This window comes from Methyloparacoccus murrellii (assembly GCF_054657115.1).
On the sequence record NZ_BAAHXD010000005.1, the window covers coordinates 1 to 103486 of the forward strand.

A 103486-nucleotide genomic window follows, 5' to 3' on the forward strand; every position below is an offset into this window, starting at 1 on the left:
CTAGACGACGGCGTGGCGCTGGCTTGCACTTGGCAAGAGGCACTTGGCATGCATTGAGTGGCGTGGTAGTTATGCCTACCTGGGATCAGGGAACATCATCAAGATGTGGCCATCAGTATTGGATATCGTCTGCTTGATTCCTGTGGCACTTAAGGCTGCGCATCGGCTGGCCTGATAAGGCTCGACATGAATGCGATGTGCGCCCCACATGGCATTCTGGAGATGCCTTATAGGGTCAACATGCATTCTTGCCAGACCCGGGTAACTTCTTGGATCTCCGCAAACTCTGACAACCTTGTCATTGACAAAAGGTGTGAATGATTTTATTTCGTCGGAAAAATACCCGAGTGTTCTAGATATATTGGTTTCTTCCAGAGAGATGTCCGCCCAGAGTGTCAGCCCCCCATTAAGTGCAATTAGGCATGCGGAAAAGCCGATGAGCTGGAGGATGTTTTTCTTTTGATAATGCATGAGAAAGGCTGCGGGCATGATGGCGAATATCCATAGCCAGACTTCAGACCGTCCAGCAACGCGTATACCGGTTTTTATCTCTATGAGTAACTCGAAGCAAAATATGAAAGCGCCAGTCAGTAAGGCTGTTTTGCATGCTCCGCGAGTTTCTTTGCTCCAGAATGCCAAGAGGTAGCAGAGGCCGGATGCTAGGAATGTGGATGGGGAATACTGAATAACATCCAGCAGGGTTCCATAATATTTCTCTGCGTTGGGTATGATGTCGCCAAGGTGGTGGAGTGGGTTAGGCTCCCGCCAGTGTTGGAGCATGATTCCGAAATGGCCGTGATATGACTGATTTAGAGCATAAATCGCAAGCACAGCGAGCAGATACGATGCTGAATATGTCAGTATGATGGCTGAAAAGTTCTTTCTGTTGGCTTCCGCATGTCTCAATGCCATTAATATAAGCGGTATGCTGCTCAGGCTTGCATAAGAAGCAACCAGGAGAACTGTGGCGGCCGAGAAAGCCAGCAAATGCCTCCTGAACCCATCTGTAAGATGAATTGTGGCAGTCATGGCGAGCAGTACCAGCATCGCCGGAGTTGACGTGGTTGGCCAACGAGAGAGATCGGCGATAATCGGTGAAAAAAATAAAGTCAGAGCAATCAGTCCGGAGAAGTCTTTCCTTGATAACAGGATGGATATAATGCCCGCCACCCCTGCATGGCACGTGATAAATATTAGCGAGGACAGCGTCGCGGTTAGGTGCTTGCTGAAAAAGTACCAGATATAGTTGAGCCAGCGGCCTTCCCACAGTGTGCGCTCCCAGGGAGTTCCGTAGCCGGGTACAACGCCAGCCTCAAATAGGAAATCCCAGTCATCATGATTGATGACGGCCTGGGTTATCTGATTCATGCCAAGCAGAGCCATCGATATGATTACGGCGTAGTGCGCGGAGTTGAGTTTAGGCAGGCTTGGTGTCACGGCATTAAGTGTGTTCGAAATTTCGATGCCAGAATGCTTCGAACCATCCTGTGAGGCATTGTGGTGATGAGTCTCGGCCCGATCGGTGGTTTGCATCCTTCTGTATACAGCCTGGGTTATTGGCGGATGCTTTTGAGTTCGCCATGATTAAATTTCTTGCTGGCGAGCTCGTCGATGTGCTGTTTTGTTCGTCTTGGCTGCGGATAGGGAAAAGGCCGGGGATATGAAGTACATGCCTCATATATTCAATTTATTGAAGATGATTGCCGGCAGATGCTGTATGACTCGCATGGTGATGCGCCACTTGCCCGGAGCATAGGCGATGGCGGCTCCGCGCCGCACGGCTTGCCGCACCTGGTCGGCCACCTGCTCCACCGGCGCCACCTTCAATCCCTGCGCCTTCATCCCGGCCGTCATCGGCGTATCCGTGGGGCCCGGCTTGATCAGCACGACCTTGACCGGTGTGCTTGCCAGGCGGTGCTGGAGTCCCTGCGCGTACCGTTCCACCATGCCCTTGGCGGAACCGTAGACGTAATTGGATTTCCGGCCTCGGTCACCGGCCACGGAGCCGATGATGGCCAGGGTGCCGCGGTTGGCCTTTTCCATGTGTCCGGCGAAGGCTTCGGCGAACAGGACCGGCGAGAGTCCGTTGATTGCCAGCGTGTCCCGGCACAGTTGCAGATCGTTCTGGCAGGTGGTCTGGTCCGGCAGGGAGCCCTGGGCGATCAGGACCGTGTCGATGGGCTTCCCGGCGATATGGTCCACGGTGGCGCGGATTTTCGCCGGGTCGAGAAAATCGCTCGCGATCACCTCGACCGTTGTGCCGGGGCCGCGGACCCGAAGGTCGGCCGCCACCCGTTCGACCCGGGCAGCGTCGCGCCCGACCAGCACCAGATCCACCGGTCCTTCCCCGACCCAGTGACGGGCACAATGCTCGGCGATGGCGGAGGTGGCACTGACGATCACGATGCGTGGACGATTGCTCATATTCAGGTATCCATCAGTCGGCGCGACAGATCCGAGCGAATGCCCGGGTCGCGATAGGGCAGGAATTCCGGCCAGCGGGGGTAGCCGGCTTTGAACAGATCGCGCGGCATGCGGGCGTCCTTGGCCGGGTAGATACGCCCGTCGGCGTCGCGGACGATGGCGTCCAGCCGCTCGAACAAGCGGTGGGTATCCGCGCCGCGGTTCGGGAAATCCAGCGCCAGCGTCACCCCGGGGCGGGGAAAGCTCAGCATCCCGGGCGCCGGTCGCTGGCCGAAGGTTTTCAGCACCGCCAGGAACGAGCCCTCGCCGGAACGGGCGATAGCCTCCAGCATGGCCTGCACGGCTTCCTGGCCGCCGTCCCTCGGGACCACGCTCTGGTATTGGTAAAACCCGCGTCGCCCGTACATGCGGTTCCATTCCAGCAGGTTGTCGAGAGGATAGAAAAAGGGCTCGTAGTGGACCCTGGCGCGACCGGGCTTCAGCCGGTGTGCATGAAAGTACGCGGCATTGAAAGGACGCAGGCTCAACCGGTTCACCAGCGAGAACGGCGGTGTGAACGGCATGGCGCGGGCCCGGGTCGGCGCTCGCGGGCCCTGGTCGGCGGCGACGTGATTGGCGCGCATGAACAGCCCGCGCCCGCCCGGGTACAGGCAGTCGATCCAGGCGACCGTGTGCTCCCAGCCGGACTCGGAAGCGTCCGCCAGGGCGAAGAACGGCGCCAGGCCATGGAAGGGCAGGGTTTCCGCCTGCAGCCAGGGACTTTCGCAGCGCCGCAGCTGCAAGGTTGCCTCGGCGATCACGCCGGTCAGGCCCAGGCCGCCCACCGTGGCGGCGAACCAGTCCGGTTGTTCGTCGGGACCGCAATCGATGGTTTCGCCGCTGGTGCGCAGCAGCCGCAGCCGCGGCAGGTGGTCGCCGAAGCTGCCCTGGACGTGATGGTTCTTGCCATGCACGTCGTTGGCGATGGCGCCTCCCACCGTCGCCAGCTGTGTGCCTGGCGTGACCGGCAGCATCCAGCCCCGCGGCACGAAGAGGCGCTGGATGTCGCGCAGCAGCACGCCGGCCTCGCAGCGCAGGCGCCCGCTCGCCGGATCGAAGGCGATGAAGCGATCCAGCGTGGTGGTCTGCCAGAGTGTGCCGCCGCTGTTCAGGCAGATATCGCCGTAGCTGCGGCCGTTGCCGAAGGCGATGCCCGGCCGGCTGTCGGCGATTGCCTGACCGATCCGGTTGCGGTCGGCCAATGGCACCACCCGGTGCGACGGGCGGGTCAGCCGACCCCAGGAGGTCAGGTCTGTCATGCCGTCGCGCCGACGCGGAAGACGAAGCGTTTGTCGAGTTGATACTTGGTCAGATAGCCGAGCGCCAGGCCGATGACGCCACCCAGGTAGCGCATCTCCTTGGATTCGAACAGCCGGTCGAAGCCAAATTCGAAGCCCCAGAAAATCACCGTGGTCAGCAGGCCCATCAGGGTATAGAGCGCGAAGGTCAGGCTGTCGTGGACGGTATCCCGGGCGCGGAAGCGGAAGATATAGCGCTTGTCGAGCACATACTTGACGACCAGGCCGACCCCGGTGCCGGTCATGACGGAAATCAGCACGGCATCGGTGCCGTCGTAGTGGCGGACCACCAGATCCTGGGCGCCGATATTGGTGGCGGTGGCGATCAGGGCCAGGAAGGCATACAACAAGGCGAGCTTCATCGTGAGAAAATGATTCCGTGGCTTGTTTGGGGGGAAGTCCTGTGAATTGTAAGGTAAACCGTGCCGCACGGCTTGACCGCTGGCGCGGATTGTGGCGCCTGATGCGTCCCCGGCAGTGGATCAAGAACGGTTTCGTCCTGGCGCCGCTGCTGTTTTCCGGCGAATTTCTTCAGCCGCTGGCGGTCCGGGATTCCCTGCTGGCCTTCGCGCTGTTCTGTGTGGCGTCCTCGGCGACCTACATCGTCAATGACTGGCGCGATATCGAGCGGGACCGGCGCCATCCCGTGAAGTCGCGCACGCGGCCGCTGGCGGCCGGGCAGGTGTCCGTTCCGGCGGCGCTGACGCTGCTTGCCATCCTGTACGCGGCGCTCATCGGCGGCGGCGTCCTGATGCCGCGGGTGATCCTGGTCATTGCCGGCTATCTGCTGCTGAATCTTGCCTACACGCTGGTGCTCAAGCACCAGCCGGTCATCGACATCTTCACCATCGCCATCGGCTTTGTCCTGCGGGTGATGGCCGGCGCCATGGCCCTGACGGTGCCGCTGTCGGGCTGGATGTTCGTCACCACCCTCTGTCTGGCCCTGTACCTAGCGGCGGTCAAGCGGCGGCAGGAGCTCAGCCAGAGCGGCAGCGAAGGGCGCCAGGTACTGGAGCACTATTCGGTGGCGCTGGTCGATCGCTACGCGGAAATGGCGGCGACCGGGGCGCTGGTGTTCTACAGCCTGTTCGTGATGACCGCCAAGCCCCGCCTGGTGTTGACCGTGCCGCTGGTGCTGTTCGGCCTGTTTCGCTACTGGTACGTGGTCGAGGAGCTCGATGGCGGCGAATCGCCCACCGACGCGCTGCTGGCCGATTGGCAGCTGCTGCTCACCGTGGCGCTGTGGGCGGCCGTTTGCGGCTGGGCGCTGTGGCCCGTCGGAGGCTGAGCATGGATCTGGCCTATCTCGTCACGCCGGGTCTGGCCTGGCTCACGGCCGGCAGCCTGAAGTTCCTCGTCAACAGCCTCAGGGCAGGGCAATGGGCCTTTGGCCAGATCGGCTACGGCGGGTTGCCCAGCAACCACAGCGCGATTGTCAGCAGCGCCGCCGCGCTGGTGGCCCTGCGGGAAGGCATCGGTCATCCGGCCTTCGGGGTGGCGGTGGCGCTGGCCTTCGTTGTCATGCTGGACGCCAACAGCCTGAGAAGGCAGGTCGGCCGCCAGGCCGAGGCGATCAACCGGCTGGCGGCCGGCCAGCCGGACGCGGGGCATGTCCCGCTGCGCGAGCGTATGGGCCACAGCCGGCTGGAGATCCTGGCCGGCGTGCTGGTCGGCAGTGCCGTCGCGGCCGCTGTCCAGCGCCTGATGGGGTAGGCGCCTGGCGCCGGCGCCATCAGTCTTGCGGGCGGCGCCAGCGATCCAGTTGCCAGAAAGCCGCCTGGGTCAGGAGCACGCCAAGGCCGAAGCCGAGCACGAAGAACTCCGAGGCGTGATGCCCCGCCCAGCTTCCCAGACCCTTGCCACACAGGTAGCCCAGCAACAGCGCCAGGCCGATTCGCAGCCGCTTGACGATTTCCTCGATATTCATGATGCGTGGGCCAGGGTGTGTATGATCGACCATTGATGATAGCCCGGTCTGGCCGCGGCGCGGATGCTCCGCCGCGTTCGGGAACCCTGGGCCGGCGCCCGGTCTCGAAGGGCCCGCGTTATCCAACAGCCCCATGGTGATCGACATGAGCGACGACGACAAACATGACTATCGGGCCCTGCGCGACTGGTTCCGCGCGGCCATCAAGGCGCGCGGCCTCGACCATCGCGCCGAGCCCATGAGCTACGAAGCCAATACCGCCTACGACCATGCCTATTATCGGTTGCAGGCCGAGGCCCGCGAGGTCTGGTTGCGGCACCATGGTTACGCACCGCCGGACGAGTATCTCTCGCGCGCCTTTTTCGATGCCGAGATCGACCGCTACCGCCGCGCCCGTGACTGGCGCAACCCGCTGGGCTGGCTGCGGCGCCTGTGGACACAGCGGCGCAAGCCGCGTTGCCCACACGCCCGGCGCGGTTGAAAAAGCCAGGCGGAAAACCTATTCTTCCCGGCTTTCGGCAGGCCGCCCGGCAAACCCACGGCGGCCATTCACGCAGCGCAAGCCATCCAGTATCCGGGGGTACCGGGCATGAGCCAAACCCAGCCCATCGTCCATGACAACGTGCCGAGCCCGTTCTGCGGCATCGGTTCCGACGACTTGCGAATCGCCGTCGACGGGCTGCAGGTCACGGTGGCCGCGCACGGCGATGCCGTCACCCGGGCCGGCTTCGAGCAACCGATCACGGACACGGTCGCCCGCGTGGCGGGTCAGTCGGCCACGCTGGAAGCGGCCGTCGCCCATGCCGCGGAGCTGCTGCGCTCGGCCCAGCTGCCGGTCTTCAACGGTTTCGGCACCGATGTCAGCGAGACACGCGCCGCGCTGGCGCTCATCGAACGCTGCGGCGGCGTCTTCGATCAGGCCACGTCCGCCTCCGGGCTGCGCAACCTGCTGGTGCTGGCGGACTCCGGCTGGATGACCACCACGCTGGCCGAGGTGCGCAATCGCGCCGATGTGCTGGTGGTCTTCGGCACCGACATCGAGGCGCTGTTCCCGCGCTTCTTCGAGCGTGTCATCTGGGCCGAGGAAACGCTGTTCGGCGGGGACCCCCGCCAGCGCGACATCATCTTCATCGGACGGGCGCCGTCAGGCACCGCGGCCAACACCCCCGATGGCCGGCCGCCGCGCGTGATCGACTGCGCGGTGGAGGACCTACCGCAGGTGGCGGCGGCCCTGTCGGCGCTGGCAGCCGGCGCCCGGTTGCAGGCCGAGACGGTGGGCGGTGTCGCCATGGCCGAGCTGCGCGATGTTGTCGAGCGCTTGCAGGCGGCGGCTTACGGCGTCATTACCTGGGCCGCCGCCCAGCTGGATTTCCCGCAGGCCGAACTGACCGTGCAGCAGCTATGCAAGGCGGTGGTCAGTCTGAATCGCGCCACCCGCTGCGCCGGCCTGCCGCTGGGCGGGCGGAACGGCGACCGGACCGCCAGTCAGGTGGCCGGCTGGATCACCGGCTATCCCACCCGTGTGGGCTACCTGCGCGGCTACCCGGAATTCGACCCCTATCACTACGATGCGGCGCGGTTGCTGGCCAGCGGCGAGGCCGACCGGCTGGTCTGGGTTGCATCCTTCGCCGTCACGCCGCCGCCGGTCGTCGACGTGCCCACCATCGTCATCGGCCGCTCCGGCATGACCTTCGCGCGAGAGCCGGAGGTCTTCATCCCGGTCGGCGTACCCGGCATCGATTTCCCCGGCCATATGTACCGCTGCGACAGCGTCGTCGCCCTGCCGCTCTACCAGCTGCGGGATTCCGGCCTGCCGCGGGCGTCCCGGGTGCTGCACGCCATCGAACAGTTGCTGGATGCGTGAGCGGGACAGGCGCGGCGCCGGTATGGCGGCGCCCGGTTCCGCCGGCTTGCCCGCCCGCCGCTGAGATCGGCGCGGCATCCCATCGCCACAGGAGAGTGAATTCATGCTGATCAAACTGACCGGCGGCAAGGTTGTCGATCCCGCCCACGGCATCGACGGCGATGTGCGCGATATCTACATCCGTGATGGCCGCATCATCGCCCATCATGTGGCCGACGGCGAGCGGCCGGATCAGGAGTTCGACTGCCGGGGCAAGGTCGTCATGGCCGGCGCCATCGACATGCATACCCACATCGGCGGCGGCAAGGTCAACATTGCCCGCAACCTGTTGCCGGAGGATCATCGCGGCGATCCCGTGCCCCGCTCCGGCCCCATGCGTGCCGGCGCCGGCCATGTGGCACCCTCGACGCTGACGGCCGGCTACCGTTATGCCGAAATGGGCTACACGGCCGGGTTCGAGCCCGCCGTGCTGCCGGTCAACGCCCGCCAGGCGCACATGGAAATGGCCGACACACCGCTGCTGGATGTCGGCGGCTACGTCATGCTGGGCAGCGACGACTTCTTCCTGCGCCTGCTGTCGTCCGGCGCCGGGCAGGAGGTCATCAACGATTACGTGGCCTGGACCATTCATGCCGCCCAGGCCATCGGCATCAAGGTGGTCAACCCCGGTGGCATCAGCGCCTTCAAGTTCAACCAGCGCAAGCTGGACCTGGATGAGCAGCATCGCTATTACGGCATCACGCCGCGGCAGATTCTCCACAGTCTGGCCCGCGCGGTGCATGAGCTCGGCATTCCGCACCCCTTGCATGTGCACGGCTGCAACCTGGGCGTGCCCGGCAATCTGGACACCACGCTGAACACCATCGTCGGCATCGAAGGGCTGCCGATGCACCTGACCCACATCCAGTTCCACAGCTACGGGACCGAGGGGGATCGCAAGTTCTCGTCCGGCGCGGCGCAGATTGCCGAGGCCATCAACAGGAATCCCAACATCACCGCCGATATCGGCCAGATCCTGTTCGGCCAGACCGTGACGGCCTCCGGCGACTCGATGATGCAGTTCGCCAATCACACGCACGCGCACCCTAACAAATGGGTGTGCATGGACATCGAGTGCGATGCCGGCTGCGGGGTGGTGCCGTTCCGCTACAAGGACAAGAACTTCGTCAATGCCTTGCAGTGGTGCATCGGCCTGGAAATCTTCCTGCTGGTGGAGGATCCCTGGCGCGTGTTCCTGACCACCGATCATCCCAATGGCGCGCCGTTCACGACCTATCCGCACCTGATCCGGCTACTCATGGACAAGAGCTTCCGCGACGACCGGCTCGCCTCCATCCATCCCGACGCCGCCGCGATGAGCACGCTGGGCTCGCTCCAGCGCGAGTACAGCCTGTACGAGATCGCCATCATGACCCGCGCCGGGGCGGCCCGGATACTCGGGCTGCACGACCGGGGCCATCTGGGTGCCGGGGCGGCCGCCGACATCACTGTCTACACCGAGCAGGACGACAAGGAAGCGATGTTCGCTACGCCCGACTACGTCTTCAAGGATGGCGAACTGGTCGTGAAGCAGGGCCGGGTGGTCAAGGTGGTCTGGGGCAACCTCCACACCCTGCGGCCCGAATTCGACCGCGCGGCCATCGAGAGCCGGTTGCGGCCCTACTTCGACCGCTATCACACGATGAAGCTCGAAAACTTCATCATCCGCGACTGGGAAATCGAGGACGATGGCCGCAGCAAGATTCTCGTGCACCCGTGCCGGGGGCAGGGTTGACACCCGCAGCGGTAACCGACGAGTCAGCCGAGAGGATTTAGCAGCATGAACATCAACGGCGTACAGATCGACGCGACCTTCGCCGAGGCGTTTCCCATGCGCGGCACGCGCATCGTCATCACGGCGCAGAACGCCAGGTGGGCGCGCATCGCCGCCGAGACCATGACCGGTTTCGCTACCTCCGTCATCGCCTGCGGCTGCGAGGCCGGCATCGAGCGCGAACTCGACCCCGGCGAAACGCCCGACGGGCGTCCCGGCGTTGCGGTGCTGATCTTCGCCATGGGCGGCAAGACCCTGGCCAAGCAGGTGGAGACCCGCGCCGGCCAGTGCGTCCTGACCTGTCCGACCACGGCGCTGTTCTCGGGGCTGCCGGACGGCGACCCGATCGCGCTGGGCAAGAACCTGCGCTTCTTCGGTGACGGCTTCCAGATTTCCAAGCGCATCAACGGCCGGCGCTACTGGCGGGTGCCGGTGATGGATGGCGAATTCCTGTGCGAGGAGAGCACCGGCATGGTCAACGCCGTCGGTGGCGGCAATTTCCTGATCCTCGCCGAGAGCCAGCCCCAGGCGCTGGCCGCCTGCGAGGCCGCCGTCGAGGCCATGCGCAAGGTGCCGAACGTCATCATGCCGTTCCCGGGCGGGGTGGTGCGCTCCGGCTCCAAGGTCGGCTCCAAGTACAAGGCCCTCAACGCCTCCACCAACGATGCCTTCTGTCCCACGCTCAAGGGGCAGACCGCGTCGCAACTGGGCCCCGAGATCGAATCGGTCATGGAAGTCGTCATCGACGGCCTGACCGCCGAGGACATCAATCGGGCGATGCGAGCCGGCATCCAGGCCGCCTGCGCGCTCGGCCCGGAGAACGGCATCCGCCGCATCAGCGCCGGCAATTACGGCGGCAAGCTGGGTCCGTTCCTCTTTCATCTCCAGGAGATCATGGCATGACCGCGCTGATTTTCACGCTCAGGACCGAACCCCGTCAGCGCCTCGATGTTTCGCCCCTGACCGCCGATGGCCTCGCCGGCAAGAGCCCGGCCGAGATGGGCGCGATCCTGCTGCAGATCGGCAACCGCCAGGTTCGGGTCGATCAGGTGTTCGACATCGCCGGCGACGACCCCGGTCATATCGTCTTCAGTGGTCCGACCGCCAAGCTGGATGGCGTGGGTTACGGCATGACCCAGGGCGTGATCGATGTCCATGGGGATGCCGGCAGCTATCTCGGCATGCGCATGAAGGGCGGCCGCATCACCGTGCAGGGGTCAATCGACGCCTACGGCGCCTGCGAACTCAGCCGTGGCACGCTCGTCATTCACGGCAACGCGGGCGATTTCCTCGGCGCCAGCCTGCCCGGCAACAAGAAAGGCATGGCCGGCGGTGTCGTCATCGTCAAGGGCAATGTCGGCGAGCGCGCCGGTGATCGCATGCGTCGCGGCATCCTGCTGGTCGAGGGCGATGCCGGCGACTACCTGGGCGCGCGCATGACCGCCGGCACCATCGCCGTACTGGGTCGCATCGGCCGGCACCCGGGTTACGGCCTGGTGCGCGGCACCCTGCTGCTGGCCCGGGCGCCGGCAGAGATCCCGCCCACCTTCAACGATTGCGGCACGCACACGCTGGGTTTTATTCCCTTGCTGCTGAAGGGCCTGGCCGCCCATGACACACCGTTTGCCGGCATGGGTGACGCGCTCAAGCGCGTGCGCCGCTACGCGGGCGATTTCTGCGCGCTGGGCAAGGGCGAAATTCTGGTTGCGGTTCCGGGCGGCAGCACCGCCTAGCCGAATCCGCCATCGGCTCGGCATCCCCGCCCGGCGCTGGCCGCCAGTCCCGGGTTGTGGCCGGGTGGTGCCATGCCGCATGCCCCGCCGCGAGATGTATCCGATCCCCCGTCAACGCCCGGTTGCCATCGCTTGAACGTCCATCCGCCCTGCCCTGAAACCGATGGGTCCATCCTGAACCGGAACCTCCAGTGGTGGCTGCTGGGCGGGCTGATTTTCCTGATCCTATTCGCGCGCTCGCCCGGCGTACTGCTGCTTCCGCCCCTGCAGGCGGAAGATGGCTCCCATGTGTTCGCCTATTTCTACGAGCACCGCGAGCCGATCCAGATCCTGCGCGAGAAGGCGGGCTACATACCGCTGCTGGCCAACCTGATCGGCTACCTGTCGGTCCGGTTGCCAGCCACCATGATCCCTTACGGGCTGACCTGGTTGCCGCTGCTGCTCACGCTGGCGGCCTACAGTCTTTTCTTCAGCCGCCGCTATCGGGTCATCATCGCCAGCGATGCCGTGCGGGCCCTGGTCTGCCTGTTGTTCGCGCTGGCGCCGCTGTCGCAGTTTCACCTGCTGGCACATACCGATTACTCGATCTGGAATGCGTTGCTGCTGCTGATCCTGCTGGGCGGCATGCCCCTTCCGGCCGGGTCCGCCCGGGCGGCACCCTGCTGGTTACTCATCAATCTGCTGGTTTGGGCGCACCCCCTGTCGATCGTCCTGCTGCCGCTGCAGCTTTATTTCGCGTGGCGTGACCGCTCGCGCCGCGCCTGGTATCTGGCGACGGCGCTCAACCTGGTGCTCTATCAGTACCTGGGCACCAAGGGCGGGCAGGTCTTCGCCCATCAGGATCTGCTGTCGATACTGGCGCTGCTCGGCAGGAGTCTCGTGGCTACCGTCACCATGCTGGGCGACATCGCCTCTCGCACGGTGCTTGGCCAGCCCCTGTTCGCCTGGGCCAGGCAGCACATGGGGTTTCTGATCGTCTATGTCGACCTGGCGGTGATTCTGCTGGTCGGCTGCGCCGCGGTCCCCGATGCCGGCTACCGGAGGCTGGCTTGGGTCCTGCTGTACCTGATGGCGGGCATGACGTTCCTGAGCCTGCTGTCACGGGGGCTCTCGCTGGCCGACCTCGAGACCTACCGCGGCGGTCCCCGATATTGCTATCTCCAGTCGCTGGGCGTCCTTGTCCTGCTGGCAGGAGGAGTGTCCAGCTTGCTGAGCTCTCCGGCTGGGCGGCGGGCGCTGCATCCGGCGCTGCCCTCACCGGGCCGGATGATCTGCGCGGCCGCTCTGCTCCACTATTACCTCCTCAATACCCAATACGGCCATTACCTGGTCGTCAATGCCGACGCCAAGGATCCGGCCTATCAGAAAAGCCCGTACTACCCCGGCAACCCGATGAATGGCCGCATCGTGCAGACATTCTTCCGGGATCTGGCCGCCAGCGAGGCGAACCTCCAGCCCGGCTATGCGGCGCGACTGGTCGCGGAGAAGCCCGGCGATTGGCCGATCGACATCACCGTGGGCGGCGCCGCCAGCCCTGACCATTGCCCCTCGACCAGACGCCTGTGCCGCCTGGTCCAGCCGTTTGACTAAGGGCTGTTCCCGCCCGCCTGTGCGGCTGTGGGTTCAATCGGCGACATGAAACCCGTGCCACAGGCCGTGCCGATCCCGCCGTGTCCGGCCACGGCCGACGTCCCTGCAACCCTGGCCGATCAGGCGCGGGGCCGACCGCGTCCGCATCCGCCGCATCCGGGTCTGGCCTACCGGCCCGACATCGACGGCCTGCGCGGGGTCGCGGTGGCGCTGGTGGTGATGTATCACGCCTTCCCCGGATGGCTGCCCTCGGGCTTCATCGGCGTCGATATCTTCTTCGTCATTTCCGGATACCTGATCACCGCCATCATCGGCTCGGGGCTGGCGTCGTCGCGTTTCCGGTTCCCGGATTTCTACAGCCGGCGCATCCGGCGCATTTTCCCGGCGCTGATGACCATGATGGCGGCCCTCTTGCCGCTGGGATGGTTCCTGCTGCTGGATGAGGAATACCGCCAGCTGGGTCGCCATGTGGCCGGTGGCGCGACGTTTCTCTCCAACCTGATCCTGTGGCGGGAGAGCGGCTACTTCGACGGGCCGGCCGAGACCAAGCTGCTGCTGCACCTGTGGAGCCTGGCGGTCGAGGAGCAGTTCTACCTGCTCTGGCCTGCCCTGTTCTTCCTGGGCTGGCGGTTCGGCTGGAAGCCGGTGCCCTTCCTGGGGCTGCTCTGGCTGGCCTCCTTTGCCGGCAACATCTACCTGGCCGGTCGCCACCCCGGCGCGGCCTTCTACTGGCCGATCAGCCGGTTCTGGGAACTGCTGACCGGCGCCCTGCTGGCTGTCGGACCGGCGACCGCCGAGCCCCTGCGCCACCGTCACCGGCAGGGCCTGGCCCTGGCGGGCCTGATCCTGCTGGCGGCGGGCCTGCTGCTGATCAACCGCGAACGGGTCTTCCCGGGCGGCTGGGCGCTCATGCCGACCCTGGGCGCAGCCTTGCTGATCGCCGCCGGGCCGCATGGCGCGTTCAACCGGCGCGTCCTCGGCAACCGGTACCTGGTCCGGCTCGGGCTGATCAGCTATCCCCTCTACCTGTGGCACTGGCCAGCCCTGACGCTCCCGCGGATGCTGGAAGGGCACACGCCGGACGTCGGCACGCGCCTGCTCGCCGTGGCCGGTGCGCTGCTCCTTGCCTGGCTGACCTATCGACTGATCGAGAAACCGCTGCGCTTCAATCCCGGCCGCTGGGTGACGCCGGCGCTGCTGGCTGGCATGTTGCTGCTGTACGGACTTGGCATCGCCGTCAAGAACCTTCCGGTGCCATCGCAGCGACCCGTTCACGGCGTCGTCCGGGCGGGTGCCGCGAAATGCCGGGAACCGGACATCCAGCGGGAGCTTGGCCGGCAGCGCTGCCTCGATCGTCCGTCGCTGTCCCGCCATTACGCGGCGGCCTGTCGGCGCGAGATCAACCCCGGCAAACCCTTCCATATCGTCGTCTGGGGCGACTCGCATGCCCATGCCTGGGGCAGCCTGGCGGCCGAAATCGCCGCCCGGGAGGGTTACCACCTGACCCTGGTCCAGCACAATGGCTGTCCGCCGCTGGCCGGCGTCCGGCGCGCCGACAACCAGGATCCGGATTCCCCGTGCGCCGCTACCCGGGCAACCCGCGAGCTGCTGGGGGACATCCTGCGACTCGAGCCCGATGTCGTGGTGCTGGCCGCCCGCTGGAATCTCTATGCCCACGGCTGGATCAAGGACGGCGCGTTGCAGACGGCCACCCATTTCCTGACCCGCGCGGACGAGGGGCGGGCGGATGCCGCCAGTTCCCTGGCGAGCCTGCAGGCCGGTCTGGCGGAAACCGTGGGCCGCCTGACGGCGCAACGGGCCAGGGTCATCGTCATCAAGAATCCACCCGGCCTGAAGGGCGATGCCGCCGACCTCCGCCGGGAGGTTCAGGTCAGCCGGGCGGAACATCTGCAGGATTCCCGGGTGATCGATGCCTTGCTCGACCACCGGCAGGATATCGAGGTCATGGACCCCGCCCGGGAGCTTTGCCGGGACGATTGCCGCAGCGAGTTCGCCGGTCGCTACCTGTACGATGACGACAATCACCTGAACTACTGCGGGGTCTCGCTGTTCCGGTCCGAGCTGGCGGCGCGCCTGAAGCCCGACTGACGGCGCGCGCGGGCCGCTTCCTCCGGATTCCGGTCCCGAACCGCGGCAGCCCGATGGGATGCTTACGCGGGAATGTCTTTTGCTATAGAATTCCGCGGTTTATTTCCGTCTTCCGGGGCGGATTCCCCCCAGAAACCTGCGCCGGCCGGGCCGGCTCATGACCCATCCAGGAGTTTTCATGGCGATCGAACGCACCATTTCCATCATCAAGCCCGACGCGGTGGCCAAGAATGTCATCGGCGAAATCTACAGCCGCTTCGAAAAGGCCGGCCTAAAGATCGTCGCGGCCCGCATGGCCCACCTGTCCCGCGAGCAGGCCGAGGGCTTCTACGCCGTGCACAAGGAGCGCCCCTTCTTCAACGATCTGGTCAGCTTCATGATCTCCGGCCCGGTGATGATTCAGGTGCTGGAAGGCGAGAATGCCATTGCCAAGAACCGCGACATCATGGGCGCCACCAACCCGAAGGACGCCGCGCCCGGCACCATTCGCGCTGATTTCGCCGAGAGCATCGACGAGAACGCGGTCCACGGTTCGGACAGCCCGGACACCGCGGCGCAGGAGATCGCCTATTTCTTCCAGCCGCATGAATGCTGCGCCCGCACCCGCTGACGCGAGCGACAGGCTCAATCTGCTAGGGCTCGACCGGAAGGCCATGGCGGCCTTCTGCGTCGAGCAGGGCGAAAAGCCCTTTCGCGCCTCGCAGCTGCTGCAATGGATCCACCAGCGCGGCATCGGCGACTTCGGCGAGATGACCAACCTCAGCAAGGTCCTGCGGGCCCGGCTGGAGGACAGCTGCGAAATCCGCCCGCCGGAGATCGTCCACGAGCAGATCTCCGCCGACGGCACCTGCAAGTGGGTGTTGCAGACCGACGCCCAGAACCGCATCGAGACCGTCTTCATCCCCGAGGAAGGCCGCGGCACCCTGTGCGTGTCCTCGCAGGTCGGCTGTGCGCTGGAATGCTCGTTCTGCTCCACCGCCCGCCAGGGCTTCAACCGCAACCTGAGCACCGCCGAGATCATCGGCCAGTTGTGGGTGGCGCAGCGGGAGCTGGGCATCGGCGCCGTCACCAACGTGGTGCTGATGGGCATGGGCGAGCCGCTGCTCAACTTCAACAACGTCGTCGCCGCCATCGACCTGATGCTGGATGACCACGCCTACGGCCTGTCCAAGCGCCGGGTCACCTTGAGCACCTCCGGCATCGTGCCGGCCCTCGACAAGCTGGCCGAGGTCAGCGAGGTCAGCCTGGCGGTATCGCTGCACGCACCCACCGACGAGCTGCGCGACGAGCTGGTGCCGATCAACCGCAAATACCCGATCCGCGAGCTTCTGGCCGCCTGCAAGCGCTATGTCGGTCGCGACCATCGGCGCAAGGTCACCATCGAGTACGTGATGCTCGACGGCGTCAACGACACGCCGGCCCATGCCCGCCAGCTGGTGCGCGTGCTGAGCCAGGTGCCGTCGAAGGTCAACCTGATCCCGTTCAATCCGTTCCCGGGTTCCGGCTACCGCTGCTCCAGCCGCGAGGCCATCCAGCGCTTCAGCGACATCCTGCAGGCTGGTGGCCTGATCACCACCACCCGCAAGACCCGCGGCGACGATATCGACGCCGCCTGTGGCCAGCTGGTGGGCCAGGTCAGGGACCGCACCCGCCGCACCATCCGCCTGGCCGCCGCGTCCTGATGGCGCTGCCGCGACGGGCGGCGTGGCCGCTCATGCTCCTGTTGCCGGCCTGTTCGCTGCTCCCGGAGGAGGAGCCGGCAACGCCCCGGTCGGTGGCCGCCGAGCCGCTCAGTCCCGCGCAGGCCTCGCAGATTTATGTCGAGAAGGGCGTGCACTACCTGGAGGCCGGCCAGTACGACGTGGCCCTCAAGGATTTGGAGAAGGCGACCGAGCTCGATGACGACAACAGCGAGGCCTGTAACGCCCTCGGTGTGCTCTATCAGCAGATCGACCGGCCGGATGAGGCCGACAGGCATTTCCGCAAGGCCATCGGCCTGAATCCGGACAATTACGGCGCCCGCAACAACTATGGCCGCTTTCTCTGCAAGACCGGCCATGCGGAGGAGGCCTTCGAGCAATTTCGCGCGGTCTATGGCACCCGGCTGTACGGCCAGCCTTGGCTGCCGCTGACCAACGCCGGCCTGTGCGCGCAATCGGTCGGCCGGATGGCCGAGGCCGAGCGTTTCCTGCGCCGTGCGCTCGAGGCCAACCCGCGCTTTCCGCCCGCACTGCTGGCCATGGCCCGGCTGAGCCGCGACATGGGGCAGCTGCTGGCCGCGCGCGGATTCCTCGAGCGCGCCCTGAGTGCCGCGGGCTCCACGGCGGAGGCGCTGCTGCTGGGTATCGAGATCGAGATGGCGCTGGGCAATCGCCAGGCCGCCGCCGGTTACATGGCCACCCTGACGACCCGCTTTCCCGACGCCACCGAGCTGATGCAGGCGCGGCAGCGGTTCGGCGGCTGATGCGCCGCATGCTTCCCGGTCCGGCTGGCTAAGCCGCCGGCGCTTGGGGTTATCATTCACCGTTTCCACCCTGGTGGCCCGTCCTTGAGCATTTCCCGCCCTGTGCGCATCTGGCTGTCCGGCATCGCTGCCGGGACGGCGGCCGACCGCCCCATCGTCTCCACCCCGAATCACTGAGCATGTCCGAAAAGATCCAGGCCATCCGCGGGATGCACGACATCCTGCCCGACCATGCCCCCCGCTGGCAGCATGTTGAATCCGTGCTGCGCCGCGTGATGGGCGCCTACGGCTACCAGGAGATCCGCCTCCCCGTCGTCGAGAAGACCGAGCTGTTCAAGCGCTCCATCGGCGAGGTCACCGACATCGTCGAAAAGGAGATGTACACCTTCGCGGACCGCAACGGCGATTCGCTGACGCTGCGGCCCGAGGGAACCGCCGGTTGCCTGCGTGCCTGCCTCGAGCACGGCCTGCTGCACAACCAGACCCAGCGTCTCTGGTATCTGGGCCAGATGTTCCGCCATGAACGGCCGCAGAAGGGGCGGTATCGCCAGTTTCACCAGCTGGGCGTCGAGGCCTATGGCATGGCCGGACCCGACATCGATGCCGAGCTGATCCTGCTCTGCCGGCGTCTCTGGCGTGAGCTGGGCATCGCCGACAAGCTGGAGTTGCAGATCAACTCGCTGGGCACGACCGCCGAGCGGCTCGCCTACCGGGCCAAGCTGGTGGCGTATTTCCGCATGCATGTCGAGGCGCTCGACGAGGACAGCCGCCGCCGGCTGGAGACCAACCCGCTGCGCATCCTCGACAGCAAGAATCCCGCCCTGAAGCCGATCATCGCCGGCGCGCCGCTGTTGACCGACGAGCTCGACACCAGCTCGCGCGAGCACTTCGACAGCCTGCGCCGGCAGCTGGATGCCGCGGGCGTCGCCTACGTGGTCAATCCCCGTCTGGTGCGCGGGCTGGATTACTATTCCCGCACCGTGTTCGAATGGCTGACCGAATCCCTCGGCGCCCAGGGCACGGTCTGCGCGGGTGGCCGCTATGACGGCCTCATCGAGCAGCTGGGCGGCAAGGATTCGACCGCGGTCGGGTTTGCGCTGGGCATGGAGCGCCTGATCGACCTGCTGGACGACCCCGGCCGCTTCGACCGGGCCGCGCTGCCGCAGGCCTACCTGATTGCCGTCGGCGAGCTGGCGGAGGCCCGCGCGCCCCTGCTCGCGGAGCGTCTCCGCGATACCTTGCCCGGGCTGCGCTTGCAGCTGAACTGCGGCGGTGGCAGTTTCAAGAGCCAGTTCAAGCGCGCCGACCGCAGCGGTGCCGAGGTGGCGCTGATCCTCGGCGACGACGAGGCCCGCGACCAGACGCTCGGCGTCAAGTCGCTGCGGCGCGAGGAAGGCCAGCAAACGTTGAGCGAGAACGAGGCGATCGCCTTTTTACATTCCCTGATCTGAACCGAGGAGCGCATGGAAACCTATCTGACCGAAGAGGAACGCCTGGAGGCGCTGCAGCGCTGGTGGAAGGAAAACAAGTCGTCGATTTTCGGCGGCCTGCTGCTGGGGCTTGCCGTGATCGCCGGCTGGAAGATGTGGCAGGGCAGCCAGCGGGAAACCGCCGAGCAGGCGTCGCTGGTCTACCACCAGCTGGCCGAGGCGGTCCAGGCCCGGCAGAACGAGGCGGCGGTCAAGCTCGGTGAGCGGCTGGTCCAGCAGTATCCCAAGACCACTTATGGCGAATACGGGCGGCTGTTCCTCGCCAGGCTCAAGGTCGATGCCGGCGACCTCGACGGTGCCCGCAGGACGCTGGAGGAGGCACTGAGCCAGACCCGCGACGAGGCGCTCGCCGGGCTCATCCGCCTGCGCATGGCCCGCGTGCTGCTGGCCAAGGGCGATAGCGAAGCCACCCTCAAGCTGCTGGACGGCGTGAGCGAAAAGGCCGCCGGCCAGTATGCGGGGCTGTACACCGAGCTGCGCGGCGACGCCCTGGTGGTCGCCAAGCGGCCGGCGGACGCCCGCGCCGCCTACGCCAAGGCCCGCGAGCTGGGCGACCATTCGCCGCTGCTGGAACTCAAGCTCAACGATCTGCCGGCCGCACCCTGATGCGTCTCGCCCTTGCGCTGCTGGCGTCCCTGTGGCTGGCGGGTTGCAGCCAGCTGGGCGCCTTCGAGGACCTCGGCAACTCGATCCAGGGCCTGATCAGCGGCAACGACAATGCCGAGCCGCCGCGCGAACTGGAGCCCCTGGAGCCTTCCGTCAACATGACAGTGCTGTGGAAGGCCAGCGTCGGCAAGGGCTATGACGACCAGGTCGTCAACCTGGTGCCGGCGGTGACGGCCAGTACCGTCTATGTCGCCGACCGCCGTGGCCTGGTGCAGGCCCACAACCGCCAGGATGGCGAAAGGCTGTGGGCCGCGGAAACCCGGCTGGAGCTGTCCGCCGGGCCAGTCGTCGCCGGTGACAAGCTGCTGCTCGGTACCAGCAATGCCGAGCTCATCGCCATCAGCCTCGTCGACGGGACGCTGGTCTGGAAGAGTACCCTCAGCAGCGAAATCCTGGCCCTGCCGCGGGTGGCACACCAGCGCGTGGTGATCCGCACCAGCGATGGCCGCCTGGCCGGCGTCGATCTCAACAACGGCGCCATCCGCTGGACCCACGACCGCAGCATTCCGCCGCTGTCGGTGCGCAGCCTGGGATCGCCCACCATCGCCGGCGACCTGGTGCTGGACGGTTTCGGCGGCGGCAAGCTGATCGCCCTCAACGTAGCCGATGGCAAGCTGGTCTGGGAAACCACGGCGGCCATCCCGCACGGACGCTCGGAGGTCGAGCGCCTGGTCGAGCTGGATGCCGATCCGCTGGTCAAGGATGACACGGTCTACATCACCGGCTTCCAGGGCGGCGTGACGGCCGTCAATCTGAATGACGGCGATATCCTCTGGCGTCAGACGACTGTGTCTTCCAGCCATGGCCTGGCCGCCGGCCGCCGCTCGCTCTACATCAGCGACGCCAGCAGCGATGTCTGGCAGCTGGATCTGCGCAACGGTGCCGACCTGTGGAAGCAGGATGCCCTGCACCAGCGGCGGCTCACGGTGCCGGCGCTGATCCGCAACCGGCTGGTCGTTGGCGACTTCGAAGGCTATCTGCACGCCCTCTCGGCCGATGACGGCAGCCTGGTCGGCCGTCTGCAGGTCGATGACACTCCGGTCCGCGCGGCGCCTGTCGTCGACAGCGAAACCCTGTTCGTCTACACGGCAGGCGGTGTCCTGGCCGCCATCGGAATCGATTGATCATGCTCCCTGTCGTTGCCCTGGTCGGCCGGCCCAATGTCGGCAAATCAACCCTCTTCAACTACCTGACCCGCACCCGCGATGCCCTCGTGGCCGATTACCCGGGTTTGACCCGCGACCGCCAGTACGGCCGGGTGCGGCGCGGAACCCGCGATTACTTCGTCGTCGACACCGGCGGCATCGTCGAGACCGAGGCCGGCATCGACGAACAGGCCATGCGGCAGGTGCAGATCGCCCTGCGCGAGGCCGATGTCATCCTGTTTCTGGTCGATGCGCGCGACGGTCTCAATGTGGGCGACGAAGCCATTGCCCAGCGGCTGCGGCGCACCGGCAAGCCGGTGGTGCTGGCCGCCAACAAGATCGACCAGGCCAGCCTGGCGGCCGCCACCGCGGATTTCCATGCCATCGGCCTGGGCGAGCCGCACCCCATCTCGGCTTCCCATGCGCAGGGCATCGGCAGCCTGCTGGACACGGTCGAGGCGCTCCTGCCGAAGCAGGATGCGCCAGCCGCCGAGGACGAGGGTGGCATCCGCATCGCCATCGTCGGTCGACCCAACGTCGGCAAGTCCACCCTGGTCAACCGCTTGCTGGGCGAGGAGCGGGTGGTGGTGTTCGATGCCCCCGGCACTACCCGCGACAGCATCGAGATCGCCTTCGAGCGCCACGGCCGGCGCTACACGCTGATCGATACCGCCGGCATCCGCCGCCGCGGGCGCATCGCCGAGACGGTGGAGAAGTTCAGCGTCATCAAGGCCATGCAGGCCATCGAGAAGGCGCATGTGGTCATTTACCTGGTCGATGCCCGCGAGGGCGTGACCGACCAGGACGCCAATCTGCTGGGCATGGTGCTGGAGATCGGCCGCGGGCTGATCGTCGGTCTCAACAAGTGGGACGGCATGACCCCGGACCAGAAGGAGGAAACCCGGCGCCAGCTGGATCTCAAGCTGCAATTCATCGACTTCGCCGAGAAATATTTCATCTCGGCCCTGCACGGCACGGGGGTTGGCCACCTGTTCGATGCCGTGGTCGAGGTGCACGGCTCGACCATGACGCAGATGGGCACCTCGCACCTGACGCGGTTGCTGCAGAGTGCGGTCGCGGCCCATCAGCCGCCCTTGGTGCGCGGCCGGCGCATCAAGCTCAAGTATGCCCACCAGGGCGGCACCAACCCGCCGACCATCGTCATCCACGGCAACCAGATCGACGAAATCCCCGGCAGCTACAAGCGCTATCTCATCAACTACTTCCGCGAGGCGCTGGCGATCAGCGGTACGCCCATCAAGCTGGAGTTCCGCACCGGCGACAACCCGTTCAAGGGCAAGCGCAATGTCTTGACCGAGCGGCAGGTCCGCAGGCGCCGGCGGCTCATCCGGCATGTGAAGTAGCCTGCCGGCGAGCGAGCCGCCCGGGCCTGCCGCTCGGCTGGACGCGTGAGCGCAGGCCGTCTTCCGACCGGCATGCCTCCCGCATCCGGGGTGGCGCAAGGCATCATCCCGTATCACACTGTCCCGACGCACCGGCGGCTGGGCGGCCCCACGCCCAGCGAGCTGTTGCGGACACGATAGGGAGGAAACGCTCATGCAAGCTTCATCCGCGATCCACCCGGCGAATACGTTCGCCGCGCTCTCCTGTTTCCTGCTGCTTATCCCGCTAGCCCATGGGCCGGCGCAGGCGCAGGAGGAACGATGCCAGGCAAAACTGTACCGGCAGACGGGCGATTACCTGCGTTGCCTGATGCATGCCGAAGCCGCGCTTGCCAGGGGCCAGAAGCCGGGCAAGAACGAAGCTGCCCGCAGAGCCTGTGAGAGGGCCTATGAGAAGGGTTATCTCGCTGCCCTGAAGCTTGCCTCGGAGGGGTGTCCCGCAACAGGTGGTGTGGCATCCGGCGCTCCGTCGCCATTGGCGCAGGAGATTCGGCAAACCGTGGCCGAGGTGCGCGGGATGGTGTCAGGAACCTTGCCCAATCCGGTAGCCGGGCAGCTCATGCTGTACAACCATTGCGCCACGCCGATCAAGATCATGTCGCCCACCAGCCATGTGATCGACGGCTCGACGCTACCGCCATACGACAGCCTGGTGTATCCCACCGGTAGCGGGGGAGGATTGAGCCAGAATGCAGCCAACACCTTCATGTTCGCGCCCATCACCAGCGACGCCCAATGTGCCTTGGTGAACTGCGGCAACTGGGCGGACATCCAGGCGGCGGGGCAACGCATGGGCTACATGTGGATGAATAATGCGCCGAATCAGCCGCCCGGCAGCAATAACCTCACCTATGCCGCCTATTGCCAGCCCACCAATGCGGCAGTAGGGCAGTGCACAACCACCGCCACAACCCCGTGCTGTGGCTCGCAGATGAATTTCGACAGGACCTTCGGTACCACCTTCGAGATCACGCCCAAGGGTGGCGCCGGCCTCGATCAGGACTTTGTCGACCTCAGCACGAACTACGGTGCGAGCCCGACGTCGCCGCCGACCCTCTGCAGCGCCAACGGTGCCGACCCCGATAACTGCGTGAGCGAGACCGCCAACATCTTTTTCAATGTCCCGATCCGCGTGGACATGAGCAACAGCGCCGGCTGCACGTTTCCGCAGGGTGGCTCAAACCTCGGCTGCACGGACGTCGCTTGCCCGGACGCCTATCAGTACCCGGTGGATAACAAGCAGGTGGCCTGCCCGGCTGGCACGGGGTATGTCGTCACGCTCTGCCCGGGTACGCATCAGCTGCCGTCCCTGGGCCAGGCCAGCGCCATCCCGGACAAGGTCACCATTCAAAACAACCTTGACAAAAACTCTCCCTGTCCGAATGGCAACACGGTAAGCATGTTCACCGCCGGCGGGCAGCAGGTCATCCCGCCTGGCGGTGGTTCGCTTACCCTGCAGGGGAATTATTCCGTCTACCCCGGCATCGGCCTGCAGATCAATAATTGGTACTGGACTTCCGAAAACCTGCCGGTCCAGGCGGGACCGCCGCAGAATCCCGACAACTCGGGTGCCCAGTTCGTCGTCTCCGATGCGTGCACCGTGTCGCAATCGCCACCCGTCTATGGCAAGGGCATAGAAACCTACAAGGTTTCGACGGTGACTGCCCGCAAGACCGGGGCCAACGACTGTCTGATCACCATCAGCGAAAAGCCGCCCTACACCGATGCCGTCACGCCAGGCTGCTGTGCGCCACCTCTCCGGAACATGGCCAACGTCTGTACCGGGCCATGGGGCGTGACCAACAACCAGCAGCCCTGGCCGCCCCAGTGACGGAGGGCTTCCGCCATCCAGCACTACACCGAACGCCGGGTATGCCCGGCGCATGTCAACGCCCGGTCTCCCTGGACGATAGGCGGAAACCCGATTGACCTGATGGGTGGCCCTGCTGTGATGTGTGGTGTCCGTGCCCGATGCCGGCCGGGATGCGGCTTACCCGGGAATGCGCGCCGGCGACCGCACAGGATCTGTGATGTGGCTCAAATCCGCTTCTGCCCGCCAGGCTCGGGCCAATGCAATTGGTGTCGACGCGCATCGGACAACTTTCTTCCTCCTCGACAGAGCCTGGTGGAGGCCAGGTGATACGCCGGCAAATCGACCTGTCGATAGCCGCTCCACAGACCCCTTACATGCTGGGACGCATCCATGAGCATCCATTTTCAACAACTCTCCAACTTCATCTGGTCCGTGGCGGATCTTCTGCGTGGCCCCTACCGGCCTCCGCAATACGAGCGTGTGATGCTGCCGCTCACCGTATTGCGCCGCTTTGATGCCGTTCTGGCTTCCAGTAAGGAGGCCGTCCTCAAACGTCATGCCGAGTTGAGTAGCAAGGGCATTGCCAACATCGACGCCATCCTCAACAACCTGGCCAAGGATGAAGACGGCACGCCGCTGGGCTTCCACAACCACAGTCAGCTCGATTTCCAGAAGCTCAAGGGCGACCCGGACAACATTGGCCGCCACTTGGCCGACTACATCGCCGGCTTTTCCGAGAACATCCGCAAGATCTTTGAGCGTTTCGAGTTCGACAAGGAGATCGAGAAGCTCGAAGAGTCCAACCGCCTCTACCAGGTCGTGTCCCAGTTCGCCGAGATCGACCTGCATCCGCGCAAGGTCGACAACATCACCATGGGTCTGGTCTTCGAAGACCTGATCCGGCGCTTCAACGAAGCCGCCAACGAAACGGCGGGCGATCACTTCACCCCGCGCGAAGTCATCCAGCTCATGGTCAACCTGCTGCTGGAACCCGACACCAGCGTGCTCACCCAGGCAGGCGTTATTGTCACCATCTGCGACCCCGCTTGCGGCACCGGCGGCATGCTGGCCGAGGCGCAGAACTGGATTCGCGCCCACAACGATCAAGCCACGGTCAAGGTCTTTGGGCAGGACTACAACCCACGCTCTTACGCAGTGGCCGCCTCCGACCTCTTGATCAAAGGCCACAAGGATGGCCAAGTGGTGCTGGGCAACACCCTCACCGACGATCCCTTCCCCGAGCAGCGCTTCGACTACCTGCTCGCCAACCCACCCTTCGGCGTGGACTGGAAGGCGGAAAAGCAGATCATCGACCGCTGGCCTAACTTCCGCGGCTACGAAGGCAAGCTGCCGCGCATCAACGACGGCGCCCTGCTGTTCTTGCTCTACATGATGAGCAAGTTCCAGGACTACAAGGCGGGCGACCGCGACAAGCCCGGCTCGCGCACCGCCATCGTGTTCAACGGCTCGCCCCTGTTCACTGGCGGCGCCGGCAGCGGCGAGAGCGAAATCCGTCGCTGGATCATCGAGCACGACCAGCTCGAAGCCATCGTCGCCCTGCCCGAGCAGATGTTCTACAACACCGGCATCGGCACCTTCATCTGGGTGGTCACCAACCGCAAGGCCGCGCACCGCAAGGGCACGATCCAGCTCATTGACGCGCGCGAGCGCTACACGCCGATGAAGCGCAGCCTGGGCGACAAGCGCCGCTATCTGGATCAGGCCGCCCTTGATGTCGTCACCCGCGAACACGGCACGCCGGAAAACAGCAAGACCAGCCGCGTGTTCGACAACATTGATTTCGGCTACCGCCGCATCACCGTGCTGCGCCCATTGCGACTGCGCTTCCAGATCACCGAGGAGGCCCGCGAGCGTTTCCTCAATACCTGCCCAGAGCTGTTTGATGCCCTGCAGGCCGCGCAGGACGCACTCGGCAGCGAGCCGTTGCTGGACTGGAACCCGACCTGGGACACCGTGCAGCAGGTGTTCAAGACCCTGCCCGACGATGTCGAAGGCTGGGCCAAGGGTGCCAAGGGCACCGCACAGAAGAAGATTTTCCGTGACTGCTTCACCGAGGTGGACCCCGAGGCCGCACCCGTCATCGCCCGGTACCACAAGAGCGACCCACTAAGCGATGCCCGGTTGTTCCCCGGGCAAACGCTCCCGGGGAGCCTGAACACCCGCGAGCTGTATGCGCTGCTGGGCCTACACCGCGACGGCAACGGCGGTTTCATCGAGCACGAATCAGACCCGGCGCTGAAGGATGCCGAGAATATCCCGCTCAAGGAGGACATCGTCGGCTACTTCCTGCGCGAGGTTCGGCCCTACGTGCCGGATGCCTGGATTGACCGCGAGGCGCTGGACGAACAGGACGGCGGCATCGGTAAGGTGGGCTACGAGATCAACTTCAACCGCGTGTTTTTCCAGTACACGCCGCCGCGCCCGCTGCATGAGATCGATGCGGAACTGGCTGAAGTGGAAAAGCGGATTCTGGGCTTGCTGCGGGAGGTGACGGAGTGACGGCACAGGAACTGCTGGAACACCTGAATCTGCTGGACGAGAACGAGCGCATCGAAGCCAAGTCCGCTACCGAAATCGGCAAATCGCTGCTGGAAACCGTCTGCGCCTTCGCTAATGAACCAGGGCTCGGAGGTGGTTGGCTGCTGCTTGGCGTGGCGCGGGAGGAAGTGGCGCTGTTCCCTGGCTATGAAGTCCAGGGACTGGAACAGCCAGATCAGCTCAGCGCCAATCTGGCCAGCCAGGCGACCAGCATGTTCAACCGCCCTCTGCGCCTGGACATCCGCACGGAATCGATTCATGGCAAGGCCGTCATCGTGGTCTTCGTACCCGAGGCGGCAGCTCAGGACAAACCGCTCTACTTCAAGGCCCAGGGTTTGCCGCGCGGCGCTTTTCGACGAATTGGAAGTACCGACCAGCGCTGCACGGAAGATGATCTGATTGCGCTGTACCAGAACCGGCAGCAGGAAAGCTTTGATGCCGGCCTGGTACCGGATGCCACGCAGGAAGATTTTTCTCCCGATGCCATGGCCGATTACCGCCAATCCCGCCGCAACGCCAATCCGGACGCCGAAGAGCTGGGTTGGACAGATCAGGAACTGCTTCAGGCACTGGGAGGCATTCGCCAGAACGAGCACGGCCAGTGGCAGCCCACCGTAGCGGGTCTGCTTTTGTTCGGCAAACCGGTAGCCTTGCGCCGCAGTTTTCCGATGACGCGGGTCGATTACATCCGTGTACCGGGTCGCGAGTGGGTGCCAGACCCCGAGCGCCGCTTCGACAGCATTGAAATACGCGATCCGCTATTCCGGCTCATCCGTCGGGTTCAGGCGGCCATCCTGGACGACCTGCCGAAAGCCTTCGGCCTTGCGGAAGGTGAGCTGCAACGCCAGGACACCCCAGTCGTACCACAGCGCGTCATCCGTGAAGCCGTGGTCAACGCGCTCATGCACCGCAGTTATCGCAGCCATGCACCGGTGCAGATCATTCGCTACAGCAACCGGCTGGAAATCCGCAACCCGGGTTTTTCCCTCAAGTCGCCCGAGCATCTGGGCGAGCCGGGCTCACTACCGCGCAACCCCAAGATTGCCGCCGCGCTGTACGACACCCGCTTTGCCGAAACCAAGGGCAGTGGCGTGCGCGTCATGCGCGAGATGTGCGAGCAGGCGGGCCTAGCGCCACCCTTGTTCGAATCGGATCGCGGCCAGGAACAGTTCGTTGTACGCCTGTTCTTTCACCACTTCCTGGGGCCGGATGATCTGGCCTGGCTGGGTCGATTCAAGGACTTGCAACTGACGGAAGCCGAAGCCCGCGCCCTGGTTGTCGCCCGGGAAGTCGGCGCCATGGACAACGCTGCCTGGCGCGGCATCAACAAGGTCGACACCCTGGCCGCCAGCCAGGGCCTGAAGAAATTGCGCGACGCTGGCCTGTTTCAGCAAAATGGTCGCGGCTCGGCAACCTGGTACCAGCCGACCAGCAAGATGTTGGGAGATGACCAAGGCTTATCTAGTAACCCCGAGGCCTTATCTAGTAACCCCGAGGCCTTATCTAGTAACCCCAAGACCTTGCCTAGTAACCTTGACGCCGCCAGCGAAGCCGTACGGCGAAGCCTGCTGAATGAGTTACCGGGAGAGTTGGCAGCGCAGGTTGGCAGCATCGGGCAACGCCACCCGCCGGAGGAAGTACGCGAATTAGTTGTGAGCCTGTGTCGGCAACGTTCCTACCGCGCCGAAGAATTGGCAAGCCTTTTGATCCGAAACGTCGAAACTGTACGCCAGAACTACCTGCGCCCCCTATTGCGGGCGGATCGCCTTAGCATGACCCGCCCCGACGTCCCGAACGATCCCGAGCAGGCCTATCGGGCCGTGGAGGAAGAATGATATTCACGATGAGCCAGATCACCTCGGCAAAGGCGCTGGCCAACCAGATTCTCAGATTTTTGGGGGAGGTGACGCAGTGAGCAGCACCGACCCACGCCCACAGGTATGGGAGACCATCCCGCTACGCTATGTGTGCGAGTTGAATCCGTCGGTTGCTTTCGATGGACTTGATGAGGATGAAGACCTCACCTTTCTGCCCATGGAAAGGGTCAAGAGCGGCTACTTCATTCCGAACACGGACAAGTACTCGAAGTACGGTTCCTCCTACACCGCGTTCGAGGATGGCGATATTGTGCTGGCGAAGGTCACGCCGTGTTTTGAGAACGGCAACATTGCCATAGCCGAGCACCTTGTAGGAGGCAAAGGATTTGGAAGCTCTGAACTGTTCGTGATTCGCCCGACGACGGCCGAGCGCAGGTTTCTTTTCTACTACTTCCAGTCCACTACGTTCAAACAAGACGGCGAGGCATCGATGACAGGCGCTGGCGGCCTTAAGCGAGTGTCACCCGATGTCCTCCGCCAGCACCACTTGCCCTTCCCAAGCCAAGATACTCAGCGCTTCATTGCCAACTACCTCGACCGCGAAACAGCCCGCATCGATGGCCTGATCGCCGAGAAGGAACGCATGCTGGCGCTGCTGGAAGAAAAGCGTGCCGCCCTCATCAGCCGCGTCGTCACCCGCGGCCTCGATCCCAACGTCCCGCTCAAACCCTCCGGACTGGAATGGCTGGGCGAGATTCCGGCGCACTGGGAGGTTCAGCCAATCAAGTACTTGGCCGTCGTTGGCAATGGCTCAACTCCTTCGGTCGAGAACGCCGACTACTGGAACGACGAGGGCTACCCTTGGCTGAATAGCTCCGTCGTCAACGTGTCACCAGTCACGAGCGCAAGTCGATTCGTTACCGAAACGGCGCTTCGGGAATGCCATTTGCCCAAGATTCAACCGCCCGCCGTGCTAGTGGGCATCACTGGACAGGGAAAGACGCGGGGAATGGCTGCTGTGCTGGGCGTCGAGGCCACCATCAATCAGCATCTTGCGTTCATCAAGCCGCGCACCCAGGCGCTCGGCACAGATTATCTGTGCCACCTGCTGGGGCACGCCTACGCGTTTCTGCGAAGCGACAGTGACGGCGCGGGCAGCACGAAGGGCGCGATCACCTGTGAGCAACTGGCGAACATGAAGATTCCCGTCCCACCAAGGGGCGAGCAGATCAAAATCTGCGCCCGAATAGGGCAGGCACTCGATGTCTCGATGCCTGTCCGCTTAAAGATCCAGCGCTCACTTGATCTGCTGACTGAGCGCCGCACCGCCCTCATCACCGCCGCCGTCACCGGCCAAATCCCGCTGGAGGCGATGACGGCATGACTCACCAGCCTCTCAACCCCCTCGACATCCTCCTCCAGCTCGACTGGGCCGAGGGAGACGACCTGGAGTTGAAGTCCGCACAGGGCGGCCTGCCGAAGAGCCTGTGGGAGACCTACAGCGCCATGGCCAACAGTCATGGCGGGGTGATCCTGCTCGGGGTGGAGGACGATGGCCGGGTCAGCGGCGTCCGCGAACCGAAGAAACTGAAGAAAACCTTCTGGGATACGATCAACAATCGCGGCAAGGTGAATCTCAACCTGTGCAGCGATGCCGACCTGGCCGAAGTGAAGCACCCGGACGGGCTGATCCTGGCCATCCGCGTGCCGCAGGCGAGCCGCTATCAGCGCCCGGTCTTTCTCGGGCAGAACCCGCTGACCGGCACCTATCGACGCAACTACGAGGGCGACTACCGCTGCACCGAGCAGGAGGTCGGCCGCATGCTCTCCGACCGGGACGTGGAGCCTGCGGACAGCCGGATACTGGACCGGTTCGGGCTGGAGGATCTGGACCTGTCCAGCCTGCACCAGTACCGGCAGCGCATGGCCTCGCACAAGCCGACGCATCCCTGGCTGAGCGAAGACGATCTGGCGCTGCTGACCAAACTCGGTGGCTGGCGACGCGACCGCAAGACCGGCGTCGAAGGTCTTACCCTCGCCGGCCTGTTGATGTTTGGTCGCGATGAGTCGTTACGCGAGGCCGTGCCCGGCTATCACGTCGATTATCGGGAGCGGCTATCTCATGATCCCGCCGAGCGCTGGAGCGACCGGCTCACTGCCGACGGCACTTGGGCACCCAACCTGTTCCAGTTTTATCTGCGGGTTGCACAGCGCCTCGTCGCCGACCTGAAGCTGCCCTTTCAGCTTGGTGCCAACCTCTTTCGCAAGGGAGAAACCGAGGTTCACGAGGCGATTCGCGAAGCGCTGGTCAATGCCCTGATCCATGCCGACTACAGCGGCCAGGGCGGAATCGTGGTGGAGAAACTCCGCGATGGCTTCGAGTTCGCCAACCCCGGCAGTCTGCTGATTTCCTTCGACCAGTTGCTGCGCGGCAATGTCAGCGAGTGTCGCAACAAGTCGCTACAAACGATGTTCATGCTGATTGGCGTGGCAGAAAAGGCCGGCTCCGGTGTGGACAAGATGCGCCGGGGGTGGGCCTCGCAGCATTGGCGCTCGCCGCTGGTACATGAGCAGGTGCAACCGGATCGCGTCATCTGGCGCCTGCCGATGGTCAGCCTGATTCCCGACGAGTCGCGGGCACGGCTGAAAACGCTTTTCGGCCGCCAGTTCGAGCAGTTCAGCAAGCACGAAGTGCAGGCACTGGTCACTGCAGATACCGAAGGTACGGTGGACAACGCCCGTATGCGGCAAATCTGTAGCATGCACGCTGCGGACTTGACCCGGTTGCTACAGGGTTTGGTCGCCAAGGGCGCGCTGATCCAAGAGGGACAGGCACGCTGGAGTCGCTACCGGCTGCCCGCCCAGGGGGACTCCGAGCATGTGGGGGACCACTCCGAACATGTGGGGAGGCACTCCGAACATGTGGGGAGGCACTCCGAACATGTGGGGAGGCACTCCGAACATGTGGGGAGGCACTCCGAACATGTGGCAGGGATCCCCCTGGATAAGGCGGCCGACCCGACACGCGCCCCGGAATTGACAGCCATCGCGGCCCCCGCGCGACGGAAGAGAAATCTGCCCCCACCCGAAATGGAAAAAATTCTGCTAAACCTCTGCGAAAACCGCTGGTTGACGCGAAATCAACTGGCTGAGATCTTGACCCGTCACCCGGACGGGCTGCGCCAGCGTTTCCTGACCCCCATGGTGGAGCATGGCCTTCTTCGATTGCGCTATCCCGACAAGCCCAACCGGGCGGACCAGGCCTATACCACCGACAACTTAGTTAAAGAAAACGCCGTTTCTTTAACTAACGCCCCAGACAAGCAAAGGAAGACGCCATGAAGCCTGCTTCCGAAGCCGCCTTTGAGTCCGCCATCGAGGCGGCCTTGCTGGGCGACGGCTACGCGCGAGTCGATGCCAAGAGTTTCGACCGTGAGCGTGCCATCTTCCCTGACGAGGCGCTGACCTTCATCCGCACCACCCAGGGCAAGGTGTGGGAAAAGCTGGAAGCCCTGCACGGCGAACAAACCGGTGCGCGCGTGCTGGAATCGCTGTGCAAGTGGCTGGATACCCATGGCGCGCTGGCGACCCTGCGCCACGGCTTCAAATGCTTCGGGCGCACGCTGCGGATTGCCTTCTTCCGCCCCGCCCACGGTCTGAACCCGGAGCTGGAGGCGCGCTATCAGGCCAACCGGCTGGGGTTGACCCGTCAATTGCGCTACAGCCCGAGATCGGACAAATTCGCCGGGAACGAATTTGGACAGCCGAAGGCTGGCCCGGAGGGCGAACGGCAAGGACGGCGTTCGCAAAAGTCGCTGGACGTAGTGCTGTCGGTCAACGGCATTCCGGTGGTGACGCTGGAACTCAAGAACCCCCTGAGCGGCCAGACCGCCGCCAACGCCATCCACCAGTACCGCCACGATCGCGATCCGCGCGAGCCGATCTTCGTGTTCGCCAAACGCGCACTGGTGCATTTTGCGGTGGACACCGAAGTGGCGAACATGACCACGCGCCTGGCCGGTTCTTCCACCCACTTTCTGCCCTTCAACCGGGGCATGGACGGCGGCGCCGGCAACCCGCCCGATCGCGAAGGGCGCAACTACAAGACGGCCTACCTGTGGGAAGAGGTGCTGCAGCGCGACAGCCTGCTCGACCTGCTCGCCCGGTTCCTGCATCTCGATGTGGAAGAGAAGACCGGCGACGACGGCAAGAAACTGCGCAAGGAGAACCTGATCTTTCCGCGCTACCACCAGTTGCAAGCGGTGCGCCAGATGGTGGCTGCGGCCGCCAAAGAGGGCGTGGGACACAACTACCTGATCGAACACTCGGCCGGCAGCGGCAAGAGCAACACCATCGCCTGGCTGGCGCATCGCCTGTCCAGCCTGCACAACGAACGCGACGAGCGGCTGTTCGACAGCGTGGTGGTCATCACCGACCGCGTGGTGCTGGACCGCCAGTTGCAGAACACCATCTACCAGTTCGATCACCGCCAAGGCGTGGTGCAGAAGATCGACGAGGATTCGCGCCAGCTGGCCGAAGCGCTGGAAGCCGGCGTGCCGATCATCATCACCACGCTGCAGAAATTCCCGTTCGTGACCGGGCAACTGGCCAAGCTGAGCGAGGAGCGCGGCGAGGGCAGCAAAAGCCATCTGCCGACCCGCAAGTACGCGGTGATCATCGACGAGGCCCACAGCTCGCAGTCGGGCGAAACGGCGACGGAACTCAAGGGCGTGCTGGGTGGCGCCGAGTTGCGCAAGAAGGCGCAGGAGATGGCCGAGGAAGAAGGCGAAGTGGAGCTGGAGCGCCTGTTCCGTTCCATGGCCAAGCGCGGCCAGCAGCCGAACATGAGCTTCTTCGCTTTCACCGCCACGCCCAAGCACAAGACGCTGGCGATATTCGGCCGCAACGGCGAGCCCTTTCACCGCTACACCATGCGCCAGGCCATCGAAGAGGGCTTCATCGAAGATGTACTGAAAAACTACGTCACCTATAAGACCTACTACAAGCTGATCAAGAAAGCCGAGGATGATCCCAACGTCGAACGCAAGAAGGCGGCCAGGGCGCTGGCCCGTTTCATGCGCCTGCATCCGCACAATATCGGTCAGAAGACCGAGGTGATGGTGGAGCACTTTCAGCAGTTCACGCGGCACAAGATCGGCGGGCACGCCAAGGCGATGGTGGTGACCGGCTCGCGGCTGGAGGCGGTGCGCTACAAGCAGGAGTTCGACCGCTACATTCAGGAGAAGGGCTACCCCATCAAGAGCCTGGTCGCGTTCTCGGGCAGCGTGGAAGACGACAAGATTCCGGAGAAGTCATACACGGAAGTCGAGATGAATGGCGGCCTCAAGGAGAAGGAACTGCCCGATACCTTCGCCAAGCCGGAATACCGCGTGCTGCTGGTGGCCGAGAAATATCAGACCGGTTTCGACCAGCCGCTGCTGCATACCATGTACGTGGACAAGCGCCTGGCGGGCATCCAGGCCGTGCAGACCTTGTCGCGCCTGAACCGCACCCATCCGCTCAAGGACGACACCTTCGTGCTCGATTTCGTCAATGCGCCGGACGAGATCCAGGAGGCCTTCCGCCAGTACTACGACGGTTCGGTGATGGGCGAGGCGGTCGATCCCGACAGGCTCTACGCGGTCAGGGCCGAGCTCGATGCCTCGGGTGTCTATCTGCAAACCGAAGTTGACAGGTTCGCGCGCGTATTCTTTGCGCCGAAGCGCCGGCAGAGCCCCGGCGATCACAAGACAATGAACGCGATTCTGGATCAGGCGGTCGCGCGCTTCGTGCAGCTGCAAAACACGGAAGAAGAGGAAGCCGAGCTATGGCGCGGCAAGCTGCAGGCCTTCCGCAATCTCTACAGCTTCCTGAGCCAGGTAATCCCCTACCAGGACAGCGATCTGGAAAAGCTGTTCACTTACCTGCGTTACTTGGCGCTGAAGCTGCCCAAGCGCAAGAGCGGACCCGGCTACCAGTTCGACGAGGAGGTCGAACTCGACTACTACCGCCTGCAGAAGATCAGTGAAGGCTCGATCAGTCTCAATGAGGGTTACGCGAAGCCGCTGGACGGTCCCCGCGAGGTGGGTACCGGCCTGGTGCGGGAAGAGCAGGTTTCACTTTCGCGCCTGATCGACATCATCAACGAGCGCTTCGGCGGCGAACTCAATGAAGCGGATCAGTTGTTCTTCGATCAGATCGCCGAAGCCGCGGTCCGGAGTGAGTTGCTGCGCAAAGCGGCCCAGGTCAACCCGCTCGACAAGTTTCAGCTGGTGTTCCGGCAGGTGCTGGAATCGCTGTTCATCGAGCGAATGGAGCTGAACGAGGAGCTGTTCATCGACTACATGGGCAAGCCGGCGATGCAGGAACTGGTTTCCAGATGGATCGGAAGCCAGGTCTACGAGCGCCTGTCTGCCCCGGCGCAACCGGCAAAATGCACGATTATCAACGCTCTACCTTGATTGCCCGCCTGCCGACGGCTCGCCGGTGGTGAGCCGCCTTGCGACATCGGGCGGTTTTGGGCAGAGGCCTCAACAAGCTTCCCGCCGGCCAATCGACTTGTCTGGAAAGGCAAGGCTATGCCCGGCGTGGGGTCCCATCAGGGGGCGAATGTCTCGGGTACGGCGCGCTGGCGCGCCCGGGGCAGGCAACCGCGGCGTGGTGTCCGCTCAGCAAATCCGCGGCAACTGTTCGCCGCTGAGGCGCAGCAGCAGGCGTTCGGTGCCGTAGCGGGTGCGGACGTGGACCGGTGCCGCCGGCTGCGCCGTGCCGGTGACGCGGCCGATGCCGGCAGCGCCGGCGCCCAGCGGATGTTGCCGCAGCCGGGCCAGCGCCCGCTCCGCCTGATCGCCCGGCACAAGGGCGGCGAAGCGTCCTTCGTTGGCGACATGCAGGGGATCGAAGCCGAGGAGTTCACACACGCCGGCCACATCCTCGCGCACCGGGATCGACTCCTCGTCCAGCTGCATGCCGACGCCGGCCGTCTCGGCGATCTCGATCAGTGCGCTGGCCAGCCCGCCCCGGGTGAGATCGCGCAGGCAATGGACCTCGATGCCGCTATCGAGCAGGTCCAGCACCAGTCCCGAGAGGTCGGCGCAGTCGCTTTCGATGGCGGTTTCAAGGTCCAGCCCCTCGCGCCGGGCCATGATGGCGATGCCATGGCGGCCGAGGTCGCCGCTCACCAGGATCGCATCGCCGGCCCGCACGGCCGCCGGCTGGATGGCCGGCCGGCCGGGTTCGATCAGCCCGATGCCGGCGGTGTTGATGAACAGTCCATCGCCACGACCGCGTTCCACCACCTTGGTGTCGCCGGTGACGATCGCCACCCCGGCCGTCCTCGCGGTTGCGGCCATCGAGCGCAGGATCTGTTCCAGATCACCGACCGGCAAGCCTTCCTCGATGATCAGCGCCGCGCTGAGCCAGAGCGGTCTGGCGCCGGCCATGGCCAGGTCGTTGAGCGTGCCGCACACCGCCAGCTTGCCGATGTCGCCGCCCGGAAAGAACAGCGGCTTGACCACATAGGAATCGGTGGTGAAGGCGATCCGTTGCCCGCCACAGTCGATCACGGCGCTGTCGTGCCGGGCGGACAGGGCGGGATTGTCGAAGACCGGCTGCACCAGCCGGTCGAGCAGCTGCTGCATCAGCTGCCCGCCGCCGCCATGCGCCATGAGGATGCGCTCGTACTGGCCGAGCGGCGCCGGGCAGCTCAGGTCCATGTCGGCGCTCACGGGTTCTGCGTCGTCCGGGGCGGGATGTAGATGGTCTGGATGCGCTCCCGGCCGGGTTGACGGGGCGGCTTGGCAGGCGTGGCCGATGCGGCTGGCGGGCTGGACGCGGGTGCGGGCGCGCTGGCTGGTGACGCGGGGGCGGTTCCGCTGGCACTGGCCGTGGGCGCCGGCGGCTGGCCGGCGCTGGGGAAGCCGCGCAGCCTCAGGCATTCGCGTACCGCGGCCTGGGTCGGCGGCCGCATGGTTTTCGCGCCGCTGGCCGACACGGTGGCCGTGCCCTGCTGCGGGCACTTGCGCAGCGCCACCAGCAGCGGATCGGTTTTGGCATCCTGCTGGTAGCCCAGCTGGTTCATGCAGCGGAGATAGCTCTCGGCGTCGATACTGGCGGCCGGGTCGGCCCCGGGCGCGATGGTTCTGGCCGGATGCCTGGCCCGGCACAGCTGGGCATCTTGGTAATACGGCGTCGTCTTCTGATTGGCCGCTTCGGTGGGGGAGTTGGCGGCGCAGCCGGTTTGCAGCAGCAGCCAGGCCCAGATCAGCGGAGCGCTGCGGGGCCGCGAAAACCGGCACGGACCGGTCCGGGGGCGAGAGGTATCGGTGACAGGGTACATGGCTTGCGTTCTCCGATGGGCTGGCGGCGGCCAGCCGGGGTGCGGGTTTGCGCCGCGTCAGGCCGCGGCGGGGCGGGCGTTCGGGCGATAGCGGTAGTATGCCGCGCAGGCGCCCTCGGCGGACACCATGGTCGCGCCCAGCGGATGCTCCGGCGTGCAGCGGACGCCGAAGGCCGGGCAGCGATCGGGCTTGATGGCTCCCTGCAGGACCCGGCCGCTCTGGCATTCGGTGGTCTCCGTCGCCAGCGGGACACCCGGCGCGAAGCGCCGTGCGGCGTCGATGTCGGCGAACGCCGGGCGCAGTCCCAGCCCGCCGGCCGGGATCGGCCCCAGGCCGCGCCAGTCGCGATCGACCACCTCGAACACCGCTTCCATGCGCCCGCGGGCCACCGGGTTGCCCGCGCGCCTGACCATGCGCCGGTACTGGTTGGCAACGCCCGCCTCGCCGCGCTCCAGCATCTCCAGGCAACGGTGGATGCCGGCCAGCAGGTCCACCGGCTCGAAGCCGGTCACGACGACGGGGATGCGGTGGCGTGCGGCGACAGGTTCATACTCGTCCGTGCCCATCACCGTGCAGACATGCCCCGCGGCCAGGAAGCCGTCGATGCGGCAGGCCGGCGCGGCCAGCAGGGCTTCCATGGCCGGCGGCACGCGCACATGGCTGACCAGCAGGGAGAAGTTGTCGAGGCCCTCTTGCCGCGCCTGCCAGGCTGCCTGCGCGGTGGCCGGGGCGGTGGTTTCGAAGCCGACGGCGAAGAAGACCACCTGCTGCCCGGGATGCTCCCGCGCCACCTGCAGGGCATCCAGCGGCGAGTACAGCCCGCGCACCGTGCCGCCCTCGGCGCGGGCGCCCAGCAGGTCGCCCCGCGATCCCGGCACCCGCAGCATGTCGCCGAAGGAGCAGAGGATCGCACCCGGCGTGCGGGCGATGGCGATGGCCTGATCGATGGCGGCCGTGGGGGTCACGCAGACCGGGCAGCCGGGTCCGTGGATCAGTTCCACGCCGGGCGGCAGCAGGCGATCGATGCCGTAGCGCAGGATGGCATGGGTCTGGCCGCCGCAGACTTCCATCAGCGTCCACGGCCGGGTACACAGCCGGGCGATGGCGTCCGCGAGCGCCGCCACCAGCTCCCGCGCCCGGTACTCGTGCTGGTGCTTCATGCCCGGCTCACGCCTGCTCCAGGGCCCCCAGGGCGGCGAATTCCGCCAGCGCCTCGCGGGCCTCGTCCTCGTCCAGCCGGGAAATGGCGCAGCCGGCATGGACGATGACGTAGTCGCCGACCGCCGCCTCGGGTGTGAAGGCCAGGCTGACCTCCTTGAGCGCGCCGCCGAAACTGACCCGTCCCCGCGGTTCGCCCGCCCCGGGCTCCGACAGGCTGATGATTTGACCCGGTACCGCGAGACACATGCGCAACCTCAGGAAAACGTTTGGGAAAACGGCGGCGCACGGCGGGCCCGCACCGGGCCGCCATCACGCCTGAAGGGCTACAATAGCGGGATTTTGGGCGGCGTGAAACTCGCGACATGAAAGTCCTGCATTGCTCATGGATACCCGAGCACGGGGACGGCTTCATTCAGGCCGGCGACTTCTGGGTCTGGGTGGAGGACCAGACGCTGCGCGGCGCGTCCCGGGAAACGGGAGTGCACCCGCGCCATCTGCCCAAGAGCGAGCTGATCGCCTTTCTCGAGGGCACGCTGGAACTGTCCGTGTCCGCCTATGAGCGACGCTTTCATTTCCTCCCGCAAACCCTGGCCCTGCCGACGGTCGACGGCTTGCCGCTGCCGGCGCCGGAGTTCGAGCACGGCCTGGACGAGGCCCTGCCGCCCGCGCCCCTCTCGCCCTGGCGGGTGGACGCCTACCGCCAGGTGCGGCCGGTGCCGCAGCTGGGCGAACTGCGCTTCCTGGCCTTCTGCCGGACGCCGGAGACGCGGCCCGGCAGTGATCTGCTGTTCTGGCATTACTTTACCCAGTCGGCCAAGGCGGTGATCCTGCGCGACCGCTACATTCCCCGGCTGGTCTACCGGGAAACCCCGGCCGGCGGCTACGAGCTGCACGGTGGCTGGGAAATCGTGGCCGACGAGTTCGAGCAGCTGATCCGCGAGGCGGTGCAGCTGATGCCGGACGCCTGCGCCACGCTGGGCGGGTGCTGCTACGAGAAGACCAGCCTGCTGCGGCACTGCGCCGAGGTGCTGGTGCAGCGCATCGTCGGTCAGGCCTCGGCTTCGGCCAAGATCGACCGCCGCATCCGCGGCACCCTGGTCGATGCCGCCCGGCAGGAATTGCAGTCGCGGGTGCCCTGGAAGAGCCGCGAGGGCCTGCCGGTCTACCAGGCCTGGCTGGCCTGGCGCCGCAAGCTGGTCGGCCAGCGCGGCGAGGCGCCCTTCAGCCTGCTGTTCCAGCTGCGCGAAGCGGAGACCGAGCAGGCGTCCTGGCGCCTGGACATGCTGGTGGCGCCGCGCCAGGACCCGTCCCTGCAGATTACCCTGGCGCAGTACTGGGCGCTGGACGAGCGGGCGCGGGGCTTCTTCGCCACCCGCTGCGGCGAGGACTTCGAGCAGCGGCTGCTGCTGGCCATGGGGCAGGCGGCGCGCATCTATCCACCCTTGTGGGAAGGGCTGGACGAGGCCCAGCCCTCCGGCATCGACCTCGGTCTCGAGGAGGCTTTTGGCTTCCTGCAGCGGGATGCCTGGGTTCTGGAGGATGCCGGCTTCATCGTGCTGGTACCGGCCTGGTGGACGCCGCAGGGGCGCCGCCGGGCCAAGATCCGGCTGCAGGCCGGCGGCCGCTCGCTGTCCGGCGCGGATCGCCGCAACAGCCTGGATCTCCAGAATCTTATGGCCTATCGCTACGATCTGGCCCTCGGCGACGAGACCGTGGACGAGGCGGAATGGGCCGGCCTGGTGGAAAGCAAGTCGCCGCTGGTGCGGTTCCGCGGCCGCTGGCTGGCGCTGGACCGGGAGAAGATGCGCGAGATGCTGGAGTTCTGGCGCCGCCACCGCGACGACGAAACCGGTATGAGCCTGCCGGAGCTGATGCGCAAGTCGGCCGAGGATGCCGATTTCTTCGAGATCGATCCCCGCCACGCCCTGGCCGAGATGCTGGGCAAGCTGCGCGATCACAGCCGCCTGGAACCGGCCGACAACCCGCCGGGCCTCGCGGCGCAGCTGCGCGACTACCAGAAGCGCGGCCTGGCCTGGGTGGCCTTCCTCGAAAGCCTGGGCCTGAACGGCTGTCTGGCCGACGACATGGGCCTTGGCAAGACCGTGCAGGTACTGGCCCGGCTGGTGCAGGAACGGGCGCCGGGCCATGGTCTGGCGCCGACCCTGCTGGTCGCGCCGACCTCGGTCATCGGCAACTGGCACAAGGAGATCGAACGCTTTGCCCCCGGCCTGCGGGCCTTCATCCACCACGGCACGGTGCGGGTGCGCGATGCCGAGGCCTTCGCCAGCGCCTGCCTGGCCAGCGATGTCGTCATCACGTCCTACGCCCTGGCGCGGCGCGACGAGAAGATCCTCTCCACCATCCGCTGGCGGCGGGTGGTGCTGGACGAGGCGCAGAACATCAAGAATCCGGCCTCGGCGCAGAGCAAGGCGGTGCTCAAGCTCGGCGCCGAGCACCGCCTGGCGCTGACCGGCACGCCGGTGGAAAACCGCCTGCTGGATCTCTGGTCGATCTTCAATTTCCTCAATCCCGGCTATCTCGGCAAGCAGTCGCAGTTCCGCCAGCGCTACGAGCTGCCGATCCAGCGCGACAACGACCCGCGCCGCGCCGAGATGCTCAAGCGCCTGATCGAGCCGTTCGTGCTGCGCCGGGTCAAGACCGATCCCGACATCATCCGCGACCTGCCCGATAAGCTGGAGAACCGCCAGTTCTGCAACCTCGGCAAGGAGCAGGCGTCGCTGTACGAGGCCGTGGTCCGCGATGTCGAGCAGCGTCTCGGCGCCGCCGACGGCATCAATCGGCAGGGGCTGATCCTCTCGACGCTGACCCGGCTCAAGCAGATCTGCAACCACCCCGCCCAGTTCCTGCACGATGGCAGTGTCTTCGCCAGCGACCGCTCGCCCAAGTTGGCGCGGCTGTGCGACATGCTCGGCGACGTCATCGCCGAGGGCGAGAGCGCGCTGGTCTTCACCCAGTTCGCCGAGGTCGGCGGCCAGCTGGAAAGGCATCTGCGCGAACAGCTCGATTGCCCGGTGTTCTACCTGCATGGCGCGGTGCCGGCGGCCAGGCGCGAGCGCATGATCGCCGAGTTCCAGGACCCCGAGACCGGTCCCGGCGTGTTCCTGCTGTCGCTGCGCGCCGGCGGCGTCGGCATCACCCTGACCAAGGCCAACCATGTGTTCCACTTCGACCGCTGGTGGAATCCGGCGGTGGAGGATCAGGCCACCGACCGCGCCTTCCGCATCGGCCAGCGCAAGAACGTTTTCGTGCACAAGTTCATCACCCTGGGCACGCTGGAGGAGCGCATCGACAAGCTGATCGAGGAAAAGAAGCAGGTGGCCTCGCTGATCGTCGGCAACGACGAATCCTGGCTCACCCAGCTCGACAACGAGACCTTCAAGCAGCTGATCGCCCTGAACCGGATGGAGGTGCTGGAGTGAGGTGGCGATGCGGTGGTGCCGGCAGTTGCCATGCGCGGTGGCGGCGTGGATGATGGCATCCCGGGCCGGACAGCCGGCCTTCGCGGCGTCGGCATGGCCGTAGTGCCGCCCGTTCGTGTGGCCGACTCCGGGGGCTCCCTCATGTTTGTCGACATCCCGCCGATCGCCGCGCAGCCGTGCCGCCACGGCGCCGGCATGAAAACCGCCCCGGGCGTTGCCGGGGTGACGGCATGAACCAGCTGCTCGCCATCGCCATCGGCGGTTCGCTGGGCGCGGTCGCCCGGTTTCTGGCCGCCAACGGCATCTATGCCTGGCTGGGTCGGGGCTTTCCGCTCGGCACCCTGTTCGTCAATGTTGCCGGCTCGTTCCTGATGGGCCTCCTGGCCGAACTGATGCTGCAACGCTTCCCGGTGGCGGCAGAGGTCCGGGCCGCGGTGCTGGTCGGCTTCCTCGGCGCCTTCACCACCTTCTCGACCTTTGCGCTGGAGAGCCTCCACCTGATCAACCAGGGCGGCTATCTCAAGGCCATCCTCAATCTCGTGCTCAGCCCGCTGCTCTGCGTGCTGGCGGTGTGGATCGGCATCGTCTGGGCGCGGACCCTGTTCACCGGCATGTCGCCGGCCTGGACGGCCCAGGGCTTGGCCTGGCTGGGGCTGCTGCTCGGGGGCGGCGTGCTGTTCGCGCTGGCCCTGCTCGCCACCCTGGCCTTCCACCATTTCGGCTGGCCGCCGACCGGTCGCGCGGTCATGCTGATCCTGCTGCTCGGTCTGGCCACGGTGGCCGCGACCCTGTGGATGGCGCTGCGGCTCGGCGACGTGCCTCTGGAGCTGGGCGGACTCTTTTCCATTTTCATGCTCAATGGCCTCGCTGCCGCGACACTGCTGTGGCTGGCCTCGCAACTGGGTAACTGGCTATGGCAACTCACGCCGTCACGGTAGCGCGGATCTACCTCCGCGAGGGCGAGCATCGGCTCGCCAAGGTGCTGGACTTTCTCCACGCTCAGGAAAAGGTGGCCGGGGTCACCGTGCTGCGCGGCATCGCCGGCTTCGGCCCGGACGGGCGCCTGCACACCGCCTCGCTGGTGGACCTGTCGCTGGATCTGCCGCTGATCGTCGAGTTCTACGATGAACCGGAGCGGGTCGCCGCGATCCTGGGCCGGCTGGAGGACATCATTCCCCTGCCGCATGTCATCAGCTGGCAGGCCACGCTCCACCGGCATGGCGGCTGAGGCTCAGGCGACGCCCGCCCCGGCCCGTGGTCTGTCGCGGATGATCTGTTCCACCACGGCCGCGTCGGCGAGGGTGGAGATGTCGCCCAGCTGGTCGATCTCGTCCGCCGCGATCTTGCGCAGGATGCGGCGCATGATCTTGCCGGAACGGGTTTTCGGCAGGGCCGGCGTCCACTGGATGACGCCCGGCGCGGCGATGGCGCCGATCTCGTGCCGGACCAGCTCGATCAGGTCGTGGCGCAGGCCCTCGCCCGGCGCGGCATCGGCGGTCAGGGTGACGTAGGCGTAGATGCCCTGTCCCTTGATCGGGTGCGGATAGCCGACCACGGCGGCCTCCGCCACCTGCGGGTGCAGGACCAGGGCGCTTTCGATCTCCGCCGTGCCCAGCCGGTGGCCGGCGATGTTGATGACGTCGTCGACCCGCCCGGTGATCCAGTAGTAGCCGTCCTCGTCCCGCCGCGCGCCGTCGCCGGTGAAGTAGTAGCCGGGGTAGGGGGCGAAGTAGGTGTCGAAGAAGCGCTGCGGATCGCCATGGACCGTCCGCGCCTGGCCGGGCCAGGAGGCCGTCAGCACCAGCACGCCCTCGCCGGGCCCCTCCACCGGGTTGCCTGCCTCGTCCAGCAGCGCGGGCCGCACGCCGAAGAACGGCAGGGCCGCGGAGCCGGGCTTGAGGTCGGTGACGCCGGCCAGCGGCGTGATCATGATGCCGCCGGTTTCGGTTTGCCACCAGGTGTCGACGATGGGGCAGCGCGAGTCGCCGATGACGTGGTAGTACCAGGCCCAGGCTTCCGGGTTGATCGGTTCGCCCACCGAGCCAAGCAGGCGCAGGCTGCCGATGTCGGCCGTGTGCACCCAGCGGTTGCCGAGGCCCATCAGGGCGCGGATGGCGGTCGGTGCGGTGTAGAACAGATGGACCCGGTACTTCTCGATCACCCGCCAGAAGCGGCTGGCATCCGGCCAGGTCGGCACGCCTTCGAACATCAGCGTGGTGGCGCCGTTGCAGAGCGGCCCGTAAACCACGTAGCTGTGTCCGGTGACCCAGCCCAGATCGGCCGTGCACCAGTAGATCTCGCCGTCGTGATAGTCGAACACGTAGCGGTGGGTGACGGCGGTGTACAGCAGGTAGCCGCCGGTGCTGTGCAGCACGCCCTTGGGCTGGCCGGTGGAGCCGGAGGTGTAGAGGATGAACAGCGGGTCCTCGGCATCCATCGATTCCGGCGGGCACACCGGGTCGGCAGCCTCGACCAGCGCATGGTAGTCGTGGTCGCGGCCTGCCATCCAGCCGGTTTCCGCGCCGGTGTGCCGCACCACTATGACGCTCCCGACGTCGGGACAGGCGCTCAGGGCCTCGTCCACGTTCTGTTTCAGCGGCACGCGCCGGCCGCCGCGGCGGCCCTCGTCGGCGGTGACCACATGCCGGCAGCCGGCGTCGAGGATGCGGTCCTTCAGCGCCTCGGCGGAGAAGCCGCCGAACACCACGCTGTGCACGGCGCCGATGCGGGCGCAGGCCAGCATGGCCACGGCGCCCTCGGGAATCATCGGCAGGTACAGGCACACCCGGTCGCCGCGCCGCACGCCCTGCGCCTTCAGCACGTTGGCGAAGCGGCAGACCTGCTCGTGCAGTTCGCGATAGGTCAGCCGGCGCTGCTGGTCCGGTTCGTCGCCTTCCCAGAGCAGGGCGACCTGGTCGCCGCGCTCGGCCAGGTGGCGGTCCAGGCAGTTGACGCTGGCATTCAGTCGCCCGCCCTGGAACCACGCGATCCGGGCGGTCCTGAAATCCCACTGGCTGACCCGATCCCAGGGGTAGTCCCAGTGCAGGAATTCGCCGGCCAGATCGGCCCAGAATCCGTCCGGGTCGGCCAGCGAGCGCGCATACAGCGCCTGATAGCGCTCGGCCGTGATCAGCGCGCCGGCCTCGGCGTCTCTGGACACCGGATAGACCGGTTCGTGGGTGGGCTGCACCGGGTTGAACGAACCCGCCGTCATGGCAATCTGCCGGTCCAGTCCGGCAATCTTGAATACCTTCTTCAGCAGCGGACTGACGTTGATCATGCGGATGCGGCCGCTGCCGACCGTTTTCGCCGCCAGGATGCACAGCCGCAGGAAGGCGGAGGCGACGAACGCGACGTCCTCCATGTCCAGCACCACCGCCTTGCCGGCCGCCGTGATGCGGTCGAGCAGCGGCTGGTGAAGCTCGGCGCAGACGGTGCTGTCGAGACGCCCGGCGAGGCGCACCACCAGGGTGGTGTCATGTTCGACGATGTCCAGGGGCGGAAGGTGGTCGGCGGTGGCGGTCATGCGCGGGCTCCGGGTCGCAGGCGGGATGGCGTAATGGTGAGCGCGGATTTTTACACGGCGCGGGCCGGGGCGTAACCGGCGGCTGGCATGCAGGGCCCCGCGCGGGCGAGGATGCGCGCCCCGCCCAGCTGTCCGGATTGCAGTGCTGCCAGCAACTCGGCATACCAGCGCGTGACGAAGCCATGGGCCTCCGCGCCTGCCAGCGCCAGCATCCCGGCTTTCCGGTCGTGGAAGCGTTGCAGCAGGTTCGCGTACCAGCGGATGAAGTGCGGCGTCCAGTCCTCCAGGCTCTCCAGCTGCCAGCCCGCCGCCGCCAGAACCCCGGCCAGCTTCGCGGGCACCAGCGGCTGGCCGATTTCCGTGCCGAGCCCGGGCGGCAGCGGGGCGGCAAGCGGGCGCGTGTATTCGACCATCAGCAGCCTGCCGCCGGGCCGGCAGACCTGGCGCATCTGCCGCAGGGCGGCCGGCTGGTCGGCAAAGGCATACAGGCCGGTGAACAGGTAGACGAGGTCGAAGGGCGGGAGCCCCAGCGTATCCAGCCGGGTGGCGTCGCCGGCCAGGAAGTGCACCGACGGATAGCGCTGGCGGGCGAAGGCGATGGATTGGGCATCGAGATCGACGCCGGTGACCGTGCCCCAGCCCCGTGCCTGGAACTAGGCGGCGGTGCCCCCGCGGCCGCAGCCCACGTCCAGCAGGCGATGGCTGTCCTGGCGCGCGAGCCCGGCGCAGGCGAGCCGGATGGTTTCCGCCTCTCCCGGATGGGCGTAGTCGCCGTCCCGGGCCAGGGCCAGGAGCGCCTTGCCCTGGGGTGAATTCAATGAAAAGGCGGTCATGCCGGCGGCGACGCCTGAAGGCGCGGTGGGCGCCCGCCAGACATCATGAAGCGCCTAGCGCCGCTGGGCGAACAGCCAGCGCCAGAGCGCCGGCTCCTGATAGGCGACATCCCAGGCATCGTGGCCGACATCCGGATATTCCGTGTGCCGGGGCGGGTGGCCGCAGGCCGTCAGCGCCGCCGCCATGCCGCGGGTGAAGCCCGGGTGCACCACCTCGTCGAGGGCGCCGTGAAAGGCCCACACCGGTGTCGGCACGATGGCTTCGGCCCGGGCCAGGTAGATCGCCTGGTTCTCTCCCGAATCGGGGCTGCCGCTGGCGGCGGCGGGGTAATGGACGCCGCCGCAGACCGGCACCAGCGCGGCGAAGACGTCTCGGTGGCGGGCGCCCAGATACCAGACACCGGTGCCGCCCATGGACAGGCCGGTCAGATAGCGCCGCGCCGGATCCACGGTTTCCTCGCGGCAGGTTTTCTCCAGGCAGGCCATGGCCAGTGCGGCCATGTCAGGCCGGCTCCAGCAGCGGCCGCCGCTGATCTGGGGAAACACGGCCAGGCAGGGAAACCGGTCGGGATGCCGGCGTATCGCCGCGCCCAGACCGATCTGGGTGGGCAGGATGCCGTCACGACCGCGCTCGCCGGCGCCGTGCAGGAACAGGATCACCGGCCAGCCGGCCGCCGGCGGCTCGCCACGCGGACGAAACAGCTGGTAACGGTACAGGCGCTCGTCCAGGAGCAGGCTGCGGTCGAGAAAGCCGGTCTCGCTCATCGGGTCGCCAGTCTCAGTGATCCAGCCCGAGCCGGGCCAGCCGGCCCGGTGCCCCGCGAGTTCCCGGTACCGGCCGCGGCCGGTCGGCGGCCGCCCGCAGGTCGTGCGTCGGCACATCCAGGGTGGGTTCCGCGCCCAGCCAGGGCTCCTCGCTGGCCGATGGCGGCGCCGGTTTCTTGGGCAGCAGGAAGGGCGTCGCCGCCAGCGGCAGCAGCATCAGCACCAGTGCCAGCGGGCGCAGGCATGCGCGCCGGAAGGTATCCAGATCGAAGAAGCTGCCCGCCAGTCTGGCGGGCTGCATCCGGGCCGGGTGTTTCCAGGGTTTTCCGTCCAGCCAGGCCAGCAGCTGGCCCAGGCCCAGCAGCAGGGCCAGGCCACCGACATTGACAGCCAGCAGTGGCAGCCAGCTATGGCCGGTCTGGTCGAGCAGCATGCCGCCCATGCGCGACAGCAGCAGACCCAGCGCGAAGATGGCGAGGGACTGCTGTCCCAGCATCCGAATCTGCCTGGCCAGGGGGCGCTCCAGCCAGGCCCCGGAGCGGGCCAGCCACGAGGCGACCAGATAGCCCAGCGCCGCGAAGTGCAGCAGGCGCAGGGGGCCAAGGCGGGTTTTGTCGTACCAGGGCTCAATCAGTTCGTGCAGTCCGGCCATCCAGGCGAACGGCCGCAGCAGGGCTTCGTGGGCAAACGGCGCCGCTAGCAGCACCAGCGCCAGGCTCAGCCGCAGCGGCCAGCGCTGTCGCAGGCGGATGCGGATCCAGCCGGCGCCCAGCAGGTAGCCGCCGAAGAACACCAGTTGCCAGGCGAAGGGGTTGAAGAACCAGCCACGGGTGGTGGCTGGCTCCGCCGACAGTTCCAGGTTGAAGCGGTAGGTGGCGAGATATAGGGCAAGCGAGGCGGCCACGGCCAGCGCGCGGCTGAGTTCCGACAGCGCCCAGAACACCGGCGTCCACAGCAGCAGCACCAGGTACATCGGCAGGATGTCGATGCCGTTGGGCAGGTAGCGCAGCGTCACCAGCGCTGGCAGCGCCTCGTGCGTCTGCTCGAAGAAGAAGCGGATGTTGAGCTGCTGGATGTAGTCGTGCGGCGGGAACAGGGCATTGCCGATCAGGCAGCTCAGCGCCAGCGCGCCGAACAGTCCCAGGTGTGCGGCATAGATCTGCACGCAGCGTTGCAGTACCCGGGCCGTGCCCGGCCACAGCCCGGAGCGCGCGAAGGCCTGCCCGAACACCCGGGCCGACACGAAGCCCGAGCAGAACACGAACACCTCGGCGGCATCGCTCCAGCCGTAGCGCGACAGGGTGAAGAACTGGCCCGCATTGTTCGGCATGTGATTGACGAAGATCACCAGCAGCGCCAGGCCGCGGATGAAGTCCAGCCGGATGTCGCGGGGCGGTGAGGGGGGCGGGAGACTCATGATCGGCGATCACCTGCTCGGGAGGATTTGGGTATGCTAGCCGGGCCTCCGGGCGGGTTTCCCGATCCTCCGGCGCCTGGCCCAACCGGGGCCGGCAGCCGCGCATGGTAGCGCCGAAACCTTACATGAACCTTTCATAACCGCGTGCATGAAAATACTTTTGGTCGAAGATGACGCGGCCCTCGCCGACGGCTTGCAGCACAGCCTGGCCGAGATCGGCTTCGACGTCACGCTGGCAACCACCTTCAGCTTTGCCGACAGCGCGCTCCGCACCCAGGCCTACGACCTGATGATTCTCGACCTGGGATTGCCGGACGGCGATGGCCGCGACCTGCTGAGCCAGCTGCGCCAGCGCCGCTCGACCCTGCCGGTGTTGATCCTGACCGCCCGCGATGGCCTCAACGACCGCATCGGCGGCTTGCAGCTGGGGGCCGACGACTACATGATCAAACCCTTCGAGCTGCGCGAGCTGGAGGCGCGGGTACAGGCCCTCTTGCGGCGCAGCCTCGGCGGCCATGGGCGGACGCTGGCTTTGGGGCCGCTGCGGCTGGACAGCTTCCAGCACCAATTCCACCTGCAGGAGGCGCCGCTGCTGCTGCCCTCGCGCGAGCATGGCGTGCTGGAGGCGCTGATGCTGCAAGCGGGCCGCGTGGTCAGCAAGGAACGCATCGCCCAGCGGCTGGCGGTGGGCGCCGGCGAGCTGGCCGACAACGCCATCGAGGTCTACGTCCACCGCCTGCGCCGGCGGCTGTCCCCGGCGGGCATCCGCATCCGCACCCTGCGCGGCCTCGGCTATCTGCTCGAACTGGACGGCGATGCGGCGTCGCGCGCAGAGTCTTAGGACGCAGCTGCTGCTGCGGCTCAGCGGGCCGCTGCTGCTGGTTGTGCTGCTGGATGTCGCCGTGTCCTATTTCGTGGCGCTGCACTATGCCAACCTGGCCTACGACCGCTGGCTGCTGGATTCCGCCCGCTCGCTGGCGCAGCAGGTCAAGAGCTACAGGGACCGCATCACCTTCGAGTTGCCGCCGATCGCCGTCGAGGTGTTCCGCTGGGACGCCATGGACAAGACTTTCTTCAAGATCGAATCGCGCGCCAGCGGTTTCATGGCCGGCGACCGCGCCCTGCCCAGCCCGGATCTCCGCGAGCTGATGCCGGAGGAGCCCTATTTCAGCGACCGCCTGATGCAGGGCGAGGAGGTCCGCGTGGTTTCGGTCGTCGCCATGCCCGGTGTCAGCGGCGCGGAAGTGGTGGTGTCGGTGGCCGAGACCCTGCACAAGCGGCGCGGCATGCTGGAGGAGATGCTGCTGGCCGTGGTGTTGCCGCAGTTGCTGCTGGTCTGCATCACCGTGTTCCATGTCTGGACCAGCGTCAGGCTGGGGCTGCGGCCGCTGGCGGACCTGTCGCGACTGATCGACAGCCGTTCCGCCCGCGACCTGACGCCGATTCCCGATGCCGACGTGCCGCTGGAGGTGCGCTCGCTCACGCATCGGCTCAACGCCCTGCTGGAACGGCTCGGCGGCGCCCTCGCCAGTCAGCAGCGCTTCATCGAGAACGCCGCGCACCAGTTGCGTACGCCGCTGGCGGGGCTGAAGCTGCAAGCGGAGCGCGCCGCGCGGGCGCGCGACATGGCCACCCTGCAACCGGCGCTGGAGCATATCCAGCACGCCGCCGACCGGGTCGCGCATCTGGGCTCGCAGCTGCTGGCGCTGGCGCATTCCGAATTCGCCCGCCAGGCCCAGCGCGAGCCTACCCGGCTGGACATGGCGGCCCTGGCTCGGGAGGTCTGCCTGGAATGGGTGCCGCGGGCGCTGGAACGGGGCATGGAACTGGCCCTCGAGGCGCCCGACGGTCCGGTCGAGGTCAACGGCGACGCCCTGCTTCTGCGCGAGTTGCTCGGCAACCTGCTGGACAACGCCCTGCGCTATGGTGGCGGCCGGGGCGCCATCGAGGTATCGGTGACGGCAGCGGTCGCCGGTCCCGTACTCGGCATCGCCGACGCCGGGCCCGGTATCCCGCCCAGCGAGGCCGGCCGGGTTACCGAGCGCTTCTACCGCATTCCCGGCAGCCCCGGCGACGGCTGCGGTCTGGGTCTGGCGATCGTCAAGGAGATTGCCGACCGCCATCGCGCCGAACTGGCCATCGGTACCGGCCCCCGCGGCGGGGCATGCATCGCCGTTCGCTTCCCCGCCCCGGCCTCGGTCCCGGCGGCCGGCCAACCGATCGTGGCCGAAGCCTGAGCCGTATCGGCCGGCCGCTGCGGGTGCCACAGGCGGCGCAGCCGGGCAACTGGAGTCAGAAGCTGCCGGCGTTGATGAGGAAATGCGCGCCGATGGCGCTGGCGTAACCCAGCAGGATGGCCGGCGCCCAGCGGAGGTGGGTGAGGAAGGTGTAGGCACCCTTGGCCTGGCCCATCAGCGCCACCCCGGCCGCCGAGCCGACCGACAGCAGGCTGCCGCCGACGCCGGCGGTCAGGGTCACCAGCAGCCATTGACCATGCGACATGTCCGGATTCATGGAGAGGATGGCGTACACCACCGGGATGTTGTCCACCAGCGCCGAAACCAGGCCAACCAGGATGTTGGCGCCGGTGGCGCCGAGATCCCCGTAGAGAAACTGCGAGGCCAGCGTCAGATAGCCGATGAAGTTGAGGCCGCCGACGCAGAGCACGATGCCGTAGAAGAACAGCAGCGTGTCCCATTCCATCGAGGCCAGCTGGTGAAAGACGTCGAAGCGTGGCGCGCGCTCGCCGGCTTTCTCCGTGGTCGTCGTCTCCAGTTCCGGGTGATGCGCGGTGTCGCCCAGGCTGACCGGCATGTCCGTGCCCTCCTGGTGCGTCAGCTGCATGAAATAGGAGAAGAATTGCAGGTAGGTGAAGCCGGCCATCATGCCGATCGCCGCCGGCAGGCTCAGATAGTTCTCGAACAGCACGGCGGTCAGGATGGTCAGCAGGAACAGCAGCACGATGCGTCGCGCGCCCCGTTCCAGGGTCACCGGGGTGTCCAGGGGCGCCGGCCGTCGCCTGGGAACGGCGAAGTGCATCAGCGCGGCCGGGATGAGGAAGTTCAGCAGCGACGGAATGAAAAGGGCGAAGAAGGCCCAGAAGTCCAGGATGCCCTTCTGCCAGACCATCAGGGTCGTGATGTCGCCGAACGGGCAGAAGGCGCCGCCGGCGTTGGCCGCGACCACCGTGTTGACGCAGGCAATGCCGACGAAGCGCGGATCGTCCTTGCCGACCGCCATCACCACCGCGCACATGAGCATGGCGGTGGTCATGTTGTTCGATACCGAGGAGATGAAGAAGGCCAGGACACCGGTGACCCAGAACAGCTGCCGGTAGCTGAAGCCGAGGTTGATCAGCCAGGCGCGCAGGCTGTTGAACACGCCGCGTTCGTCCATGGCGTTGACGTAGGCGATGGAGACGATCAGGAACAGGAGCAGCTCGCTGTATTCCAGCACCACATGGCGTACCGCCCGGGTCGCGACCTCGGGTTGCCCCAGCAGCTTGTAGCTGATGGCGATCGCCACCCAGATCAGTGCGGCCGCCAGCATCATCGGCTTCGACTTGCGCAGTTCGATGACTTCCTCAAGCACGACCACGACATAGGCGAGGGCGAAGGCCGACAGGGCAAACCAGCCGACCGCGTGGCCGGTCAGGTCCACGGCGGGTGTCTCGGTTGCCGTTTCGGCGGCGACGGGCAGGGAGAATCCGGCCAGCAGGAGCCACCATGCGGTGAGAGGTAACAGGCGTGTCATCGTTGTCCCTGGTCTTGTGTTCTGGGGGGGAACACCACGGCGGACGGGCGCAGTCGCCGTGGCCTGTCGGATACAATCCTGGCAGGAGCAGCCGGCCAGCGGGTCCGGATTCCCGACCGAATCAGTCAACAAAGATGGTTTCGCATACATAATTGTTCCCCATGCCAGGGGAAGGTCGCGCAGCCCGGGAAACAGACATGCACAAAATGGGAAAAACCTGGTGGGGCGAGCGCTTCCTGCATGTGCTGGAAACCTACACCGAGCCGAGCCGGCTGGTGCGCGGGCGCCAGTACCTGAGCGGGCAGCGGATCGACCAGTGGGCGGTGAAGGGTACCCGCGTCGAGGCGCGGGTGCGCGGCAAGATCAACCCCTATTACGGCATGCACGAGGTGCCCGTGTACGATACCTGGCTACAGTTCGAGCCGGTGCCGCACGCCGCCTGGGATGAAGCGCTGGGGTTGATCGGCAGCCGCGCCGGCTATATCTCGCGGCTGCTCTTCAACGAGATGCCGGACGAGATCGAGCGGCCGCTGGCCGGGCTGGGCGTCAGCCTGCTGCCGGAAAGCCACCGGGAAATCCGCAGCGGCTGTTCCTGCCCGGATGTCGAGAATCCCTGCAAGCACGTGGCCGCGCTGTACTTCCTGCTGGCGGCTCGCCTGGATCAGGATCCCTTCCTGTTGTTCGAGTTGCGCGGCCTGTCCCGTGCCGACCTGATCCGCCGGCTCAAGGCCACGCCGCTGGGCACGGCCCTGGCCGCTGCGCTGGACGAGGCGCCCGCCGAGCCGGTCGCGGCGGCCAGCTTTTTCACCCGCCCGCTGGCCCAGCCCCTGCCCGCCGCGGTTTCTCCCCACGGATTCTGGCGCGGCCAACGCCGGCTGCCGGCCGGTGTCGAGCCCCCGGCCACCGCGGCCGTGGCCGGCATCCTCATCCGCAAGGGTGGCGATTATCCGCCGTTCTGGGACAAGGACGAATCCTTCGTCGATGTCATGGATGCCTTCTACGAGCAGGTGCGCAAGAAGGGCAAGGATTGGCTGTAGGCCGCCCGCCTCAGGCAGCCTCGAACCATCCCCGGGTCCGGTTGCAGGCGGCGCAGACCGACAGCATGACAGGCACCTCCACCAGCACGCCCACGACCGTTGCCAGCGCGGCGCCGGATTCCGGCCCGTACAGCGTGATGGCGGTGGCCACGGCCAGTTCGAAGAAGTTGCTGGCGCCGATCAGCGCGCCGGGCGCGGCGATGGCGTGGCGGACCTTGAACAGTTTCATCAGCCCGTAGACCAGCGAGGAATTGAAATAGACCTGGATCAGGATCGGGATGGCGATGAGGACAACATGGAACCAGCGCCCGAGGAGGTTGTCGGCCTGGAAGGCGAAGATCAGCGCCAGGGTCAGCAGCAAGGCGCCGAGGGCGACAGGGTGCAGGCGCGGCAGGAACTGGTGCTCGAACCAGTCCTTGCCCTTCCGCTTCAGCAACGCGCGGCGTGTCAGGATCCCCGCCGCGAGCGGGACGACGATGAAGACCAGCACCGAGTGAAGCAGGACTGCGAAGGGCACGGCCAGGCCCGACGCTCCGGTGACCAGCCAGCTGACGATGGGCGCGAAGGCCAGCAGCATGACGAGATCGTTGACCGCCACCTGCACCAGCGTATAGCCGGGATCACCGTCGGTCAGGTAGCTCCATACGAACACCATGGCGGTGCAGGGCGCGGCGGCGAGGATGATCACGCCGGCGATGTACTGGTCGGCGGCTGCCGGCCCGATGAGTGGCAGGAACAGCTGCCTGAAGAACAGCCAGCCCAGCAGCGCCATGCTGAAGGGCTTGACCAGCCAGTTGACGAACAGGGTGATCAGCAGGCCGCGCGGATGGCGGCCGGCATCGATGACCGCGGCGAAATCCACCTTCAGCATCATCGGGTAGATCATCAACCAGATCAGGACGGCGAGCGGCAGGTTGATGTGGGAGAGTTCGAACCCGCGCAGTGCCGCGACGGGTTCCGGCAGCAGCCTGCCCAGCAGCACTCCGGCCAGCATGCACAGGCCCACCCAGAGGGTCAGGTAGCGGTCGAAAACGCTCATGCGTCTGGCCGGGGAGGTCGCTGCCCGGGCCGCGATCCGGCTCTGCGGCGGTTGCCCGGGTTTTGCCTGGATGGACATGGGGTTCCTCCGCCGGGCTCTGGTGCGGGTCATGGATGGCCGATCGATCGCACGGCCTGTTCCGGGGCCAGGCGTGCGAGTCCCCCGGGATGCCGTCCGACCCGCCGCTCCAGGATGGCAAAGGCCCGGGCGATGGCCAGTTGGGCGGGACAGATTTCTCCGGCCGCGTTGTCGCAGACGGTGATGACGAAATCCAGCGCCGCGGCGCTGGGCGTGGCGAATTCATCCCAGCGCTTGCGGTGCGGCTCATGAACCGGAATGCCGTGCCGGGCCAGGGTGGCCAGCGCGCGCCGATCGACCCGGCCGGTCGGTTGGCTGCCGGCGCTGCGCGCGATGAAGCGATCCTGTCCCGGATGGTTGAGCAGGGCTGCTGCCATGATGCTGCGCGCCGAGTTGCCCGCGCACAGGAGCAGGACCCGATAGGGGGGCGTGCCAAGGCTCATGGGTGCCTCGCGGGGCGTCAGCGGATGTCGCGGCCGATGCGATTCAGCTCCGCGCCCAGGGCTTCGCGGCCCAGCTCGGCGAGCGGGAGGTGCAGCATGGCTTCGACGCGTCGCTGCAGCGTGGCAAAGGTCGCATCGAAGGCGGCGATTCGTGCCTCCGGGGTGCCTTCCACATGGCCGGGATCGGCGACGCCCCAGTGGCCCCGCACCGCCGTGCCCAGGTAGGCCGGGCAGGCTTCGCCGCCCGCCGCGTCGCAGACGGAAATCAGGATGTCGATCGGCGTGTCCCGGAATTCCTCCCAGGACTGGCTGCGATAGCCCTCGGTCGGCAGGCCATGCCGGGCCAGGGTTGCCAGGGCGTCGTCGTTGATGCGGCCGAGAGGATGGCTGCCGGCGCTGTAGGCCCTTACCCGGCCATGGCCGAGCGCGTTCAGCAGGGCTTCTGCCATCACGCTGCGGCAGGAGTTGCCGGTGCAGAGCACCAGCACGTTGTGGAGCCGTGCGCTCATGGACAGGCTCCCTGCTTTGGCGCGCAGCAGCTCGCGGGGGACGCTTGGCCGAGGTCGCGCGGCGCCTTGCCGAAGACCGGGATCGCGGTCAGTGAACGGAAGGCTTCCCAGGGCAGCCCGCTGGGATCGACGGTCCAGTACTTGTCGGACGTCGCGTAACAGCAGGCGGTGCCCCGTTGTTCGGTGACCGGCAGGGCTGCCCCGGCCAGGCGCGTGTTGATCTCTTCCAGTTCGGCGTCGGACTCGACCTGGATGCCGAGATGGTCGAGGCCGGGCTTGGCGCCGCGCGCCGAGATGGCGAAGTTGACGCGCGGATCGTCCAGCAGCCATTTGGCGTAATCCGGCTTGCAGACGCCGGGTTCGGCGCCGAACAGCGCGGAGTAGAAGGCGATGCTCTCGGCCAGGTTATCGACGGAGACATGTAGATGCAGGCGTTTCATGACGGCCTCCCGGAGGGCTTGGAAGCGTCGGGGGCGCAGGGCGCGCCACCGCAGCAGTTTTCGCTCAGGTAGCCGATGACGCCGTGCATGGTGGCGAAGTCGGCGCAGTAGATGACAAACCGGCCGCTCTGTCGCGAGGCGACCAGCCCGGCATGGCTGAGCTCCTTCAGGTGGAAGGACAGCGAGGACGGCGGCACGGCGAGCTGTTCGGCGATTTTTCCCGCCGTAAGTCCCGCCGGTCCGGCCTGCACCAGCTGGCGAAAGATCGCCAGACGGGTTTCCTGGGCCAGGGCGGCGAGCGCGGCAAGGACGGTTTCTGTTTCCATAATTCAACAATATTCGAAATTTAGAAGTGACGCAAGCGCCGATGCCGATGGGGTGCGATGGCTGGACCCGGGGGGCGGCGCGGTGGCCGGAAAACGGTTTGGAGGGACAACTATTCACAATCAGCCCAGGAGGCTGATTGTTCCTGATCACCGTCTTCTGGCGAGCTTGATGTAACGTGAAATCAATGATTTATATCGCTGTCGGATTTTTGGACGATTCAACGGGGTTCCCGCGAATGCTGCCAATCCACAGCATTGCCCACACCGTTATCCACAGATTTTGTGGACAATGCCGCCGCGGACGCTCAATTGTCCTTCTGGTAGCGGTAGTTGACGATCGCCTTGCAGAGCGCGCGGGGCAGCTCGGTGCCCGACTCCGTTTCGCAGCCCGAGGCATAGATGTGTACGCTGTCCTGCCAGCGGTCGGCCAGCAGATAGATGCCGACGGCCAGCAGGATGATGATCAGCAGTGAGGACAGGATATGGTTCATCGAGATTCTCCGGGCGGAGCATCAGGGTGGATGTTGTTGCGGTCGAGCGCTATGACCTGCCGGGCGTCGAATGAATCCGCGAGTGCCGGAGCTTTTGCCCGGACGGTAAGCCGTCAGGGGGTGTTGCCGCGCGATGCCGTCGCGCCATGAGCGTGGTGCCGGCAGTCACCGCCATGCTGCCCGGCATGCCGCCCTGCGTGCGCTACGTCGGGGGCGGCCTGATCGTTGCCGACAAGCCTTCGGGATTGCTCTGCCAGCCCGGGCGTGGCCCCGATCTGGCCGATTCCCTGCTGACCCGCCTGCGCCGGTATTGGCCGACGCTACAGTTGGTGCACCGGCTTGATCGCGATACGTCGGGTCTGTTGCTGCTGGCCCATGATCCCGTACTCCATCGGGCCTTGAGCCGCCTGTTCGCCGAGCGCCGGATCGACAAGGTCTATTGTGCCGATGTCGTCGGTGTTCCCGGACGATCGCAGGGCGCGATCAGGCTGCCACTGGTCAAGTGCGGCGACCGGCCGCCCCGCTACCGGGCCGATCCTTGCGGCAGGCCTTGCCATACCGAATGGCGGCGCCTGGACAGTCACGATGGTTGGTGTCGGCTCGAGCTCAGGCCGCGGACCGGGAGATCGCATCAGCTGCGGGTGCATCTCGCGGCCCTGGGCCACCCGATCCTGGGTGATCCCATCTACGGCGATCCGCACTCGGCCGGGCGCCTGCGCCTGCATGCCTGTGCGCTCGGTTTTGCCCACCCGGCCAGCGGCGAGCCGCTGGTCTTCCGCTCGCCCTGCCCGTTCTGAGGCAGGTTCTTCCGGTTGCCCGTTTCCCTGGAAAGCGACGAGCGCTGTGGTGAGCTCATCACGGGCGCAGATGGAAGACATGCTTCCAGGCGCCGTCCGCGAAATGGAAGGTTCTGGCCCAGCCATGCGCACCGGCAAAGCGGCCCGCTCCGCCCAGGATGGGACGGATGGCGCTGCTGTCCGCGCCGATGGTGGCGCTGTCGGCGGGGTAGCGGCTCTGGCCGCCAACGACGATCTGGTCCTGTTCGCGTCCGATCTGGAACACCAGGTTCGCCTGGCGGATTTCATCGCCCGGCCTGGGTGTATCCATGGCCGTGGTGGTCAGCGTGCCGTGCATTTCGCCGATCTTCGCGCCCCTCCGGTCGGTCAGCTGGGCCTTGGCGACCCGCAGATCGCCCAGTGCGGCGGGGCCGGCGCGATTCACCGGTACGTAGGTCATGGCTACGCCCTGGTGGAATACCGTAACGCTGCGCTCTCTCTGCGCATGCGCCGGGTTGGCGCCCGCGAGCAGCAGGCTCGCGCCGGCCAGCAGGCTGGCCAGGACGGGTGACCGGCGCTGGCCGGCGGTGTTGTTTCTGTTCATGGGGGCTCTCTCGCGGGTCTGGAACGGGACGATGGCGGATGCTCGGGGCGTCCTGCGCGGCGACAACAGGCCGATTCCATTGCTATCACCATGGGCGGTTGGAAGACGGGTTCAGCGGCTTTTCCGGTAGGTTCCGACCAGGGTGGCTACCCCGAGAACATGCCCTGCCATCGCCTTTGCGAGCGCCGCCTTGCTGGGATGGTGCAGGTCGGGCAAGACCGTATCCAAGGCATAGAGCGTGTGGAAATAGCGGTGCCGGCCGATGGGCGGGCAGGGACCGCCGTAGCCGGTACGCTGCCAGTCGTTCAGCCCTTCGCGTGCCCCCGCCGGCAGGGTGGCTGCGGTGAGGGCTTCCGCCAGCCCTCCGGTCGAGACCGGCAAGTTGTAGAGCACCCAGTGCACCCAGGTCATCCGGGGGGCGGCCGGGTCCGGGGCATCCGGATCCTCGACGATCAGCGCCAGACTTTGCGTGCCGCCGGGGATACCCTGCCACTGCAAGGGTGGCGAGAGATCGCGCCCCTCGCAGGTATGGAGGACGGGGATGTCGCCCTGGTCGAGGAAGGCGGTGGAGGTCAATTGCAGGGTGTTGGCTCCGAAGCTCGGTGTTGCCAGGAGGAACCCGGTCAGGAGAGCGGCCTGTCCGGCGGCCCGAAGACCGGGATGCGTGCGCGGATCGATCATGACGGGGCTCCCTGTGGTTCGTGGTCGGGATTCGATGCTGTGTCTGGAGAGGAATTTACTGCATTTCCGGCTGGCGATGACGGCCCCGCCGCCGTCTCGGCATGGCATTCGGCTCAGTGCCCGGGACGCCTCGCCCGGGCATTTTTTCCCTCACCGCCTTTTGTGCCCTCGCTCGTGATGGGCTAAAGAATGACTGAGGCGCAAGCGGGCAGAGCGGGACGGATGTCTTTGCCGCCGGGGCGCCGATTTCATCCCATCCACCCATAGACGAGTCTCCATGAAGAAAAACGAACCGATCGCCAAGATCATGTCCTCCGATGTCGTTGCCATTCAGGCAGGCCAGAAGCTCAGTGAAGTCCGCCACCTCATGGCGGAGGGGAACATTCATCATGTTCCGGTATTGGAGGGCAGAAAACTGGTGGGTCTGGTGAGCTTCACCGACATGATGAAGCTGAACTTCGTGATCAGCGGTGCCGACGAGCGGACCATCGATGCGATCATCGACCAACAGTTCGACATCCGGGCGATCATGTCCACGCGGCTGGTGACCCTGCCCGTCACCGCGAGCGTGCGGGAGGCGTCGGAATTGCTGGCCAAGGGCGAATTCCACTCGTTGCCGGTGGTCGATGCAGACGACCAGCTGGCCGGCATCGTGACGTCGACCGACCTGATCCGCTACCTGAACGATCAGTATTGAAGGTGATTCTGCGAGGGCTGGCCGATACCGGCTCGTTCATCCGCGTTGATGGGCGCGTATCGGCCGCCCGCTCCCCCGGCGCGTGAGCCGGGGTGATCGCGGCGGACAACACAAGAGCCCCGCCCTGATGGAGGGGCCTCATGTCCTACGTCAACATGCGTGCCGTCAGGCGAGGCCCTGGCCTGTTTTGGATTGCTGGCTGGAGAGGGCAGTCAAGTCCCCGGGCAGGAATGTATTGAATCAATACTTGTTGACAGTCTTGGCCCGGGGGGCTACCTTTACGCCACTAGCTCGCACACCCCGTGCTCATGTGTCCCCCGTACATCAGCCCGGCAGTCACTCCACCACTACCGTGCGAGCTAGTCCCTGCCAGAATCCTGCCGTTCCGGCCAGGCGACGTTTTCGCCCGTTTCCGCCGGGTTTTGCCCGAATCCCGCCCTTGTCCCTCTCGGCGGCCACTATACCGCGAAGCTTTCCCCACAACCGCACTCCGCCTTGACGTTGGGGTTGTCGAATCTGAAGGCCTCACTGATGCCCTCGCGGCGGAAATCGACCGTCATGCCATCGAGGTAGGGCAGGGTATCCCGGTGAACCACGACCTTGACGCCATGCTGCTCGAAGATTTCATCCTCGTCCCCGGCGGCGTCGGCATAGTCGACGACATAGGCAAACCCCGTGCAACCGGACTTCTTGACGCCGAGGCGCAGGCCCAGCCCGGTGCCGCGTTTCTGCAGCTGCTTGGCAACCTGCCGGGCCGCGCTTTCGGTAAGCGTAATGGACATGATGATCTCCTTGATGTGTGAGGAATCGTCGGGTCGGGTACCGCGGACGATTCACTGAGTGGGTAAAAGGTCGCGAAGGGCGTCCAGCAACCGGTCCACGTCCTCCGCGCGATTGCCGTGCCCCAGGCTGATGCGGACGGCGCCCAGGGCGGTTTCGGCATCCACCCCCATGGCGGTCAGCACCGGGCTGGGTTCGTTGCCGCCGCTGGCGCAGGCGGAACCGCTGGAAACCGCGAAGCCGCGCCGGTCCAGATGCATGACCAGGGATTCGCCCTGATAGCCCGCCAGGCTGAACTGCACGGTGTTGGGCAACCGTGGCGCTTGTGCCGCGAAAATGGTCAGCCCCGGCAGGGATTTCAAGCCCTGCTCCAGGTGCTTGCGCAGCCGGCGGGTTTGCTGGCCACGCTCGTCCAGTTCCAGCCGTGCCAGTTCCGCCGCCTTGCCGAAACCCACGATTCCCGCCACATTCTCGGTGCCGCCGCGCAGGCCCCGTTCCTGTCCGCCGCCATGCAGCAGCGGCTCGAGCGGGACGCCGCGTTCGACAACCAGTGCGCCCACGCCTTTGGGGCCATACAGCTTGTGCGAGGACAACGTCAGGGTATGGGCGCCGGTGGCGGCGAAATCCAGCGGAATCTTGCCGGCCGCCTGTACCGCATCGACATGCAGGCAGGCGCCGCCAGACCGCAGGATCGCGGCGAGGGGGGCGGTATCCAGGATCACGCCGGTCTCGTTGTTGGCCAGCATGAGCGTGCCGAAAATCGGTGGTTTTTCCCGGAGAATCGAGTAGCTGCCCGCCTCCGGCAGACCGTCCCGCGTCACCGCCAGGGTGCGCACGGTCCAGCCATGTCCGGCCAGGTGCGCGAGCGGTTCCGTCACGGCGGGGTGTTCGGTCGCGCCCGCGATCACCGTGCCCCGCCCCAGCGTGGCGGCCAGGCCCTTGATGGCCAGGTTGTTGGCCTCGGTACCGCCGCTGGTGAAGATGACCTGCTCCGCGCTGGCGCCGACCAGCGCGGCGACCTGGTCGCGCGCGGTATCGATCGCCCCGCGGCTCAGCCGGCCCAGGCGATAGAGCCCCGAGGGATTGCCATAGCAGCCGCGCAGGTAGGGCAGCATGGCTTGCAGGACGCGCTCGTCGAGCGGGGTGGTGGCATTGTGGTCGAGGTAGACCATGCGTCGGGCATCAGCTGCGGATGCCCCGCTGCAACGGCAGTTCGACCCGCTGGCCCGAGACCTGCTGATCCTGCCGCTCGGCCACCTGGCGAACGCTCTTGCGCATCAGTACGTCGTGCAGGCTGATCGAGTCGAGATACTGGCGAATCTGGTCGCTCAGCCCCATCCACAGGTCATGGGTCAGGCAGGGCTGGGAGCTCTGGCAATTGGCCTTGCCGCCGCAGCGTGTGGAGTCGATGGTTTCATCCACGGCGGAAATGATCTCGGCGATGCTGATCTGTTCCGCCCGGCGGCTCAGCTGATAGCCACCGCCCGGACCACGGACGCCCTCGACCATGCCGTAGCGGCGCAGACGGGAAAACAGCTGCTCCAGGTAGGAGAGAGAGATTTCCTGACGCTTGGCGATGTCGGTCAGGGTCACGGGTTTTTTTTCGCTATGATAGGCCAAGTCCAGCATGGCGGTGACGGCATAGCGGCCTTTGGTCGTTAAGCGCACGGACGTTCTCCTCTGAGGGGTGAGCCACTCGCTCGGAGCGTCACATATCCTAGCAAAATAGTCAATTATTGTGCCGTTCATGGTTCCCGCCCTCCCCTGCCGCCCCGCATGAGTCCGGGTGATGCGTGCTGGCAGTTCTGGATCGATCGCGGCGGCACCTTCACGGACATCGTCGCCCGTCGGCCCGATGGCCGCCTGCTGACCCACAAGCTCCTGTCCGAAAACCCGGAGCGTTACCGGGACGCGGCGCTGCAGGGCATCGCTGATATCCTGGACGTCCATGCCCGGGATTCCGCGGCGGTCATCCAGGCGGTGCGCATGGGCACGACCGTCGGCACCAACGCCCTGCTCGAACGCCAGGGTGCGGCCACGGTGCTGGCCATCAACGATGGCTTCGGCGATGCCCTGGCGATCGGTTACCAGAGCCGGCCGGACATCTTCGCGCTGCGCATCCAGCGGCCGGCGCCACTCTACGGACACGTGCTCGAGATCCGCGGCCGGCTGGATGCCGCCGGCCGCGAGGCCGAGCCCCTGGATCTGGCGCTCGCCGAGGCGGGTCTCAGGGCGGCATTTGCGCAAGGCTACCGCTCGCTCGCCATCGTGCTGCTGCATGCCTGGCGCAATCCCGCGCACGAACTTGCCCTGGAGGACCTGGCCCGCCGTCTCGGCTACGATCAGGTCTCGGTCTCGCACCGTTGCAGCCCTGCCATCCGCCTCGTCGGCCGGGGCGACACGACGGTGGTGGACGCCTATCTTTCCCCCATTCTCAGGCGCTATGTGGCGCAGGTGGCCAATGGCCTGGCCGGTCTGCGGCAGGCGACGATCCGTGGCAAGCCTGCTCGCCTGCGCTTCATGCAATCCAACGGTGGGCTGGCCGAGGCCGGGCATTTCCAGGGCAAGGACAGCATCCTTTCGGGGCCGGCCGGCGGCATCATCGGCGCGGTGGTAACCGCCCGCCGGGCCGGCTTCGACAGGATCGTCACCTTCGACATGGGCGGTACCTCCACCGATGTCGCGCACTGGGCGGGTGAGCTGGAGCGCGCCGAGGAAACCCGGGTGGCGGGCATCCGCCTGCGCGTGCCGATGCTGAACATCCATACGGTGGCCGCTGGCGGGGGCTCCGTGCTCCACTACGATGGCCTGCGCTTTCGCGCGGGGCCCGACTCGGCCGGCGCCAGTCCCGGGCCCGCCTGTTACCGTCGTGGCGGGCCGCTGACGGTGACCGATGCCAACGTCATGCTCGGCAAGCTGAGGCCGGAATTCTTCCCGCGGCTTTTTGGTCCCGATGGCCGGCAGCCGCTTGATGTCGAGAGCGTTCGGGCAGGGTTTGAGACGCTGGCGGCTGCCGTCAGCCGGGATACCGGCCGCGTGGTCCTGCCCGAGGCCGTCGCCGAGGGATTCCTGGCCGTGGCGGTGGAACACATGGCCGCGGCGATCAAGCGGATATCGGTCCAGCGCGGCCATGATCTCGGCCGCGATTACACCCTGTGCGGTTTTGGCGCCGCGGCCGGGCAGCATGCCTGCCGGGTCGCCGAACGGCTGGGACTGCGGCGCATTCTGCTGCATCCACTGGCCGGGGTGCTGTCCGCCTATGGCATGGGACTGGCCGATCATCGGGTGCTGCGCGAGCGGGCCATCGTTCGGACGCTCGAACCGCAGCTGGAACCCCGCCTGGCCGCCGAGCTGGCGACGCTCGAGGCGGCATGCCTCGATGAGTTGGCCAGCCAGGGTCTGGCGGACGCCGGACTGGCCTGCCTGAAACAGGCCAGCCTGCGCTACGCGGGCTCCGACACGGCGCTTGAGGTGCCCTTCGCGCCAGCCATCGCCATGCGCGAGGCGTTCGAGGCCCGTCACCAGCAGCGATTCGGCTTCATCGCTCCCGACAAGCCGCTGGTCGTCGACCGCCTGGGGGTGGAAGTGGTGGCGAGCGAGCCGGTCACGGCGGCATTCGAGATGCCGGCAACGGATCGCGGAGCAGGGGGGCTCGTGGCGCAGGTGCGGCTGTTCAGCGGCGATCGCTTCCACGAGGCGCCGGTCTACCAGCGGTCGGGCCTCGCGGTCGGCCAGCGACTGGAGGGGCCGGCGATCGTGCTGGAGCCGACTGCCACCACCATCGTGGAGCCCGGCTGGGTGGGCGAGATCACGCCGCTGGGCGATCTGGTGCTGACGTCCCGGTATCCGGGCAACGTCGCCGCCTATGGCGACACGACGCCGGATCCGGCCCGGCTGGAAATCTTCAATCGCCTGTTCATGTCGCTGGCCGAGGAAATGGGCTACGCCCTGCAGAATACGGCCCACTCAGTGAACATCAAGGAGCGGCTGGACTTTTCCTGTGCGATCTTCAACGAACGCGGCGAGCTGATCGCCAACGCGCCGCACATCCCCGTGCATCTGGGCTCGATGGGCGCCAGCGTCGAGGCGCTGATCCACAGCCGGCGCGAGAGCCTCCGGCCCGGCGATGCCTGGCTGGTCAACTCGCCCTATCATGGCGGAACGCATCTCCCCGACATCACGGTCATTACGCCCGTGTTCGACGAAAGCAGCGAGCGGATACTGTTCTACCTCGCCGCCCGTGGCCATCATGCGGATGTTGGCGGCATCACGCCCGGTTCCATGCCACCCGGCAGCTGTCGGATCGGGGACGAGGGCGTGCTCAGCGAGGGTCTCCGCATCGTCGCCGATGGCCGCTTCCTGGAGCCGGAGGTGCGTGCCTGGCTGGCGGGTGGTCCCTGTCCCGCCCGCAACCCCGAGCAGAATCTCGCCGACCTGCGCGCCCAGGTGGCAGCCAATACCCGCGGTGCCAACGGACTGCGGCGGCTGGTGGCGGCGTATTCGCTGGCGACAGTGCGTGCCTACATGAATCACGTCCTCGACCATGCCGAGGAGTCCGTCCGGCGCGCTATCACCCGACTGCGCGATGGACGCTGCGAGGTGAGGACGGATGCCGGCGCCGCGATCCGCGTGGAAATCCGTATCGATCCGCGCAACCGCTCGGCCCTGATCGATTTCACCGGTACGTTGCCGCAGCAGGCCGACAATGTCAATGCGCCGGCGGCAGTGACCCGGGCGGCGGTCCTGTATGTGTTCCGTACCCTGGTCGCGGACGACATTCCGCTGAATGCCGGTTGCCTGCGGCCCCTGACCATTCGCTTGCCCGACGGCTCGATGCTGAATCCCCGCCCGCCGGCGGCGGTGGTCGCGGGCAATGTCGAAACCTCGCAACAGGTCGTCGATGCCTTGTACGGCGCCCTGGGCGTGATGGCGGCGGCGCAGGGGACGATGAACAACCTGACCTTCGGCAATGCCGACTACCAGTATTACGAGACGATCGGCGGCGGCTCCGGCGCGGGTGCCGATTTCGACGGTGCCGATGCGGTGCAGACGCACATGACCAATTCGCGCATCACCGATCCGGAGATCCTGGAGTGGCGATTCCCGGTCCGGGTGGTGCGTTTCGCCATCCGGCGCGGCAGCGGCGGGCCAGGCCGGCACCGGGGCGGCGACGGCATCGTCCGCGAGTTTCTGTTTCTGGCGCCGATGACCGCTGGCATTCTGTCCAGTCGTCGGCAGACGGCGCCGTTCGGACTGGAGGGTGGCCTGCCGGGGCAGCCGGGCGTCAACGTTATGATCCGGGTGGATCAGACGCGGCAAATCCTGGGCCCGCGGGCGGAAGTATCCGTGGCGGTCGGGGACCGCCTGTCGATCGAAACGCCCGGTGGCGGGGGATTTGGCTCGCCACCCGCCACGGGCACTTGAGGCGATGGCCGTTTCAGGCCTCAGGGCTTGTCCCTGGCATTGGCCAACTGGCGATGGTAATTCGCCATCTTGCGGCTTTCGGCGGCGGCCAGCTCAAAGTCGTGGATCATGCCCTGCGAGCGGGCCTTGATATCGAGGATTTGCTTGCCGTACTTGTGCGGTGCCGCGATGTACTTATCGAGCATCGCCTTTTCCTCGGCGGCATCGGCATCCATGGTCTGGGCAATTTCCTCGTAGTGGTCGGCGAGCCGATTGTGCGCCTCCCGCGTCTCGGCGGTCTGCACTTCCATGGCCCAGTCGTGCGGTTTGTAGGGCTTGTTGCTGCAAGCCGCAAGGCCCGCCGCAACCACTGCCAGCATCAACGCTTTCCACATGGTTCGGTCTCCTTTGGTCGCGGGAACGTCGGATGTTCCCCTGGTCGATATCGGCCACCTCTCGGCGGCCTCCCGTGCCCCGATTGCGGGGCCCAGGTTCATCGTAGCAAAGAAAACCGCAAGGAATCGGGACCGCGATCGCGTCCCCGTACCGTGACGAAGCGGACCTGCCTGGAAATGGGCACCACGTGCTCAGGCAGGCCCATCTCGCGGCCCGGGATCAGCCTTCCCCGGGGAACATCCCGACCGAGCCGGGTTTCAGGCGCTTGCAGGTGACCCGCACGTCTTCCAGATGGCACTGATACTTGCCGGACTTGCCGTCGCATTCGTTGCAGATCAGCTTGCCGTTGTCCTTCACCTCGGATACGTGCCAGCCGTAGCCCTGGGTTTCGCAGAACACCTTGACGTACTTGTCGACGTTGTAGCTATCGGTGGCCTTGGTCTTGGCGTCACTCTCGGCCGCGCACTTCTGGGGGGCCAGGGTGTTGCCGAGCAGGTCGCGGAACATGTATTCGGCGGCACCAGCCTGTCCGGCCACGAGCAGCAGGCCGCTCAACAGGGCCGCAGAGCCGGTTTTTGCAAGGATGTGTCTCAGTTTCATGAACATTCTCCGTGGATACTGTTTACTGCACGACACGAATGTTCATGCGGGCCATCTCCTCGTTCTGCTGCTGGATGATGGGGTCGTATTTCTCGTTCTCGCTCAGCTTCACCATCAGGATCACGCCGACCAGGGCGATGGTCGCGCCGGCGACATAGAGCCAGAAACGATCGGGGGCGGTTTCTTCAGCTGGGGTCATGTTCTCCTCCTTCGGTCCAAATTATTGTCTGTTGGCGGAACCATCATCCATGATGCCGAGGTTTTTCATCAAAACGTTCCGCGTCGATACTGTAGGCGCGAGGGTAATTTCCTGTCAATACCAGATCGTCGGCAGGCAGAAATACCCAAGCTGCCGTCCGGGGACGCAGGAGGTGGCGGCGTGACGAACGCCATGCGCGGGTTTCGGGAAGCGTGTTGCGGAAGCTGCTGCGGGGCATGGCGAGCGTCTCGCCGGACCCGCCTGGAGGCTCAATCCCGGCAGCTGCGACAGGCGGCCTCCTGGAACCCCCGATCCGCCACCAGCGACATCACGGCCCGGTCCAGTGCATGGTTGACGGTCTCCTGATAGTTCACCGCTGCGCCGGAATCGCCGTAATTGCTGGATTGGCCCGTTACCGACTGGTGCCAGCAGACCTGGCCTCGGGCATTGACCAGCGCGGCGTCCAGCGTTACCCGGGCATCGTAGCCGGAGTTCACGTAGACGTTCTCGTGCACGGCCATCTCGTCCAGCCGGAGCTGCAGGCGTGGCCCCTTCGCGTCATGCGTATCGAGCGTCGCGCGGCGCAGCATTTCGGCAGACCCGGCGCGAACCCAGGCCGCCAGGTTGCCCGTCATGCTGATGTTCTGGGCGGGTACGGCCCGGGATTGCAGGGACCGCTGTCCCACCACGGCATTCGGCAGCCCGTTTTCCACATCCAACCCGGCCACCGTGGCGCAGTTCTTCGGCTTCACCACATCGGCGTTGTCGAGTTGCGGCTGGTACTGTGAGGCGAACGTGGTGGGCGAGAGGGTTTTCTGGGTGCAGGCGGCCAGCAGGCTGGCCAGGCAAATCACGGTATGTGCAGGTATGCGTCTCATCGGTCGATCTCGGCAGTGAAAGTGAATGCTTGGGCGTGAAGCTTCGCGACCTGGCGGCTTGCCAGGTCGCCGCCAGCGAGCATAGCGAAGCCCATTTCCACCGACAAACGCGGCGGAACCGGCGCGGGATGGCCGGCCTGCCGGGCCGGTGTGCGCATGGTATGCTGGCGAGCATGATTCCAGCACCGGCCACGGTTCTACCCGGCACATGCGTTACCCCCGCGTACCCTGATTTGCGGCGTATCTGCGTCTTCTGCGGTTCCAGCCCGGGCCACCGGGGCGGCTACCGCGAGGCGGCCGTGGCGCTCGGCCGGCAGCTGGGGCAACGGGGCATCGGGCTGGTCTATGGAGGCGGCAACATCGGGTTGATGGGGGCGGTCGCCGATGCCGCCCTGGCGGCGGGCGTCGAGGTGATCGGCGTGATACCGCGCTCGCTGGTCGGGCGCGAGGTCGCGGGAGCGGCCGTCGAACACACAGGTGTGACGCGGCTGGAGGTCGTCGAGTCCATGCACGCGCGCAAGGCACGCATGGCCGAGCTGGCGGACGGCTTCATCGCCCTGCCTGGCGGCTTCGGCACCTTCGAGGAGTTGTTCGAGATACTGACCTGGGCGCAGCTCGGCTTTCATCGCAAGCCCGTCGGCCTGCTCGATGTGGACGGCTACTTCGAACCGCTGCGCGGGCTCTGCGACCGGGCCCTGAGCGAGGGTTTCCTGCGCCCCGATGCCCGGGCGCTGCTGCTGTCGGAAACGACGCCCGACGCACTGCTGGCCGCCCTGGCGCGGCACGAACCGCAGCGCTTCCGGGCCTGGATCAGCCGCGAGGAAGAGCTCTAGCGGCCGGCTTCAGCCGAGCAGCCCGCGGATCAGCGCGGACTGCGTCGCCGCCTGACGGGATGTCTCCAGCCGGCGGGTGGTCAAGATGGCGCCCAGCTCGGCCAGCGCCACGGCGAACACATCGTTGATCACCACGTAGTCGTATTCGGCGTAGTGCGACATCTCCGAGATCGCGTCGGCCATGCGCCGGGCGATGGTCTCGGCGTCGTCCTGTCCGCGGCTGCTCAGGCGCGATGCCAGCGCTTCCCGCGACGGCGGCAGCACGAAGATGGAACGGCAGCCCGGCATCAGCGTGCGGATCTGCCGGGCGCCCTGCCAGTCGATTTCCAGGATGACATCCTTTCTTCCCGCCAGCGCGGCTTCGACCGTGCTGCGCGCCGTGCCGTAGAAGTTGTCGAACACCCGCGCATGCTCCAGAAACTCGCCGGCCTCGATCATGCGCGCGAACTCGTCCTGGCTGACGAAGAAATAATCGCGGCCATGCTCCTCGCCGGGGCGCTGGGCGCGCGTGGTATGCGAGACCGAGACGGCAAGCCCCGAATGCGCCTGGCGCAGGGCCCTGACCAGACTGGTCTTGCCGGCCCCGGAGGGCGCGGAAACGATGAACAGCGTGCCGGCGCCCGCCGGCTGTGTCATGGCGTGCACGGAATTCCTCCATCGAAAACCAGCCGGCCGCCCAGCAGGGTCTGGGTTACCCGGCCCTGCAGTGGCTGGCCCCAGAAAGGCGTGTTGCGGCCAGCGCTCAGCCAGGTTGTCTCGTCCGGCGTCCAGCGGGCCCGTGGATCGAAGATGCAGACATCCGCCGGTGAGCCGGGCTGAAGCCTGCCGCCCGGCAGCCCCATGATGCGCGCCGGCCCCACGGTCAGCGCGGCCACGATCCGGGAAAGGCTCAGGCCGCCGCTTTCGGCCAGCTTCAGGCTCAGTGGCAGCAGGGTTTGCAGGCCCGAGAGACCGGGCTCGGTGGCCGGGAAGGCGTCCAGCTTGGCATCGGCTTCATGGGGCTGGTGATCGGAACAGATGGCTGCGATCACGCCGTCGCGCAGACCTTCCCGCAGCGCTTCGCGATCGGCCCGCGCGCGCAGTGGCGGGCGCAGATGGCACTGGGCGTCGAAGCCCTCCACCGACGTGTCGGTGAGGTGCAGCTGATGCGCGGCGACATCGGCGGTCACCGGGAAGCCCTTCTCCTGGGCGCGGCCGATCGACCGCATGGCCCGGGCGCTGCTGAGCTGGGCGAAATGCACCCGTGCCCCGGTATGTTCGATCAGCGCCAGCACCTGGGCCACGGCGACGGTCTCGGCGGCATAGGGTATGCCGCGCAGCCCCAGCCGGGTGCTCACCGGCCCTTCGTGCACGCAGCCGTCATCGGCCAGCTCCGGATCCTCCGGCCGCACGATGACCAGCAGATCGTGGCTGGCGGCATATTCCAGCGCCCGCCGCAGGACCCGCGTGGTGGCCACCGGCGCGTGGGCATTGCTGACGGCCCGGCAGCCGGCTTGCCGCAGGGCGCTCATTTCGCTGAGATCCTGGCCCCGCAAGCCCTGCGTCAGCGCGCCAACGGGCTCGATGCGCAGGCATCCGGAGGCCGCCGCCCGGTCCCGCAGTAACTGCACCACCGCCGGTGTGTCGATGGTCGGCAGCGTGTCCGGTGGCATGCAGACGGTCGTGATGCCGCCAGCCGCCGCCGCCCGGCTCTCGCTGTCAATGGTGGCCTTGTGTTCATGTCCCGGCTCGCGCAGGCGGGCGCTGAGGTCGATGAAGCCAGGGCAGACGATCCGGTCGCGGGCGTCGAGGATGCGGTCCGCGCGGAAGCCATCGGGGGTTGCGCCCAGCGCCAGGATCTGTCCGTCGGCGACAAACACGTCCAGCGCCGCGTCGAGATCCCGGGCCGGGTCGATCACCCGGCCGCCACGGATGTGGATGCGCTCGCTCATGCCGGCCGCTCCCCGCTGTCGTGCTGCATGGCCATGGACATCACCGCCATGCGGATGGCGATGCCGTGGGTGACCTGTTGCAGGATGACCGACTGGCTGCCGTCGGCCACCCTGGATTCCATCTCCACCCCGCGGTTGATGGGGCCGGGATGCATGACCATGGCATCCGGCTTCGCCAGCGTCAGGCGTGCCGCGGTCAGGCCGAAGCGGGCGTAATACTCGTGGGCGCTGGGGATGAAGCCGCCGCTCATGCGCTCCCGCTGGAGCCGCAGCATGATGATGACGTCGGCCTCCCGCAGGCCGGTGTCGAGATCATGGTGAATCCGGACCCCCAAGGTCTCGATGTCGGACGGGATCAGCGTGCGTGGCCCGACGACGCGGATCTCGCGGACGCCCAGCGTGCGCAGGGCGTGGATTTCCGAGCGCGCCACGCGCGAGTGCAGCACGTCGCCGACGATGGCGACGGTCAGCTTGCCGAAGTCCGGCTTGTGCTTGCGGATGGTGAAGACGTCCAGCATGGCCTGGGTCGGATGGGCGTGGCGGCCATCGCCGGCATTGATGACGCTGATGTGCGGCGCCACGTGGCGGGCGATGAAATGGGCGGCGCCGCTGTGCGCATGCCGGACCACGAACATGTCGACGTGCATGGCCTCGATGTTGCGGATGGTGTCGAGCAGGCTTTCACCTTTGGTGGTCGCCGAAGTGGCGATGTTGACCGTAAGCACGTCGGCGGACAGCCGCTTGGCCGCCAGTTCGAAGGTCGTGCGGGTCCGGGTGCTGGTCTCGAAGAACAGGTTGACGATGGTCTTGCCGCGCAGCAGCGGCACTTTCTTGACCGTCTGCTCGGTGACGCTGGCGAAGGATTCAGCGGTGTCCATGATGGATTCCAGCAGCGCCCGGTTCAGCCCCTCGATGGTGAGAAAGTGCCGCAGGCGGCCGTGCTCGTCCAGTTGCAGGTCACGTTTCGTCATCGTCTAGTCCGCTTGCAGCGTGAATGCCAGCGGGTCGGGGCCGGTCAGCTTGATGCGCTGTCCCGGCGGCAGCGTCAGGGTGCCGCCGGCGCAGTCCGGGCGAATGGGAATCTGCCGCCCGTCGCGTTCCAGGAGCACGCCCAGCACCACTTGGGCCGGCCGGCCGTAGTCGAAGATCTCGTTGAGCGCGGCCCGCACCGTGCGGCCGGTATAGAACACGTCGTCGATCAGCAAAATGTCGCGGCCCTCGACCCGGAACGGCAACTGACTGGCGCGCACCTGCGGGTGCATGCCGATCTGCGAAAAATCGTCGCGGTAGAAGGTGATGTCCAGCCGGCCCAGGGGCTCGCGCAGCCCCAGCCGGGCATGCAGGTGCTCGGCGATCCAGATGCCGCCGCTGTGGATGCCGATCATCGCCGGATCGGTCAGGTCGCGGCGGTCGATTTCCAGCCGCAGGCGCTGCGCCAGCGTGTCCAGCAGGCTCCCGGGACGGGGCAGCTCAGTCATGGCCGGGCTCCCGGCTGGCGGTGTGGTCCAGCCAGGTTTGCAGGATCAGCTGGGCGGCCAGTTCGTCCTTGATATCGGCGAAGCGGACCGACTTCTTGCTGCGTTGGCTGTAGAACAGGGTCTGCGACTCGCGGGTCGACAGCGCTTCGTCCATGACATGCACCGGCCGCTGGTGGCGCGCTTCCAGTTCGCGGCAAAACGCCAGGATCATGCCGATGACCGGATTCCGCTCGGTCGTCGGTTCGATCGGGTAGGGCACGCCGACCACGAACGCCGCCGGCTGCCAGGTCCTGACCAGCCGCGCGATATCCTGCCACAGGGCGTCGCGGTTCTGCGAGCGCAGGGTTTCGAGTCCGGTGGCGGTGCCGGTGATGCGCTGTCCCACGGCAACGCCGGTCTTTTTGGTGCCGACATCGAAGCCGAGGTAGGTCGCGGTCCGCGGCTGGGCGCTCGCGGCGGGGGCCGTCTGCGGTTCAGCCATGCCCTGCCTGCGTGGAGAGCAGCGCGATGTCGATGCCCATGAGCCCGGCGGCGGCCTGCCAGCGGCTGTCCGGCGGGTGGTTGAAGATGATGGACTGCTCGGCCTCGGCGCTGAGCCAGGCGTTCTGGACCATTTCCTGTTCCAGCTGGCCCTTGGCCCAGCCGGCATAGCCCAGGGCCAGCAGTATCTTGCGGGGCCCCTCGCCGCGGCTGATGGCCTCGAGAATGTCGCGCGAGGTGGTCAGCCAGAGGTCGCTGCTCATCTTCAGCGTCGAATTCCAGTCGCCTACCGGCTCGTGCAGGATGAAGCCACGCTCGGGCTGTACCGGTCCGCCATAGTAGACCGGCATGTCGATCAGCGCCGGATCGTCGAGCGTGATGTTCATCTGCGTCATGACGTCCTTCAGCTTCAGCTCCGAAGGCCGGTTGACGATGATGCCCAGCGCGCCCTCGTCGTTGTGCTGGCAGAGGTAGGTCACCGTGCGGGAAAAGAACGGATCCGTCATGCCCGGCATGGCGATGAGGAAATGATTGGTCAGGTTGGCGATGGCATCGATCATGCCCATAGTATCGGGGCAGGTCCCCCCCGGGTGCAACCGCACGCAACGGTTCAGCGGGCGCCCATTTCCAGGCGATAGTCGCTGTCGAACCGCCAGGTGCGGGTGATGACCAGCACGTCGACTTCCTCGCGGATGTCCTCCGGCAAGGGCGCGAACGGTGCCGCCAGCTCGACGATGTGGCGGGCCGCGAGATCCACCGCCGCCTGTCCGGATGACTGCTGGATCTGGGTCGAATAGACGCTGCCGTCGGGCTTGATGCCCACCGCCAGCACCAGGGTTCCGGCCAGCCGGTCGCGCCGGACGTCCTCGGGGTAGTTGAGATTGCCGATGCGCTCGACCTTCTCCTGCCAGGCCTGCTCGTAGGCCGCCACCGCCAGCCGGTTGTTCTTGACCGCCTGGGCATGGACGATCTTCCTGTCGCGCAGTTCGGCGCTGCGGCGCTGGTAGATGTCGGCGCCGACCTCGGCAATCTGCTGGCTCAGCAGGCCGGCGGAAAGCGCTGGTCTGGTCCGGGGGCTGGTTTCGGCCCTGGACGAAAGGCTGTCCGTCGCCTCTGCCGGGGCGGAGGGCGGCGTGGCATCGTGCCGGTCCCGCCGTCCGTGCGCCAGGTCGGGGGGGCGGTTCTGCCGCGGTCTCGCGGTTTCGCGTGGGGCCGGTGCCGTTTCCTGATGAGGCTGCCGGACTGGTGGCTCCGCCGCCCTTGCGGCGCTCGCGGGCGGGGCGTCGGGTTTGTCCTGCGTGCGGGCGCCGACCGGCTCGGCCACCGGCCGCCGCCCGTGCTCGCCGCTCTCGGCGGGCGCCAAGGATGGTGGCGGGCCGGCCGGCGCCGACTTCTCCAGTGTCATGGTGATCATCCGGCGCGCCGGCTGGCCGGGGTGGGGCGGTCCCGGCCGGATGCCGAAGATCAGCAGGGCGTGCAGGAGGGTCGCGCCCAGCAGCGCGATCCGGAACGGCAGCGGAAAGGCCCCCGGACGGGACATGCGGCGATCAGGCGCGATGTTCGATCGCGCGCTCGATGTGATCCATCAGCAGGGCGCTGATGTTGAGCCCGAACTGGCGGTCCAGTTCCTGTACGCAGGTGGGGCTGGTGACGTTGACCTCGGTCAGGTAGTCGCCGATGACGTCGAGCCCGACAAAGGCCAGGCCCCGCCGCCGGAGCTCGGGGCCGACCTGCGCGGCGATCCAGCGATCCCGTTCGGTCAGCGGCCTGCCCTCGGCGCGGCCGCCGGCGGCCAGGTTGCCGCGACTCTCGCCCTCGGCGGGAATCCGCGCCAGGGCGTAGGGCACCGCCTCGCCATTGACGACCAGGATGCGCTTGTCGCCGTTGGCGATGTCCGGCAGATAGCGTTGCGCCATCACGAAGCGGCGATTGTGCTGCGTCATGGTTTCCAGGATCACGCTCAGGTTCGGGTCGCGCTCGGCCACGCGGAAGATGGAGGCGCCGCCCATGCCATCCAGCGGCTTGAGCACGATCTCGCCCTGTTCGCGCAGGAACTCGCGGAGCCGGCCCGCTTCCCGTGCCACCAGGGTGGGCGCGCAGCAGTGCGGAAACCAGGCCGTGAACAGCTTTTCGTTGGCATCGCGCAGCGAACGCGGCTTGTTGATCACCAGGACACCATGGCTTTCCGCCGCTTCCAGCAGGTAGGTGGCGTAGATGTATTCCTGGTCGAAGGGCGGGTCCTTGCGCATGAGGATGACGTCCAGCGCGTCCAGCGGATGGTCCTCCTCGCTGTCGAAGCGGAACCAGTCCCGCTCGTCGCGCCGCACGTGCAGCCGGCGCATCCGGGCGCAGGTGCGGCCATCGCGGAGGTAGAGATCGTTCAGCTCCATGTAGTGGAGCTGATAGCCGCGGGACTGGGCTTCCAGCAACAGCGCGAAGCTGGTGTCCTTGTGGGTCTTGATGTGTTGGATGGGATCCATGACGATCCCGAGTTTGAGGCTCATGGGTCTGCCGGGTGGGGGTGGGGTGAGCGTGGCCAGCGGCGCGCCGCTTGACTTGGGCGCGAGGCCTGGCTTATAAAGTGCGGCTTTTCCGACTCCAGCCAGGCGAACCGAGGTTCATCATGTCCAGAATATGCCAAGTGACGGGCAAGGGCCGCATTGTAGGCCATAACGTCTCGCATGCTAACAACAAGACCAAGCGGGTCTTCAACCCGAACCTGCACGAACACCGCTTCTGGGTCGAGAGCGAAAACCGCTGGGTGCGCCTGCGCGTTTCCAATCAGGGCCTGCGCACCATCGACAAGCGCGGCATCGATGCGGTGCTGGCCGATATCCGCAAGCGCGGCGAAAAAGTCTGAAGCAGGAGTAGATCATGCGCGACAAGATCAAACTGGTATCCAGCGCCGGCACCGGCCATTTCTATACCACCACCAAGAACAAGAAGAACATGCCGGAAAAGATGGAGATCAAGAAGTTCGATCCCGTCGTCCGCCAGCATGTAACCTACAAGGAAGGCAAGATCAAGTAATTCCGGCTGGCTCGTTGGGCGCATCCGCGGCGGGCGACATTGGCAGGATACGGAAACCCCAAGCTTCCGGCCAGGCTGGTCAGGGAAGCTTGGGGTTTTCTGCGCCGGGCCACCGGCGACGATGCCTACGAGCGCTACCTCGGTCACTGGCAGGCACATCATGCCGACCGGGGGCCGCCCCTGGATCGCAAGGCCTTCCATGCCGCCGAGTTGCAGCGCCGCTGGTCCGGCATCAAGCGCTGTTGCTGAGCCGCGCTTCCCTGGCCCGCGCATCGGTGGCGCCCGCCCTGCCCGCTGAGCGACCGCTCGACCGCCTGCCATGAATTCCGGCGATACCGCGGCTTACGACAGCCTTGCCACCTACCGGCGCCTGCTGGGCTATGCGGCGCCATACTGGCGACCGTTCCTGCTCTCGGTCGTCTCGATGGTCGTCTACGCGGCGCTGGGACCGGCCTTCGCCAAGCTGATCCAGCCGCTGATCGACGGCAGCTTCGTCGACAACGATCCCTCGGCCCTGCGCGCGGCGCCCTTCATCCTCATCGGCCTGTCGATCCTGCGCGGCCTGGCCGGCTTCGGCAGCGACTACTACTCCGGCTGGGTCAGCCGCCGGGTCATCACCGACCTGCGCCGCGACATGTTCGAGCGCTTCCTGAGCCTGCCCTGCGCGGCCTATGACCGCGCCTCCTCCGGCCAGCTGATGTCCAAGCTGCTCTTCAACACCGAGCAGGTTGCCGAGTCCCTCACCAGCGGTCTGACCGGCCTGTTTAAGGACGGGCTGACGATCGTCGGCCTGGTATCGCTGATGGTCTACGAGAACCTGCAACTGTCCATGGTGCTGCTGCTGGTCGGCCCATTGCTGGGCATCAGCATCTCCCGGGTCAGCAAGAGCTTCCGCAAGATCAGCCGGCGCATCCAGGAGTCGATGGGGCATGTCGGGCATGTCGCCCAGGAGGCCATCGACGCTCAGCGCATCGTCAAGGTGTTCAACGGCAAGGCGTACGAGTCCGCCAAGTTCGAACGCGAGAACGAGCTGAACTTCGCCCGCTTCATGAAGCGCGTGGCCACCGAGGCCGTCAGCGGCTCTATCGTCCAGCTCATCTATATCTCCGGCTTCGCCGCGGTGCTGTATGTCGTATCGCTGGAGTCGGTGCGCAGCACCATCACGCCCGGCAGCCTGATTTCCTTCATCGCCGCCATGTCTATGATGCTGAGCCCGATCAAGCGGGTCACCAATCTCGCCAATGTGCTGCAGCGCGGCATCGCCGCCGGCGCCAGCATCTTCGAGCTGCTGGATGTCGGCGGCGAACCCGATGACGGCCGCATCGATCTTGCCAGGGTCGAGGGCCGGGTCGAGTACCGCGGTGTCAGTCTCGCCTATCAGGATGACGGCGATACGGTGCTGCGCGACATCAGCCTGTCCATCCCGGCCGGCCGGACCATTGCCCTGGTCGGGCACTCCGGTAGCGGCAAGACCTCGCTGATCCGTCTCCTGCCGCGGCTCTACGAGCCCACATCGGGCGAAATCCGCATCGATGGCCACGACATACGGGAGCTGACCCTCGCCAGCCTGCGCCGGCATATCGCCTACGTCGGCCAGGAAGTCACCCTGTTCAATGACACCCTGGCCAATAACATCGCCTATGGTCACCGCGACACTGCCACGTTCGAGCAGATCCGCGAGGCTGCCCGGGCGGCGCATGCCCTTGCCTTCATCGAGAACATGGCGGATGGCTTCGGCACGATGGTCGGCGAGCAGGGCATCATCCTCTCGGGTGGCCAGCGCCAGCGCATCGCCATTGCCCGGGCGCTGCTCAAGAACGCGCCCATCCTGATCCTCGATGAGGCCACCTCGGCGCTGGACGCCGAATCCGAGCGGCATGTGCAGGAGGCGCTGGAGAACCTGATGCAGAACCGCACGACGCTGGTCATCGCGCACCGGCTCTCCACCATCCAGAATGCCGACCGGATTTACGTCATGCGCGATGGCCGCATCATCGAACAGGGCAGTCACGAGACGCTGCTGGCGCAGGCCGGCCACTACGCCGAGCTCTACCGCCTGCAATTCGGCTCCGTCGCCTGACCGGCCTGGCGCTACAGCCGGTGGCCGCGCCAACCCGCGCAAGGATTGCGCTTTTGACGGGGAAAGCCTATTTTGTGCGACTGTGGGGCTTCTCCCATCGCGAAGGGGTCCGGGTAGACGAAGAAGACGGCGCGCAAGCCGTCCTTTCCAGCGAGGCAATATCCATGTTCGAGTTCCTGTTCATACTGACGGCTGTTTACCTGGCCTATGTCGCCTACGAGGCCTATCAGGCCGTCGAGCGGGCCGAGAAGGGCGAGCCGATCTTCAAGCCGAGGCCGCCGGCCGTCGCCAGCACCGCTGCGGCGACCGCACCGGCGGTTCCCGTCAGAGTCCAGCCCGCAAAGCCGGCGGCGGCCGGCGGCAAAAAGCCTGCCGCCCCCCGGCCGGAACCCGTCGCGAAGGCAACTCCGGCAGCGTCGGCAACGCTGGCCGACGAGCTCCGCAACCCCGCCACCGGCGAGCTGTCCCCGGTGCCGACCAATTACCGGTTCGCCAAGAAATGGATCAAGGACGCGCTGGTGAGCGAAAAGCTGCTGGATCGGGTCTACAAGCCCAGCGAGCTGGACGATGCCACCGCTCTCAAGGTCAAGGAAGCCATCGAAAAACTGCGCGCCATCAAGAAGTACCAGGCTTGACGGCCTGCCCCGGGACCGAGCTGGCCGGCGCCCGCAAGGGCGACCGGCCTTTTCGTTGCCGGCCGGCGGAAATCCCGTCCTGGTTGCCAAACACCCAAGCAGTACGCGGAACAGGCCGCGTGCGTCAGGAGACACATGAACCTTCATGAATATCAGGCCAAGCAGCTGTTCAGGGCCTCTGGCATCGCCATCCCCGATGGCCAGCCAGCCCGCAGCGGCGAGGAAGCCGCGGCAGTCGCGCGGCAGATCGGCGGTCTGCGCTGGGTCGTCAAGGCGCAGGTGCATAGCGGTGGCCGCGGCAAGGCGGGCGGCGTGATCCTGGCGGACAGTCCCGCCGAGGTGGCGGCGGCGACGGACCGCCTTGTCGGCACACGGCTGGTGACGCCACAGTCGGGCGGTGCCGGCCTGCCGGTCGAGGTGGTGCTGGTGGAGGCGGTCCGGCCCATCGCCCGCGAGCTGTACCTGAGCTGCCTGGTCGATCGCGGCAGCGCCCGCGTCCGCTTCATGGCCTCCGCCGCCGGCGGCATGGACATCGAGGACGTTGCCGCCACCTCGCCGGAAAGAATCCTGACCTGCCTGATCCACCCCGCCGCCGGTCTGCAGGGCTATCAGGCGCGGGAACTGGCCTTCGGCCTGGGGCTGGCCGGCGATCAGGTCAAGGCGCTGCACGGCATCATGGCGGCCATGCTGCGGCTGCTGCTGGACAAGGACCTCGGCCAGATCGAGATCAACCCGCTGATCGTCACCGGGGATGGCGACCTGCTGGCGCTGGATGCCAAGATCAATGCCGACGACAACGCCCTTTACGCGCATCCCGACATCGCCGCCCTGCGCGACGAGGCCCAGGAAGACCCGACCGAGACCGCTGCCCGGGCGCATGATCTCAGTTACGTCACCCTCAACGGCACCATCGGCTGCATGGTCAATGGCGCCGGGCTGGCCATGGCGACGCTGGACGTGATCAAGCTGCATGGCGGCGAGCCGGCCAATTTTCTCGATGTCGGCGGTGGTACCACGGCCGCCAAGGTGGCCGAGGCGTTCAAGCTCATCCTTGCGGACGGCAAGGTGAGGGCCGTGCTGGTCAACATCTTCGGCGGCATCGTCCGTTGCAACCTGATCGCCGAAGGCGTGATCGCCGCGGTGAAGGAGGTGGGCGTGCGGGTATCGGTCGTGGTCCGGCTGGAAGGCACCAATGCCGAGGAAGGCCGCCACCTCCTGGAAGCCTCCGGACTGGCGCTGATCGCCGCCAGCGACCTCGACGATGCCGCCAGGAAAGCCGTGGAGGCTGCGCAATGAGCATACTCGTCGACAAGCATACCCGTGTCATCTGCCAGGGCTTTACCGGCAAGCAGGCCACCTTCCACTCCCGGCAGTGCCTGGAGTACGGTACCCGGCTGGTCGGCGGCGTCACGCCGGGCCGCGGCGGCCAGGAGCATCTGGGCCTGCCGGTCTTCGATACCGTGCGCGAGGCCGTGCGTGCCACCGGCGCCACCGCCAGCATGATCTACGTGCCGCCACCCTTCGCGGCGGATGCCACCCTGGAGGCCGCCGACGCCGGCGTGAAGATCATCGTCTGCATCACCGAGGGCATTCCGGTGCTGCACCTGCTGCGGGTCAAGGCGGCGCTCGCGGGCAGCGATGCCGTGCTGATCGGGCCTAACTGTCCGGGCATCATCACCCCCGGCGAATGCAAGATCGGCATCATGCCCGGCTTCATCCACCAGCCGGGTTCCATCGGCATCGTCTCCCGTTCGGGGACGCTGACCTACGAGGCGGTCTTCCAGACCACCCGCGCCGGCCTGGGCCAGACCACCTGCGTCGGCATCGGCGGCGATCCGATCAAGGGGCTGGATTTCATCGACGTACTGTCGCGCTTCGAGGCCGACCCCGCCACCAAGGGCATCATCATGGTCGGCGAGATCGGCGGCAGCGCCGAGGAGGAGGCCGCCGAGTACATCAGGGCGCATGTCAGCAAGCCGGTGGTCGGCTACATCGCCGGCCTGACGGCCCCGCCCGGCAAGCGCATGGGCCATGCCGGGGCCATCATCACCGGCGGCAAGGGCACCGGCGCCAGCAAGGTGGCGGCGCTGAAGGCGGCGGGTGTCGCGGTGGTGGATACGCCTACCGAGATGGGACAGCGGATGCTGGCCGCGCTGGGGGGCGGCACGGCCGGGTAGCCAGGCTCTGCCTGCCGGCGCGGCCCGCCTCAGCCTATCGGGCCGTGCCGGTCCGGCGCCAGGTCCTCGACGTGGATGCCGCAGATCCCCGCGCGGCGTTCCGAGAAATACAGTTGCAGGGTACGGCGCACGGTCTCGAAGGCGAGTTCCTCCCAGGGGATCTCGTGCTCGTGGAACAGCCGCACATCCAGGCTTTCCTCCCCGGCCGCGAACCTTGGTTCCGCCATCCGGCCATGGAAGAAGGCATAGACCTGCGAGATGTGCGGCAGGCTGAACAGCGTGAACAGCGGGCCAAGGTCCACCTCGACCTGGGCTTCCTCCCACGCCTCGCGGCGGGCGGCCTCGGCCAGCGTCTCGCCCAGTTCCATGAAGCCGGCCGGCAGGGTCCACAGGCCGAGCCGCGGCTCGATGGCGCGGCGGCAGAGCAGCACCTGCTCGCCGAATACCGGGATGCAGCCGGCGATCACCTTGGGATTCTGATAGTGGATGGCACCGCAGGCATCGCAGACGTGGCGGAGCCGGTCGTCGCCCGCGGGAATCGCCTGCCGTACCGGCTCGCTGCACTGCGGACAATAGTTGATAGGGCTGTTCATCGCCATGCTCGGGCTGCCGACTGGCCGTGCCGCTTCAGTCGGCCATGGCGCCGATCAACTGATCTTCCAGCGCGAACCGCACGCTCAGGGCCTCTTCCAGTCGCGCCAGGTCGGGGCCCAGCGATTGGGTCAGCGCCTCGCCGGTCAATCCCTCGCACGTGTCGTTGAAGTCGACGGCGGCATCGGTCGCCTGCATGAACTGCGGGTAGAGCCGGTTGGCCAGCGCCTGGACCCGCTCGCGGCGTTCCGGCACATCGGTCAGGCGCGGATACATTTCGAAATGGCCCAGCGAGATGTAGTCGACCAGGACCTGGCAGAACTCCCGCACCTGGCTGTCCAAGGACTGTCCGGCCTGGAACGGTTGCAGCCGCTGCAAGGCGGCGAGGAGCGACCACAGCTGCCGGCGCTCGTCCAGGAGCTCCTGCACGACGCGATGATCGTGCGCCCGCCGTTCGGTGAGTGTTTCGGACATTTCAGCGTTCCCTGTTGTTTTTGATGGCCGATACTGTATGCCATCCGCCGCCCGCGAACAATTCCGCGGCCAGCACCCGGCAGGCTATCGGCGACCCGGGATTGGGCTTACCATCGCGGCTCTCGTCACCCCTGAAGCAGAGTTGAAAAACCATGATTCGCAGCATGACCGCCTATGCCGGCGGCGAACGGGAATGGGACGGCTGGGCCCTCGCCTGGGAAGTCCGTACCGTCAACCACCGTTTTCTCGATCTCTCCCTGCGGTTGCCCGAGGCCTTGCGTTTCCTCGAATCGGAGGTACGCGGCCGCATCGGCCGGCAGGTCAGGCGCGGACGGGTGGAGGCGACCCTGGCCTGGAAGCCGGCTGTCGCGGGCACGGCAGCGATCCAGCTGAATCCGCAGCTGGTCGGGCAACTGCTGGAAGCGGCGCGCGAGGTCGAGCGGCTGGCGGCTTCATCCCTCGCGCCCTTCGATGCGCTGGCCGTGTTGCAATGGCCGGGCGTGCTGCATCAGCCCGAGGCCGATCGCGACCGGCTGGCCGAGCAGACCCTGGCCCTGCTCGACGAGACCCTGGACCAGCTGATCGCCGGCCGCGAAACCGAAGGCCGTCAGCTGGCCGCGCTGATCGAGGAGCGCTGCGCCGGCATCCGCCGGCAGGCCGCGATTGCCCGGGAGCGGCTACCGGCGGTGCTGGGCGCGATTCGCGCCCGTATCCTCTCGCGCCTGGCCGAGATCGGGGCGACGCCCGATGCCGACAGACTGGAGCAGGAAATGGTCTATCTGGCCCAGAAGCTGGATGTCGCCGAGGAACTCGACCGGCTGGAAACCCACCTCAACGAGGTCAGCCGCACCCTCCGGCAACACGAGCCGGTCGGCCGGCGCCTCGATTTCCTGCTGCAGGAGCTGAACCGCGAGGCCAATACCCTGGGCTCCAAATCCGCCGATGCCGAAACCACCCAGATATCGGTCGAAATCAAGGTGCTGATCGAGCAGATGCGCGAGCAGGTGCAAAACCTGGAGTGACGGTGCGGCCCGTTCCAGCCGGTCCCGGCCACGCCCGAGCGTCCCCCGCTTCTTGGGGGTCTTTGGGTGGCTTCGGCTCGCCAGCCCGTCCCCGGAGTGCAGAGCCGATACGGCAAGCGCCTGCTCAGGTTTCGGGGGACGCCGATGGGCAATGTCTCCGGATCATGTCCGAGAGCTGGTTGAGGTCCATGGGTTTGGCCATGAAATCCGTCATGCCCGCGCCGAGGGCTGCCTGCTGTTCCTCGGCCATGACCCCGGCGGTCAAGGCGATGATGGGCAGCCGGGTCAGCTGCAATTCCCGGCGAATGCGGCGAGCGGCCTCCAGGCCGTTCATCACCGGCATCTGCACATCCATCAGCACCAGGTCGAAGTCCGCGGGATGGCCGCGAAGATGCTCCAGCGCTGCCTGGCCATCGACGGCGAGGGTTACCTTTGCGCCGCGCTTCGTGAGTGCCTTTTCGGCAACGAAGCGGTTGAGTTGGGCATCGTCGGCCACTAGCACCCGCAAGCCGTCTAATGAAGGGCTATCTGTCGGATGTGGGGTGGTCTCGGGAAGCGGTATGTCCTCCATCCGGCCAAACGGCAGCTCAACCCAGAAGGTACTGCCCTTGCCGGCCTCGCTGTCGACCCCGATGGCACCGCCCATCAGTTCCACCAGCTGTTTACTGATCGTCAGCCCGAGGCCGGTGCCACCGAAACGCCGGGCGATGCTGCCGTCCGCCTGCCGGTAGGCCTGAAACAGGCCGGCTACTTGCTCAGGAAGCATGCCAATGCCGGTGTCTTCCACCTCGAAGCGCAACCGGACCTGATCGGCCAGCACCTCCAGCGGCTTCACGCGCAGTGTGACACCGCCCACATGCGTGAATTTGACCGCATTGCTGACAAGATTCAGCAACACCTGCTCAAGCCTCAGCGCATCGCCACGTAGCCGTCCGTTGAGGTTTGTGCGGTCGTCCACCCACAGTTCCAGGCCCCTCTCGCGTGCCGATCCACCCATCAGGCTGTCGATCTGGTGCAGCATCTCCTCAAGCTTGAACGGTCGCCGCTCGATTGCTAGTTCCCCCGCCTCGATCTTGGAGAAATCGAGGATATCGTTGAGGATGGTCAACAACGAATGGCCCGCCGCACGCATGCGCCGCACCATGCCCTTGGCCTCTTCGGGCAGAGGTTCTTCCTCCAGCAGCTGAGCGATACCCAGCACGGCGCTCATGGGCGTGCGGATTTCATGGCTCATGCTGGCCAGGAACAGGCCCTTGGCCTCCAGCGCGGTCTTGAGCTGGTCGGTGCGTTCCGCGACCTTCTGCTCCAGGTCGAGATTCATCTTCATGATCTGCTGCTCCAGTGCCTCGCGTTCGGTGACATCCAGCAGGATGCTATGGGTGCACAGGAAGCGGCCTTCGTTGTCGCACTGGATGCGGCCAGTAATCTGCACGATAATGGGGCGCCCATCGGCCCGGCACAAGAACAACCTGCCTTCGACACCATGGGTGCGCTTGAACTCCTCGAACTTCGTCTCAAACTGATCCCGAAAGGTGTCCGCCCAATAGTCGACAAAATTTTGTCCTAACAGCTCTTGGGGCTTCTCGATGCCCAGGAGGTCCGCTAGCTTCTGGTTGGCATCAAGCCAGCGGCCCTCACGGTCCAGCGATTGATAAGCGATGGGCATATATTCGAACAGGTCACGGAAGCGCCGCTCGCTGGCGATCAGGTTCAGCTCGTTCTGCTTGCGCTGGGTAATGTCCAGGGTGATGCCCAGCATGGCGGTGGCCTGGCCGGCAGCACCGAAGATCCCGCGGCCCATGGCCCTGATCCAGCGATAACCGCCATCGGGCTGGACGATGCGGTATTCGGTGACATAGTCCTGGTGCTGCTGGAGGGCGTCGCGCACCAGCTGGTCGGTGGCCGCGCGGTCGTCGGGATGCAGCACGGACAGAAAATGCGCATAACCGGGGGTTGCGTCAGGCGGAAGCGCCAGATGCTGGCGACAGAGCGGCGACCAGTCGAACCGGTCGGTGGCGATGTCCCAGCACCAAATACCTGCCCCGGCGGCCTCGGTCGCGAGCCGAAGCCGCTGCTCACTCTTCTCCTGTGCCAGTTGCTCGCGTGCTTGCGCCAACGCTTCTAGCTGTAGACGGATCTCGGTGATGTCCTCCACCATACACAGGTGGCGGAGCCGTTCGCCTTCGGCCACCTTCACCGGTGCGACGGTCATGCCCACCCAGGCCAGGCTGCCATCCGGTTTCAGATAGCGTTTTTCCTGCTGGAACCTGGCTATCTCGCCGGCGTTGAGCCGGGCCATGTTATCCAGGTCTTCCTGCACGTCGTCCGGGTGGGTGATGCGCATCCAGTCCAGCGCGCGCATCTCGGCGAGGCTGCGTCCGGCGATCTCGGCAAACCGCGCGTTCAGCTCCAGGATTCGACCATCTACGGAATCGATCAGGGCGACGCCGACGGGCGCTTGCTCGAACAGGACCTGGAATCGGCTGGCGTAGTCCGCCCGCTCGCGCTGAGTTTGCAGCAAAAGCGCCCAGCGGCGGTCCTGGCGGTCGCTCCACCAGGAGACCCCGATACCCATGAGCAGGAATTCAAGAAGGCCAAGGCCATCTGGCAGATGGCTGAGTTTCAGGCTGTAGCGTGGTTCCATGAAGAACCAGACCGCCAACCCGCCGGATAACAAGGTGGCCGCCACCCCGGCACGCAGGCCACCCAGAACGATGCTGGTAAAGACGGCTGGGTAAAAGAAAAACCAGATGCGGGGCTGGATTTGATCCCACACCAGCGACTGGAGCCAGCAGGCGGCCCCTGGCGCCAGCAGGGCCAGCATCAGGCGTGTGTGCCTGCGGGCAAGCATGGATTGCAGCTGCTTCATCGTTCGAACCCCTGACGGCGCCATGTTTCCCGGAGGCCGGCTGAGCACAGTCAAGCCGCCTCGGCTTGTTGGCGATCATACGCCGCTCCCCCCCGGGTGTTGCGGGCCGCGGTCGTATCGGCGCGGGTTTTGCCGGACCGGCAGAGGGGCGCGCGGGCAGCATCTCCCGTGTTTCCTGTCCGGTGGACGGGGCCTCGTTGGCGTGCGGCCAGGCATCCGTGCCGGATTTCCGTGCCTGCCGTGTTCCATGGGCACTGCCGCCGCACGCGCCCGGCAGATCGCCGCAGCTTATCCCCATTTTTCGTGGACAGCCTGTCAAACAAGCTGTGGATATCTCTTCAGGTCTCTGATGGCAAAGCCGGTTTTCGGTCTGGCTGAAAACGAGTCAGCTCTTTCGGGCGCGCCCAGGGGGGCCGCGAAGCGGCCGGGGCCCCGGCGCTAGCGGATCAGGCAGAGCGCCACCAATGGCGCGACGTTGAACAGGAAGATGCCGATCTTGAACAGCGCCATGCCGGCATAGTGGATCGCATCGAAGGTCGCGACCGACAGCCGGAACCAGCGCCGGTGCAGGTGATACAGCGTGTCATGCCCAAAAGCGAAGGCAGCGAACCAGAGACAGAGCAATCCGTAGTTGACCGCCAGCGATCCGAGCAGCCACGCCTGAAGTTCGGGAATTGTCATGATGTCGCCATTCTGTGCGGTGGAACGGGCCCGGATCGGGACATCTGGCAGCGGCGCCAGTGCTGCCGCAAGCGGGGCAGCGCTGTCCCCCGGTCAGCCGCACAGGTTGCGGCAAGAACCCTCCGTCCCTGTGCAGCAGGCGCCAGCGACCGCGCGCTACGTTCTGGCGGAGTTGCCGTCGGGGGCAGGGTATTGTCCCGATCAACCGGGCGCGACGGGCCTATTGCTGCTTTTCCTGCTTGAGCGCTTGCAGCGCCTTGGCGCAACCGACCGACATCTGCTCCTTCTTGCCGAGAAGACATGCCTTGATCCGGCCACCGCCGGCGGGCACGTTGGGACAGAGCCGCTCGATATCCGGCGCGCAGTAGGCCAGAAAACCGTTCGCCGGGTTGTCCTTCGTTGGCGGTTCCTTCGCCCATGCATTGACGGATGCCATCAACAGCATGGCCAGCAGGGCCCGATATGTCGTCGTCATCAGCGATCTCCGGTACGAGGTGATGAAAGCCCGGCATCGTCGCGCAGGGCGAACCATGACCGCGAGACCAGGGCAGGGGGGCGAAGAGTGTGTCGGATGCGGCGGTTCCGGGCAACCCTGGGCGGATGCGATGGCGCCGTGCCTCGGCAAGCCGCCAGCTTGAAGGCTCCGCGCGGTTCTGGCAGGGGGGCGTTATGCTGTCAACCAGATGCGACCCGTACCGCCGACATGCAGGGCAAGCTTGAGGATATCGGCTTCCGTGACCCGGCACCGCGGCGAGATCATCCCGATGGACCGGCGATTGCCGGTGTTTCCCTCCGCGATGCCACCGGCACGGGTATTATCCAGCCGGGAGGTTTCGCAACCCTGGACAGGAGCCGGACCATGACCTTCACCTTGCCGCCGCAGAAACACCTCGCCTGCATGATCGGGCATCCGGTCGCCGAAAATCCGATCGATCGGATGTTCGATGCGGTGTTCGCCCATCATGGCTTGCACTGGCAGTTCTGGAAAAGCGACGTGGCCAGCGAGGCCGAGGTCGCCGCCGCCATCGGCGGTATCCGCGCCCTGGGATTTGCCGGCGCCTGCGTCACTGTGCCCTATAAGGTGGCTGTCGTGCCTTACCTGGATGCCGTCGACGACGATGTCAGGGCGATCGGCGCGGCCAATTACCTGACGATCCGCGACGGCAGGCTGACCGGTCACAACAATGATGGCAAGGGTGTCGTCAAGGCCATCCGCAAGCTCACCCCGATCGAGGGCAAACGGATCGTCATGCTGGGTGCGGGTGGCGCGGGACGGGCCATGGCCGTGGAGCTGGCCTGGGCTGGTGCGGCCCATCTGACCCTGGTGACCCGGCGGGCAGCGCAGGGCCAGGATGTCGCTCGCATGGTGATGCAAGCATCCGGCGTGCCATGTACGTGGCAGCCATGGAGTGGTGACATCCGCCTGCCACCCGCTACCGACATCCTGATGAACGCCACCCATCTCGGCTGTGCCCCGGAACGGGAACCCGTTCCGGTGGACTGGAATACCCTGGCGCCGGCCACGACCGTCGTGGACGTCATCACCAACCCGAGGCTTACGCCCTTCCTGAGCACCGCACAGGCAAAGGGGTGCCCGATTGTCGATGGTGTCGAGATGCTGGTGCAGCTGGCGATGCAGATTTTCGAGGCGTGGACCGGCATCCCGCCGGATGAAGCCATTTTTCAGGCGGCGGTTGCCCGTGCCCTGGGCGAAGCGCCGGCCTAGATGCGAGGCGGACCATGGCGACCTGTCGGCACCACCGACGATCACCCGGACCGGCATCCTTCCACGCGGATGGAAAGCGGGGCCGTTCACCCGGGGGTTGACCTGTCGCGATCAGGTCACGGCGACGGATGTGACCTGCATGTGACAGAATGTCGGTGCCGGCCGATCGGGTGTCATGCCCGATCGGCCACCCGATCGGTAAACGCCAACAGGCGGGAGGTAGACGATGAAGGCGAGCAATCCCGTGGCCAGGCATGCCCGGACCTACAAGAAATCGACCGTGCAGGTCGACCGCAAGAAGGCAGCCCGAAAAGGCTACATCAAGCACAAAAAGCCCGGAGCCCCCGGGCTTTTTTCTACCCGCGCGCCCTCGTCATGGAACCCCCGGCCCATCACGGGCGATGGCTATCACCCTTGAGCCGTGTGAGCGACCGGCGTTGCGCCGGTGCCGTCGTGGTCTCCCGCACGATTCGGCTGCCAGGCGTCATTCTCCCCCGCCATATCCGCGGCAAGGGAATCAGTTCTGCTCGGGTTCCATCCGCAAGTGCGCATGGAACCAATCCAGGAACTCCCTGGCAAACCGGGCCTGGGGTGAACTGGCCGCATGATATTCCTCGTAGAGACGCAGCGCCTGTATCAGGTGTCTGGCCTCCTGGTCTGTCTCGAGGGTGATGCTCAGGGGTTTGAACCGTGGTGCTGGATGCATCGGGGTGCGCTCCTTGAACTTGCTTATTAACGAAATGCAGGGCTGCCCCAGGTCGCTCCCCCGGCAGCCTTCCGGCGGCGTCGCCACCGTGATGGCAGGCCAAGAGGGGCCGGGATCACGCCTCTCCGGCAACAAGCCCGGGTTTATGCGCCTATTCGCCTCACCATGCTCGTGGCCAGTCGCCGGGCCCGTTGCGGAGGCCGATGCAGCGCCTGCCAGCGTTCGGGGCGATGAGGCTCAGTCCAGGCAACACTTCCTGTCTTGCGTGCCGCAGCCACAGAGGCAGGGGTCGTGACGGCCGACCCCGGGATCCGCGTGGTGGGGCCGCGACGGCGGTGCGTCGCGATCGGTGGACTGCCGGCGGTCAGCGGTCGGATGCCGCCAAGGGCAACTGAGCGGCAATGATACGGCACGGGACGAAGTCAATGGCTACGGCCAGTCCGGCACGGGCGCGCTCCATTCCCCGGTACTGCGCCATGCACGTCCGGCTGCCCCGAACCGGCTTCGCAAATGCCTCGCCAGCGTCCCGGGTCCGGCGCCGACGTTGCTTACCGGCCTGCCCAGCCAGGCCGACGTCAGACTGGTCGCCGACGACCTCAGGACCGACATCCTCAAATGCGGTCAGCCAGGCGGACAGGGTTGCAAACCCCATGGGCGCCCGGTGACCGGTGGTACCTGGGAATGGTGACAGATCTATCCCGTGCGGGTCGCCCCGCGCTGACAGGACTGCCACACGGCCAGCGATCCCGGCAATCCGGCCACCAATGACTACCCGCGCCCGCATCTGTTCGGCATCAGCCGTGGCGAGGATGACAAGGGCTTGCCGAACGGTCGCTGTGAGACCTGTCATGGTCCCGAACCCCAAAACCGGCGCGCCCGGTACTCCGATGCCCGGTGCCCAGCTGAAAAATCCCGAGACCAACGGCTGCTTCACGCTGGATCGAGAAAGGCGCGCCTTGCCCCCGATGAATCCGGCACTCTCCCGAAAATCTCCTGAATACGGCTGATATTACCCATCGTTGAAGCCAAATTTACAGGAAGGTGCGCTTGTGTCGCCCAGGTTCGACTTCCTCGGCTGTTATCTGGCTATCCTTTGGGTATTGCCTTGGCGTGTGGTGTTGAGAGGCAGCGAGCGTGGTGAATAAAAAACGGACACTCCAGTGTCCGTTTTGGGGTTTTAAATGCGGTGCTGCGTTATTTATTGGTCACGAGTTTCCGGCCATTGAGGTCCTGAAGGTGCCTGTCATTGCCGTCGTAAAAGCTTTTCAGTTTGACGAGTTGCGCTTCGGACATCGTAATGGGTTTTTCATACATATACCAGTTCACGCCCTCGGTGCAGGGAGGGGTGGTTAATGAGCCGGAATAGGTATAGAACTTGCTGCTGCCAGTTCCCTTGGGGAGGAGTTTTTTCGGATCAAAGACAAGGTTTGTCGGATTGTGGGTTTTCTCCTCCGGCTTGTTTATCGTATTGTCAAGCATCAACTGGATCTGCGGGTTGTAGGCGCCAGTCTCAATGAACATACCCACGACAGTGATGCGTCCATCGGTGCGTACGTTGACGAAATGCATTTCGCCTTCGAACTTTTGTCCGTTCAGCGTATGCTCGCTCGGTGTGTGCAGGTGGGCTTGCAAGAGCGGGTAAACGTCTTTTCCGACCTTGGTCGTACCCTTGTAGCTTTTGGGGTCAACGGGCTGCACCTGAACGGCATGTCCAGTATTGTAAAAGTCAGCGGTAAACGGTTTCCAGTTGAATGTAAGACCGTTGAGGATGGGCGTTTTCCTGGTGTTCGATATGTCTACCGGGGTTTGTTTGGTGCCAATGGCGCACTCCGCATAGGGGTAGTTTATCGGGGGTGGCGTGCCTGCGCCTTCGATGGCTCCCCAGCCAGCGGGTTGATCCTGCTCCTCGTAATTCCAGTGCGGGACGTCAGCGAAGACTGCCGCGCTGTTTATGATGCCTGCTGCGAGCAGGGCAATTACATTATGTTTTCTCATGGCGTTGCTCTTTTGGGGCTGTAAGGCCTGGCCTCGTCTTAGCATGTGTGTTCGCGACAGTAATCAACCATGGACGGTTTGGCCGGAGGTTGATCTTCTGGCCTGTTAGCGCTCTGTGGCTGAGGCTGTTGTTGTTTGTCGGCAGGAACCATAGTCTGTGGGCTGGTGGCGGCTTGTGGTTGCGAAGGCTTGGCGGAATCTTCGGCGGCATACAGGTTGGTGAAGCAGGTGCAGGCAAAGAACGCGCATATGGCAAGGTTTTTATTGATCATGGGCTTCGGTAAATGAATAGGGTGGGCGAGCGTGGCAGGGAGGATCGGCACCGCCTATGTCATTGGGCATCGTTTTGCATGGATTGAAATATAAGCGGAGTGATCACGGCCGATTCTACGGCCGAGGCGTCATGCGTGCTAGCGGAAATCCACGACCTGCAGATTCCGGCACAACCCATCATCTCGACCGGTACGGATCGCATTGAGCGACGGCCAAGTGCCTGGACGGGAGCGCGCCGGCGATTTACGAAACCTCGTTCATGGCCAACCTCTCCTGCCGGTGCCCCGATAGGCAACCCGGGCGCATGGGCCAGAGCGGAAAGGACCATCAAGTGCGGCCGTGTCATCGCCGATGAAATACTGCCCCCTGCGCCGAAGTGAAACTGACCCACCTGGGCGAGGGTGGCATCGCTCAGGCAGGTGACGGCCAATTAGGTGGTGCGCTTCATCACCGCCGCCGACCTGATGCTGCAACTGGGCACAGCGCGCAGCCAGGGGCGCTTGAAGGAGTATGTCAACCGGTCGGCGCTGGGGCCAAAGCTGCGGGTGGTCGACGAGGTTGGTTACCTGCCCTTCGGGCGGGAGCAAGCCAAGCTGTTATTTAACGTGGTAGCCAGGCGCTATGAGCGAGGGGCCATGGTGTTGACCAGCAACCTACCGTTCACGCAGTGGACCGCTACGTTCGCCGACGACCAGACACTCACCGCCGCGATGCTCAATCGGCTGCTGCACCACGCGCATATCGTGCAGATCACCGGCGAGAGCTGCCGGCTAAAGGACAAGAGAAAGGCCGGTCAGACTGCCCGCAGGGCTGCGGCCACCGAGGCATGAAACGAAGACGATCGAACGTGCCCGGGTGGGGCGGATTGACTTCGGCGAACCGAAAGGATGGTGGGTCAAAAGTAAATCAGCGTTTCCTTCAGCTGTCATGAAGTTGAAGGCGGCATGCGTCAAGTAATATGATCGAGGTGATCCAGTGTCTTCTCATATCTGCGATGCATAAGCTAACCCCCTCGGACCTAAAAACCATCCTGCACTCAAAGCGGGCAAATATTTATTATCTGGAGCACTGTCGTGTTTTGGTGAATGGTGGGCGAGTGGAATATTTGACCGAGGAGGGCAATCGTTCGCTCTATTGGAATATCCCGATTGCCAACACCACTTGTGTCTTGATGGGGACCGGCACCTCCATCACCCAGGCAGCCATGCGTGAGCTGGCGAAGTCCGGGGTTCTGGTCGGGTTCAGTGGTGATGGTGGCACGCCTCTGTTCAGTGCCACTGAGCGAGATACCGATATCGTGTGGTTTCTACCCCAAAGTGAGTACCGCCCCACTGAATATCTCCAGGCCTGGGTTGGCTTCTGGTTTGACGAGACTGCACGGCTTGCCGCTGCCAAGGTTATTCAGAACACTCGTATCGCCTTTCTGCGCAAGCACTGGCTAAGGGAACGTGGGTTTGTGGAAAGTGGCTTTGCGATCTCTCCCGCCCAGCTGGAGTCGATGCTCCTTGGCGCCACTGAGACCATCATGGGCGCCACCGATGTAAATTCGCTGCTGACAGCCGAGGCGCGGTTGACCAAACAACTGTTCAAGCTTGCCGCGCGAGCGGTTGATTACGGCGAATTCATGCGCGCCAAGCGTGGCACCGGCACTGATCCGGCCAATCGTTTTCTCGATCATGGCAATTACCTGGCCTATGGACTTGGCGCCACCGCAACCTGGGTTCTTGGCCTGCCTCACGGGCTGGCGGTCTTGCATGGCAAAACCCGCCGCGGTGGGTTAGTGTTCGACGCCGCGGATTTGGTCAAGGACGCGCTGATCATGCCACAAGCCTTTCTTTCTGCGGCACAAGGGGATGATGAACAGGCGTTTCGTAAGGCTGCTATCGACATGCTGACACGCGCCGAAGCACTGGACCTGATCATCGACACGTTGAAGCAAATCGCGCTGACCACGGAATCCGGTAGGCCATGAACATACTGCTTATCTCGGAGTGCACGAAAAATGCGCTGACCGAGACACGCCGTATCCTTGATCAATTTGCCGAACGCCGGGGCGAGCGTACCTGGCAAACCGCCATCACCCAGCAAGGCCTCGACACCCTGCGTCGCCTGCTGCGCCAGCACGCCCGCAAGAATACCGCCGTCGCCTGCCACTGGATACGCGGCAAGGATCACAGTGAACTGCTCTGGATCGTCGGCGACACCCGGCGATTCAACGAACGTGGCGCGGTGCCCACCAACATCACCCGTCGCGACATCCTGCGCAGCCAGGATGAAAACGACTGGCACAGCGCCGAAACCATCCGCCTGCTCGCCAGCCTTGCCGCGCTGTTCCACGACTTCGGCAAAGCCAGCGTGGCGTTTCAGGCCAAGCTCAAAAGCACCAAGCCGCTGGCCGACGCCTACCGCCATGAGTGGGTTTCGTTGCGGCTGTTTGAGGCCTTTGTCTCGGGTGACAGCGACGATGCCTGGCTGGCTCGTCTCGCCCAGCTACCGGAAAACGCCAGCGAGGATTGCCTGGCCCGACTGGTCCGCGATGGCCTCCACAACGGGCGTCCATTCAGTCCCTTCCGCTCGCTACGTAGCCTGGCGCAGATCACCGGCTGGCTGATCGTGAGCCATCACCGCCTGCCAACGCCGGAAACCTTGAACGAACAGCGCGGCTTGCAGGCCTTGCCGCAAGGCATCGAAAGCCACTGGTGCGGGCAACGGCTTGAAAGCTGCCAGCAAGACATCGCTGCCTGCTGGACATTCGATCGCGGCCTGCCTTTCGCCAGCCAGCACTGGCAAAAACACGCCGCCAAAGTCGCCAGTACGCTTCAGCAACACCTTGCCCGCCAGCCACTACCCGCCACCCCGTCGCCCTACCTGCTGCACCTCTCGCGCCTGGCGCTGATGCTGGCCGATCACTACTACTCCAGCGAAGACAGCCACAAACGCTACGGCGACAAGGTCGGCAAGGGCAAAGCCCTCTACGCCAATACCGACCGCAAGACCGGCCAACTCAAGCAACGTCTCGATGAGCACCTGATCGGCGTCGAGGTCAACGCCAGCCGCATTGTCCGCGCCCTTCCGCGCCTGGCCGATCAGCTGCCCCGCCTCGTTCATCGAGGCTTCCGCCAGCGCGCCATCCCGGCCTTTGCCTGGCAGAACCGGGCCTGGGAGCTATCCGAAGGCCTACGCAACCGATCGCATGAACAGGGGTTTTTCGGCGTCAACCTGGCCTCCACCGGTTGTGGCAAGACCCTCGCCAATGGCCGCATTCTCTATGGCCTCGCCGACCCCCGGCGCGGCGCCCGCTTTACCATCGCCCTCGGTCTGCGCACTCTCACCCTGCAAACCGGCGACGCTTACCGCCACCGTCTGGCGCTGGGCGATGACGAGATGGCGGTGATGGTCGGTGGCGCCGCCGTGCGCGAGTTACATGAACATAAGAAGGCTGTCAGCCAGGGCGAGGCCAGCGGCAGCGAATCCGCCGATGCTCTCGTCCCCGAATACAGTCCCGTGCTTTTTGAGGGTGCGATCGAGGATGGCCCGCTCAATCGCTGGCTGAAGCAGAGCCCGGCGGCCACCACGTTGATCAACGCGCCGCTGCTCGTCTGCACCATCGATCACCTGATGCCTGCCTGCCAGGGCACACGCGGCGGCCATCAGATACCGCCCATGCTGCGGCTCATGACCAGCGATCTGGTGCTCGACGAGCCGGACGATTTCGGCATCGACGATTTGCCTGCCCTCAGCCGCCTCGTCCACTGGGTCGGCCTGCTCGGCAGCCGCGTACTGCTCTCCTCCGCCACCCTGCCGCCGGCCCTGGTCGAAGGGCTGTTCGAGGCCTACCGCGCCGGACGGGCGGAATTCGTCCAGCATCGGGGTCAATCCCACCGATCGGCCCCCATCTGCTGTGCCTGGTTTGACGAATTCGGCGCGGAAGCCTCCGAGCATGGCGAAACCGGCAGCTACCGTGCCGCGCATGCCAGCTTCGTCGGCAAACGCCTGACCCACCTGGGCAACGCCCCGGTGCGTCGCAATGCCGACATTCTGCCGCTGTCCATCACCCGCGCCAGCCGTGAACGCGTCTGCGCCGATCTCGCCGAGGCCCTGCAACCCGCCATCACCCGCCTGCATGCCGACAACCATCAAACCGACCCGGTCAGCGGCAAGCGCGTCAGCATCGGCCTCATCCGCATGGCCAACATCGATCCTCTGGTCCTGGTCGCCCGCAGCCTGCTTGCCCGGGGCGCGCCCGCCGGCCAGCGCATTCATCTGTGCGCCTATCATTCGCGCCACCCACTGCTGGTGCGCTCGGCCATCGAACAGCGCCTGGATCGCCTGCTCACGCGCCACGATCCGGCGCTACTGTTTGCTGATGCCGAACTGCGCCAGCCACTCGACCGGCACCCGGAGCCGGACCAGATTTTCATCGTTCTGGCGACGGCGGTCGCCGAAGTCGGGCGGGATCACGACTATGACTGGGCCATCGTCGAGCCTTCGTCGATGCGCTCCATCATCCAGATTGCTGGCCGCATCCGCCGCCACCGGCCCGAGGCCTACGCGCAAACCAACCTGCTGCTGCTCGACACCAACATCAAGCACCTGGTCGACGGCCCCGGCAAACCCGCCTTCCTGCGCCCCGGCTTCGAACACCTGGCGGACAAAGGCTTTCAACTCCGCCGCCACCACCTCAGCGCAGCCTTGAGCCCGGAGCAACTCGCCCGTATCGACGCCGCCAGCCGCATCCGCGAACGCGCCGAACCGCACCCGCAAGACAATCTCGTCGACCTCGAACATGCCCGCCTGCGGAACCTGATGCAAGGCGCAACCGAAGGCCAGCGGCAACTCGAATCTGCTGTCCCGCTCTGGTGGCAAACCCCGGCCCACCTCACCGGCTACCTGCAAAAGCAGCAGCCCTTCCGCCACGAGCCGCTCGGCCGGCAACGCTATGCCCTGCTGCCGGACGAGGACGGCGCGATCCGCTTCTATCGCATCGAGGACCCGTTCGAAGGCGGGATGACCGCGGTCGACCACCTGTTACACCCCATGTCCATCACCCCCGCCGACGGCATCAGCCTCTGGGGTGATTCCGACTACGCCAGCGCCCTCCAGCGCCTGGCCGAACACATGAACCTCGACCCCGCCGACTGCGCCCGCCGCTACGGCACGCTGGAACTGCCCTGCAAGGGTTTCGAGGAGGGACAGGGGATCCCGGAAGAGTGGGCCTACCACCACGCACTCGGCTTCAGCCGTTTTCACGAATGATTTTTACCGGAGGCCATGAATGACCGATAACAACGCACTGGCGCCGCCGCCATCCACAGCCGACATCAAAGCCGTCATCACCCAATTCCTCGCCGAGCGCCTCCAGCCCAAGCTGGACAAGGTCGCTGAAGATGACAGCGAGCAACACGAGCGGTTGCGCGCAGCCCATGCGCCGAACACCTGGATTGCCGATGCCGCACGACGAGTCGGGCAGATTCAACAGGTGACCCACGCCATCAAATACACCCATCCGGATGCACGCGGCTCCAGCCTCTATTCGACAGGCAACCCGCATGCCGCTGACACTGAGGTCGGCACGCATACGCTGGGCATGGACCTCGCTGCCGATGTCGTCGGCAATGCAGCGGCGCTGGATGTGTATAAATTCCTCAATCTGCGCCTGGGTGAGCGCAGCCTTCTGGATCTGGCCGTTGCCGGTGAACCCGCGCTGGCGGACGCATTTTCGGATAATCCCGAGGAAGCCAAGGCCTGGATGACTGCATTTGCCACGCTGCCAGATGCCAAGAGCGAAACGGCGTCGCACAAGCTCACCAGGCAGGTGTACTGGCCGCTGGGCGACGGCAATTACCATCTGCTGGCCCCCCTCTTTCCGACGTCACTGGTGCATGGCTTGTGGAAAACCGTCCGCGAACACCGTTTTTCCGATGCAGCCAAGGCGGCCCGCGAAGCCAGGAAAGCCGGGGTCGCCCACCCACACGGCTTCCATGAATATCCGGAACTGGCCATCCGAAGCTTCGGCGGCACCAAGCCGCAGAACATCAGCCAACTGAACAGCGAGCGTTATGGCGAGAACTACCTCCTCCCCGCCCTGCCACCCACCTGGCAATCGCCCGCCATCCGCCCGCCTTTTGCGGTCGGCAGCGTGTTTGACCGCACTTTCGGCAACCGGCCACGGGTGCGGGAACGGGTGCGCACCCTGCGCGCCTTCCTCGAACGCGTTGCCCATTACAACAACATCCAAATCCGCGACAAGCGTGCCGAGCTGACCGCCGACCTCTGCGACGAGGCTCTGCTCTACGCGGCCGAACTGCGCGATGCCGTGGAGAGCGGCGAACTGACGGCAGGCTGGACGCAGGACGCCCGCTGCCAGCTCAACCGCGCCGAACAGCTCTGGCTCGACCCGCTACGCCGCCATCTCGATGCCGACTTCGCCCGTGACTATCAACGCGACGAATGGCCGGATGACATCTGCCGCCGTTTCGGCAACTGGCTCAACGCCCGCCTGACGACCGACAAGCTACCGATGAGCGCAGTCGAAGCCGACCACTGGCGCGTCGTACTGGAAAAAGAAATGCGCCTCTTGCGCCGGGAGCTTGCCGACCATGAATGACATCAGCGGACTCATCCTGCTCCCGCGCCTGCGGGTGCAAAACGCCAACGCCATTTCCGGGCCCTTGAGCTGGGGCTTTCCTTCCCCCACCGCCTTTACCGGCTTTGTCCATGCGCTGGAACGCAAGCTGACGGATCAGCTATCCGAGGGCTTTGCCGGGGTAGGCATCGTCTGCCACCACTTCGAGCCGCAGGTATCGCAACCGGCGGGCTGTCGCCACCGTGTTTTCTGCCTGAGCCGCAATCCGGCCGGCAGGGATGGCGGCGCGCCGGCCACCGTGGAAGAAGGCCGCGCCCACCTGGAAATCAGCCTGCTGATTGCCGTGCGCGACTACTTTGCCGACAATGAAGGCCAATACTTGGCCGAAGACCTGCAACACGCCGCCTACGGCATGCGTCTGGCCGGCGGCAGCCCGCTGTATCGCCCCGGCAAGCGCCACGAAGCGAGCTGGCACCCTCTCGCTGGCAATCTCGACGCCGACATTGACGTCTTCCGCAAACTCCGCCGCCGGTTGCTACCCGGCTTTGCCCTGGTGCAGCGCGACGACCTGCTCCAGGCCCATCTGGCGGACATGCGGCAAACCGACCCCGCCAGCACCGCGCTGGATGCGCTGCTCGACCTGTCCCGACTCAACTTCGAGCCGGCCAGCGAGCCGAACAGTACCGGGAAAGTCACGTGGGAAATCCGCAAGAAGCCGGGCTGGCTGGTGCCGCTGCCCGTCGGCTATGCCGGCATTTCGCCGCTTTACGCCCCCGGCGAGGTCGCCAACAGTCGTGATGATGGCACGCCTTTCCGTTTTGTCGAAAGCCTCTATTCCCTCGGCGAATGGGTCAGCCCGCACCGGCTGGACACCCTCGAGCAACTGCTGTGGACGCATGAAGCCGACCCCGACGCAGGGCTGTACCGCTGCCGCAACCGCCACGCCGAATTCATGGCCGACCACTTCACCGAATCCCAAGCATCCACCCAGGAGTAACCATCATGGCCAACAACGACCTCAAGACCGCCTCCGTCCTCGCCTTTGAACGCAAGCTTGATCCTTCCGACGCGCTTTTCAGCGCCGGCAAATGGGATGACCGCAACCAGGGCGAAACCTGGGCCAATGTGACCGTTCGAGAAAAATCAGTCCGAGGAACAATCTCGCACCGCAAAGCAGGACAGGGAGCAGGTGCAGCCAAGCTCTCCGGCGAAATCGAGTCACCCAATCCACAAACCATCGACACCGCCACCCTGCCCAATAGTGCCGACACCCTGCGCGCCCGCTTCACCCTGCGCGTGCTGGGCGGCGCGGGCACGCCCTCGGCCTGCAATAACGCCGCTTATCAGGCCAAGCTGCAAGCCACGGTGCAGGACTACGTGAACACTACCGGCTTTGCCGAGCTTGCCCGCCGCTACGCCACCAACCTCGCCAATGGGCGTTTTCTCTGGCGCAACCGCATGGGTGCCGAGCAGATTGAAATCCAGGTGCGCCAACTGGCCCAAGGTGTAGCCACGCAGTGCTGGCAATTCGACGCACTGAGCTTTTCGCTGCGCCATTTGGACACGAGTAGTCCCGAACTCGACGCGCTGGCCCAGGCCATCGAACATGGCCTCAGCGGCCAATCGCACACGCTGCTGGAAGTCATCGCCTATGCCCGCATCGGCGATGGCCAGGAGGTTTACCCCTCGCAGGAATTGATTCTCGACAAGGGCGACAAGAAAGGGCAGAAGAGCAAGACGCTCTACAAGGTCGGCAATGTCGCCGCCCTGCACAGCCAGAAAATCGGCAATGCCCTGCGCACCATCGACACCTGGTATCCCAGGGGAGAAGCCGACGAGGACCTCGGCCCGATTGCCGTCGAGCCCTACGGTTCCGTCACCTCGCAAGGCAAGGCCTACCGTCAGCCCAGGGACAAGGCCGATTTCTACAACCTGCTGGATGCCTGGGTGCTAAAAGGCAAGGCTCCGGAAATCGGCGACCGGCATTTCGTGATGGCGACGCTGATTCGCGGCGGCGTCTTCGGCGAGAAGGACTGAGGCATGGACGCCTATATCGATCTCCAACTGCTGCCTGACCCGGAATTTCCCGCCCCGATGCTGAGGAATGCGCTTTTCGCCAAGCTGCACCGCGCCCTGGTCAGCCACGGCCAGGGTCGCATCGGCATCAGCTTTCCCCAGGTCGGAAAGAAAGCCGGGGACCTCGGCGACTGCCTGCGCCTGCACGGACAGGCCAGCGATCTGGAAACGCTGATGGCCAGCGGCTGGCTGCAAGGCATGCGTGACCACCTCACCACCTTCGCCATCCGGCCGGTGCCGGAGGGGACACAGCACCGCGTCGTTCGCCGCGTCCAGGCGCAAAGCAGCCCGGAGCGGTTGCGCCGGCGCCTGATGCGTCGCAAGGGCCTCGCCGCCGATGAAGCCAGGGCCGCCATTCCGGACAGCGCCGCGGAACGTCTGAACCTGCCCTGGCTGGACATCGGCAGCCAGAGCACCCGGCAGACATTCCGGCTGTTCATCGAACACCTGCCGCCACAGGCAACACCGAGCCCGGGGACCTTCAGCGCCTATGGTCTCAGTAACCAGGCCAGCATCCCCTGGTTCTGAACCCATTTTTCAGGGAGAGCTCCTATCCAATGAAAATCAATGGCTTGGCCGGCATGCCAAAAAAAGGTCCGCTTGCCGAAATGACAGGCTTTTCTTTAAAAATTAGATAAATACGCCCACTGAAATCTCGTTCACTGCCGCACAGGCAGCTCAGAAAAGCAAAAAAGTCCGCCGACCGTGGCCGGCGGGGTTCACTGCCGCACAGGCAGCTCAGAAAATCCTCGCCGGCGGACAATCGGGCCTGCTCCCTGTTCACTGCCGCACAGGCAGCTCAGAAACGCGAATGTCCGGGCTCGACCAAAACAACGTGGTTCACTGCCGCACAGGCAGCTCAGAAATGTTGACATGCCCACATGGAACCATCGCCGGCGTTCACTGCCGCACAGGCAGCTCAGAAAATCCGGCGCCCGGAACACGCCGGCGATGGTTCGTTCACTGCCGCACAGGCAGCTCAGAAAGATTGACGCTCCAGCCGCAGCGCATCGCAGATGTTCACTGCCGCACAGGCAGCTCAGAAACAGCGATTTCACGGTGCCGCTGTGCGGCCAGGCGTTCACTGCCGCACAGGCAGCTCAGAAAGCCTGGGCAATCGACAGCGCGGCGTCCCCATCGTTCACTGCCGCACAGGCAGCTCAGAAATGACACAGCTGCTGGAGGCCCGCCAGACGGCGGTTCACTGCCGCACAGGCAGCTCAGAAATCGAACCCGCACGCCTGCACTGACAGTTTGTGGTTCACTGCCGCACAGGCAGCTCAGAAAAGAGCGTGGCGGACATGCTGCAGGCGCTGGGGGTTCACTGCCGCACAGGCAGCTCAGAAATCATCGAATACCCTCGGCGTGAACCGACACGCGTTCACTGCCGCACAGGCAGCTCAGAAAGCTCGGTGATGGTCTGCGCCTCCTCCACCCAAGTTCACTGCCGCACAGGCAGCTCAGAAATTGTAACTGCGGGGCCGCGAGCGTTTCACCGCGTTCACTGCCGCACAGGCAGCTCAGAAAAGAGGCCGCATGCGTTATCGATTGAACCTGGAGTTCACTGCCGCACAGGCAGCTCAGAAAGGCGACGGTTACGGCGGTAGCGGCGGCTACGGGTTCACTGCCGCACAGGCAGCTCAGAAAGGCCTGCCGCGTCCAGCTCATCCTGTAGCGCCGTTCACTGCCGCACAGGCAGCTCAGAAAAAATCGTTGCTGCTGGGGCCGCAGTCGACCATGTTCACTGCCGCACAGGCAGCTCAGAAAATTGCGTCCTGCTGAGTGCGCACCGTGTCGAACGTTCACTGCCGCACAGGCAGCTCAGAAATTCTGTGCATCGTCCAGTTTCCACGCCTGCTCGTTCACTGCCGCACAGGCAGCTCAGAAATGCTGAAAACAGCTGGCATCGGCGATACCAATGTTCACTGCCGCACAGGCAGCTCAGAAATTCGCGTCGAAAGCGCTCAGAGCACACAGGACGTTCACTGCCGCACAGGCAGCTCAGAAAGCTGGACGGAGGTGCCGTGAACACCTGCATCACGTTCACTGCCGCACAGGCAGCTCAGAAAAGATTGGCCAAGGTCAGCCAAACGGCGATTCATGTTCACTGCCGCACAGGCAGCTCAGAAAATCTCCGGCATCAAGCATGGCTACCGCTGGACGTTCACTGCCGCACAGGCAGCTCAGAAATGATCGACATGACGCCGCAGGAGTTGCAAACCGTTCACTGCCGCACAGGCAGCTCAGAAAACTGGTGATGCCTTGCACGGCGGTTGCCTCGTTGTTCACTGCCGCACAGGCAGCTCAGAAACGCCTGAAGGCGCTGGCGCAGAGCGTCAACACGTTCACTGCCGCACAGGCAGCTCAGAAAAGGTGGTCAACAACTGGATGCGCCGCGGGAATGTTCACTGCCGCACAGGCAGCTCAGAAAAAGAGCCTGACCAACAGCTTGAAAGAAAGACCCGTTCACTGCCGCACAGGCAGCTCAGAAAAGTTGTGCGATGAGCGCATCGTCGCGCTCGACGTTCACTGCCGCACAGGCAGCTCAGAAAATGCGCCGACGCTTTGGCAGACGCGGTCGATCGTTCACTGCCGCACAGGCAGCTCAGAAAGATAGACCGGCTGAACAGCGCCGGTTGCTCGATGTTCACTGCCGCACAGGCAGCTCAGAAAATTGATCGCCAGCCGGAAGCACAGCTGCCATTCGTTCACTGCCGCACAGGCAGCTCAGAAATATGACGAATTCTCCACCATCCTCGTGGCTACGTTCACTGCCGCACAGGCAGCTCAGAAATCGCTGAAATCACCGCCTACGATCCCGGCACGGTTCACTGCCGCACAGGCAGCTCAGAAAGAGCAACAAATGGCCGTCATCGAAGCAAAGAGGTTCACTGCCGCACAGGCAGCTCAGAAAAAATGCGCCGAGGCGCAAGCCTTGCGCAAAGCGTTCACTGCCGCACAGGCAGCTCAGAAAAACTCGACCGGCGACAGCGCGACCGAGTAACTGTTCACTGCCGCACAGGCAGCTCAGAAACACGGCGAAGCCGGGCACTTCTCCGCGCGAAACGTTCACTGCCGCACAGGCAGCTCAGAAATACACCCGCGACGGCCGCCCGGCCATGCTGCACGTTCACTGCCGCACAGGCAGCTCAGAAAAAATTCGCCTTTGCCCGCCGGCTGGGGGTCCATGTTCACTGCCGCACAGGCAGCTCAGAAACGTCTACCCAGCGCAGATCGTGCGCGGGGTCGTGTCGGCGCCGGTTGCGGCTGATCCCGAAGCGGAACACGCAGCCGGATTTGTTCCATGGACAACCACGGAACGCCAGCGCCTTGAACGGCCCGGGTTCGGGGACTTTGGTGGAACGCCCCGGAAGGGGGCATGGAGCCGGCGAAAGGATTCGAACCCTCGACCCGCGCATTACAAGTGCGCCGCTCTACCAACTGAGCTACGCCGGCCAGGCGGATGGCGGATACTGGTCCGCATGTATGTGCGATGACGGCATGTCCCCGGTCGCTGCCGGCCCGGCGAGTCATCGCCTGGTCGTGCGGGGGCATCCGCGAGCAGATGGACCAACCTGATGTGAGATCAACTCCCTTGATCCGTATCCCGCTGAAATCGCCTTATTGCTGAGAAAGAGGTATTTCTGCGATACATCAGGCTGGCCCGGGTACCTTACCAGATGTCGTCATGGCATTGCAAAGGCTGCCCGGCCGGATGGCCGCATGCGGCGCGGTGTCTGGCTAGGCATAATGGCGCCGGTGGCGGACGCCACGCATCGCGAAACCACATCCGGGGGTGCGCCCTATGTCCATCAGCCTGAACAGCCTGCTGTCTTCCTCGGGGCTCATGCCGCATGGCATGTGCCTGATGTGGAAGCCGGAACTGCTGATCCTGCATGTCGTGTCGGATACCCTGATCGCGCTGTCCTACTTCTCCATCCCCTTTGCGCTGGCGTTCTTCGTTTCCAAGCGCAAGGATCTGGAATACCGCTGGATGTTCAATCTGTTCGCGGCGTTCATCCTCGCTTGCGGCACCTCGCACGTGTTCGACGTCTGGACGCTGTGGCGCCCGGATTACCTGGCTCAGGGCCTGGTCAAGGCCGCGACGGCCCTCATCTCGTTGGCCAGCGCGATTCTGCTCTGGCCGGTGTTGAGGCAGGCCCTGCAGCTGCCGAGTCCCCGTCAGCTGGCGCTCATCAACGACGATCTGAGCCGCGAAATCGCGATGCGCCGCATGACCGTCTCCCTGCTGGAGGCGGAGGCCCACGAGCGGCGTCAGCTGGAAGCCCGTCTGCGTCGCAACGAGGCGCGCCTCAAGACCGTCCTCGATACGGCCGTCGAGGGCATCCTTACCGTCAACGAGCAGGGCGTGGTGGACATGTGCAATCGGGCGGCGGCCCGGATGTTCGGTTATCGGCCGGGCGAGCTGGCCGGCCTGCAGGCGCAGGTGTTGATGCGGATCGACGATCAGCCCCTGGAGCCCGTGTTGCTGGCGCAGCTGTCGCGCAGGCGCCACCTGCTGGAGCGCCCGGTCGCGTATTTCGGCTGCAAGCGGAATGGCGACCGCTTCCCGCTGGAAATTTCCGTCGGCGTGTTTCAGGATGGCAGGCAGCATTACACCTGCATCGTGCGGGATATCTCTGAGCGCATCGCCACCGAGGCGATCATGCGCGACAAGGAGGCCCGCCTGAAGCAGCAGCAGGGCGAACTGCGGCACATGCAGCGGCTCAGCACCGTCGGCGAGCTGGCCGCCATGATGGCGCATGAAATCAATCAGCCGCTGGGGGCCATCGTCAATTATCTGGGGGGTGTCCGGTTGCGGTTCGGCCAGCTGCTGCAGGAGCATCCGGGCCTTGCCGATACGCTGGAGGAAGCCGTCCGGCTGGCGCAGCGGACCTCGGCCATGGTGCAGGGCATCCGCAATCTGGTGAAGCCGCGCGAGGCCGATCGCGAAAACCTTAGCCTCGGCTGGCTGATCACCGAAACGCTCACCTTGCTCAAGCCGGAGCTCGACCGGCGGCATATCGCGCTGGTCGATCGCCTGCCGGCCTACTTGCCGCCCGTCGAAGGGCAGCGCA

At 65.6% G+C, this 103486-nt stretch carries 94 protein-coding genes, 1 tRNA gene, 2 pseudogenes and 1 CRISPR repeat array; of the genes and pseudogenes, 50 read left to right on the plus strand and 47 right to left on the minus strand.

The features are described from left to right. Positions 1–75: 75 nt before the first annotated feature. The 4 genes from ACYQ1H_RS02100 to ACYQ1H_RS02115 form a co-directional block, all read right to left on the minus strand. Complete coding sequence (locus ACYQ1H_RS02100; protein WP_460026399.1) at positions 76–1533, minus strand: hypothetical protein; 1458 nt, start codon at positions 1531–1533, stop codon at positions 76–78. 141 nt (positions 1534–1674) lie between these two features. Next, entirely contained in the window at positions 1675–2424 is a 750-nt protein-coding gene (locus ACYQ1H_RS02105; protein WP_460026400.1) for an SDR family NAD(P)-dependent oxidoreductase, read from the minus strand. Between the two features lie 2 nt (positions 2425–2426). Next, positions 2427–3722 (minus strand): FAD-binding oxidoreductase, encoded by a 1296-nt coding sequence (locus ACYQ1H_RS02110; protein WP_460026401.1) that lies wholly within the window; start codon positions 3720–3722, stop codon positions 2427–2429. Further along, positions 3719–4123 (minus strand): GtrA family protein, encoded by a 405-nt coding sequence (locus tag ACYQ1H_RS02115; protein WP_460026402.1) that lies wholly within the window; start codon positions 4121–4123, stop codon positions 3719–3721. Before ACYQ1H_RS02115 ends, ACYQ1H_RS02110 begins: the two co-directional genes overlap by 4 nt. Before the next feature lie 41 nt (positions 4124–4164). Here ACYQ1H_RS02115 and ACYQ1H_RS02120 point away from each other — a divergent pair, with 41 nt between their 5' ends. Next, complete coding sequence (locus ACYQ1H_RS02120; protein WP_460026403.1) at positions 4165–5049, plus strand: decaprenyl-phosphate phosphoribosyltransferase; 885 nt, start codon at positions 4165–4167, stop codon at positions 5047–5049. Positions 5050–5051: 2 nt separating this feature from the next. Further along, a complete protein-coding gene (locus ACYQ1H_RS02125) occupies positions 5052–5474 on the plus strand; it encodes a divergent PAP2 family protein (protein ID WP_460026404.1) in 423 nt (140 codons plus the stop codon). Between the two features lie 19 nt (positions 5475–5493). Here the strand turns inward: ACYQ1H_RS02125 and ACYQ1H_RS02130 are convergent, their stop codons facing one another. Continuing rightward, complete coding sequence (locus ACYQ1H_RS02130) at positions 5494–5688, minus strand: hypothetical protein (protein WP_460026405.1); 195 nt, start codon at positions 5686–5688, stop codon at positions 5494–5496. A gap of 145 nt (positions 5689–5833) precedes the next feature. Between ACYQ1H_RS02130 and ACYQ1H_RS02135 the strand changes: the two genes are divergently transcribed. The 20 genes from ACYQ1H_RS02135 to ACYQ1H_RS02230 all read left to right on the plus strand — a co-directional run bounded on the left by ACYQ1H_RS02135 (position 5834) and on the right by ACYQ1H_RS02230 (position 34615). Beyond that, on the plus strand, positions 5834–6169 hold the full coding sequence (locus ACYQ1H_RS02135; RefSeq protein ID WP_460026406.1) for a hypothetical protein: 336 nt from the start codon (positions 5834–5836) through the stop codon (positions 6167–6169). Between the two features lie 108 nt (positions 6170–6277). Then, positions 6278–7552 (plus strand): formylmethanofuran dehydrogenase subunit B, encoded by a 1275-nt coding sequence (locus tag ACYQ1H_RS02140; protein ID WP_460026407.1) that lies wholly within the window; start codon positions 6278–6280, stop codon positions 7550–7552. A gap of 103 nt (positions 7553–7655) precedes the next feature. After that, entirely contained in the window at positions 7656–9326 is a 1671-nt protein-coding gene (locus ACYQ1H_RS02145; RefSeq protein WP_460026408.1) for a formylmethanofuran dehydrogenase subunit A, read from the plus strand. 45 nt (positions 9327–9371) lie between these two features. After that, on the plus strand, positions 9372–10268 hold the full coding sequence (gene fhcD, locus ACYQ1H_RS02150; protein ID WP_460026409.1) for a formylmethanofuran--tetrahydromethanopterin N-formyltransferase: 897 nt from the start codon (positions 9372–9374) through the stop codon (positions 10266–10268). Next, the gene (locus ACYQ1H_RS02155; protein ID WP_460026410.1) at positions 10265–11098 is read left to right on the plus strand and encodes a formylmethanofuran dehydrogenase subunit C; all 834 of its coding nucleotides are present in this window, start codon (positions 10265–10267) and stop codon (positions 11096–11098) included. Before fhcD ends, ACYQ1H_RS02155 begins: the two co-directional genes overlap by 4 nt. Before the next feature lie 132 nt (positions 11099–11230). Continuing rightward, a complete protein-coding gene (locus ACYQ1H_RS02160; protein WP_460026411.1) occupies positions 11231–12688 on the plus strand; it encodes a hypothetical protein in 1458 nt (485 codons plus the stop codon). A gap of 45 nt (positions 12689–12733) precedes the next feature. Further along, on the plus strand, positions 12734–14797 hold the full coding sequence (locus ACYQ1H_RS02165; protein WP_460026412.1) for an acyltransferase family protein: 2064 nt from the start codon (positions 12734–12736) through the stop codon (positions 14795–14797). A 178-nt stretch (positions 14798–14975) separates the two neighbouring features. Further along, on the plus strand, positions 14976–15407 hold the full coding sequence (gene ndk, locus ACYQ1H_RS02170) for a nucleoside-diphosphate kinase (RefSeq protein ID WP_460026413.1): 432 nt from the start codon (positions 14976–14978) through the stop codon (positions 15405–15407). Continuing rightward, positions 15382–16479 carry a dual-specificity RNA methyltransferase RlmN gene (rlmN, locus tag ACYQ1H_RS02175; RefSeq protein WP_460026414.1) on the plus strand — a complete coding sequence of 366 codons (1098 nt, stop codon included), beginning with the start codon at positions 15382–15384 and terminating at the stop codon, positions 16477–16479. The genes ndk and rlmN overlap by 26 nt, the downstream gene beginning before the upstream one ends. Positions 16480–16511: 32 nt before the next feature. Continuing rightward, positions 16512–17261, plus strand: a complete 750-nt coding sequence (gene pilW / locus ACYQ1H_RS02180; protein ID WP_460026415.1) for a type IV pilus biogenesis/stability protein PilW — start codon at positions 16512–16514, stop codon at positions 17259–17261. A gap of 179 nt (positions 17262–17440) precedes the next feature. Then, positions 17441–18712, plus strand: coding sequence for a histidine--tRNA ligase (gene hisS, locus ACYQ1H_RS02185; protein WP_460026416.1), 1272 nt, complete (start codon positions 17441–17443; stop codon positions 18710–18712). Between the two features lie 12 nt (positions 18713–18724). Beyond that, positions 18725–19357 (plus strand): YfgM family protein, encoded by a 633-nt coding sequence (locus ACYQ1H_RS02190; protein ID WP_460026417.1) that lies wholly within the window; start codon positions 18725–18727, stop codon positions 19355–19357. After that, a complete protein-coding gene (gene bamB / locus ACYQ1H_RS02195) occupies positions 19357–20541 on the plus strand; it encodes an outer membrane protein assembly factor BamB (protein WP_460026418.1) in 1185 nt (394 codons plus the stop codon). The genes ACYQ1H_RS02190 and bamB overlap by 1 nt, the downstream gene beginning before the upstream one ends. A gap of 2 nt (positions 20542–20543) precedes the next feature. Then, positions 20544–21926 (plus strand): ribosome biogenesis GTPase Der, encoded by a 1383-nt coding sequence (gene der / locus ACYQ1H_RS02200; RefSeq protein ID WP_460026419.1) that lies wholly within the window; start codon positions 20544–20546, stop codon positions 21924–21926. 193 nt (positions 21927–22119) lie between these two features. Next, positions 22120–23796 (plus strand): glycoside hydrolase 64/thaumatin family protein, encoded by a 1677-nt coding sequence (locus tag ACYQ1H_RS02205; protein ID WP_460026420.1) that lies wholly within the window; start codon positions 22120–22122, stop codon positions 23794–23796. Between the two features lie 372 nt (positions 23797–24168). Further along, complete coding sequence (locus ACYQ1H_RS02210; protein WP_460026421.1) at positions 24169–26298, plus strand: type I restriction-modification system subunit M; 2130 nt, start codon at positions 24169–24171, stop codon at positions 26296–26298. After that, positions 26295–28172 (plus strand): ATP-binding protein, encoded by a 1878-nt coding sequence (locus ACYQ1H_RS02215; protein WP_460026422.1) that lies wholly within the window; start codon positions 26295–26297, stop codon positions 28170–28172. The genes ACYQ1H_RS02210 and ACYQ1H_RS02215 overlap by 4 nt, the downstream gene beginning before the upstream one ends. Positions 28173–28248: 76 nt before the next feature. Beyond that, the gene (locus tag ACYQ1H_RS02220) at positions 28249–29538 is read left to right on the plus strand and encodes a restriction endonuclease subunit S (RefSeq protein ID WP_460026423.1); all 1290 of its coding nucleotides are present in this window, start codon (positions 28249–28251) and stop codon (positions 29536–29538) included. Next, complete coding sequence (locus tag ACYQ1H_RS02225; protein WP_460026424.1) at positions 29535–31496, plus strand: RNA/DNA-binding domain-containing protein; 1962 nt, start codon at positions 29535–29537, stop codon at positions 31494–31496. Before ACYQ1H_RS02220 ends, ACYQ1H_RS02225 begins: the two co-directional genes overlap by 4 nt. Then, positions 31493–34615: a type I restriction endonuclease subunit R gene (locus tag ACYQ1H_RS02230; protein WP_460026425.1), complete on the plus strand. Its 3123-nt coding sequence runs from the start codon at positions 31493–31495 to the stop codon at positions 34613–34615. Before ACYQ1H_RS02225 ends, ACYQ1H_RS02230 begins: the two co-directional genes overlap by 4 nt. A gap of 207 nt (positions 34616–34822) precedes the next feature. Here ACYQ1H_RS02230 and hypE read toward each other — a convergent pair whose 3' ends face one another. Genes hypE through ACYQ1H_RS02250 form a run of 4 tightly spaced genes read right to left on the minus strand, consistent with a single transcriptional unit; the run spans position 34823 to position 37900 of the window. Further along, positions 34823–35881, minus strand: a complete 1059-nt coding sequence (hypE, locus tag ACYQ1H_RS02235) for a hydrogenase expression/formation protein HypE (protein ID WP_460026426.1) — start codon at positions 35879–35881, stop codon at positions 34823–34825. Continuing rightward, the gene (locus ACYQ1H_RS02240) at positions 35878–36492 is read right to left on the minus strand and encodes a hypothetical protein (RefSeq protein WP_460026427.1); all 615 of its coding nucleotides are present in this window, start codon (positions 36490–36492) and stop codon (positions 35878–35880) included. The genes hypE and ACYQ1H_RS02240 overlap by 4 nt, the downstream gene beginning before the upstream one ends. 57 nt (positions 36493–36549) lie before the next feature. After that, positions 36550–37653 carry a hydrogenase formation protein HypD gene (gene hypD / locus ACYQ1H_RS02245; RefSeq protein WP_460026428.1) on the minus strand — a complete coding sequence of 368 codons (1104 nt, stop codon included), beginning with the start codon at positions 37651–37653 and terminating at the stop codon, positions 36550–36552. A gap of 7 nt (positions 37654–37660) precedes the next feature. Then, positions 37661–37900, minus strand: coding sequence for a HypC/HybG/HupF family hydrogenase formation chaperone (locus ACYQ1H_RS02250; protein ID WP_460026429.1), 240 nt, complete (start codon positions 37898–37900; stop codon positions 37661–37663). A 116-nt stretch (positions 37901–38016) separates the two neighbouring features. Between ACYQ1H_RS02250 and ACYQ1H_RS02255 the strand changes: the two genes are divergently transcribed. From ACYQ1H_RS02255 to ACYQ1H_RS02265, 3 genes are all read left to right on the plus strand, one after another. Continuing rightward, the gene (locus tag ACYQ1H_RS02255) at positions 38017–41094 is read left to right on the plus strand and encodes a DEAD/DEAH box helicase (protein WP_460026430.1); all 3078 of its coding nucleotides are present in this window, start codon (positions 38017–38019) and stop codon (positions 41092–41094) included. 230 nt (positions 41095–41324) lie between these two features. After that, complete coding sequence (crcB, locus tag ACYQ1H_RS02260) at positions 41325–42032, plus strand: fluoride efflux transporter CrcB (RefSeq protein WP_460026431.1); 708 nt, start codon at positions 41325–41327, stop codon at positions 42030–42032. After that, complete coding sequence (locus ACYQ1H_RS02265; RefSeq protein ID WP_460026432.1) at positions 42008–42322, plus strand: DUF190 domain-containing protein; 315 nt, start codon at positions 42008–42010, stop codon at positions 42320–42322. Before crcB ends, ACYQ1H_RS02265 begins: the two co-directional genes overlap by 25 nt. A 3-nt stretch (positions 42323–42325) precedes the next feature. Here the strand turns inward: ACYQ1H_RS02265 and acs are convergent, their stop codons facing one another. The 5 genes and pseudogenes from acs to ACYQ1H_RS02290 all read right to left on the minus strand — a co-directional run bounded on the left by acs (position 42326) and on the right by ACYQ1H_RS02290 (position 47635). Continuing rightward, positions 42326–44620, minus strand: a complete 2295-nt coding sequence (acs, locus tag ACYQ1H_RS02270) for an acetate--CoA ligase (RefSeq protein ID WP_460026433.1) — start codon at positions 44618–44620, stop codon at positions 42326–42328. Positions 44621–44670: 50 nt separating this feature from the next. After that, positions 44671–45258, minus strand: a pseudogene (locus tag ACYQ1H_RS02275) (class I SAM-dependent methyltransferase); the annotation flags it as partial. 15 nt (positions 45259–45273) lie between these two features. Continuing rightward, positions 45274–45453, minus strand: a complete 180-nt coding sequence (locus ACYQ1H_RS02280) for a class I SAM-dependent methyltransferase (protein ID WP_460026434.1) — start codon at positions 45451–45453, stop codon at positions 45274–45276. A gap of 54 nt (positions 45454–45507) precedes the next feature. Beyond that, entirely contained in the window at positions 45508–46218 is a 711-nt protein-coding gene (locus ACYQ1H_RS02285) for a carboxylesterase family protein (protein WP_460026435.1), read from the minus strand. Positions 46219–46231: 13 nt separating this feature from the next. Continuing rightward, positions 46232–47635 (minus strand): OpgC family protein, encoded by a 1404-nt coding sequence (locus ACYQ1H_RS02290; protein WP_460026436.1) that lies wholly within the window; start codon positions 47633–47635, stop codon positions 46232–46234. Between the two features lie 148 nt (positions 47636–47783). Here ACYQ1H_RS02290 and ACYQ1H_RS02295 point away from each other — a divergent pair, with 148 nt between their 5' ends. Both ACYQ1H_RS02295 and ACYQ1H_RS02300 read left to right on the plus strand, forming a co-directional pair. After that, positions 47784–48476: a response regulator gene (locus ACYQ1H_RS02295; RefSeq protein ID WP_460026437.1), complete on the plus strand. Its 693-nt coding sequence runs from the start codon at positions 47784–47786 to the stop codon at positions 48474–48476. Beyond that, positions 48451–49872, plus strand: coding sequence for a sensor histidine kinase (locus ACYQ1H_RS02300; RefSeq protein ID WP_460026438.1), 1422 nt, complete (start codon positions 48451–48453; stop codon positions 49870–49872). The genes ACYQ1H_RS02295 and ACYQ1H_RS02300 overlap by 26 nt, the downstream gene beginning before the upstream one ends. Positions 49873–49927: 55 nt before the next feature. Here the strand turns inward: ACYQ1H_RS02300 and nhaD are convergent, their stop codons facing one another. Continuing rightward, complete coding sequence (gene nhaD, locus ACYQ1H_RS02305; protein ID WP_460026439.1) at positions 49928–51388, minus strand: sodium:proton antiporter NhaD; 1461 nt, start codon at positions 51386–51388, stop codon at positions 49928–49930. A 197-nt stretch (positions 51389–51585) separates the two neighbouring features. On the opposite strand from nhaD, the gene ACYQ1H_RS02310 reads away from it, so the two are divergent. Further along, positions 51586–52425 carry an SWIM zinc finger family protein gene (locus ACYQ1H_RS02310; protein ID WP_460026440.1) on the plus strand — a complete coding sequence of 280 codons (840 nt, stop codon included), beginning with the start codon at positions 51586–51588 and terminating at the stop codon, positions 52423–52425. A 10-nt stretch (positions 52426–52435) separates the two neighbouring features. Here the strand turns inward: ACYQ1H_RS02310 and arsB are convergent, their stop codons facing one another. The 6 genes from arsB to ACYQ1H_RS02340 all read right to left on the minus strand — a co-directional run bounded on the left by arsB (position 52436) and on the right by ACYQ1H_RS02340 (position 55751). Beyond that, on the minus strand, positions 52436–53542 hold the full coding sequence (gene arsB, locus ACYQ1H_RS02315; RefSeq protein WP_460026441.1) for an ACR3 family arsenite efflux transporter: 1107 nt from the start codon (positions 53540–53542) through the stop codon (positions 52436–52438). Between the two features lie 29 nt (positions 53543–53571). Then, entirely contained in the window at positions 53572–53985 is a 414-nt protein-coding gene (locus ACYQ1H_RS02320) for an arsenate reductase/protein-tyrosine-phosphatase family protein (RefSeq protein WP_460026442.1), read from the minus strand. Positions 53986–54002: 17 nt separating this feature from the next. Then, complete coding sequence (locus ACYQ1H_RS02325; protein WP_460026443.1) at positions 54003–54494, minus strand: arsenate reductase ArsC; 492 nt, start codon at positions 54492–54494, stop codon at positions 54003–54005. Continuing rightward, positions 54491–54934, minus strand: a complete 444-nt coding sequence (locus ACYQ1H_RS02330) for an ArsI/CadI family heavy metal resistance metalloenzyme (protein ID WP_460026444.1) — start codon at positions 54932–54934, stop codon at positions 54491–54493. Before ACYQ1H_RS02330 ends, ACYQ1H_RS02325 begins: the two co-directional genes overlap by 4 nt. Next, positions 54931–55260 (minus strand): ArsR/SmtB family transcription factor, encoded by a 330-nt coding sequence (locus ACYQ1H_RS02335; RefSeq protein WP_460026445.1) that lies wholly within the window; start codon positions 55258–55260, stop codon positions 54931–54933. Before ACYQ1H_RS02335 ends, ACYQ1H_RS02330 begins: the two co-directional genes overlap by 4 nt. A gap of 305 nt (positions 55261–55565) precedes the next feature. Further along, positions 55566–55751: a hypothetical protein gene (locus ACYQ1H_RS02340; RefSeq protein WP_460026446.1), complete on the minus strand. Its 186-nt coding sequence runs from the start codon at positions 55749–55751 to the stop codon at positions 55566–55568. Positions 55752–55897: 146 nt separating this feature from the next. Here ACYQ1H_RS02340 and ACYQ1H_RS02345 point away from each other — a divergent pair, with 146 nt between their 5' ends. Continuing rightward, positions 55898–56548, plus strand: coding sequence for an RluA family pseudouridine synthase (locus tag ACYQ1H_RS02345; protein WP_460026447.1), 651 nt, complete (start codon positions 55898–55900; stop codon positions 56546–56548). A 58-nt stretch (positions 56549–56606) separates the two neighbouring features. On the opposite strand, the gene ACYQ1H_RS02350 is transcribed toward ACYQ1H_RS02345, so the two are convergent. Together ACYQ1H_RS02350 and ACYQ1H_RS02355 are read right to left on the minus strand one after the other, a co-directional pair. Next, the gene (locus ACYQ1H_RS02350; protein ID WP_460026448.1) at positions 56607–57131 is read right to left on the minus strand and encodes a hypothetical protein; all 525 of its coding nucleotides are present in this window, start codon (positions 57129–57131) and stop codon (positions 56607–56609) included. Positions 57132–57242: 111 nt separating this feature from the next. Continuing rightward, positions 57243–57812, minus strand: a complete 570-nt coding sequence (locus ACYQ1H_RS02355; protein WP_460026449.1) for a YbhB/YbcL family Raf kinase inhibitor-like protein — start codon at positions 57810–57812, stop codon at positions 57243–57245. Between the two features lie 277 nt (positions 57813–58089). On the opposite strand from ACYQ1H_RS02355, the gene ACYQ1H_RS02360 reads away from it, so the two are divergent. Then, positions 58090–58509: a CBS domain-containing protein gene (locus tag ACYQ1H_RS02360; protein ID WP_460026450.1), complete on the plus strand. Its 420-nt coding sequence runs from the start codon at positions 58090–58092 to the stop codon at positions 58507–58509. Between the two features lie 458 nt (positions 58510–58967). Here ACYQ1H_RS02360 and ACYQ1H_RS02365 read toward each other — a convergent pair whose 3' ends face one another. The 3 genes from ACYQ1H_RS02365 to iscR are packed head-to-tail and all read right to left on the minus strand — an operon-like array spanning position 58968 to position 60957. After that, positions 58968–59291, minus strand: a complete 324-nt coding sequence (locus ACYQ1H_RS02365) for a HesB/IscA family protein (protein ID WP_460026451.1) — start codon at positions 59289–59291, stop codon at positions 58968–58970. Positions 59292–59342: 51 nt separating this feature from the next. Continuing rightward, positions 59343–60461 (minus strand): cysteine desulfurase family protein, encoded by a 1119-nt coding sequence (locus ACYQ1H_RS02370; RefSeq protein WP_460026452.1) that lies wholly within the window; start codon positions 60459–60461, stop codon positions 59343–59345. Between the two features lie 10 nt (positions 60462–60471). Then, positions 60472–60957, minus strand: coding sequence for a Fe-S cluster assembly transcriptional regulator IscR (iscR, locus tag ACYQ1H_RS02375; protein WP_460026453.1), 486 nt, complete (start codon positions 60955–60957; stop codon positions 60472–60474). Positions 60958–61065: 108 nt separating this feature from the next. Between iscR and ACYQ1H_RS02380 the strand changes: the two genes are divergently transcribed. Next, positions 61066–64713: a hydantoinase B/oxoprolinase family protein gene (locus tag ACYQ1H_RS02380; RefSeq protein WP_460026454.1), complete on the plus strand. Its 3648-nt coding sequence runs from the start codon at positions 61066–61068 to the stop codon at positions 64711–64713. A gap of 20 nt (positions 64714–64733) precedes the next feature. Here ACYQ1H_RS02380 and ACYQ1H_RS02385 read toward each other — a convergent pair whose 3' ends face one another. The 5 genes from ACYQ1H_RS02385 to ACYQ1H_RS02405 form a co-directional block, all read right to left on the minus strand. Then, entirely contained in the window at positions 64734–65087 is a 354-nt protein-coding gene (locus ACYQ1H_RS02385; protein ID WP_460026455.1) for a hypothetical protein, read from the minus strand. A 220-nt stretch (positions 65088–65307) separates the two neighbouring features. Continuing rightward, a complete protein-coding gene (locus ACYQ1H_RS02390; RefSeq protein ID WP_460026456.1) occupies positions 65308–65688 on the minus strand; it encodes a hypothetical protein in 381 nt (126 codons plus the stop codon). A gap of 22 nt (positions 65689–65710) precedes the next feature. After that, positions 65711–65887, minus strand: a complete 177-nt coding sequence (locus tag ACYQ1H_RS02395; RefSeq protein ID WP_460026457.1) for a hypothetical protein — start codon at positions 65885–65887, stop codon at positions 65711–65713. Between the two features lie 269 nt (positions 65888–66156). After that, positions 66157–66765, minus strand: coding sequence for a hypothetical protein (locus tag ACYQ1H_RS02400; RefSeq protein WP_460026458.1), 609 nt, complete (start codon positions 66763–66765; stop codon positions 66157–66159). Continuing rightward, on the minus strand, positions 66762–66923 hold the full coding sequence (locus ACYQ1H_RS02405; protein WP_460026459.1) for a hypothetical protein: 162 nt from the start codon (positions 66921–66923) through the stop codon (positions 66762–66764). The genes ACYQ1H_RS02400 and ACYQ1H_RS02405 overlap by 4 nt, the downstream gene beginning before the upstream one ends. Positions 66924–66998: 75 nt before the next feature. On the opposite strand from ACYQ1H_RS02405, the gene ACYQ1H_RS02410 reads away from it, so the two are divergent. Next, a complete protein-coding gene (locus ACYQ1H_RS02410; RefSeq protein ID WP_460026460.1) occupies positions 66999–67598 on the plus strand; it encodes an LOG family protein in 600 nt (199 codons plus the stop codon). 9 nt (positions 67599–67607) lie between these two features. On the opposite strand, the gene gmk is transcribed toward ACYQ1H_RS02410, so the two are convergent. The 8 genes from gmk to gshB are packed head-to-tail and all read right to left on the minus strand — an operon-like array spanning position 67608 to position 73991. Beyond that, the gene (gene gmk, locus ACYQ1H_RS02415; RefSeq protein ID WP_460026492.1) at positions 67608–68234 is read right to left on the minus strand and encodes a guanylate kinase; all 627 of its coding nucleotides are present in this window, start codon (positions 68232–68234) and stop codon (positions 67608–67610) included. Next, positions 68231–69529, minus strand: a complete 1299-nt coding sequence (locus ACYQ1H_RS02420; RefSeq protein ID WP_460026461.1) for a dihydroorotase — start codon at positions 69527–69529, stop codon at positions 68231–68233. Before ACYQ1H_RS02420 ends, gmk begins: the two co-directional genes overlap by 4 nt. Further along, entirely contained in the window at positions 69526–70500 is a 975-nt protein-coding gene (locus ACYQ1H_RS02425; RefSeq protein ID WP_460026462.1) for an aspartate carbamoyltransferase catalytic subunit, read from the minus strand. The genes ACYQ1H_RS02420 and ACYQ1H_RS02425 overlap by 4 nt, the downstream gene beginning before the upstream one ends. A gap of 3 nt (positions 70501–70503) precedes the next feature. Then, positions 70504–71007, minus strand: coding sequence for a bifunctional pyr operon transcriptional regulator/uracil phosphoribosyltransferase PyrR (gene pyrR / locus ACYQ1H_RS02430; protein ID WP_460026463.1), 504 nt, complete (start codon positions 71005–71007; stop codon positions 70504–70506). Further along, complete coding sequence (gene ruvX / locus ACYQ1H_RS02435; protein ID WP_460026464.1) at positions 71000–71488, minus strand: Holliday junction resolvase RuvX; 489 nt, start codon at positions 71486–71488, stop codon at positions 71000–71002. Before ruvX ends, pyrR begins: the two co-directional genes overlap by 8 nt. Next, a complete protein-coding gene (locus ACYQ1H_RS02440) occupies positions 71481–72047 on the minus strand; it encodes a YqgE/AlgH family protein (RefSeq protein WP_460026465.1) in 567 nt (188 codons plus the stop codon). The genes ruvX and ACYQ1H_RS02440 overlap by 8 nt, the downstream gene beginning before the upstream one ends. 50 nt (positions 72048–72097) lie before the next feature. Then, entirely contained in the window at positions 72098–73027 is a 930-nt protein-coding gene (locus ACYQ1H_RS02445) for an energy transducer TonB (protein WP_460026466.1), read from the minus strand. 7 nt (positions 73028–73034) lie between these two features. Beyond that, positions 73035–73991, minus strand: a complete 957-nt coding sequence (gshB, locus tag ACYQ1H_RS02450; protein WP_460026467.1) for a glutathione synthase — start codon at positions 73989–73991, stop codon at positions 73035–73037. A 119-nt stretch (positions 73992–74110) separates the two neighbouring features. Between gshB and rpmB the strand changes: the two genes are divergently transcribed. The 7 genes from rpmB (at position 74111) to sucD (ending at position 79409) form a co-directional block, all read left to right on the plus strand. Beyond that, positions 74111–74347 (plus strand): 50S ribosomal protein L28, encoded by a 237-nt coding sequence (gene rpmB / locus ACYQ1H_RS02455; RefSeq protein WP_460026468.1) that lies wholly within the window; start codon positions 74111–74113, stop codon positions 74345–74347. Positions 74348–74361: 14 nt separating this feature from the next. After that, on the plus strand, positions 74362–74517 hold the full coding sequence (gene rpmG, locus ACYQ1H_RS02460; RefSeq protein WP_460026469.1) for a 50S ribosomal protein L33: 156 nt from the start codon (positions 74362–74364) through the stop codon (positions 74515–74517). Positions 74518–74556: 39 nt separating this feature from the next. Beyond that, the gene (locus ACYQ1H_RS02465) at positions 74557–74766 is read left to right on the plus strand and encodes a CstA-like transporter-associated (seleno)protein (protein WP_460026470.1); all 210 of its coding nucleotides are present in this window, start codon (positions 74557–74559) and stop codon (positions 74764–74766) included. A gap of 70 nt (positions 74767–74836) precedes the next feature. Next, a complete protein-coding gene (msbA, locus tag ACYQ1H_RS02470) occupies positions 74837–76597 on the plus strand; it encodes a lipid A export permease/ATP-binding protein MsbA (RefSeq protein ID WP_460026471.1) in 1761 nt (586 codons plus the stop codon). A gap of 164 nt (positions 76598–76761) precedes the next feature. Then, positions 76762–77232: a hypothetical protein gene (locus ACYQ1H_RS02475; protein ID WP_460026472.1), complete on the plus strand. Its 471-nt coding sequence runs from the start codon at positions 76762–76764 to the stop codon at positions 77230–77232. Positions 77233–77367: 135 nt separating this feature from the next. After that, a complete protein-coding gene (sucC, locus tag ACYQ1H_RS02480; protein ID WP_460026473.1) occupies positions 77368–78528 on the plus strand; it encodes an ADP-forming succinate--CoA ligase subunit beta in 1161 nt (386 codons plus the stop codon). Continuing rightward, positions 78525–79409: a succinate--CoA ligase subunit alpha gene (gene sucD, locus ACYQ1H_RS02485; protein ID WP_460026474.1), complete on the plus strand. Its 885-nt coding sequence runs from the start codon at positions 78525–78527 to the stop codon at positions 79407–79409. Before sucC ends, sucD begins: the two co-directional genes overlap by 4 nt. A 29-nt stretch (positions 79410–79438) precedes the next feature. On the opposite strand, the gene ACYQ1H_RS02490 is transcribed toward sucD, so the two are convergent. Together ACYQ1H_RS02490 and ACYQ1H_RS02495 are read right to left on the minus strand one after the other, a co-directional pair. Next, positions 79439–80002, minus strand: a complete 564-nt coding sequence (locus ACYQ1H_RS02490; RefSeq protein WP_460026475.1) for an NUDIX hydrolase — start codon at positions 80000–80002, stop codon at positions 79439–79441. 34 nt (positions 80003–80036) lie between these two features. Then, positions 80037–80474 carry an Rsd/AlgQ family anti-sigma factor gene (locus ACYQ1H_RS02495; RefSeq protein ID WP_460026476.1) on the minus strand — a complete coding sequence of 146 codons (438 nt, stop codon included), beginning with the start codon at positions 80472–80474 and terminating at the stop codon, positions 80037–80039. Between the two features lie 152 nt (positions 80475–80626). Between ACYQ1H_RS02495 and ACYQ1H_RS02500 the strand changes: the two genes are divergently transcribed. Beyond that, positions 80627–81496, plus strand: a complete 870-nt coding sequence (locus ACYQ1H_RS02500; protein ID WP_460026477.1) for a YicC/YloC family endoribonuclease — start codon at positions 80627–80629, stop codon at positions 81494–81496. A 124-nt stretch (positions 81497–81620) separates the two neighbouring features. Here ACYQ1H_RS02500 and ACYQ1H_RS02505 read toward each other — a convergent pair whose 3' ends face one another. From ACYQ1H_RS02505 to ACYQ1H_RS02515, 3 genes are all read right to left on the minus strand, one after another. Further along, entirely contained in the window at positions 81621–84365 is a 2745-nt protein-coding gene (locus ACYQ1H_RS02505) for a PAS domain S-box protein (protein ID WP_460026478.1), read from the minus strand. A 438-nt stretch (positions 84366–84803) separates the two neighbouring features. Next, positions 84804–85046 (minus strand): DUF6868 family protein, encoded by a 243-nt coding sequence (locus ACYQ1H_RS02510; RefSeq protein WP_460026479.1) that lies wholly within the window; start codon positions 85044–85046, stop codon positions 84804–84806. Positions 85047–85266: 220 nt separating this feature from the next. After that, entirely contained in the window at positions 85267–85521 is a 255-nt protein-coding gene (locus tag ACYQ1H_RS02515; RefSeq protein WP_460026480.1) for a cysteine rich repeat-containing protein, read from the minus strand. Between the two features lie 228 nt (positions 85522–85749). Here ACYQ1H_RS02515 and ACYQ1H_RS02520 point away from each other — a divergent pair, with 228 nt between their 5' ends. Both ACYQ1H_RS02520 and ACYQ1H_RS02525 read left to right on the plus strand, forming a co-directional pair. Then, a complete protein-coding gene (locus ACYQ1H_RS02520) occupies positions 85750–86772 on the plus strand; it encodes a shikimate dehydrogenase family protein (RefSeq protein WP_460026481.1) in 1023 nt (340 codons plus the stop codon). A 226-nt stretch (positions 86773–86998) separates the two neighbouring features. Further along, positions 86999–87190 (plus strand): DUF7230 family protein, encoded by a 192-nt coding sequence (locus ACYQ1H_RS02525; RefSeq protein WP_460026482.1) that lies wholly within the window; start codon positions 86999–87001, stop codon positions 87188–87190. Positions 87191–87289: 99 nt separating this feature from the next. On the opposite strand, the gene ACYQ1H_RS02530 is transcribed toward ACYQ1H_RS02525, so the two are convergent. Beyond that, positions 87290–87478: a hypothetical protein gene (locus ACYQ1H_RS02530; RefSeq protein WP_460026483.1), complete on the minus strand. Its 189-nt coding sequence runs from the start codon at positions 87476–87478 to the stop codon at positions 87290–87292. 1194 nt (positions 87479–88672) lie between these two features. Further along, entirely contained in the window at positions 88673–89473 is an 801-nt protein-coding gene (locus ACYQ1H_RS02535; protein ID WP_460026484.1) for a carbonic anhydrase, read from the minus strand. Between the two features lie 713 nt (positions 89474–90186). Here ACYQ1H_RS02535 and ACYQ1H_RS02540 point away from each other — a divergent pair. The 7 genes and pseudogenes from ACYQ1H_RS02540 to cas6f form a co-directional block, all read left to right on the plus strand. Then, positions 90187–90576: pseudogene (locus ACYQ1H_RS02540) on the plus strand (ATP-binding protein); the annotation flags it as partial. A gap of 128 nt (positions 90577–90704) precedes the next feature. Next, positions 90705–91718 carry a type I-F CRISPR-associated endonuclease Cas1f gene (gene cas1f, locus ACYQ1H_RS02545; protein WP_460026485.1) on the plus strand — a complete coding sequence of 338 codons (1014 nt, stop codon included), beginning with the start codon at positions 90705–90707 and terminating at the stop codon, positions 91716–91718. After that, positions 91715–95002, plus strand: coding sequence for a type I-F CRISPR-associated helicase Cas3f (cas3f, locus tag ACYQ1H_RS02550; protein WP_460026486.1), 3288 nt, complete (start codon positions 91715–91717; stop codon positions 95000–95002). The genes cas1f and cas3f overlap by 4 nt, the downstream gene beginning before the upstream one ends. A 19-nt stretch (positions 95003–95021) precedes the next feature. Next, positions 95022–96353 (plus strand): type I-F CRISPR-associated protein Csy1, encoded by a 1332-nt coding sequence (gene csy1 / locus ACYQ1H_RS02555; RefSeq protein ID WP_460026487.1) that lies wholly within the window; start codon positions 95022–95024, stop codon positions 96351–96353. After that, positions 96346–97329, plus strand: coding sequence for a type I-F CRISPR-associated protein Csy2 (gene csy2 / locus ACYQ1H_RS02560; RefSeq protein WP_460026488.1), 984 nt, complete (start codon positions 96346–96348; stop codon positions 97327–97329). The genes csy1 and csy2 overlap by 8 nt, the downstream gene beginning before the upstream one ends. A gap of 5 nt (positions 97330–97334) precedes the next feature. Beyond that, entirely contained in the window at positions 97335–98369 is a 1035-nt protein-coding gene (gene csy3, locus ACYQ1H_RS02565) for a type I-F CRISPR-associated protein Csy3 (RefSeq protein ID WP_460026489.1), read from the plus strand. A 3-nt stretch (positions 98370–98372) separates the two neighbouring features. Beyond that, positions 98373–98936, plus strand: coding sequence for a type I-F CRISPR-associated endoribonuclease Cas6/Csy4 (gene cas6f, locus ACYQ1H_RS02570; protein ID WP_460026490.1), 564 nt, complete (start codon positions 98373–98375; stop codon positions 98934–98936). 129 nt (positions 98937–99065) lie between these two features. Then, positions 99066–101625: a CRISPR direct-repeat array (repeat unit 28 nt; unit sequence GTTCACTGCCGCACAGGCAGCTCAGAAA). A 163-nt stretch (positions 101626–101788) separates the two neighbouring features. Here cas6f and ACYQ1H_RS02575 read toward each other — a convergent pair. Beyond that, a tRNA-Thr gene (locus ACYQ1H_RS02575) sits at positions 101789–101864 on the minus strand. Positions 101865–102213: 349 nt separating this feature from the next. On the opposite strand from ACYQ1H_RS02575, the gene ACYQ1H_RS02580 reads away from it, so the two are divergent. Next, positions 102214–103486 (plus strand): PAS domain S-box protein (locus ACYQ1H_RS02580; RefSeq protein ID WP_460026491.1); only part of this gene is annotated, 1273 nt, incomplete at its 3' end.

Coding starts and splice junctions, on each gene's coding strand:
- pyrR (WP_460026463.1), bottom strand. CDS start 71,007: ATGACTGAGCTGCCCCGTCCCGGGAGCCTGCTGGACACGCTGGCGCAG.
- ACYQ1H_RS02250 (WP_460026429.1), bottom strand. CDS start 37,900: ATGTGTCTCGCGGTACCGGGTCAAATCATCAGCCTGTCGGAGCCCGGG.
- ACYQ1H_RS02390 (WP_460026456.1), bottom strand. CDS start 65,688: ATGAAACTGAGACACATCCTTGCAAAAACCGGCTCTGCGGCCCTGTTG.
- ACYQ1H_RS02300 (WP_460026438.1), top strand. CDS start 48,451: ATGCGGCGTCGCGCGCAGAGTCTTAGGACGCAGCTGCTGCTGCGGCTC.
- ACYQ1H_RS02205 (WP_460026420.1), top strand. CDS start 22,120: ATGCAAGCTTCATCCGCGATCCACCCGGCGAATACGTTCGCCGCGCTC.
- ACYQ1H_RS02105 (WP_460026400.1), bottom strand. CDS start 2,424: ATGAGCAATCGTCCACGCATCGTGATCGTCAGTGCCACCTCCGCCATC.
- ACYQ1H_RS02405 (WP_460026459.1), bottom strand. CDS start 66,923: ATGCGCACACCGGCCCGGCAGGCCGGCCATCCCGCGCCGGTTCCGCCG.
- ACYQ1H_RS02420 (WP_460026461.1), bottom strand. CDS start 69,529: ATGAGCGAGCGCATCCACATCCGTGGCGGCCGGGTGATCGACCCGGCC.
- hisS (WP_460026416.1), top strand. CDS start 17,441: ATGTCCGAAAAGATCCAGGCCATCCGCGGGATGCACGACATCCTGCCC.
- ACYQ1H_RS02525 (WP_460026482.1), top strand. CDS start 86,999: ATGAAGGCGAGCAATCCCGTGGCCAGGCATGCCCGGACCTACAAGAAA.
- bamB (WP_460026418.1), top strand. CDS start 19,357: ATGCGTCTCGCCCTTGCGCTGCTGGCGTCCCTGTGGCTGGCGGGTTGC.
- ACYQ1H_RS02265 (WP_460026432.1), top strand. CDS start 42,008: ATGGCAACTCACGCCGTCACGGTAGCGCGGATCTACCTCCGCGAGGGC.
- ACYQ1H_RS02135 (WP_460026406.1), top strand. CDS start 5,834: ATGAGCGACGACGACAAACATGACTATCGGGCCCTGCGCGACTGGTTC.
- hypD (WP_460026428.1), bottom strand. CDS start 37,653: ATGAAGCACCAGCACGAGTACCGGGCGCGGGAGCTGGTGGCGGCGCTC.
- ACYQ1H_RS02400 (WP_460026458.1), bottom strand. CDS start 66,765: ATGAGACGCATACCTGCACATACCGTGATTTGCCTGGCCAGCCTGCTG.
- pilW (WP_460026415.1), top strand. CDS start 16,512: ATGCTCCTGTTGCCGGCCTGTTCGCTGCTCCCGGAGGAGGAGCCGGCA.
- ACYQ1H_RS02340 (WP_460026446.1), bottom strand. CDS start 55,751: ATGAACCATATCCTGTCCTCACTGCTGATCATCATCCTGCTGGCCGTC.
- csy1 (WP_460026487.1), top strand. CDS start 95,022: ATGACCGATAACAACGCACTGGCGCCGCCGCCATCCACAGCCGACATC.
- fhcD (WP_460026409.1), top strand. CDS start 9,372: ATGAACATCAACGGCGTACAGATCGACGCGACCTTCGCCGAGGCGTTT.
- cas1f (WP_460026485.1), top strand. CDS start 90,705: ATGATCGAGGTGATCCAGTGTCTTCTCATATCTGCGATGCATAAGCTA.
- ndk (WP_460026413.1), top strand. CDS start 14,976: ATGGCGATCGAACGCACCATTTCCATCATCAAGCCCGACGCGGTGGCC.
- cas3f (WP_460026486.1), top strand. CDS start 91,715: ATGAACATACTGCTTATCTCGGAGTGCACGAAAAATGCGCTGACCGAG.
- ACYQ1H_RS02140 (WP_460026407.1), top strand. CDS start 6,278: ATGAGCCAAACCCAGCCCATCGTCCATGACAACGTGCCGAGCCCGTTC.
- ACYQ1H_RS02295 (WP_460026437.1), top strand. CDS start 47,784: ATGAAAATACTTTTGGTCGAAGATGACGCGGCCCTCGCCGACGGCTTG.
- ACYQ1H_RS02240 (WP_460026427.1), bottom strand. CDS start 36,492: ATGTACCCTGTCACCGATACCTCTCGCCCCCGGACCGGTCCGTGCCGG.
- ACYQ1H_RS02345 (WP_460026447.1), top strand. CDS start 55,898: ATGAGCGTGGTGCCGGCAGTCACCGCCATGCTGCCCGGCATGCCGCCC.
- ACYQ1H_RS02230 (WP_460026425.1), top strand. CDS start 31,493: ATGAAGCCTGCTTCCGAAGCCGCCTTTGAGTCCGCCATCGAGGCGGCC.
- crcB (WP_460026431.1), top strand. CDS start 41,325: ATGAACCAGCTGCTCGCCATCGCCATCGGCGGTTCGCTGGGCGCGGTC.
- ACYQ1H_RS02490 (WP_460026475.1), bottom strand. CDS start 80,002: ATGAACAGCCCTATCAACTATTGTCCGCAGTGCAGCGAGCCGGTACGG.
- ACYQ1H_RS02110 (WP_460026401.1), bottom strand. CDS start 3,722: ATGACAGACCTGACCTCCTGGGGTCGGCTGACCCGCCCGTCGCACCGG.
- ACYQ1H_RS02335 (WP_460026445.1), bottom strand. CDS start 55,260: ATGGAAACAGAAACCGTCCTTGCCGCGCTCGCCGCCCTGGCCCAGGAA.
- ACYQ1H_RS02320 (WP_460026442.1), bottom strand. CDS start 53,985: ATGAGCCTTGGCACGCCCCCCTATCGGGTCCTGCTCCTGTGCGCGGGC.
- csy3 (WP_460026489.1), top strand. CDS start 97,335: ATGGCCAACAACGACCTCAAGACCGCCTCCGTCCTCGCCTTTGAACGC.
- ACYQ1H_RS02280 (WP_460026434.1), bottom strand. CDS start 45,453: ATGACCGCCTTTTCATTGAATTCACCCCAGGGCAAGGCGCTCCTGGCC.
- ruvX (WP_460026464.1), bottom strand. CDS start 71,488: ATGGCTGAACCGCAGACGGCCCCCGCCGCGAGCGCCCAGCCGCGGACC.
- ACYQ1H_RS02370 (WP_460026452.1), bottom strand. CDS start 60,461: ATGGTCTACCTCGACCACAATGCCACCACCCCGCTCGACGAGCGCGTC.
- ACYQ1H_RS02100 (WP_460026399.1), bottom strand. CDS start 1,533: ATGCAAACCACCGATCGGGCCGAGACTCATCACCACAATGCCTCACAG.
- arsB (WP_460026441.1), bottom strand. CDS start 53,542: ATGTCCATCCAGGCAAAACCCGGGCAACCGCCGCAGAGCCGGATCGCG.
- nhaD (WP_460026439.1), bottom strand. CDS start 51,388: ATGACACGCCTGTTACCTCTCACCGCATGGTGGCTCCTGCTGGCCGGA.
- gshB (WP_460026467.1), bottom strand. CDS start 73,991: ATGAGCCTCAAACTCGGGATCGTCATGGATCCCATCCAACACATCAAG.
- ACYQ1H_RS02535 (WP_460026484.1), bottom strand. CDS start 89,473: ATGAGAAAACATAATGTAATTGCCCTGCTCGCAGCAGGCATCATAAAC.
- ACYQ1H_RS02355 (WP_460026449.1), bottom strand. CDS start 57,812: ATGATCGATCCGCGCACGCATCCCGGTCTTCGGGCCGCCGGACAGGCC.
- sucC (WP_460026473.1), top strand. CDS start 77,368: ATGAACCTTCATGAATATCAGGCCAAGCAGCTGTTCAGGGCCTCTGGC.
- ACYQ1H_RS02385 (WP_460026455.1), bottom strand. CDS start 65,087: ATGTGGAAAGCGTTGATGCTGGCAGTGGTTGCGGCGGGCCTTGCGGCT.
- ACYQ1H_RS02145 (WP_460026408.1), top strand. CDS start 7,656: ATGCTGATCAAACTGACCGGCGGCAAGGTTGTCGATCCCGCCCACGGC.
- ACYQ1H_RS02365 (WP_460026451.1), bottom strand. CDS start 59,291: ATGTCCATTACGCTTACCGAAAGCGCGGCCCGGCAGGTTGCCAAGCAG.
- ACYQ1H_RS02425 (WP_460026462.1), bottom strand. CDS start 70,500: ATGACGAAACGTGACCTGCAACTGGACGAGCACGGCCGCCTGCGGCAC.
- ACYQ1H_RS02325 (WP_460026443.1), bottom strand. CDS start 54,494: ATGAGCGCACGGCTCCACAACGTGCTGGTGCTCTGCACCGGCAACTCC.
- ACYQ1H_RS02255 (WP_460026430.1), top strand. CDS start 38,017: ATGAAAGTCCTGCATTGCTCATGGATACCCGAGCACGGGGACGGCTTC.
- ACYQ1H_RS02330 (WP_460026444.1), bottom strand. CDS start 54,934: ATGAAACGCCTGCATCTACATGTCTCCGTCGATAACCTGGCCGAGAGC.
- ACYQ1H_RS02380 (WP_460026454.1), top strand. CDS start 61,066: ATGAGTCCGGGTGATGCGTGCTGGCAGTTCTGGATCGATCGCGGCGGC.
- ACYQ1H_RS02395 (WP_460026457.1), bottom strand. CDS start 65,887: ATGACCCCAGCTGAAGAAACCGCCCCCGATCGTTTCTGGCTCTATGTC.
- ACYQ1H_RS02515 (WP_460026480.1), bottom strand. CDS start 85,521: ATGACGACGACATATCGGGCCCTGCTGGCCATGCTGTTGATGGCATCC.
- ACYQ1H_RS02350 (WP_460026448.1), bottom strand. CDS start 57,131: ATGAACAGAAACAACACCGCCGGCCAGCGCCGGTCACCCGTCCTGGCC.
- ACYQ1H_RS02530 (WP_460026483.1), bottom strand. CDS start 87,478: ATGCATCCAGCACCACGGTTCAAACCCCTGAGCATCACCCTCGAGACA.
- ACYQ1H_RS02130 (WP_460026405.1), bottom strand. CDS start 5,688: ATGAATATCGAGGAAATCGTCAAGCGGCTGCGAATCGGCCTGGCGCTG.
- ACYQ1H_RS02440 (WP_460026465.1), bottom strand. CDS start 72,047: ATGATCGATGCCATCGCCAACCTGACCAATCATTTCCTCATCGCCATG.
- msbA (WP_460026471.1), top strand. CDS start 74,837: ATGAATTCCGGCGATACCGCGGCTTACGACAGCCTTGCCACCTACCGG.
- ACYQ1H_RS02210 (WP_460026421.1), top strand. CDS start 24,169: ATGAGCATCCATTTTCAACAACTCTCCAACTTCATCTGGTCCGTGGCG.
- ACYQ1H_RS02510 (WP_460026479.1), bottom strand. CDS start 85,046: ATGACAATTCCCGAACTTCAGGCGTGGCTGCTCGGATCGCTGGCGGTC.
- ACYQ1H_RS02520 (WP_460026481.1), top strand. CDS start 85,750: ATGCAGGGCAAGCTTGAGGATATCGGCTTCCGTGACCCGGCACCGCGG.
- rlmN (WP_460026414.1), top strand. CDS start 15,382: ATGAATGCTGCGCCCGCACCCGCTGACGCGAGCGACAGGCTCAATCTG.
- rpmG (WP_460026469.1), top strand. CDS start 74,362: ATGCGCGACAAGATCAAACTGGTATCCAGCGCCGGCACCGGCCATTTC.
- ACYQ1H_RS02155 (WP_460026410.1), top strand. CDS start 10,265: ATGACCGCGCTGATTTTCACGCTCAGGACCGAACCCCGTCAGCGCCTC.
- gmk (WP_460026492.1), bottom strand. CDS start 68,234: ATGACACAGCCGGCGGGCGCCGGCACGCTGTTCATCGTTTCCGCGCCC.
- acs (WP_460026433.1), bottom strand. CDS start 44,620: ATGACCGCCACCGCCGACCACCTTCCGCCCCTGGACATCGTCGAACAT.
- der (WP_460026419.1), top strand. CDS start 20,544: ATGCTCCCTGTCGTTGCCCTGGTCGGCCGGCCCAATGTCGGCAAATCA.
- cas6f (WP_460026490.1), top strand. CDS start 98,373: ATGGACGCCTATATCGATCTCCAACTGCTGCCTGACCCGGAATTTCCC.
- ACYQ1H_RS02290 (WP_460026436.1), bottom strand. CDS start 47,635: ATGAGTCTCCCGCCCCCCTCACCGCCCCGCGACATCCGGCTGGACTTC.
- ACYQ1H_RS02165 (WP_460026412.1), top strand. CDS start 12,734: ATGAAACCCGTGCCACAGGCCGTGCCGATCCCGCCGTGTCCGGCCACG.
- ACYQ1H_RS02115 (WP_460026402.1), bottom strand. CDS start 4,123: ATGAAGCTCGCCTTGTTGTATGCCTTCCTGGCCCTGATCGCCACCGCC.
- ACYQ1H_RS02225 (WP_460026424.1), top strand. CDS start 29,535: ATGACTCACCAGCCTCTCAACCCCCTCGACATCCTCCTCCAGCTCGAC.
- ACYQ1H_RS02310 (WP_460026440.1), top strand. CDS start 51,586: ATGCACAAAATGGGAAAAACCTGGTGGGGCGAGCGCTTCCTGCATGTG.
- ACYQ1H_RS02125 (WP_460026404.1), top strand. CDS start 5,052: ATGGATCTGGCCTATCTCGTCACGCCGGGTCTGGCCTGGCTCACGGCC.
- ACYQ1H_RS02360 (WP_460026450.1), top strand. CDS start 58,090: ATGAAGAAAAACGAACCGATCGCCAAGATCATGTCCTCCGATGTCGTT.
- ACYQ1H_RS02500 (WP_460026477.1), top strand. CDS start 80,627: ATGATTCGCAGCATGACCGCCTATGCCGGCGGCGAACGGGAATGGGAC.
- ACYQ1H_RS02505 (WP_460026478.1), bottom strand. CDS start 84,365: ATGAAGCAGCTGCAATCCATGCTTGCCCGCAGGCACACACGCCTGATG.
- ACYQ1H_RS02445 (WP_460026466.1), bottom strand. CDS start 73,027: ATGTCCCGTCCGGGGGCCTTTCCGCTGCCGTTCCGGATCGCGCTGCTG.
- ACYQ1H_RS02285 (WP_460026435.1), bottom strand. CDS start 46,218: ATGAGCGAGACCGGCTTTCTCGACCGCAGCCTGCTCCTGGACGAGCGC.
- rpmB (WP_460026468.1), top strand. CDS start 74,111: ATGTCCAGAATATGCCAAGTGACGGGCAAGGGCCGCATTGTAGGCCAT.
- csy2 (WP_460026488.1), top strand. CDS start 96,346: ATGAATGACATCAGCGGACTCATCCTGCTCCCGCGCCTGCGGGTGCAA.
- ACYQ1H_RS02495 (WP_460026476.1), bottom strand. CDS start 80,474: ATGTCCGAAACACTCACCGAACGGCGGGCGCACGATCATCGCGTCGTG.
- sucD (WP_460026474.1), top strand. CDS start 78,525: ATGAGCATACTCGTCGACAAGCATACCCGTGTCATCTGCCAGGGCTTT.
- ACYQ1H_RS02475 (WP_460026472.1), top strand. CDS start 76,762: ATGTTCGAGTTCCTGTTCATACTGACGGCTGTTTACCTGGCCTATGTC.
- ACYQ1H_RS02190 (WP_460026417.1), top strand. CDS start 18,725: ATGGAAACCTATCTGACCGAAGAGGAACGCCTGGAGGCGCTGCAGCGC.